The sequence below is a fragment of the Chryseobacterium oncorhynchi genome (assembly GCF_002899895.1).
GTDB classification, from domain to species: domain Bacteria; phylum Bacteroidota; class Bacteroidia; order Flavobacteriales; family Weeksellaceae; genus Chryseobacterium; species Chryseobacterium oncorhynchi.
In genome coordinates, this window is sequence record NZ_PPEI02000006.1 from 57672 (window position 1) to 173014 (window position 115343).

The 115343-nt window shown below is 36.0% G+C and carries 110 protein-coding genes and 2 riboswitches (2 of these 112 cut by a window edge); of the genes, 63 read left to right on the plus strand and 47 right to left on the minus strand.

The window, feature by feature from the left end:
• Both C1638_RS18125 and C1638_RS18130 read left to right on the plus strand, forming a co-directional pair.
• A protein-coding gene (locus C1638_RS18125) for a DNA repair protein RecN (protein WP_109623364.1) crosses the window boundary here: on the plus strand, positions 1-395 show its 3' portion. 1255 nt of this gene lie to the left of the window's left edge; 395 of the gene's 1650 nt are visible here — the last part of the coding sequence; its start codon lies off the left edge, out of view; the stop codon is at positions 393-395.
• A gap of 198 nt (positions 396-593) precedes the next feature.
• Positions 594-1532: a Dyp-type peroxidase gene (locus tag C1638_RS18130; protein ID WP_109623366.1), complete on the plus strand. Its 939-nt coding sequence runs from the start codon at positions 594-596 to the stop codon at positions 1530-1532.
• A 122-nt stretch (positions 1533-1654) separates the two neighbouring features.
• Here C1638_RS18130 and fumC read toward each other — a convergent pair whose 3' ends face one another.
• Entirely contained in the window at positions 1655-3049 is a 1395-nt protein-coding gene (gene fumC, locus C1638_RS18135) for a class II fumarate hydratase (protein ID WP_109623367.1), read from the minus strand.
• Positions 3050-3186: 137 nt separating this feature from the next.
• Between fumC and C1638_RS18140 the strand changes: the two genes are divergently transcribed.
• Together C1638_RS18140 and C1638_RS18145 are read left to right on the plus strand one after the other, a co-directional pair.
• Positions 3187-4794, plus strand: coding sequence for a fumarate hydratase (locus C1638_RS18140; RefSeq protein WP_109623369.1), 1608 nt, complete (start codon positions 3187-3189; stop codon positions 4792-4794).
• 94 nt (positions 4795-4888) lie between these two features.
• Positions 4889-5173, plus strand: a complete 285-nt coding sequence (locus tag C1638_RS18145; protein ID WP_185126716.1) for a hypothetical protein — start codon at positions 4889-4891, stop codon at positions 5171-5173.
• A 93-nt stretch (positions 5174-5266) separates the two neighbouring features.
• Here the strand turns inward: C1638_RS18145 and C1638_RS18150 are convergent, their stop codons facing one another.
• A complete protein-coding gene (locus C1638_RS18150) occupies positions 5267-6127 on the minus strand; it encodes a helix-turn-helix domain-containing protein (RefSeq protein WP_109623371.1) in 861 nt (286 codons plus the stop codon).
• Between the two features lie 145 nt (positions 6128-6272).
• Between C1638_RS18150 and C1638_RS18155 the strand changes: the two genes are divergently transcribed.
• The 8 genes from C1638_RS18155 to C1638_RS18190 all read left to right on the plus strand — a co-directional run bounded on the left by C1638_RS18155 (position 6273) and on the right by C1638_RS18190 (position 18940).
• Positions 6273-7325 (plus strand): T9SS type A sorting domain-containing protein, encoded by a 1053-nt coding sequence (locus tag C1638_RS18155; RefSeq protein WP_109623373.1) that lies wholly within the window; start codon positions 6273-6275, stop codon positions 7323-7325.
• A 172-nt stretch (positions 7326-7497) separates the two neighbouring features.
• Positions 7498-7603, plus strand: a riboswitch (SAM riboswitch).
• A 93-nt stretch (positions 7604-7696) separates the two neighbouring features.
• Complete coding sequence (locus C1638_RS18160; RefSeq protein WP_109623375.1) at positions 7697-10141, plus strand: TonB-dependent receptor plug domain-containing protein; 2445 nt, start codon at positions 7697-7699, stop codon at positions 10139-10141.
• Positions 10142-10148: 7 nt separating this feature from the next.
• Positions 10149-11477, plus strand: coding sequence for an APC family permease (locus tag C1638_RS18165; RefSeq protein WP_109623377.1), 1329 nt, complete (start codon positions 10149-10151; stop codon positions 11475-11477).
• A gap of 94 nt (positions 11478-11571) precedes the next feature.
• Positions 11572-12657, plus strand: coding sequence for a peptide chain release factor 1 (gene prfA / locus C1638_RS18170; RefSeq protein WP_076357067.1), 1086 nt, complete (start codon positions 11572-11574; stop codon positions 12655-12657).
• An 84-nt stretch (positions 12658-12741) separates the two neighbouring features.
• Positions 12742-13413, plus strand: coding sequence for a hypothetical protein (locus C1638_RS18175; RefSeq protein ID WP_109623379.1), 672 nt, complete (start codon positions 12742-12744; stop codon positions 13411-13413).
• A gap of 98 nt (positions 13414-13511) precedes the next feature.
• The gene (locus C1638_RS18180; protein ID WP_109623380.1) at positions 13512-15614 is read left to right on the plus strand and encodes a prolyl oligopeptidase family serine peptidase; all 2103 of its coding nucleotides are present in this window, start codon (positions 13512-13514) and stop codon (positions 15612-15614) included.
• 176 nt (positions 15615-15790) lie between these two features.
• Positions 15791-17911: a methylmalonyl-CoA mutase gene (gene scpA / locus C1638_RS18185; RefSeq protein ID WP_109623381.1), complete on the plus strand. Its 2121-nt coding sequence runs from the start codon at positions 15791-15793 to the stop codon at positions 17909-17911.
• 45 nt (positions 17912-17956) lie between these two features.
• On the plus strand, positions 17957-18940 hold the full coding sequence (locus C1638_RS18190; protein ID WP_109623382.1) for a M28 family peptidase: 984 nt from the start codon (positions 17957-17959) through the stop codon (positions 18938-18940).
• 40 nt (positions 18941-18980) lie between these two features.
• Here C1638_RS18190 and C1638_RS18195 read toward each other — a convergent pair whose 3' ends face one another.
• The gene (locus C1638_RS18195) at positions 18981-19823 is read right to left on the minus strand and encodes a hypothetical protein (protein ID WP_109623383.1); all 843 of its coding nucleotides are present in this window, start codon (positions 19821-19823) and stop codon (positions 18981-18983) included.
• Positions 19824-20257: 434 nt separating this feature from the next.
• Between C1638_RS18195 and C1638_RS18200 the strand changes: the two genes are divergently transcribed.
• From C1638_RS18200 to C1638_RS18220, 5 genes are all read left to right on the plus strand, one after another.
• The gene (locus C1638_RS18200) at positions 20258-20992 is read left to right on the plus strand and encodes a hypothetical protein (RefSeq protein WP_109623384.1); all 735 of its coding nucleotides are present in this window, start codon (positions 20258-20260) and stop codon (positions 20990-20992) included.
• A gap of 26 nt (positions 20993-21018) precedes the next feature.
• Positions 21019-22410 (plus strand): RtcB family protein, encoded by a 1392-nt coding sequence (locus tag C1638_RS18205; RefSeq protein WP_109623385.1) that lies wholly within the window; start codon positions 21019-21021, stop codon positions 22408-22410.
• 84 nt (positions 22411-22494) lie between these two features.
• Complete coding sequence (locus tag C1638_RS18210; protein WP_109623386.1) at positions 22495-23040, plus strand: hypothetical protein; 546 nt, start codon at positions 22495-22497, stop codon at positions 23038-23040.
• Between the two features lie 2 nt (positions 23041-23042).
• A complete protein-coding gene (gene prfH, locus C1638_RS18215) occupies positions 23043-23741 on the plus strand; it encodes a peptide chain release factor H (protein WP_109623387.1) in 699 nt (232 codons plus the stop codon).
• A complete protein-coding gene (locus C1638_RS18220) occupies positions 23728-24237 on the plus strand; it encodes a tetratricopeptide repeat protein (protein ID WP_109623388.1) in 510 nt (169 codons plus the stop codon). Before prfH ends, C1638_RS18220 begins: the two co-directional genes overlap by 14 nt.
• Before the next feature lie 41 nt (positions 24238-24278).
• Here the strand turns inward: C1638_RS18220 and C1638_RS18225 are convergent, their stop codons facing one another.
• Together C1638_RS18225 and C1638_RS18230 are read right to left on the minus strand one after the other, a co-directional pair.
• Positions 24279-24566, minus strand: a complete 288-nt coding sequence (locus tag C1638_RS18225; RefSeq protein WP_076357193.1) for a c-type cytochrome — start codon at positions 24564-24566, stop codon at positions 24279-24281.
• A gap of 21 nt (positions 24567-24587) precedes the next feature.
• Complete coding sequence (locus C1638_RS18230) at positions 24588-24881, minus strand: c-type cytochrome (RefSeq protein ID WP_109623389.1); 294 nt, start codon at positions 24879-24881, stop codon at positions 24588-24590.
• Positions 24882-25078: 197 nt separating this feature from the next.
• On the opposite strand from C1638_RS18230, the gene meaB reads away from it, so the two are divergent.
• Positions 25079-26071, plus strand: coding sequence for a methylmalonyl Co-A mutase-associated GTPase MeaB (gene meaB, locus C1638_RS18235; RefSeq protein ID WP_109623390.1), 993 nt, complete (start codon positions 25079-25081; stop codon positions 26069-26071).
• Here meaB and C1638_RS18240 read toward each other — a convergent pair.
• On the minus strand, positions 26068-26616 hold the full coding sequence (locus C1638_RS18240) for a DUF4251 domain-containing protein (RefSeq protein WP_109623391.1): 549 nt from the start codon (positions 26614-26616) through the stop codon (positions 26068-26070). The two genes, meaB and C1638_RS18240, sit on opposite strands and share 4 nt — an antisense overlap.
• Before the next feature lie 106 nt (positions 26617-26722).
• On the opposite strand from C1638_RS18240, the gene C1638_RS18245 reads away from it, so the two are divergent.
• Positions 26723-27529, plus strand: a complete 807-nt coding sequence (locus C1638_RS18245) for a M48 family metallopeptidase (protein ID WP_109623392.1) — start codon at positions 26723-26725, stop codon at positions 27527-27529.
• 87 nt (positions 27530-27616) lie between these two features.
• Positions 27617-27928, plus strand: a complete 312-nt coding sequence (locus tag C1638_RS18250; protein ID WP_076357043.1) for a hypothetical protein — start codon at positions 27617-27619, stop codon at positions 27926-27928.
• Positions 27929-27965: 37 nt separating this feature from the next.
• On the opposite strand, the gene C1638_RS18255 is transcribed toward C1638_RS18250, so the two are convergent.
• The 12 genes from C1638_RS18255 to C1638_RS18310 form a co-directional block, all read right to left on the minus strand.
• Entirely contained in the window at positions 27966-28577 is a 612-nt protein-coding gene (locus tag C1638_RS18255) for an outer membrane beta-barrel protein (protein ID WP_106918033.1), read from the minus strand.
• Entirely contained in the window at positions 28561-29370 is an 810-nt protein-coding gene (locus C1638_RS18260; protein ID WP_106918032.1) for an ABC transporter ATP-binding protein, read from the minus strand. Before C1638_RS18260 ends, C1638_RS18255 begins: the two co-directional genes overlap by 17 nt.
• Positions 29370-30122 (minus strand): MlaE family ABC transporter permease, encoded by a 753-nt coding sequence (locus C1638_RS18265; RefSeq protein WP_109623393.1) that lies wholly within the window; start codon positions 30120-30122, stop codon positions 29370-29372. The genes C1638_RS18260 and C1638_RS18265 overlap by 1 nt, the downstream gene beginning before the upstream one ends.
• Positions 30123-30218: 96 nt before the next feature.
• Positions 30219-31589: an exopolysaccharide biosynthesis polyprenyl glycosylphosphotransferase gene (locus C1638_RS18270; RefSeq protein ID WP_109623394.1), complete on the minus strand. Its 1371-nt coding sequence runs from the start codon at positions 31587-31589 to the stop codon at positions 30219-30221.
• A gap of 43 nt (positions 31590-31632) precedes the next feature.
• Positions 31633-32262, minus strand: coding sequence for a 7-carboxy-7-deazaguanine synthase QueE (locus C1638_RS18275; protein ID WP_109623395.1), 630 nt, complete (start codon positions 32260-32262; stop codon positions 31633-31635).
• 7 nt (positions 32263-32269) lie between these two features.
• The gene (locus C1638_RS18280; protein WP_076357031.1) at positions 32270-33154 is read right to left on the minus strand and encodes a bifunctional 5,10-methylenetetrahydrofolate dehydrogenase/5,10-methenyltetrahydrofolate cyclohydrolase; all 885 of its coding nucleotides are present in this window, start codon (positions 33152-33154) and stop codon (positions 32270-32272) included.
• A gap of 27 nt (positions 33155-33181) precedes the next feature.
• Positions 33182-34006, minus strand: coding sequence for a class I SAM-dependent methyltransferase (locus C1638_RS18285; RefSeq protein WP_109623396.1), 825 nt, complete (start codon positions 34004-34006; stop codon positions 33182-33184).
• Positions 34007-34009: 3 nt separating this feature from the next.
• On the minus strand, positions 34010-35650 hold the full coding sequence (pgi, locus tag C1638_RS18290; protein ID WP_109623397.1) for a glucose-6-phosphate isomerase: 1641 nt from the start codon (positions 35648-35650) through the stop codon (positions 34010-34012).
• Positions 35651-35853: 203 nt separating this feature from the next.
• Entirely contained in the window at positions 35854-36459 is a 606-nt protein-coding gene (locus C1638_RS18295; protein ID WP_109623398.1) for a hypothetical protein, read from the minus strand.
• On the minus strand, positions 36449-36958 hold the full coding sequence (locus C1638_RS18300) for an RNA polymerase sigma factor (RefSeq protein WP_109623399.1): 510 nt from the start codon (positions 36956-36958) through the stop codon (positions 36449-36451). Before C1638_RS18300 ends, C1638_RS18295 begins: the two co-directional genes overlap by 11 nt.
• A 24-nt stretch (positions 36959-36982) precedes the next feature.
• On the minus strand, positions 36983-37858 hold the full coding sequence (locus C1638_RS18305) for a TraB/GumN family protein (protein WP_109623400.1): 876 nt from the start codon (positions 37856-37858) through the stop codon (positions 36983-36985).
• A gap of 155 nt (positions 37859-38013) precedes the next feature.
• Positions 38014-38925 carry a DUF4349 domain-containing protein gene (locus tag C1638_RS18310; RefSeq protein ID WP_109623401.1) on the minus strand — a complete coding sequence of 304 codons (912 nt, stop codon included), beginning with the start codon at positions 38923-38925 and terminating at the stop codon, positions 38014-38016.
• Positions 38926-39134: 209 nt separating this feature from the next.
• Here C1638_RS18310 and C1638_RS18315 point away from each other — a divergent pair, with 209 nt between their 5' ends.
• A complete protein-coding gene (locus tag C1638_RS18315; protein WP_109623402.1) occupies positions 39135-40493 on the plus strand; it encodes an acyl-CoA dehydrogenase family protein in 1359 nt (452 codons plus the stop codon).
• A 28-nt stretch (positions 40494-40521) separates the two neighbouring features.
• Here C1638_RS18315 and C1638_RS18320 read toward each other — a convergent pair whose 3' ends face one another.
• Positions 40522-40899, minus strand: a complete 378-nt coding sequence (locus tag C1638_RS18320; RefSeq protein WP_109623403.1) for a MauE/DoxX family redox-associated membrane protein — start codon at positions 40897-40899, stop codon at positions 40522-40524.
• A 154-nt stretch (positions 40900-41053) separates the two neighbouring features.
• Between C1638_RS18320 and C1638_RS18325 the strand changes: the two genes are divergently transcribed.
• The gene (locus C1638_RS18325) at positions 41054-41299 is read left to right on the plus strand and encodes a bacteriocin-like protein (protein WP_109623404.1); all 246 of its coding nucleotides are present in this window, start codon (positions 41054-41056) and stop codon (positions 41297-41299) included.
• Positions 41300-41379: 80 nt separating this feature from the next.
• On the opposite strand, the gene C1638_RS18330 is transcribed toward C1638_RS18325, so the two are convergent.
• Positions 41380-42492 (minus strand): AI-2E family transporter, encoded by a 1113-nt coding sequence (locus tag C1638_RS18330; protein ID WP_109623405.1) that lies wholly within the window; start codon positions 42490-42492, stop codon positions 41380-41382.
• 216 nt (positions 42493-42708) lie between these two features.
• Positions 42709-45114, minus strand: coding sequence for an endopeptidase La (gene lon, locus C1638_RS18335; RefSeq protein ID WP_109623406.1), 2406 nt, complete (start codon positions 45112-45114; stop codon positions 42709-42711).
• A gap of 260 nt (positions 45115-45374) precedes the next feature.
• Between lon and C1638_RS18340 the strand changes: the two genes are divergently transcribed.
• The 11 genes from C1638_RS18340 (at position 45375) to serS (ending at position 57230) form a co-directional block, all read left to right on the plus strand.
• The gene (locus tag C1638_RS18340; RefSeq protein WP_109623407.1) at positions 45375-47528 is read left to right on the plus strand and encodes a peptidylprolyl isomerase; all 2154 of its coding nucleotides are present in this window, start codon (positions 45375-45377) and stop codon (positions 47526-47528) included.
• Between the two features lie 127 nt (positions 47529-47655).
• A complete protein-coding gene (locus tag C1638_RS18345; protein WP_109623408.1) occupies positions 47656-48606 on the plus strand; it encodes an MlaD family protein in 951 nt (316 codons plus the stop codon).
• Positions 48607-48614: 8 nt separating this feature from the next.
• On the plus strand, positions 48615-49943 hold the full coding sequence (locus C1638_RS18350) for a 4Fe-4S dicluster domain-containing protein (protein WP_109623409.1): 1329 nt from the start codon (positions 48615-48617) through the stop codon (positions 49941-49943).
• A 138-nt stretch (positions 49944-50081) separates the two neighbouring features.
• Positions 50082-50705: a hypothetical protein gene (locus C1638_RS18355; RefSeq protein ID WP_109623410.1), complete on the plus strand. Its 624-nt coding sequence runs from the start codon at positions 50082-50084 to the stop codon at positions 50703-50705.
• Positions 50695-51474 carry a (Fe-S)-binding protein gene (locus C1638_RS18360; protein ID WP_109623411.1) on the plus strand — a complete coding sequence of 260 codons (780 nt, stop codon included), beginning with the start codon at positions 50695-50697 and terminating at the stop codon, positions 51472-51474. The genes C1638_RS18355 and C1638_RS18360 overlap by 11 nt, the downstream gene beginning before the upstream one ends.
• Positions 51475-51569: 95 nt before the next feature.
• Positions 51570-52385 (plus strand): FkbM family methyltransferase, encoded by an 816-nt coding sequence (locus C1638_RS18365; protein WP_109623412.1) that lies wholly within the window; start codon positions 51570-51572, stop codon positions 52383-52385.
• An 82-nt stretch (positions 52386-52467) separates the two neighbouring features.
• On the plus strand, positions 52468-52956 hold the full coding sequence (locus C1638_RS18370) for a hypothetical protein (RefSeq protein ID WP_109623413.1): 489 nt from the start codon (positions 52468-52470) through the stop codon (positions 52954-52956).
• Positions 52957-52962: 6 nt separating this feature from the next.
• Positions 52963-54075, plus strand: coding sequence for a glycosyltransferase (locus C1638_RS18375; RefSeq protein WP_109623414.1), 1113 nt, complete (start codon positions 52963-52965; stop codon positions 54073-54075).
• A 37-nt stretch (positions 54076-54112) separates the two neighbouring features.
• Positions 54113-55360 (plus strand): oligosaccharide flippase family protein, encoded by a 1248-nt coding sequence (locus C1638_RS18380; RefSeq protein WP_109623415.1) that lies wholly within the window; start codon positions 54113-54115, stop codon positions 55358-55360.
• 14 nt (positions 55361-55374) lie between these two features.
• A complete protein-coding gene (locus tag C1638_RS18385) occupies positions 55375-55896 on the plus strand; it encodes a hypothetical protein (protein ID WP_109623416.1) in 522 nt (173 codons plus the stop codon).
• A gap of 65 nt (positions 55897-55961) precedes the next feature.
• Positions 55962-57230 carry a serine--tRNA ligase gene (serS, locus tag C1638_RS18390; RefSeq protein ID WP_109623417.1) on the plus strand — a complete coding sequence of 423 codons (1269 nt, stop codon included), beginning with the start codon at positions 55962-55964 and terminating at the stop codon, positions 57228-57230.
• Positions 57231-57281: 51 nt separating this feature from the next.
• On the opposite strand, the gene C1638_RS18395 is transcribed toward serS, so the two are convergent.
• From C1638_RS18395 to C1638_RS18435, 9 genes are all read right to left on the minus strand, one after another.
• Entirely contained in the window at positions 57282-58025 is a 744-nt protein-coding gene (locus C1638_RS18395; protein WP_109623418.1) for a hypothetical protein, read from the minus strand.
• A 22-nt stretch (positions 58026-58047) separates the two neighbouring features.
• Positions 58048-58773: a sulfite exporter TauE/SafE family protein gene (locus C1638_RS18400; RefSeq protein WP_109623419.1), complete on the minus strand. Its 726-nt coding sequence runs from the start codon at positions 58771-58773 to the stop codon at positions 58048-58050.
• Positions 58764-59216, minus strand: a complete 453-nt coding sequence (locus C1638_RS18405) for a FixH family protein (protein ID WP_109623420.1) — start codon at positions 59214-59216, stop codon at positions 58764-58766. The genes C1638_RS18400 and C1638_RS18405 overlap by 10 nt, the downstream gene beginning before the upstream one ends.
• A 9-nt stretch (positions 59217-59225) precedes the next feature.
• Complete coding sequence (gene ccoG / locus C1638_RS18410) at positions 59226-60680, minus strand: cytochrome c oxidase accessory protein CcoG (protein WP_109623421.1); 1455 nt, start codon at positions 60678-60680, stop codon at positions 59226-59228.
• 96 nt (positions 60681-60776) lie between these two features.
• Positions 60777-61658: a cbb3-type cytochrome c oxidase N-terminal domain-containing protein gene (locus C1638_RS18415; protein WP_106918004.1), complete on the minus strand. Its 882-nt coding sequence runs from the start codon at positions 61656-61658 to the stop codon at positions 60777-60779.
• A gap of 9 nt (positions 61659-61667) precedes the next feature.
• Positions 61668-61868 (minus strand): cbb3-type cytochrome oxidase subunit 3, encoded by a 201-nt coding sequence (locus tag C1638_RS18420; RefSeq protein ID WP_027373015.1) that lies wholly within the window; start codon positions 61866-61868, stop codon positions 61668-61670.
• 18 nt (positions 61869-61886) lie between these two features.
• Entirely contained in the window at positions 61887-64148 is a 2262-nt protein-coding gene (ccoN, locus tag C1638_RS18425) for a cytochrome-c oxidase, cbb3-type subunit I (protein ID WP_109623422.1), read from the minus strand.
• Positions 64149-64169: 21 nt separating this feature from the next.
• Positions 64170-64382 (minus strand): cbb3-type cytochrome oxidase assembly protein CcoS, encoded by a 213-nt coding sequence (gene ccoS / locus C1638_RS18430; RefSeq protein WP_109623423.1) that lies wholly within the window; start codon positions 64380-64382, stop codon positions 64170-64172.
• A 109-nt stretch (positions 64383-64491) separates the two neighbouring features.
• A complete protein-coding gene (locus tag C1638_RS18435; protein ID WP_109623424.1) occupies positions 64492-66870 on the minus strand; it encodes a heavy metal translocating P-type ATPase in 2379 nt (792 codons plus the stop codon).
• 88 nt (positions 66871-66958) lie between these two features.
• Here C1638_RS18435 and C1638_RS18440 point away from each other — a divergent pair, with 88 nt between their 5' ends.
• The 12 genes from C1638_RS18440 (at position 66959) to C1638_RS18495 (ending at position 76450) form a co-directional block, all read left to right on the plus strand.
• The gene (locus tag C1638_RS18440; protein ID WP_109623425.1) at positions 66959-67672 is read left to right on the plus strand and encodes a Crp/Fnr family transcriptional regulator; all 714 of its coding nucleotides are present in this window, start codon (positions 66959-66961) and stop codon (positions 67670-67672) included.
• A gap of 63 nt (positions 67673-67735) precedes the next feature.
• Complete coding sequence (panB, locus tag C1638_RS18445; protein WP_109623426.1) at positions 67736-68551, plus strand: 3-methyl-2-oxobutanoate hydroxymethyltransferase; 816 nt, start codon at positions 67736-67738, stop codon at positions 68549-68551.
• A 3-nt stretch (positions 68552-68554) separates the two neighbouring features.
• Complete coding sequence (locus C1638_RS18450; RefSeq protein WP_109623427.1) at positions 68555-68869, plus strand: hypothetical protein; 315 nt, start codon at positions 68555-68557, stop codon at positions 68867-68869.
• An 8-nt stretch (positions 68870-68877) separates the two neighbouring features.
• The gene (locus C1638_RS18455) at positions 68878-69558 is read left to right on the plus strand and encodes an RluA family pseudouridine synthase (protein ID WP_109623428.1); all 681 of its coding nucleotides are present in this window, start codon (positions 68878-68880) and stop codon (positions 69556-69558) included.
• 133 nt (positions 69559-69691) lie between these two features.
• Positions 69692-69788: riboswitch (TPP riboswitch) on the plus strand.
• A 57-nt stretch (positions 69789-69845) separates the two neighbouring features.
• A complete protein-coding gene (thiS, locus tag C1638_RS18460; protein ID WP_109623429.1) occupies positions 69846-70052 on the plus strand; it encodes a sulfur carrier protein ThiS in 207 nt (68 codons plus the stop codon).
• A 22-nt stretch (positions 70053-70074) separates the two neighbouring features.
• The gene (gene thiC, locus C1638_RS18465; protein WP_109623430.1) at positions 70075-71886 is read left to right on the plus strand and encodes a phosphomethylpyrimidine synthase ThiC; all 1812 of its coding nucleotides are present in this window, start codon (positions 70075-70077) and stop codon (positions 71884-71886) included.
• Entirely contained in the window at positions 71883-72473 is a 591-nt protein-coding gene (locus tag C1638_RS18470; RefSeq protein WP_109623431.1) for a thiamine phosphate synthase, read from the plus strand. Before thiC ends, C1638_RS18470 begins: the two co-directional genes overlap by 4 nt.
• On the plus strand, positions 72446-73186 hold the full coding sequence (locus C1638_RS18475) for a hydroxymethylpyrimidine/phosphomethylpyrimidine kinase (protein WP_109623432.1): 741 nt from the start codon (positions 72446-72448) through the stop codon (positions 73184-73186). The genes C1638_RS18470 and C1638_RS18475 overlap by 28 nt, the downstream gene beginning before the upstream one ends.
• A gap of 5 nt (positions 73187-73191) precedes the next feature.
• Positions 73192-73812, plus strand: coding sequence for a thiamine phosphate synthase (locus C1638_RS18480; protein ID WP_109623433.1), 621 nt, complete (start codon positions 73192-73194; stop codon positions 73810-73812).
• Complete coding sequence (locus C1638_RS18485; protein ID WP_109623434.1) at positions 73805-74581, plus strand: thiazole synthase; 777 nt, start codon at positions 73805-73807, stop codon at positions 74579-74581. Before C1638_RS18480 ends, C1638_RS18485 begins: the two co-directional genes overlap by 8 nt.
• Before the next feature lie 11 nt (positions 74582-74592).
• Positions 74593-75711 (plus strand): 2-iminoacetate synthase ThiH, encoded by a 1119-nt coding sequence (gene thiH, locus C1638_RS18490; RefSeq protein ID WP_109623524.1) that lies wholly within the window; start codon positions 74593-74595, stop codon positions 75709-75711.
• Between the two features lie 28 nt (positions 75712-75739).
• Positions 75740-76450 (plus strand): HesA/MoeB/ThiF family protein, encoded by a 711-nt coding sequence (locus C1638_RS18495; protein WP_109623435.1) that lies wholly within the window; start codon positions 75740-75742, stop codon positions 76448-76450.
• A 79-nt stretch (positions 76451-76529) separates the two neighbouring features.
• On the opposite strand, the gene C1638_RS18500 is transcribed toward C1638_RS18495, so the two are convergent.
• Entirely contained in the window at positions 76530-78746 is a 2217-nt protein-coding gene (locus tag C1638_RS18500) for a TonB-dependent receptor domain-containing protein (RefSeq protein WP_109623436.1), read from the minus strand.
• A gap of 99 nt (positions 78747-78845) precedes the next feature.
• Positions 78846-80966: an outer membrane beta-barrel family protein gene (locus tag C1638_RS18505; protein ID WP_109623525.1), complete on the minus strand. Its 2121-nt coding sequence runs from the start codon at positions 80964-80966 to the stop codon at positions 78846-78848.
• A 233-nt stretch (positions 80967-81199) separates the two neighbouring features.
• Here C1638_RS18505 and C1638_RS18510 point away from each other — a divergent pair, with 233 nt between their 5' ends.
• Entirely contained in the window at positions 81200-82135 is a 936-nt protein-coding gene (locus tag C1638_RS18510) for a sensor histidine kinase (RefSeq protein ID WP_228428213.1), read from the plus strand.
• The gene (locus tag C1638_RS18515; RefSeq protein WP_109623438.1) at positions 82132-82809 is read left to right on the plus strand and encodes a LytR/AlgR family response regulator transcription factor; all 678 of its coding nucleotides are present in this window, start codon (positions 82132-82134) and stop codon (positions 82807-82809) included. Before C1638_RS18510 ends, C1638_RS18515 begins: the two co-directional genes overlap by 4 nt.
• A gap of 188 nt (positions 82810-82997) precedes the next feature.
• Here the strand turns inward: C1638_RS18515 and C1638_RS18520 are convergent, their stop codons facing one another.
• Complete coding sequence (locus tag C1638_RS18520) at positions 82998-85265, minus strand: aconitate hydratase (RefSeq protein ID WP_109623439.1); 2268 nt, start codon at positions 85263-85265, stop codon at positions 82998-83000.
• A 309-nt stretch (positions 85266-85574) separates the two neighbouring features.
• Positions 85575-88355, minus strand: coding sequence for a bifunctional aconitate hydratase 2/2-methylisocitrate dehydratase (locus tag C1638_RS18525; RefSeq protein ID WP_109623440.1), 2781 nt, complete (start codon positions 88353-88355; stop codon positions 85575-85577).
• 311 nt (positions 88356-88666) lie between these two features.
• On the opposite strand from C1638_RS18525, the gene C1638_RS18530 reads away from it, so the two are divergent.
• The 8 genes from C1638_RS18530 (at position 88667) to C1638_RS18565 (ending at position 98169) form a co-directional block, all read left to right on the plus strand.
• On the plus strand, positions 88667-89437 hold the full coding sequence (locus tag C1638_RS18530) for a WG repeat-containing protein (RefSeq protein ID WP_228428215.1): 771 nt from the start codon (positions 88667-88669) through the stop codon (positions 89435-89437).
• Between the two features lie 282 nt (positions 89438-89719).
• The gene (locus C1638_RS18535) at positions 89720-91837 is read left to right on the plus strand and encodes a TonB-dependent receptor (protein ID WP_109623442.1); all 2118 of its coding nucleotides are present in this window, start codon (positions 89720-89722) and stop codon (positions 91835-91837) included.
• 244 nt (positions 91838-92081) lie between these two features.
• On the plus strand, positions 92082-92834 hold the full coding sequence (locus tag C1638_RS18540; RefSeq protein ID WP_109623443.1) for a hypothetical protein: 753 nt from the start codon (positions 92082-92084) through the stop codon (positions 92832-92834).
• On the plus strand, positions 92822-93364 hold the full coding sequence (locus C1638_RS18545; RefSeq protein WP_106917981.1) for an acyl-CoA thioesterase: 543 nt from the start codon (positions 92822-92824) through the stop codon (positions 93362-93364). The genes C1638_RS18540 and C1638_RS18545 overlap by 13 nt, the downstream gene beginning before the upstream one ends.
• Before the next feature lie 173 nt (positions 93365-93537).
• Positions 93538-94467: a 2-hydroxyacid dehydrogenase gene (locus C1638_RS18550; protein WP_109623444.1), complete on the plus strand. Its 930-nt coding sequence runs from the start codon at positions 93538-93540 to the stop codon at positions 94465-94467.
• A 184-nt stretch (positions 94468-94651) separates the two neighbouring features.
• Entirely contained in the window at positions 94652-95914 is a 1263-nt protein-coding gene (locus C1638_RS18555; RefSeq protein ID WP_109623445.1) for a serine hydrolase domain-containing protein, read from the plus strand.
• A gap of 25 nt (positions 95915-95939) precedes the next feature.
• A complete protein-coding gene (locus C1638_RS18560; protein ID WP_109623446.1) occupies positions 95940-97706 on the plus strand; it encodes an Ig-like domain-containing domain in 1767 nt (588 codons plus the stop codon).
• A 4-nt stretch (positions 97707-97710) separates the two neighbouring features.
• Positions 97711-98169, plus strand: coding sequence for a heme-binding domain-containing protein (locus tag C1638_RS18565; RefSeq protein WP_109623447.1), 459 nt, complete (start codon positions 97711-97713; stop codon positions 98167-98169).
• 126 nt (positions 98170-98295) lie between these two features.
• Here C1638_RS18565 and C1638_RS18570 read toward each other — a convergent pair whose 3' ends face one another.
• From C1638_RS18570 to C1638_RS18590, 5 genes are all read right to left on the minus strand, one after another.
• Complete coding sequence (locus C1638_RS18570) at positions 98296-98808, minus strand: NUDIX hydrolase (protein ID WP_109623448.1); 513 nt, start codon at positions 98806-98808, stop codon at positions 98296-98298.
• Positions 98805-99719, minus strand: a complete 915-nt coding sequence (gene xerD, locus C1638_RS18575) for a site-specific tyrosine recombinase XerD (protein ID WP_109623449.1) — start codon at positions 99717-99719, stop codon at positions 98805-98807. The genes C1638_RS18570 and xerD overlap by 4 nt, the downstream gene beginning before the upstream one ends.
• A 6-nt stretch (positions 99720-99725) precedes the next feature.
• On the minus strand, positions 99726-100148 hold the full coding sequence (locus C1638_RS18580) for a deoxycytidylate deaminase (protein WP_109623450.1): 423 nt from the start codon (positions 100146-100148) through the stop codon (positions 99726-99728).
• Positions 100149-100200: 52 nt separating this feature from the next.
• Positions 100201-100968 carry an enoyl-CoA hydratase/isomerase family protein gene (locus C1638_RS18585; protein WP_109623451.1) on the minus strand — a complete coding sequence of 256 codons (768 nt, stop codon included), beginning with the start codon at positions 100966-100968 and terminating at the stop codon, positions 100201-100203.
• A gap of 105 nt (positions 100969-101073) precedes the next feature.
• Positions 101074-102561 carry a catalase gene (locus C1638_RS18590; RefSeq protein WP_109623452.1) on the minus strand — a complete coding sequence of 496 codons (1488 nt, stop codon included), beginning with the start codon at positions 102559-102561 and terminating at the stop codon, positions 101074-101076.
• 133 nt (positions 102562-102694) lie between these two features.
• On the opposite strand from C1638_RS18590, the gene C1638_RS18595 reads away from it, so the two are divergent.
• The 6 genes from C1638_RS18595 (at position 102695) to C1638_RS18620 (ending at position 108139) form a co-directional block, all read left to right on the plus strand.
• Positions 102695-103645 (plus strand): LysR substrate-binding domain-containing protein, encoded by a 951-nt coding sequence (locus C1638_RS18595; RefSeq protein WP_109623453.1) that lies wholly within the window; start codon positions 102695-102697, stop codon positions 103643-103645.
• A gap of 235 nt (positions 103646-103880) precedes the next feature.
• Positions 103881-105161, plus strand: a complete 1281-nt coding sequence (gene metK, locus C1638_RS18600; RefSeq protein WP_076356913.1) for a methionine adenosyltransferase — start codon at positions 103881-103883, stop codon at positions 105159-105161.
• Positions 105162-105245: 84 nt separating this feature from the next.
• Positions 105246-105737: a hypothetical protein gene (locus tag C1638_RS18605; protein WP_109623454.1), complete on the plus strand. Its 492-nt coding sequence runs from the start codon at positions 105246-105248 to the stop codon at positions 105735-105737.
• Between the two features lie 196 nt (positions 105738-105933).
• Positions 105934-106524, plus strand: a complete 591-nt coding sequence (locus C1638_RS18610; RefSeq protein ID WP_109623455.1) for an RNA polymerase sigma factor — start codon at positions 105934-105936, stop codon at positions 106522-106524.
• A 203-nt stretch (positions 106525-106727) separates the two neighbouring features.
• Positions 106728-107423, plus strand: a complete 696-nt coding sequence (locus tag C1638_RS18615) for a YjjG family noncanonical pyrimidine nucleotidase (protein ID WP_109623456.1) — start codon at positions 106728-106730, stop codon at positions 107421-107423.
• A gap of 266 nt (positions 107424-107689) precedes the next feature.
• Positions 107690-108139, plus strand: coding sequence for a PepSY-like domain-containing protein (locus tag C1638_RS18620; RefSeq protein WP_165826562.1), 450 nt, complete (start codon positions 107690-107692; stop codon positions 108137-108139).
• 51 nt (positions 108140-108190) lie between these two features.
• Here C1638_RS18620 and C1638_RS22710 read toward each other — a convergent pair whose 3' ends face one another.
• Positions 108191-108322, minus strand: coding sequence for a hypothetical protein (locus tag C1638_RS22710; RefSeq protein WP_262509811.1), 132 nt, complete (start codon positions 108320-108322; stop codon positions 108191-108193).
• 195 nt (positions 108323-108517) lie between these two features.
• Here C1638_RS22710 and C1638_RS18625 point away from each other — a divergent pair, with 195 nt between their 5' ends.
• Together C1638_RS18625 and C1638_RS18630 are read left to right on the plus strand one after the other, a co-directional pair.
• Positions 108518-109189: a response regulator transcription factor gene (locus tag C1638_RS18625; RefSeq protein ID WP_109623458.1), complete on the plus strand. Its 672-nt coding sequence runs from the start codon at positions 108518-108520 to the stop codon at positions 109187-109189.
• Positions 109189-110475 carry a sensor histidine kinase gene (locus tag C1638_RS18630; RefSeq protein ID WP_109623459.1) on the plus strand — a complete coding sequence of 429 codons (1287 nt, stop codon included), beginning with the start codon at positions 109189-109191 and terminating at the stop codon, positions 110473-110475. Before C1638_RS18625 ends, C1638_RS18630 begins: the two co-directional genes overlap by 1 nt.
• An 84-nt stretch (positions 110476-110559) precedes the next feature.
• On the opposite strand, the gene trpS is transcribed toward C1638_RS18630, so the two are convergent.
• From trpS to ileS, 7 genes are all read right to left on the minus strand, one after another.
• Complete coding sequence (trpS, locus tag C1638_RS18635; RefSeq protein ID WP_109623460.1) at positions 110560-111528, minus strand: tryptophan--tRNA ligase; 969 nt, start codon at positions 111526-111528, stop codon at positions 110560-110562.
• Between the two features lie 228 nt (positions 111529-111756).
• Positions 111757-112401 carry a SanA/YdcF family protein gene (locus tag C1638_RS18640; RefSeq protein ID WP_109623461.1) on the minus strand — a complete coding sequence of 215 codons (645 nt, stop codon included), beginning with the start codon at positions 112399-112401 and terminating at the stop codon, positions 111757-111759.
• 14 nt (positions 112402-112415) lie between these two features.
• Positions 112416-113054 (minus strand): lipoprotein signal peptidase, encoded by a 639-nt coding sequence (locus tag C1638_RS18645; RefSeq protein ID WP_109623462.1) that lies wholly within the window; start codon positions 113052-113054, stop codon positions 112416-112418.
• Positions 113054-113248, minus strand: coding sequence for a DUF2683 family protein (locus C1638_RS18650; protein ID WP_076356893.1), 195 nt, complete (start codon positions 113246-113248; stop codon positions 113054-113056). Before C1638_RS18650 ends, C1638_RS18645 begins: the two co-directional genes overlap by 1 nt.
• A gap of 16 nt (positions 113249-113264) precedes the next feature.
• On the minus strand, positions 113265-113510 hold the full coding sequence (locus C1638_RS18655) for a DUF6576 domain-containing protein (protein WP_109623463.1): 246 nt from the start codon (positions 113508-113510) through the stop codon (positions 113265-113267).
• A gap of 78 nt (positions 113511-113588) precedes the next feature.
• Positions 113589-113969 carry a TraR/DksA family transcriptional regulator gene (locus tag C1638_RS18660; protein ID WP_045501318.1) on the minus strand — a complete coding sequence of 127 codons (381 nt, stop codon included), beginning with the start codon at positions 113967-113969 and terminating at the stop codon, positions 113589-113591.
• 58 nt (positions 113970-114027) lie between these two features.
• Positions 114028-115343: the final stretch of an isoleucine--tRNA ligase gene (gene ileS, locus C1638_RS18665; RefSeq protein WP_109623464.1), read on the minus strand. It continues 2080 nt past the right edge of the window; only the last 1316 of its 3396 coding nucleotides appear in the window; its start codon lies beyond the right edge, outside the window; it ends in the stop codon at positions 114028-114030.

Below are 115343 nucleotides of genomic sequence, written 5' to 3' on the forward strand. Positions count from 1 at the left end.
TTCCATTAAAGCCGATCCAGACAGCAATTTCCGGAGGTGAAAGATCAAGGGTAATGCTTGCTGTAAAGAAAATTATTGCAGAAAGTGATGAGCTACCTACACTTATTTTAGATGAGATTGATACCGGAGTTTCAGGAAAAGTAGCAGAGGAAATCGGGAATCTTATGCGTGAAATGTCTGAAGATATGCAGTTGATTGTTATCTCTCACCTTGCACAGGTTGCCGCTAAAGGAAATGATAACTACAAGGTTGTAAAGCAGGATATTGCCGGAAAAACCCAGTCTACTATTATTCCTTTGAGTGATGAAGATAAACTGAACGAAATTGCCCAATTGCTTTCCGGAAGCAAAATTACAGAGGCAGCTCTTGCACAGGCAAAAGAGTTGATTGGCTAATGTGTAATATCCTTTACTCAAAATCTTTTTAGGGTATTTTGAGATTTAAAAATCTGCCGGAGAAAGTCATATTCTTTACTCATGAAGAACATTTACGTTTTAGGTACCTCTATTTTTAAACATTAAAAATTAAAGATTTTTTATCGTACACCATTGAATTCTCTGATAAGTTTAAATAACTTTACTACAAAAAGATAGATGAGTACGATAGAATCACAAAATGTAACTGATTATCCTAACAGTAATACCATCTTTATGGTCTGGAAACTTCATGATAGTCCCCAGCTAAAAGATGCTTTTCAGAATCTATGTGCCTTGGTGCTAAACCTTAATAATTCTGGTTTCAACAGATTTCCGGACAGTAGAGTAAGTTGCGTCATGGGAATAGGTGCTGAAGCCTGGAAAAAGCTGGAACTTCCAACACTTGCACCCAAAGAACTAGTGAATTTTAAAGAAATAAAAGGAGAAAAGCATACGGCTGTTTCTACGCCTGGTGGTCTTCATTTTCATTTAAGGGCAGATAATAAAAGCCTGATCTTTGATATGGCCATTGAAATATCAAAGCTATTGAAACCTGTTGCGGAAAGTATCCTGGAAATTCACGGATTTAAATATTGGGATGCAAGATCTATCCTAGGCTTTGTAGATGGTACAGAAAATCCACATGGTGATGATCGTGACTATTTTGCAAAGATAGGAGACGAAGATCTTCAGTATAAAGGTGGAAGTTATCTATTCGTTCAGAAATATCTTCACAATATGGACGCTTGGAAAAGCCTCTCCAAAGAAGATCAGGAAAAAGTGATAGGAAGATCCAAAGAAAATGATATTGAAATGTCTGATGATGTGAAACCATCCAATTCTCATATTGCCTTGGCTAATATTGAAGGTGAAAATGGTGAAGAATTAAAGATTGTAAGAGATAATATGCCTTTTGGAAATCCCTCCACCAATGAGTTTGGAACTTATTTTATCTCCTATGCAAGTACATTTACTACCACAAACAAAATGCTGACCAATATGTTTATTGGAAACCCTCCGGGAAACTATGACAGAATATTGGATTTTAGTACAGCCGTTACGGGAACGCTTTTCTTTGTTCCTACCAGAAATATGCTGGATGACTTTTCAGGATAAATATAAATGGTAAAGCCAATATTCCATCAAATCCATTCTATCACGATTTAATAGAATCACTGACTAATATAAAAAGCCCCGAAATTTTCGGGGCTTTCTACTATTTAATCTATATTCTAAAATTATTTTAAACTTCCAACCATATCTTCTGGTTTTACCCATTCATCGAATTGTTCAGCTGTTAAAAGGCCTAGATTGATGGCTTCTTCTTTTAACGTTGTACCATTTTTATGGGCTGTTTTTGCAATTTTTGCAGCGTTTTCATATCCAATGTGAGGATTTAAAGCCGTTACAAGCATTAATGATTTGTCAACGAGTTCTTTAATTCTCTCATGGTTTGGTTCAATACCTACTGCACAATGGTCATTAAATGAAATACATGCATCAGCAATTAATTGCGCAGATTGCAGGAAGTTATAAGCCATTACCGGTTTGAAAACATTCAGTTCGTAATTTCCCTGAGTACCTGCAAATGAAATGGTAGTGTCATTTCCTAAAACCTGAGCACAAACCATTGTTAAAGCTTCATTTTGAGTAGGATTTACTTTACCAGGCATAATGGAAGATCCCGGCTCATTTTCAGGAATATGAATTTCCCCGATTCCGGAACGTGGTCCCGATGCCAATAATCTAATGTCCTGAGCAATTTTAAATAAGGAAACAGCAAGTTGTTTTAAAGCTCCGTGGCTTTCTACAATAGCATCATGAGCAGCCAATGCCTCAAATTTATTTTCTGCTGTGATAAACGGGTGACTGGTAAATTGGGCAATATATCCAGCAACCTTTACATCATAACCGTTTGGCGTATTCAATCCAGTCCCTACAGCCGTACCTCCAAGAGCAAGTTCGGCAAGATGTGGTAGGGTGTTTCTTAAAGCTCTTAAACCAAACTCTAATTGAGCTACATAACCCGAAAACTCCTGTCCCAATGTAAGCGGAGTTGCATCCATCAGGTGGGTTCTTCCGATTTTTACCACATCCTTGAACGCTTTTGATTTTTCTGAAAGAGTATTTTTTAGCTTTTCAACCGCAGGAATGGTTGCTTCTACTACTTTCTTGTAGGCTGCAATATGCATTGCTGTAGGATAAGTGTCATTGGATGACTGAGATTTGTTGACATCATCGTTGGGATGAATTTCAGACTTGTCACCTAACGTTCCTCCATTATTAACATGTGCTCTGTTGGAAACAACTTCATTAACATTCATGTTTGATTGTGTTCCTGAACCCGTCTGCCAGATCACCAAAGGAAACTGATCGTTAAGTTTTTCCTCAAGGATCTCGTCACAAACTTGGGCGATCATATCTCTTTTTTCAGGTGAAAGTACACCCAGATCAGCATTGGTATAAGCTGCTGCTTTTTTTAGATAGGCAAAAGCTTCAATGATTTCATGAGGCATTGATCCTTCAGGGCCAATTTTAAAATTGTTTCTTGAACGTTCTGTTTGTGCACCCCAAAGTTTGTCTGCAGGCACCTGCACCTCTCCCATGGTGTCTTTTTCTATTCTGTAATTCATTGTGATTGAAATTTTTATAAAGTTACTGATAACCGAAGAAATTCGCAATTTATAATCATTATAAATATCAATCTAAATGACTGATTTTGCTCATATTTTTTATGAGGAGCCGTATTTTTGTACAAACAAAAAATTGAATGGACTTTAGATATCAGGATCCGTATCCGATTCAGAAGGATGATACGGTGTATAAAAAACTTACATCAGATTATGTAAAGGTTGAAAAACTGGGTGACAGAGAAATTTTGACAATTGACCCAAAAGGATTGGAATTATTGGCTGAAGAAGCTATGGCAGACGTTTCCTTTATGTTACGTTCTTCACACTTGGAAAGCCTTAAAAGAATCATTGATGATCCTGAAGCTACAGATAATGACAGATTTGTTGCCTACAACCTACTACAGAATGCTGCCGTAGCTGCAGAGGGAGCTCTTCCTTCTTGTCAGGATACAGGTACAGCTATTGTAATGGGTAAGAAAGGTGAAAACGTATACACCGGAGTAGATGATGGTGAATTCTTAAGCCGTGGGATCTTTAATACCTACCAGAAAAGAAATCTAAGATATTCTCAGGTAGTGCCTTTAACTATGTTTGATGAGAAAAACTCGGGATCAAACCTTCCTGCACAGATCGATATTTATGCTAAAAAAGGAGATTATTATGAGTTCCTTTTCCTTACAAAAGGAGGAGGTTCTGCGAATAAAACATTCCTATACCAAAAGACAAAATCTTTACTGAACGAAAAATCTCTTGAAGAATTTGTGAAAGAGAAAATTTCAGATTTAGGTACGGCAGCTTGTCCGCCATATCACTTAGCATTGGTAATCGGGGGAACTTCAGCAGAAGCAAACCTTGCAACAGTGAAGAAAGCTTCAGCAAAATACTATGATAATCTTCCAACAGAGGGAAATGAAGCTGGTCAGGCTTTCAGAGACCTTGAATGGGAAGCTAAAGTTCAGAAAATTTGCCAGGAAAGTGCAATTGGAGCACAGTTTGGGGGGAAATATCTTACTCACGACGTAAGAGTAATCAGACTTCCGAGACATGCCGCATCTTGTCCAGTAGGAATGGGTGTTTCTTGTTCTGCAGACAGAAATATCAAGGGGAAAATTACAAAAGAAGGGATTTTCCTTGAACAATTGGAACAAGATCCGAAAAGATTCTTACCTGCTACACCACCACATTTGGAGGAGGCCGTTGAGGTTAATTTGAACAAACCAATGCCTGAAATTTTAGCAGAACTTTCAAAATATCCAATCAAGACAAGATTAAAATTAAACGGAACATTGATCGTGGCAAGAGATATTGCTCATGCTAAGATCAAGGAAATCATCGATAGCGGTAAACCAATGCCTGAATATTTCAAAAACCACCCAATCTACTATGCGGGACCTGCAAAAACACCAGAGGGAATGGCTTCAGGAAGTTTCGGGCCTACTACAGCAGGAAGAATGGACGTTTATGTTGATGAATTCCAGAGCCACGGAGGAAGTATGATTATGCTGGCAAAAGGAAACAGAAGTAAGGATGTTGCTGATGCTTGTAATAAATATGGAGGTTTCTATCTTGGATCAATCGGGGGACCGGCTGCTATTCTTGCAAAAGACAATATTGTGTCTGTAGATGTAGTAGACTTCCCGGAATTAGGGATGGAAGCCGTAAGAAAAATTGAGGTGAAAGACTTCCCGGCATTCATCATTACCGATGATAAAGGAAACGATTTCTTTGCAAATCTTGCCCACTAATTAGTTTAAAATTAAAATAAATTAGAAAATAGAGCCTGTATCTTTTGTGTGAAAAGGAAAAAAGTTCTATTTTTGCCTAAAATCTTTAAGAGATATGATAACGATTTTATCAGCATTTTGGCCGTTCTACCAGTTCCTATGGACTGTATTCTTCATTACTATGTTCTTAGTGGGGTTCTGGTGTATTTTTATGTTCTTCGGATTAGTAATCCCAATGTGGCTAACTGAAGGTTTGAAAGAGTACTTCGGAAAAGTTAAGCCTTTCGATCCTGAAGATATCAGAAGAAAACTTGTTTCTGAGCAGGAAGGTGTAGAAGTAATCTACAGCCAGCCTAAAGGAAACGGACCTTTCATTCACGATCACGGACATCATCATTAATTGATTGTCATTGCTTTTTCACCTTAATTCTGAAAAAGTAATATCAGAGCAAAACAACATATATAAACCGCTTAATTTTTTTAGGCGGTTTTTCTATTTATTATTCCTCAGGTGCTCAGGAGATACTCCGAACTTCTTTTTAAAGGCACGGGTAAAGTTCTGAATGTACTCATAGCCACACTCAATGGCTATTTCCTTAATCATAATCTCCTTATCGGTGATTAATTTTTTTGCCCTCAGCATTCTAAGTTCCGAAATATAGTGTGAAATAGTGGTATGATATTCTGCCTTAAATTCCTTTCTGATCATATTCTGATTAACACCCATAAGCTTTCCGATTTCTTCTGCCTTAATATTTCGGTGGTAATTTTCATCAATAAACTTTTTGACCATTTCAGGATTCTTGGATGTTGATTCCAGCAAATTTTTTTCATTGAACTGTTCAAAAATAAGGATCAGAAGTTTGATGATCTTGGCTTCAATAAATAATTTCTGCATCACTCCCTTTTTAGAAGAGCTTAAAATTTCCTGTAATATTATATGCATTTCTACAGTCATATTCGGGGGAGTTGCTTTCTGGAGGAAAACAAAATTATTATGAATCATACTTTTCAGGATCTCTGCTCCTTCATCATTGGATTCAGAGTAAATCAGGTTTGAAACATACCTATAGTTGAGCTGAATGTGTAAATATTTTAAACTTTCCGGATCTTCAGTCCATAGTTCAGCATTGCTGTCCTGTGATGAGTAATGAAGAATGTATTGATTTTTTTTGAACACTAATTGTGTACCGCAGTCATGAGCTTTCAGATTGACATTAGGACTCAATAAAAAAAGAAGATTAAAGCTAGATTGATCTTCATGAATAGATGATCTCGAAATCCTTTCAGAATCGGGGTCTTCCTGTATTACAATCTCGATGTTATCGGATTTAAACACTCTTTCATTTCTCATACAAGAAAATTTACGGTTATGGTACAACTTAAAGTAAATCCTCAATAGGATAACTAAAAGTTGGGAAATGATAACCCGGAATTAATTACGAGGAGTACTTTTGCGCAAAATTAAATTAAATTTAGAATAATTAAAAATAATATTTATGATTGGAGATTTATATTTTGCAGTAAGAAGACTGGGAGTAGGAATAATATTAATACTCATGGCTGGAAGCACACTATATGCACAACAGGGACCGGGAGCTCCACAGAGCTGTAATAATACAGATCCTGGAAGTAATACCGGAGATGTTGGTTGTGTTACATTTACCTATCAAGGTCAACCTGTATCTTATACTACAGTACGTGGCGGAGATGGAAAAGTTTGGCTTCGACAAAACCTTGGAAGCTCAAGGGTTGCCAATGCAATCAATGATGCAGAATCTTACGGAGATTTATTTCAATGGGGAAGATGGGATGACGGACATCAGTTGAGAAATTCATCTACAACATCATCTCCCGCTGTTAATAATCCAAAGGGGTTACAGGGTATAAATTCTTACATTACTGGTAGTCCTGTTTGGTGGGACACCAATGGAGCTGATGATAAATGGATAGGATCTAACTTAGCAGATGTATCAGAGACCGTTGGTATTGATCCTTGCAAGGCAATAGGCCCAGAATGGAGATTGCCCACACAGGCTGATTGGGCAAGTATTCTCCCAATTGAGGGGATTACAAATCCTACAAAAGCTTTTGAGGGAAGTCTAAAATTGCCGATGGGAGGATTTAGAGGCTCAGAGGGAGGTTTTACATTTGTAGGACAAAGAGGTTATTTTTGGAGTTCTAATGCTACAGGAACGGGTGCGAAATACCTATATATAGGGGCCACAGTTACCAATGCAGCAGCAGGCGCACCAAGATGGCAGGGAGCATCCGTAAGATGTATTAAAACAACTGCAGGATTAGGGACTTCAGAAACACATATCAATCGTTCAGCTACGGAAGTTTACCCCAATCCTACCAATGGAATTCTGATGGTAAAGACTGATTCCGGAATTGAAAGAGTAAAGGTTTTAAATGCTGTAGGGCAGAGGGTTGAAGTGCTTTTTTCAGATAATCAAATCAATATGAACGGACTTTCACAAGGATTATATATGATTGAGCTAAAGTTAAAGAATGGCCAATCTGTCTTTAAAAAAATCATGAAGAAATAATAATTCCTCAGGATCAAAATCAATAGATCTTTAGAGTTTTCGTTCATACAAAATAGTTCATTACAATTACTTTTATTGAAAGGCTCATGAAATTTTTCATGGGTCTTTTTTTCTTATCGGAGCAGGCGTGCCTTTTTTTGGATATTTAAAAAAATACTCTACCTTTGCAGTAGATTTATCAAGAAAGGTGGAGGGATTTGGCCCAAAGAAACCTTAGCAACCGACACGATTCCAGAAGTGTAAAGGTGCTAATTCCAACCCGATGGGGGAGATAAGTGAAGTCAATATTCTTATATGAATTCCATTTCTTGAAGTCTTGTGTATCTGCAGAATGCTCTGTGGAGAAATAGTATTAATTGGCAAGAATAAAGATGAAAAAACTAAGTATAGCTGTATTACTGCTTGGGACAATTTTAACCGCAGCCCAGGAGCAGGAAGAAAAAGGAAAACAAATTGAGGATATTATTATCGTAGGAAACCGTAGTGCGAAAAGAACAAAACTGGATACTCCTGTTCCCGTAGATGTCATCAATATTGATAAAATTCAAAAATCATCGCCACAAATGACTGCTCAGGATCTCCTGAATTATGTTATTCCATCCTTTAATTCTGTAAGACAATCTGCTTCTGATGGTACAGAGCATATTGATCCTGTAACCTTAAGGGGTATGGGGCCGGATCAGGTATTGGTATTGCTTAACGGGAAAAGAAGACATACAACCTCTTTGGTGAACTATCAGAATACAGTTGGGAACGGTTCTGTGGGAACGGATCTAAGTACTATTCCTATCATTGCTATTGAAAAAATTGAAGTTTTGAGGGATGGTGCTGCGGCACAATATGGTTCGGATGCCATTGCAGGAGTCATCAATATTATCCTTAAAAAGAATACAGGAGCTTCAGCAAGTTTAACCTATGGATTAAGTGGAAGAAATGATGGAGATACCTATCAGGCAGGCGTCAACTATGGCGCTTCTTTAGGAAAAAATGATGGGTTTGTGAATCTTTCATTACAGTTAAGCCACAGACGAAAAACAACGAGAACTCAAAATCATGACCTTGATATTTTCGGAAATAATTTCGCTTATGAATTTGCTGATAATCCGGATGTTGCAAGAAAAAATGATGATGATATCATCAGAGAAAGAGGGCTGACGCGAGATGATTTTAATTTTCAGGTTGGGGATGCACAAATCAGACAAGGACAGTTATTTTTCAATTCAGAATATCCTTTGAATGAACAATTTAAACTGTATTCATTTGGTGGTTTTAGTATCAAAGAAGGAAATGGATATGGTTTCAGAAGACTTCCGAGCGAAACCTCGAATGTGGTTTCATCAATCTATCCTAATGGTTTTCAGGCTGTCTTAGGATCTCAGATCTATGATATTTCCTATGCTGTAGGAGCAAAATATAATGTGAATAATTGGTTGGTTGATTTAAGTAATACATTTGGCAGCAACACATTCAACTATAATATTAGTAATACTAATAATGCTTCCCTAGGAGCAAAATCACCAACTCGTTTTTACGCCGGAGCCCACAGCTTTCTACAAAATACAGTTAATCTGGATGTTTCCAAAAATATAAAGAATTTCAATATAGCCTTTGGTGGAGAATTCAGGTTTGAACAATACCAGATTAAGGCTGGAGACGAAGCTTCTTATGCCCAATATGATGTCAACGGCAATATTGCTGTGGATGGATCTACGGTGAGTGGAGTGGGAGGTTCACAATCTTTTATTGGCTTTTCTCCACGTAATATATTGAAAAAGGACAGGCATTCAACGGCGGTGTATGCTGATTTTTCATATGATTTAGATAAAAAACTAAATATAGATATTGCTGGAAGATTTGAAAACTATTCAGACTTTGGAAATAGCCTGAACGGAAAACTGGCAATAAGGTATGAGTTTGTAAAAAATTACGCTGTAAGAGCTGCTGTGGGAACAGGTTTTAGAGCACCATCACTTCAACAGCAGTATTTTAACAATTCCTATGCAGATATTTCTACCACAGGTTCGAAGATTGTTACCAAGGGAATTTTTAATAATGACAGTAAGGCGGCTGAGATTCTTAATTTTGACCGTTTAAAACAAGAAACTTCTGTTAACGGAAGTGCCGGATTTACATTAAAACCAGCAAAAGGATTATTCATTACAGTAGATGGATATATCATTAAAGTGAAAGACAGAATCGTTATTACCGGAAATATTACAGATCCAAGGCTCTCAGATCCTAATGTGGTAGGGAAAGGAAACGAGGTAGAAAGCGGCCGGTTTTTCGCCAATGCCATAGACACAGAAACCAAGGGTGTAGATGTTGTGGTTTCCTATGATTGGAAATTAGGTGGAGGAAATTTGAATGTAAACCTTGCCGGAAATTATACAGAAACAAAGATTACAGACTTCCATTTTCCTGAAAATATAAATACCCCAAGAGATCAATATTTTGGCCCAGATCAGATTAATATTATTGAAACCCTTTCCCCAAAGACCAAAGCATCATTAGGTTTGAACTACGGAATAGGAAAATTTAATTTTCTCGTGAGAAATACCTACTTTGGTAAAGTAATAAGAGATGGTTTCCCTTTTGGAGAAGTTCAGGAATTTTCTCCAAAAGTAGTTACTGATATTAGTTTTGGTTATGATATTACAAAAAATATCAACTTTACCGTAGGGGCTAATAATGTATTGGATGTTTTTCCGGATCTTCAGGTCTATAAAAATTCATATTATGGAGTATTCAAATATGCGCCGGTACAAATGGGAACGTTGGGAAGCTATTTCTTCGGAAGACTTAATTTTAACTTTTAATCATTAAATGAACACTGCTTCACATCAGATCGGCTGGAAAACAGCTGCAGCCATCGTCGTTTCCAACATGATAGGAACGGGAATCTTTACCACCTTAGGATTTCAGCTCTCCGATATTACCAATACTTACAGTATTTTTCTGTTATGGATCATCGGAGGAATTCTCGCTTTGTTCGGAGCTTTCTGCTATGCAGAATTAGGGTCCCATTTCAAAGGAAACGGAGGAGATTTTATCTATCTTAAAGAAACGTATCATCCTTTATTCGGATATTTAATAAGCTGGATTTCCCTTATCATTGGGTTTTCAGCACCCGTTGCGTTGGCGGCATTGGCAATGTCGAAATACCTCTCCGTATTTGATTTTTCCTTTGGTAACGGTTTTGCCATTGCAGCAATTTTTTTGGTTGCCATTACTTTGTCATTCAGTTTAAAAACATCAAGCCGATTCCATAATTTTTTTACTTTTATCAAAATAGCCTTTATTATTGTTTTGGTTATTTTGGGAGTAGGGCTTTCAGAATCTCCTCAGATTGGAAACAGTCTGAATTTTAGTGATAGTTGGCAGAACGAAATCATGCTTCCTGCCTTTGCAACTTCGCTGGTTTTTGTTACCTATTCTTATACCGGCTGGAATTCTGCTTCTTATATTGCCGGAGAAATAAAAGATGTTCAAAAAAGTCTTCCCAAATCCCTGATCATAGGAACCGTATTTGTAACGGTAAGCTATATCCTTGTCAATTATATTATGCTGAAACATGCACCTATAAGCCAGTTAGCAGGAAAAGAAGATGTAATGGGAGAAGCGGCTGTTAATATGCTGGGGCTTTCCTTTGGGAAAATTGTCAATATTTTTATTGCGTTACAGCTTATCGCAACAATCAGCGGTTACTTATGGGTAGGATCAAGGCTTACACAAGCCTTTGCAAAAGATACCTACCTTTGGAAGCCTCTTTCAGCAGGAAACAAAAAAGGAATTCCGGTGAGAGCCATTTTTGCCCATGCTGTGATTGCTACCGTTATTATTTTAACAGGAAGTTTTAAAGAGATCTTCGTTTATACAGCTTTCATTCTTCAGCTATTCGCAAGTCTGGCAATCTCTACAGTATATTTCCTTAAAAAGAAAGACCGGAGAATTTTCAAATCCAATGCTTTTTATATTTTCCCAACCGTTTTTTTACTGTTCAGCGGATATATTCTCTATTTTACATTTATCCATAATCCAAAAGAAAGTTTAATAGGACTGGCCATTATAGCTGTAGGGATTATTTTATATTTAATAGATAGAAAGCTTTCCAGAGGAGGTAAAGAAGAAATTGATAACATCAAAAGTGAATAAGCTCCCTATTTTATACTTTTAGCCTATTGTTCAAAAATTTATACTTTAATTTTGAATTAATAATTCTTATCTTTGCCCCCACAAAAATTCCATAATGTCTAAATCATTAATTCCAAAATTAGAAGCTATAAAACAAAGATATAATGAGGTTGCAGACCTTATTATACAGCCTGATGTTATTTCAGACCAAAAAAGATATTCTTCTTTGAACAAAGAATATAGTGATTTGGGTAAAATTGTTAGAGTTTACGATCAGTACAAAGGTGCTTTAGACAGCATCGAAGAATCTGATGAAATCATTGCTGACGGATCAGACAGAGACTTGGTAGATTTGGCTAAAGAAGAAAAACTGGAAGCACAATCTAAGATTCCAGGACTGGAGGAAGAACTTAAAGTTCTTTTGATTCCTAAAGACCCTGCAGATGACAAAAACGTTATCGTAGAACTACGTGCTGGAACCGGAGGTGATGAAGCAGCAATTTTTGTGGAAGATGTTTACAGAATGTATACCATGTACTTCAAAACTAAAGGATGGAGACATGAAGTGACAGATTCCAATGAAGCAGCAAAAGGCTACAAGGAATTGATCATGAAAGTGGAAGGAGAAGGGGTTTATGGAGTCATGAAGTTCGAATCAGGAGTTCACCGTGTACAACGTGTACCGGAAACAGAATCTCAGGGAAGAGTTCACACTTCAGCGATTACAATTGCGGTTTTACCGGAAGCAGAAGAAGTAGACTTCGAACTAAATCCTGCAGATATTGAAATGCAGACTTCACGTTCAGGAGGAGCCGGTGGTCAGAACGTAAACAAGGTTGAAACTAAAGTTCAGCTTACTCACAAACCGTCAGGGCTTGTAGTAGTTTGTCAGCAGGCTCGTTCTCAGTTAGCAAACCGTGAATTGGCAATGGAAATGTTAAGAACAAAACTATACGATATCGAATTACAAAAAGTACAGGGAGATATTGCTGCACAACGTAAATCGATGGTTTCTACAGGTGACCGTTCTGCAAAGATCAAAACTTACAATTATCCACAAGGAAGAGTAACAGATCACAGAATCAATAAATCCATGTATAATCTGGATGCTTACATGAACGGGGATATTTCTGAAATGATTGACGCAGTAATCATGGCAGAGAATGCAGAAAAAATGAAAGGAGAAGAAGAAAACTACTAAAGTTTTTTTTAAAATAAAAATAAAGCCTCTGATTTTTTCAGGGGCTTTTCTTTTAAGCCATATCATATTAACAAAATATAAACTATGAAAAACTACAAAATTATTTTACTGTTGTTCCTTACCATGATGGGGCAGCACCTTACAGCACAAACAGAAGTCAAGAAGCCTAAAGAAGTTTTTGAACTGTTTTTTGGTTCTTTTTTGAATAATGATGAATCCATACATCTAAAACTTAATGATTACTTAAGACCAACAGTAGGGGGTAAAGATGCTTTTCAGGTAGATTTTAAAGGAACCTCTGAGAATGTGGTTAAAAGCAGTGCAGAAGCTTTCTTATCAATATTTCCCAAAGCTGCTGCTAATGCATGTAAAAAAGAAGCTGAAGACTATTTTACCGTTTTATTTTCAAATTTCAGAAATGCTAAACTTAATATTAAAGAGGTAAAAGTGGTTCCTAATGAATATGTTGAAGGTCAGAAAATTGCTGAGGTAACCTATTCTGTAAGCTTTAAGGTACCCGCGAATATAACACCAGAACCATCAACAGATCTGAAAAAAATAAAGACTGATGACCTTAAAAAATATCTGGGACAATTGACTCAGGATTTTAAAACTGCAGACAAAACAGTAACTGTTGATCAGGAATTTAGTTTATATGAATTGAAAGAGGGTGATAAAATATATTACTGGAATGGTAGCCCTGATCAGATTGTAACCAACCTTACCGACTTCTATTTCGATAATTTCAATCAATGAAACGTTGATTAATAAACAATTAAATAAAAAAAAGCTCTGATTTTTTAGGGCTTTTTTTATTTCACTTACTTTACGTATTTTTGAGAAAACCGTTCAGTATGAATTTTAAACCTATGTTATTAACTGCTGGAGTACTGTTTTCAGCATCTTTTTATTCTCAAACAATGAATTATCCAAAAGCATTAAAGGGAAGTCAATCCGATACCTATTTTGGAACTGCTGTTTCCGACCCGTTCAGGGATCTGGAACATGACTCTGATGCTACCAAAAAATGGGTAGATGAAGAAGTAGCTTATAGCCAGAATTATCTTTCAAAAATTCCTTTCAGGGATAAAATAAAAAATCAGCTGAAAGATATTTGGAATTACGAGAAAATATCAGCTCCATTCAAAGAAGGAGATTATACGTATTACTATAAAAATGATGGCTTACAGGCACAATCTGTTTTGTACAGAACAAACAGTAAGACCAAAGCTACAGAAGTGTTTTTAGATCCGAATAAATTTTCAGAAAAAGGAACTACATCACTTTCTAATCTTTCATTCAACAAAAAAGGAAACCTTGCAGCTTACTCTATCTCTGAGGGCGGAAGTGACTGGAATAAAATTATCATCATTGATGCCATTACCAAAAAGCAGATTGATGAAACTTTATTGGATGTAAAATTCAGCGGAATTTCTTGGCAGGGAGATGAAGGGTTCTACTACTCAAGCTATGACAAGCCGAAAGAGGGAACCGTACTTTCCGGAATGACAGATAAGCATAAAGTTTATTTTCATAAGCTGGGAACAAAGCAATCTGAAGATAAATTGATCTTTGGAGGAGAAAAAACACCAAGAAGATATCTGGGAGCCTATGTTTCAGAAGATCAGAGATATCTAATCGTTTCAGCGGCCAATGCAACCAATGGTAATGAACTGTATATAAAAGACTTGAAAAAAGGAGGTGACTTTGTACAGATTGTAAAAGGATTTGACATTAATGCAGGAATTGTAGATACAGAAGGAGATGAGCTTTTCATTTCTACCGATAAAGATGCTCCAAATATGCGTCTTGTAAAAACAACCATCAGCAATCCGGCTCCTGAAACTTGGAAAGACGTCATTCCACAAACGGAAAATGTATTGGGAATCTCTTCGGGAGGTGGATACTTCTTCGCAACGTATATGGTTGATGCTATAGACAAAGTGAAGCAGTTTGACAAAACAGGAAAATTAATCAGAGAAATTAGCCTTCCTGGGAAAGGAAATGTTTCTGGATTTGGAGGAAAGGAAAAAGAAAAAGATATTTATTATTCTTTCAGCAACTATATTACACCGGGAACTACCTATAAATTTAATGTAGATTCAGGGAAATCAGAAGTATATCAGAAGCCAAAAGTGAAATTTAATCCGGATGATTACGTTTCTGAGCAAGTATTCTATACTTCAAAAGACGGAACAAAGGTTCCAATGATGATCAACTACAAAAAAGGGACTAAGCTTGATGGTAAAAACCCTACAATTCTATACTCTTACGGAGGATTCAATATTAGCCTACAGCCTTCTTTCTCAGTAGTGAATGCAATCTGGATGGAAAACGGCGGTATCTATGCTGTTCCAAACATCCGTGGTGGTGGTGAATATGGTAAAAAATGGCATGATGCAGGAACAAAAATGCAGAAGAGAAACGTTTTTGAAGACTTCATCGCAGCTGGTGAATACCTGCAAAGTAAAGGATATACTTCAAAAGAATATATGGCACTTTCAGGAAGATCAAACGGGGGTCTATTGGTAGGAGCTACCATGACTTTACGTCCTGATCTGGCAAGAGTTGCTTTCCCAGGAGTTGGAGTATTGGACATGCTAAGATACAATAAGTTCACTGCAGGAGCAGGTTGGTCTTATGATTACGGAACAGCAGAAGACAGCAAAGAAATGTTTGAATATCTGAAATCTTACTCTCCGGTACACAATGTAAAGGCGGGAACATGCTATCCATCTACCATGATTATTACCAGTGATCATGATGACAGGGTAGTTCCGGCTCACTCATTCAAATTTGGAGCAGAACTTCAGGAAAAACAAGCTTGTAAAAATCCTATCTTATTAAGAATTGAGAAGAATGCAGGTCACGGTGCCGGAAGAGCAACAGATCAAGTAATCGGTGAAAACGCAGATCTTCTGTCGTTTGCATTGTATGAAATGGGGGTAAAACTTTAAGCATAAAAGGTAAAAATCTGACTTGTCTAAAAAGATAAGCAGACCCAATAAATTGAATAAAGGCCGGGCATTTGTCCGGTCTTTTTCTTTTGCTAAAATTCAGAGAAACTGAATGTTAACAGAAGTTTCATGTTTCGTTCAAAAAAATTAACTTTACGGAGACAAAAATTATTGGAATGCGAAAGACAATTTCTGTGAAAAAGCCTGATTTTAATGTATTACCTCTGGAAAGAGAAATTTACAATTTTGAAAAAGACGGGCTGGAACTTAAATCATCTTATGAAAAAAAGGATGTAAAAGACGAATCATTAACACAGACTTCTCCAGGAATTGAACCCTATCTGAGAGGACCGTATTCCACCATGTATGTTCAAAAACCGTGGACGATCCGCCAATATGCAGGTTTCTCCACAGCAGAAGAATCTAATGCCTTTTACAGAAGAAACCTTGCTGCAGGGCAAAAAGGACTTTCAGTAGCATTTGACCTTGCTACCCACAGAGGATATGATTCTGATCACGCAAGAGTAGTAGGTGACGTAGGAAAAGCGGGAGTTGCCATTGACTCCGTAGAAGACATGAAAATTCTGTTCAATGAAATACCATTAGATCAGATCTCGGTTTCTATGACAATGAATGGTGCTGTACTTCCTATTTTATCTTTCTATATCGTAGCTGCAGAAGAGCAGGGCGTGAAGCAGGAATTGCTTTCAGGAACCATTCAAAATGATATTCTGAAAGAGTTCATGGTAAGAAATACCTACATCTATCCACCTGCACCATCCATGAAGATCATTGCAGATATTTTTGAATATACTTCGCAAAACATTCCAAAATTTAATTCTATTTCCATTTCAGGATACCATATGCAGGAAGCTGGTGCTACTCCGGTGCTGGAAATGGCTTATACCTTAGCAGACGGTCTTGAATATGTAAGAACGGGAATTAAAGCAGGAATGAATGTAGATGACTTTGCCCCAAGATTATCATTTTTCTGGGCCATCGGAATGAATCACTTCATGGAAATTGCTAAGATGCGTGCTGCAAGATATATCTGGGCAACCCTTTTAAAGCAATTCAACCCACAGAATCAGAAATCACTAGCGTTAAGAACCCATTCACAGACTTCAGGATGGTCATTGACGGAGCAGGAGCCTTTTAATAATATCACAAGAACTGCCATTGAAGCTTTGTCTTCAGCACTAGGCGGAACACAGTCGCTACACACTAATGCATTGGATGAAGCCATTGCGCTTCCTACAGATTATTCAGCAAAAATTGCAAGGAATACACAGATCATTCTTCAGCAGGAAAGCGGAATATGTGATGTAGTAGATCCAATGGGAGGAAGTAACCTGGTAGAAAGCCTTACTCAGCAGATGATAGAAGAGGCGATGAGGTACATTGATGAGGTAGAGCTGGAAGGGGGAATGACCAAAGCTATTGAAGCGGGGATTCCAAAAATGAGAATTGAAGAAGCTGCCGCTAAAAAACAGGCTAAAATTGATAGTGGAGAAGAATTCATTATTGGAGTTAACTCATTCAAATCTTCATTAAAACAGGATGCAATAGAGATCCTTGATATTGATAATACAGAAGTTCGCAGAAAGCAGATTGAAAGACTAAATAGCATAAAAGCAGAAAGAAACGGAGAAGCGGTAGAGCAAATCCTAAATGAGATCCGCGAAAGTGCAAAAACAGGAAAAGGAAACCTGTTGGCATTATGCATAGAAGCTGCAAGAAGAAGAGTGACCCTTGGGGAAATGAGTGATGCTATGGAAGAAACTTTCGGTAGATATAAAGCAAACATTAAAACCATCTCTGGAGTATACGCTATGAATGCAGGCAAAAACGAATACTTTGAAAAAGCCCTTAATCTTACTCAGAAATTTGAAGAAGAAGAAGGACGTCGCCCAAGAATCATGGTCGCCAAAATGGGGCAGGATGGGCACGACAGAGGAGCGAAAGTAGTAGCCACAGCATTTGCAGACATGGGATTTGACGTGGATGTAGCTCCGTTATTCCAAACTCCGGAAGAAGTAGCAAAACAGGCCGTTGAAAATGATATTCACATCTTGGGAGTATCTTCCCTTGCTGCGGGACACAAAACATTGGTTCCTCAGGTCGTAGAAGAATTGAAAAAACTAGGTGCTGATGACATTACGATTGTAGTAGGCGGAGTTATTCCACAACAGGACTATGAATTCCTTTATGCAAACGGAGCTGACTTTATTTTCGGTCCCGGAACCAATCTTCCAAAATGTGCAGTAGAAATCTTAGAGAGATTTTTAGAAAACTAATCCTAAAAAGCTTTAATTTTCAGCAAAGAAACTAAAAGCATAAGTATGGATTTTAAAAATATAATAAAGCCTACGAAGAAGAAGCTGATTCTTTTCGTAGGCTTATTTTTTATAGGTGTTTTTCTCTTTAGCTCAGGAAAAAAAGATGGACCTGTACAAAAATCTCCCGTTCCAGCTAATATAGAATTGGTAAAAAAGCACCTAACAGCGCTTACCCAAACTCCACAGTTCAGAAATCATAACAATATAGATCAGCTGAATGCCGTTGCAGATTATATTCATCAAACCTTTACTACATACAGTGACAGTACAGCCTTTCAGAAGTATAAGGTAGATGGAAAAGTGTATAAAAATGTAATAACCTCTTTTGGTACAGAAAATAAGAAAAGAATTATCATAGGCGCCCATTATGACGTTTGTGGAGATCAGCAGGGAGCAGACGACAATGCCACCGGAGTCACAGCCCTTTTGGAGCTGGCAAGAATGTTTAAAGGTCAAAAACTGAACTACAGAATAGACCTTGTTGCCTACACATTGGAAGAACCACCCTATTTCAGGACCGAAAATATGGGCAGCTACATCCATGCAAAATATCTAAAGGATAACAATATTGATGTTTACGGTATGGCAAGTGTAGAAATGATCGGATATTTCAAAGACGAAAAAGGATCTCAGGATTTCCCTATGGGTATTCTTTCCTGGATTTATGGTGATAAAGGAGACTTTATTACAATGGTTAAAAAATTAAGCGGAGCAGGGCCGTTTGTGGGAGACTTTATAGATCATTTTAAAGACTCAAACCAGATAAAAACAGAAACATTTCCAGCACCGAAGTTTATAGGAGGTGTTGACTATTCCGATCATTTAAACTATTGGAAATTTGATTTCCCCGCTCTTATGATTACCGATACTTCATTCTTTAGAAACAAAAATTATCATAAATCGACAGATACGTTGGAAACCCTTGATATCAACAGAATGACCAAGGTTATTGATGCTATTTTTCTAAGTATTATTCACCTCAAGTGAAAAAACAAAGGCTGTTTCAACTTCTGAAACAGCCTTTGCTTTATTTTTTCTGAACGATTTTACCATCATCCATAATTTGATAATGCGTTTTAGTTATCTTTTGGCTATTTCCATCAATCTTATGATCTGTTGTCACAATGATTTCTCCTGCTTTATTGATTTCATAGCTGCTGAACTCCTCCTTCTTATCCTCCTTTCCGGAATCAAACCAAATACCTTCTACATAGGCTTCACCAACGATGCTGTTATTCAGTACAGTAAGCAGATAATATCGATAGTCAAAATCTCCGCAATCCATCGGAACAAGAATGAGTTCAACATCCTTATATCGAGCTAAAGGAAAATATCGGAATGTAGGTTCTCCACAGCTGTACTTTTCTGAACCTTCCACCGTAAAATCTGTTTCTATAAACTTTACATCTACCTGAGGAAGACTTTCAATAGGTAAGCTATAAAGCCCTGTTTTTAATAAAGATTCCATTGGGGTAGGAGTATCTTTATTTTTTCTCCACTCCTCAAGAGAAATATATTCTCCGGACGGAGGGTCTAAAATGGTTAAGGTATTACACTGATCACTTGATGCATTAAAAATATGATAGGTTTCAAAACGATCCGGACCATTATATCCAACAGAAATAGAATAATCCCAGCCATTATTTACTTTTGTACTGTCTACAAGAAAACCGATCTTACCTTTTCCTTTGGTCTCTGATTCGAGAAACTTAGCCTGGTTTTTCATTTCTTCCAAATCCAGAATTTTTTCCATGAAATGGGAAGAAAAACAACCTTTCTCTACGACTTTTACCTCTTCTTTTTTTACAGGTTCCTCTTTCTTACAACCTATTAAAAGTAATGGAAGTAAGGCCAATAAAAATTTATGCATAAAACTCTTTTTTCACAAAAATAAGATTTAAATAATAGATGATTAAAAAAATAATTCTATATTTGCACCTGAAAATCAAGTTTAACCAATAAAAAACAACGAAGCAATGTTCAGAACTAATCAGAATTCTACAGTTGGATTACCCCTTATGGTGGTAAGGCTTCGCGGTTTGGTACATTCTTAGAATAATAGTACAATACAATATCAAAACCCGAAGTCGTAGAGATTTCGGGTTTTTTATTGCGCAATATTTCAAACTCACGTTTCCCCGAAATTTTTTAAGTGTTTTTAAGAACAAAATAGTTGAGGTTTTATACCAGAAACTATAATTGTTCATCATTATTAATTTATTCAACTAATATTTTAGTTGATGTATAAAGCAGATAGATAGCAAATCCATTTTGGAGTCTTGTGCTTGATATCCTGTGTATTACATGGAAAATAACAACTTTCTGTCTTATCGGCTGAGAAGTACGAGAAACAGAAAAAGAACAATAAAAAAAGATGTAGAAAAACAGATAAGAAAAAAGTATAAACGTAGTAAGGAACTCTGGCATATCATAAAAAACATTCCATTGATTCCCTTGGAGAAGCCTTACCAATTAGGATTCGTAAGATTCTTTGTAGTAAGGGATGATGTCATGAGGACGAGTGATGGAGAGTTCTTTGAGGGACTTTTGAAGAAAATCAATACCTATATGTATTCCGGAAGTCGCCAGTTTTTGAAAAAGAAAAGAAAATTTGGCCGAAGAATATATGTAGAGAGAGAACAGAAGCTCAATCGTGTTTCTTCATACTCTTGGAATAGTCCAAAATTTGGGCTTACCCTAAGAGAAAGGCAATACTTTCTGAAAAAAGAAGAATACTGTCCCTTTCGGAAGTGTTATGAAACCTATTACGAATTTACTGAACCGTGGAGATTTAGTTTAAGGATAAGACCCCATATGATTACCCACTACAAACCTATAAATGCAGAGCTGAAAAAAGAAGAAGCGGAGTTGGGTGCGTATTTGGGACAGCATAAAATTGTAGGAATTATCCAGAAAAAAATCCACGGAAAATCTAATCCATGGAAAATGGAATATGAAAAAGATCTTATCAAAAGCAGGAAATATGTTACCTGTACAATGTCTGCAACAGAGATTGCAGAATGTTTTGAGGACTTGTAGGTCCACTATTATTTAAAACAAAAACAATGGGAAATTTAAAACTAAAAGGAAAAGATATATTAAAACTGGGCTATCCCAATAACCAAAGTGTAAACATAGCCTTGGAAGTCATGAAGAGAAATTTTGCAACTAAAAATATCCATTATGTGAAGTCTCTTTTAAAGGAAATTCTGATTCATCCGGAGAATTTTGAGAAAGATTTAACCTTCGGACAGATTGCAGAAACTTTACTTTCATCCAAGAAAACAGAAAAAAGAATGTTGAATTCACAACGTGCAGCTTTTCAGGTCTTCGGAAATAATATTTCAGATGAAGCTAAAAACCAGTTGTACACTGCGTTGAAATTACCAATTTCCACTCAAGGGGCTTTAATGCCTGATGCTCACAGTGGGTACGGACTTCCGATAGGTGGAGTTCTTGCGGTAGAAAATGCAGTGATTCCCTATGGAGTGGGAATGGATATTGGCTGTAGAATGAGCTTAAGTATTTTGGATACACCGGTTTCATATCTTAACGGAGCAAGGGATAAGTATGAAAAGGCCCTTGTCGAGCATACAAAATTTGGAATGTATGAGACACACAAATCTCATATAGATCATGAAATCTTCGATAGGGATACATTTGATTTAATCCCGATTCTTAGAAGATTAAAAGGAAAAGCCATCAAGCAGATGGGATCCTCAGGAGGTGGAAATCATTTTGTTGAATTCGGAGAAGTGGAAATCACAGAAGAAGATGAACAAATTGGTTTGCCAAAAGGAAAATACCTGGGAATCCTTTCACACAGCGGTTCCAGAGGAATGGGAGCAGAAATTGCCCAGTATTACTCAAGGGTAGCCGTAGAACAATGTCCGTTGCCAAAAGAAGCACAGCAATTTGCATGGCTTGATTTGAGTACCCATCTTGGTTTGGAATACTGGACGGCCATGAATCTTGCGGGAGACTATGCTTCAGCGTGTCATGATGATATTCACAGAAGATTGGTGAAAGCCGTTGGCGGAAGAGTGAAAGCCAGAATTGAAAACCATCACAATTTTGCATGGAAAGAAACTCACAACGGAAAAGAAGTAATCGTTCACAGAAAAGGAGCCACTCCAGCCAATGAAAATGAATTGGGAATGATTCCGGGATCCATGACGGCAAAAGGATTTATCGTTCGTGGAAAAGGAAATCCTGCATCTCTTAACTCTGCATCACATGGAGCAGGAAGAGCACACTCAAGAGGTGAATGCAGAAGTCTTTTCACCGAACACGATATCAAAAAAGAGCTGAAGCTGAAGAATGTCACCCTAATGGGCGGTAATACGGAAGAGGCACCAATGGCTTATAAAGATATTCATGAAGTGATGAATGCACAAAGTGAATTGGTAGACATTCTGGGAACATTTCAGCCAAGAATTGTGAGAATGGATAGATAAATTAAGTTGAAAGTTTATAGTTGCGAATTGAGAACATGTAATTTGCAGCTATAAATACCTAACACCCAATTAAAAATCAAAAAAATGGGAGCACCACATAACATCAAAAGATATGGAGAAGTCTGGCCGGAATTTAGAATCCGTTTTGGACTTGAAATATTAAATAAATTAAAAGATAAAGTAATCATATCTGGCGGAGGGGCATGGCATTTTATGTCAGAAACAGGACATACAGAATACAAACATGCTCATGATCACAAGGACATTGATGTATTTGTAATGAAAGAAAATGTTGCTGAGGTAGTGATGATTCTTCAGCAGGAGGGATTTCAGAAAGTATGGACACGTTATGATCATCTGCCAAGTGAAGAAAATTTCCGCAGATATGAAAAAACAGTAGAATGGGAAAATGATAAATTCAATAGGATTACCATTGATTTTTTTGAAAAAGATAATCTTGAAACGGTAATAGCCAATGGATTTACTGTTGTGGAACCTGGTGTTCTACTTTCATTCTACAGAAATATTCATTCCAGTGATAAATGCTGGGCAGTAATGGCTGTAAAAGATTTAATACAAAAGGGAATCGATCCGGTAGGACATTCCTTATTAAGTAAAATACCAAAATAACAATGGAAAAATTGATACAAATAACTTCAGGGAGAGGTCCTTTAGAGTGCCAATGGGTAGTTTCCAAGGTTCTAAAGACTCTTCTTGAAGAAGTAAAAGAAAATAATATAGAATATGAGATCATTCATCGTGAAAACGGTGATGAAAATCTGACATTGAAATCTGTAACCTTGCTTTTAAAAGGAAAAGATATAAAAGAATTCTTACAAACATGGTTAGGAAGTATTTGTTGGGTAGGCAAAAGTACATTCAGAAAACTGCATAAAAGAAGTAACTGGTTCATTGGGATCTTCGAATTGGAAAATTTGAAAACCATAGACTTTAAAGAAAGAGATATCAAATTTCAAACTGCCAGAAGCCAGGGGAGTGGCGGGCAGAATGTCAACAAGGTGAATACAGCCGTTCGGGCGACTCACTTTCCAAGTAAACAGTCTGTGTTTGTGCAGGATTCCAGATCACAATTGGAAAATAAGAAACTTTCCATTATCAGATTAAAGGAAAAGGTAATGGGAGTCTACATTCAACAATTGGAAAGTAAAATGAAAGAAACATGGAGCCTCAATCTTCAGGTGGAGCGTGGAAACCCTGTTCGTACATTTATGGGAACAGATTTTAAGAAAAATTATCAGGATAAATCCTATAAAAGACAAAGGAATGTCCTTAAAAATGAATTAAAAAATTACAGCAATGACCTTAACTAAAAATAAATACTATTTTGAAGCCCTGGACAATTTTCCATATAATATGGCTGAGTGTCTGGATGCCTTGAATTATGCACTTTCCTACGAACCTGAAGACGCAGATAGCCTATGTCTGATGGGTAGAGTATATTCAGAAGTTTTAAAAGACTATGAGACCGGAAAAAAATATTTCGAAGAAGCTATGCAAAGCAATATAGGAAACGTGAATACACCCAGATATTATATTGAATGTCTTTTAAGCAATGAAGATTATGAAGAAGCAGAAAAACTGATTGGATATGCTTTAAGAATGAAAGGTATAGATAAATCAGAGATTCTAAACTGTAAATCTCTTTTAATGGAAAGAAAAGGACAATATAAGCAAGCTCTGGAGGAACTTAAAGAGGCTAGAAAATTCAGTTATTGCAGAAGCTCCCTAGAAATACTGGAAGATCGTGAAAAACTGATTAAGGATAAAATGCCTGCACCAAGAACCCGAAAAAAGACAGTTGCTTAATCAATGTGTTTAATTAAAAAAATAAGCTTTCATTTGAAAGCTTATTTTTTATTAACAGAGATCAGATAATCATATACCATTTGATGTTGTTCATCATTAAGCTTAGCCTTAGGAGCCATTCTGCTTAAGGTATTAATCCAGCCCTGATTGTCATGCTTTGTCGGTTCAGGCAGTTTGTGACATTTTGCACAGGAATTTTCAAAAATAGTTTTTCCCTGAGCCAACTGTTCAGATGAGGTATACTTCGGCCCTGTTACAGCCGTACTTTTTGGGCCACAAGACACCAGAAATGCTGATGCTGCAATACCGCTTAAGATTAACTTTTTCATACCCATATTTTTGTTTGTTGATTACTTCTTTACAGAAACAATATAATCATAAACCCACTTGTGCTGATCATCTGTAAGTTTTGCTTTTGGAGCCATTGCATTCATAATTCCCACCCATTGTACAGAATTGTGTGACGTAGGATCAGGGAGTTTATGGCACTTTCCACAAGAGTTCTCAAAAATAGTTTTCCCTTGAGCAATCTCTTCAGCCGTAGATGTTGCACTTCCAGCAACAGCAGTAGATGGTGAAGCTTTCGGAGTACAGGAAACTAAAAAGATAGCAGTGAATGATACCGCAGCAATGAGTTTTTTCATGTTTCTTATTTTGATATATAACAAATGTAATAAATTCCGGAACCCTTTGATACAGTGGGTTGTAGTTTTAATTTAGAAGAAATAAAAATTAAAATACTGTGAATAATAAAATGTGAATTGATCCATAATCAACCTTTTGTGTTGACATTGATACTGAACTCTTGACCATTCACTTTTTAATTATTATTTTTGAATCAATGAAATTTTCTACAGAAGAACTAATTGAGGGAATACAATCAGGAAACAAACGCCTGATTGCAAAAGCGATTACCTTAGTTGAAAGTAAAAAGGCAGAGCACAGAATACAGGCAGAGGAACTTCTGAAAAGAATTATGCCCTTTACAGGAAAGTCAGTAAGAGTAGGAGTTACAGGAGTTCCGGGTGCCGGAAAATCTACCTTTATTGAAAGCTTCGGGAGGTTGGCTATTGCTCAGGGTAAAAAAGTAGCCGTTCTCGCTATTGACCCCAGTTCTTCAATCAATAAAGGAAGTATTTTGGGAGACAAAACCCGTATGGAAGAATTAGCCAAAGAAGAAAATGCTTTCATACGCCCTTCCCCAAGTTCCGGATTTTTAGGAGGGGTTGCCAATACCACCTTTGAAACCATGATGATTTGTGAAGCCGCAGGCTATGATTACATTTTGATTGAAACCGTTGGAGTAGGACAGTCAGAAGTTTTGGTTGCAGATATTACCGATGTTTTTCTATTTCTTAAAATTATTGGTGGCGGAGATGAACTTCAGGGAATAAAACGTGGTATTATGGAAATGGTAGACGTTATATTTATTAATAAAGTAGACCAGGATAATTTTCAAAAGGCAAAAAACACAAGAATGGAGTTAAAAAGAGCCTTAGATTTTATTCCACCTAAAGAAAAAGGATGGAAAATTCCTGTATTATTAGGATCAGCTTTACATAATGAAGGACTGCAGGAAATTTATGACAAGATCTCTGAATTTATTGACCTGAAAAAGAATGCCGGACGCTTTGAAGAAATTCGTACTCAGCAGGCAGAGAAACGCTTCGAGTATTGGGTGAAAGAATATATTTTATCGCTGATGAAAAAAAGCAATGCAGCAGAAGAAGCTTACTTTATGCACAAAAAAAATGCTTCAGAGATGATTTCTAATCCAAGCACTGAAGCAAAATTATTTGTTGAAAAATTTTTATTGGGAGAAAACAGAGATTAAAGTTTTTCCTTTTCCTGTTTTACTTCACTTTTAGAAACATACCCGTCATAGGTGATCGGTTGTCTGTCATTACTTCTCATAGAAACGAATGCCTTACCATTTTTAAAGATCTCAATATTGATCTCATCCACAGTTTTTACATCGTTAGGCTTGATCCTAAAAACCCAAGTACCCTTTTTATTCTGAGACTTATTAATAGTAAAGTCTTTTGAAGTAAATCTATAACTGTTATTGTCTGTATTTCCATAAGTTGGGTTGAATAATCTTCCAAAGTAAGGCAATACTACAACTACATTACTTTTTGTTACATCAATTGTGTAATCACCATCCAGATTCAACATTCTGGTAGAAGTAGTGTTCGGTAGTGAATTCATAACGTTGATCACATCATAATTCGTAGGATTGGCTCTTTGGGCATGGAAAGTAAATTCCTGAGAATCCACCAACGTATTCACTATTTTTGGATCTGATGAACCCTGTGATGCGCAGCTCTGAAAGAAGAACAAAAATCCAAAGATCATCAGAAGAGAAATATACTTTTTCATAATAAATATAATTATTACATTTAAACAGCAAAATGTATGCAAATATATTCCTCTTTCAACATTTTGGAATAAAAATTGTTAAGGTTGAATTATTAACACTCAAACTATGAAAGTTACACATCTATTTGGAATTGGAGCAATCGCTCTGTCGATCACAGCTTGTACGACAAACCCTATTACGGGGAGGTCATCTTTACAGCTGGCCAATAATTCAGAAATTTTAACAATGTCTTCGCAAGAGTACAAAACGACATTGTCTAAGGGTAAGGTAATTACCGGAACATCAGATGCTAAGAGAGTGGTAAATGTAGGAAACAGAATAAAAAATGCAGCAGAAAGATATTATCAAAATATAGGAAGATCAGCAGATCTTGCCAGCTATAGTTGGGAATTTAATCTTCTGCAAAGTAACGAACTGAATGCATGGTGTATGCCTGGAGGTAAGGTAGCTGTTTACACAGGGATCTTACCGATTACAAAGGATGATAATGGTCTTGCTGTGGTAATGGGACATGAAGTTTCACACGCATTGGCAGGGCATGGAAACGAAAGAATTTCTCAAGCTATGATGGCTCAGTACGGAGGAGCTATTCTTGGAGGAGCAATTTCAAATGCACAATGGGCCAACGTTTTTCAAAAAGTATATCCTATTGGTTCTCAGGTAGCATTATTGAAATATGGTAGAGGACAGGAGTCAGAAGCTGATGAAATGGGACTTTATCTAATGTCTATGGCAGGATATGATCCAAGAGCTGCTATTCCTTTCTGGAACAGAATGGAGGGAGCTTCTTCAGGAGCAAGACAACCTGAGTTTTTATCCACTCACCCGAATCCTGAGACAAGAATCTCAGATATCAATAAAGATTTACCAAAAGCTTTAGAATATTATAAGGCTGCAGGAGGAAAAATGTAATTAGAATTTTAATCTTGAGTAGAGCCTTATTAAATTTTTAGTAAATTTGGTAAGGCTTTTTTAATGTAACCACCTAAACACAATATTATGAAGAGTTTATCAATTACCGGACTTATCCTCTTAGCAGTTTCAGCTTTACTTTTTTATCTTACCACTGATTTTGCAGTAGAACAGATTAAAATATCTCATATCATGGGAATGATGGCTGGGGTAGGTATAGGATTAATCATTGGCGGAATGGTAGGATACCTAAGCAAAGGAAGCGCGATGAAGGCGGAACAAAAGAAAAAAGAATTCAAGCAGCTTCAAAAGGAAAAAGAAGAACTTGAAAAGCAGGCTGCAGAAATTGCAAAACGCCAGGCTGAGCTTGAAAATCAAAATAAAAATCCTCAAATATAAAATTTGAGGATTTTAAGTTGTTATTCTTGATCGTTGATTAAAATTTATATCCCAAACCTACCATAAATAAGTTAGGTCTGTTGTCATATCTGATCTCAGAACCCGAAACCTTGTTGATGAAGTTTCTTTCATCCTTACTGAATGCGCCTTCATATTTTGCATTTACAATAAGCTTTTTGATTTCAAGCTGTGCCCCGAATTGATATCCAACTGTAAAATTGTTTTTAGCATTTTCCTTAAAGTCATTATAGGTATTGTCTTTGCTTAGATTAAAGCTTCCGACAGGTCCTACAAAAACTCCTAGCATATTACCTAAAACATTATATCCTAAAAGAACCGGAACATCAATACGGTTGCTTTTAACATCAAAAGTTGTGTTCTCTGTAGTAAACTCATTTTTGAAGTGAGTATAGTAAATTTCCGGCATCAAAAAGAATGCAGTAGGCAGCCCTACCTTTAAGGAAAGTCCTGCATTGAATCCTACATTGTTTTTTCCTGTTCCTTCAATAGCATCATTCACGGTTCCTTTAATGTTTGACCATGATGGTGAGCCTGTAGGAAATATTAAGTTAGCTTTAGCTGCCAGTGATATCTGTGCAGAAGCCCACATTGAAAACCCTACTAACGCTATACTAAGTACCTTTTTCATTATCGTCTATTTTTGTATTTTCAATCGTTTTATTATTCTCAAGTAAGTATTCTCTCAGTTCTTTAAACAGTTCTGAAGAATAAACGAAATCAATCAGATTTTTATTGCCTGCAGTAATCAGGATATCCTTATTACCCTCCCATTCTTTGATTCCGAGTCTTAGGTATACAATTTTCTCGCCAATCGTCATTACAGAGTTCATATCGTGAGTATTGATGATGGTTGTGGTATTATATTCCTTGGTGATTTCATAAAGAAGATCATCAATTACCTTTGAAGTATATGGGTCTAGTCCGGAATTGGGTTCATCACAGAACAAATATTTAGGATTGTTTACAATTGCTCTTGCAATGGCAACCCTTTTTTGCATTCCTCCCGAAATTTCAGAAGGGTATTTTTTATCCGCTTTGTCAAGATGTACTCTTCCTATTACTTCGAAAACTCTTTTCTTTTTCTCTCTGTAAGTAAGATTCGTGAACATATCAAGCGGGAACATAATGTTTTCCTCTACTGTTAAGGAATCAAACAAGGCGCTTCCCTGAAATACGGTTCCGATTTCTGAACGAAGGTGTTGTTTTTCTTCCCTGTTCATCGTGTTTACATCTCTGCCGTCAAATAAGATTTCTCCGGATGATGGCATATAAACATTCAATAAACTTTTTAGAAAAACGGTTTTTCCTGAGCCACTTTGCCCAATGATTAAGTTTACTTTTCCTTTATCAAATGAAGTTGAAATTCCCTTAAGTACTTCAACATCATCAAAACTTTTCTTAAGATCCTTTACCTCAATCATTAGCTTAATATTAATTGGGTTAAAATTAATTCGGAAATGATAATGAATACCATTGTCCATACCACAGCCTGCGTACTGGCTCTACCTACTTCAAGAGATCCACCTTTTACATAATATCCGAAATAGGACGGAACTGTTGCAATGATGAATGCGAATACAGTGGTTTTAGCAAATGCATAATAGATAAATAAATTAGGCATATACATTTGAATACCAGTGATATAGTCGTTAGGCGTCCAGTTTCCTGTTAATAGCCCTGCAATATAACCTCCGCCAATACCAAATACAATACTGATAGCGATAAGCAAGGGATTGAAAAGCATACAGGCAATGATTTTTGGAAATATCAAAAAGTTGGGTGAATTTACTCCCATAATATCCAAGGCATCAATTTGCTCAGTAACTCTCATTGTTCCAATACTGGAAGCAATATAGGAACCTACTTTTCCGGCTAAAATTAAACTGATAATGGTAGGTGCAAATTCCAAAATAAGTACTGCTTTTGTTGCATATCCTACGAAAGCGGGAGGAATAGGAAAAGAAGAAGCATCAAAGTTATTGAACATTTGAATAGCAACTACAGCTCCCACAAATATAGATGTGAAGATCACAAGTCCGAAAGAATTTACTCCCAAATCATTAATTTCTCTCATGAACAGCTTCCAAAAAACCCTCATTTTCTGGGGTTTCTGCAGGGATTTTCCTAGAAAAATCATATATTCTCCTACTGCTGTGAAAAACTTTTTTAACATACTGCTAAATTAGACTTTTTTATTGAATTAGGCTAAGGTTGAAGCGAAGACTAAAGTCTAGGAAATGTTAAAATTATCCTCACCTTAAGCTTAGCTTTATTTTGCATTTTTATCACCGCCAATCACCAGTAAAATGGTTTTTAAAATAATGACCAGATCCAGTACAAAACTCCAGTTTCTTACATAAAATGCATCAGCCAGAATCCTTTTTTTCATCTCTACTTCTACATCACCAGAGTCTCCACGTAACCCATTTACCTGTGCCAGACCTGTAATTCCGGGGCTTACCATACTCCTTAAACTGTATCTTCCGATTTTTGGCTTATAGTAATTATCTACAGCCAACATATGAGGGCGTGGACCTACAACAGACATTTCTCCTTTTAAAACATTCACAAACTGTGGCAGCTCATCAAGGCTTGTTTTCCTCAAAAATTTACCTATTTTGGTAATTCTCAAATCATTTTCTTTGGTGGTTTGGGTTGTAGATTCATCATTTACAACCATAGTTCTGAATTTGATACAGTTAAATACCTCTTCATGGAAACCATACCTTTTTTGGAGGAAAAAAACAGGGCCTTTAGATGTTGTCTTTATTAATATCGCGATAATTGGAAATACCCAAGAACAGATAAAAATCAATACAACAATTGAAAAAGCAATATCAAACGTTCTTTTCATCAGGAAATTGGAATAATAATCCAGCGGATATCTTGCCTGATTAAGAACGGGCTGGGTCTGAATATAACCAAGATCATAAAGGAATAAATCACTTTGTGTGATGCTTGGAATCAAAGAAATGTGAACCTTATTATCCTCTGCCAGTTTAAATATTTTAGACTCTACATCTTCGTTGTAGGAATTTTCTGTAGAAAGAAATAAGGTGTGGATTCCATTACTTTTCCAGAATTCTACTAAGTCTGCCGGATTGATATCGATGTTGTTATAATCAAATATTTTGTATCCGTAATCCTTACGATCTTTAAATATGTTTTTCAGGATCTCCGTAGAATCATTATCTCCTAAAAACATGACGTTTCTATAGTTAGCCCCTAAAGAACGGAAATACTTAATGGAAAAATAGATAAATGATTTTGCCAAAAAGATAAAAGCGAACAGGTAGAACGACAACCAGTAAATATCCGAATTGAAGAACACATTTTTACTTACCTTTCCAATAAGCAGAACACCGAGTATAAAAGATATAAAATGAATTAAAAGGCGTTCTAGAAATAGGGTATAGGTAAGGTTCCTTGGGATATTGTATATTTTTGTTCTACCGCTTAAGAGCACCCAGAACAAAAATATTAAAATCAGGGAAAAAGCGTTCTGATACCAGGTTTCCTTATGATATTTTAATTCCTCGTTTCTGCTTATAAAAAAGAATATAAAGATAGATGCAATAACCATAAGGTCAAGCAAAATGATGATCGATTTCAGGTATCTAGAGTATCGAATTCTCTGCATCTATCGGGGTTATATCGAATACGGCTAGCTAATGTACGTATTTTTAAGGGATATTCAGATATTTATGTGTCTGAACTGATGCCTGCCATTCCGGATGTTCCAGAATGAAATCTGTAATCTTAGGGTACATATCATCTCGTTTGCTCCATTCACTCTGAAGATAAAGCTTACAATTTTCGGAAACTTTTGCTGCCTGTTCTTTTGCAAATTCAAAGTCATGATTGTTGAAAACGATCATTTTAAGCTCGTTTGCCTTTTGATAAATTTCTTCTTTTGGCAGTCCGGTTTTCTTTGGTGAAAGGGTGATCCAGTCCAAATGACCACTCATAGGATAAGCTCCTGAAGTTTCAATATGAATGGTGCATCCAAGTTCTTTTAGTTTGGATGTTAGTATTTCCAGATTCCAGGTTAGAGGTTCTCCACCTGTAAGAACTATTGTTTTACAATGTTTAGCTGCTGTTTCCGCAATTTCTGCTGCATCCATCAACGGATGAAGTTCCGGATCCCAGCTTTCCTTTACATCACACCAATGGCATCCTACGTCGCAACCTCCTAACCTGATAAAGTAGGCGGCTTTTCCTGTATGTGCTCCTTCTCCTTGTAAAGTGTAAAAATGCTCCATTACGGGGAGCATTTTACCTTCTTTTAATAAAATATCTTGTTCTTTATTCATTTTAAAATTAGTCGTTATAGACCGAAGTTTTATAGGCAATGATGGTGTTTTTCATCAACATTGCTCTTGTCATTGGGCCTACTCCTCCAGGAACCGGTGTGATCCAGCTTGCCTTTGCTGCGCAGCTATCAAAATCTACGTCACCAGCAAGGTAATATCCTTTTGGAGAATCGTTATCTACTCTTGTAATACCTACATCAACAATTACAGCTCCTTCTTTGATCATTTCACCTTTCAGAAAGTGTGGATCTCCCAAAGCAGTAATTACAATGTCAGCCTTTTTAGTATATTCTTCGATGTCTTTAGTGTAAGAGTGTGTAAGCGTTACCGTAGAGTTTCCAGGGAAATCTTTTCTTCCCATCAGGATACTCATTGGTCTTCCTACAATTTTACTTCTTCCAATAATTACACAGTCTTTTCCTTTAGTCTCAATATTATATCTTTCCAATAATGTTAAGATTCCGAAAGGGGTAGCAGGTAAGAATGTATCCATTTCCAATGCCATTTTTCCAAAGTTTTCAGGGTGGAAACCGTCCACATCTTTTCTTGGATCAATAGCATTAATGATTTTTTCCTGATCAACCTGATCCGGTAGAGGCAACTGAACAATAAACCCATCTACAGATTTAGATTTGTTTAATTCATCAATTTTTTCCAATAATTCGGATTCAGAAACTGTGCTTGGGAATTTAATTAAGCTGGATTGAAATCCTACTTCCTCACAATCTTTAACCTTAGCATTTACATAAGCCTTGCTAGCGCCATTATTTCCTACAAGAATAGCAACCAAATGTGGTGCTCTTCTTTTGCTTGCAAGGATTTTTTCCACTTCAACCTTGATCTCTGCTTTTATTTCCTTGGATACTTTAAGTCCGTCAAGAATTTCTGCCATTTTTACTTTTTTTACTTTTATTTAGATTTAGATTTTTTCGAATACAACAATATCCTGAAACTCGTCGGCGTTTTCTTTTTCTACATCATTTCTCCAGAATCCTCCTTTTATAGTGCCTACTTTCAAGCCTGCATCATGTGCCATTTGATTCAATAGTGGAATGCTTACGGCAATATTTGCAGCAGTTACCTTATCATCCATCAGCCTGTATCCATCATACTGATGTGGGAAACTCATGCTGCCTCTTTCGGTTTTAGATTCATCATACAGAAAGAATGTAGCCAGACACTGTCCGTTGCCCTTTAATACTCTGCTGATTTCTTGCAAATATTGCTTGATCTCAGGAATTTGCATATGCGTAAATACTGAGAATAGAAAGGCCTTGTCAAATTGAGCATTATCATAAGGAAATGTAAAGTTTTCAGCTTTTTGACTGAAAGTATTGTACAGATCATTATAAATAGGTGTAAACTTAAAATTGAAGTTCGGATATTTTTGATGAATGTGTTTGTCACACCATCTAATTCCTTTTTCCACAGCATCAAAACCGTCGTATGTTCCTTTATCTATGAATCCGGATAGGGCAACAGCTGTTCTTCCGATTCCACAGCCTACATCCAGAACATGATCTGTGCTTTTAAGAGTGATGTATTTTTTCAGAACGTTCATCTGACGAATCCCATGAGGGATAAAGTCACTGCCTCCCACATAAATATCACCCTTTTTAGGTTCATTTTTAGCTCTTTTCCCGGTAAGTCCTTCATACAGGTCTATAGGAAAATAATAAATTTTTCTTCCTAAAAGACGAAGCCCAGGCGGCAGTTTATAATAATATGATCTTAATGCAGACATCTGCTATTTGTTTCCTTTATAATAATTAATCAATCCATTGGTAGAGCTGTCGTGTGAGCTTACCACTTCATTGCTTTCAAGTTCAGGTAAGATTTTGTTGGCTAAAACCTTTCCTAGTTCTACACCAAACTGGTCAAAACTGAAAATATTCCAGATAACACCCTGAACGAAGATTTTATGCTCATACATAGCAATCAATTGTCCTAATGAAAAAGGAGTTAATTCTTTGAATATCATTGAGTTTGATGGTGTGTTTCCGTGGAAGACCTTGTAGTTTAATAATCTGTCGATTTCCTCATCAGATTTTCCTGCATTTGTAAGTTCTTCCTCCACTTCTTCTTCAGATTTTCCAAAGGCAAGTGCTTCAGTCTGAGCAAAAAAGTTGGCTAATAATTTATCCTGATGGTCAGAAACTTCATTACAGCTTTTTGCATAAGCAATAAAGTCTGCAGGAATTAATTCTGTACCTTGATGAATCAGTTGGTAAAATGCATGTTGTCCATTCGTTCCCGGTTCTCCCCATATAATTGGTCCTGTTTCGTATTCTACAAATTCACCATTTCTGTCCACACATTTTCCGTTGCTTTCCATATCTCCCTGTTGAAGATAAGCCGCAAATCGGTCTAAATATTGAGAATATGGAAGAATTGCATAGCTTGTTGCAGCATAGAAGTTACGATACCAAATTCCTAAAAGTCCCATTAACACAGGAACGTTTTCAGAGAAATCTTCAGTCTGGAAGTGCTGATCTGTGTCAAAGGCACCTCTTAATAGTTGTTCAAAGTTTTCATATCCTACAGCTAATACGATACTTAGTCCGATAGCACTCCAAAGAGAGTATCTTCCACCGACCCAATCCCAGAATTCAAAAATGTTTTCCTGTGCAATCCCGAAGCTTTTAACGGCTTCAATATTAGTGGATAAGGCTACAAAGTGTTTAGCTACATCTTCTTGTTTTCCGGCTTTAAGAAACCAGTCTTTTGCTGAATTTGCGTTCGTCATTGTTTCCTGAGTTGTAAACGTCTTGGAAGCAATAATGAATAGGGTAGTTTCAGGATTTAGGTTTTTAATGACCTCTGCGATATGATTTCCGTCCACGTTAGAAACAAAGTGTACGTTTAATCTTGTTTTGAAATGCTTTAAAGCCGAACAAACCATTACAGGTCCCAAATCTGAACCTCCGATTCCGATGTTTACAACATCTGTAATCTCTTTTCCAGTGAATCCTTTGTGAGTTCCGGAAATGATTTCCTCAGAAAATGATTTCATATGATCAAGAACACTGTTGATTTGTGGCTTGATGTTTTCCCCATCCACAAGGATCTCACGATCAGAAAAATCTCTCAAAGCAGTATGAAGCACTGCTCTTCCCTCTGTTTCATTAATTTTATCACCAGAAAACATTTTGGAAATGGCTTCTTTTAGCTGACATTCTTCTGCTAATTGTAATAAAAGCGTCTTTGTTTTTGAATCGATTAAGTTTTTAGAATAATCAAAAAGAAAATTGTCTTTCTGTAAAGAGAATTCTTCAAAACGGTTAGGGTTATACTGGAAGAGACTTCTTAAGTCAAGATCTGTTGATGCGAAATGTTCGTCAAGGGCTTTCCAGCTATTGGTTTGTATAGGATTTATTTTTGATAGCATGCTTAGAGAATTAAATGATTCGGAAAATAATGGCTAGGATCAAAATTTTAGAAATCCATAACACTTTATTTCTGATCTGCAAATTTAAGGAAAAATAAAACCTCAAATAAATTTGAAGATGATAAATAACAATTTTTTAAAAAACAAAACCTCAGAAATGCTCTGAGGTTCATTTTTTATGTTTGTAAAAGATACTTTAAATGTTATTCATCTATTTCGTTTAGAATGTTTTCCAGTTGTTTAGCCGGGCGTCCATAGATGTATTTTGTCCATAGAACAATATTAACTATAATAGCGATTGTTCCGATAAGAACACTTATAATAAGAGTTTGCTGATAAGAATTGGTTACACTTTCAAAGGTCATTCCTTTTTTTGCCAATACTTTATAAAATTCAAGACCCAGGGTGATCATAAAGTGAGGCAGAAGCAGGAAGCCAAAAGACTGGTATCTTTCCATATTAAGTTTTAATTCGTGGTAGATTTTCCAGAGACTGTGCTTAGTATTTCCGGTATAAAGTTCTGTCTGCTTATAAAATTTGTAAAATCCAAATAAGTAATAGGAGGATATTACCACAAGCATGGCATAAGAGGTATAATAAATAACGTATTGAGAAACTGGAAATTTTAGTATTTGAGGAAAGAATCCTATAAGAATGATGGCAAGAACCTGCATTGGAAACTCTTTCTTCATACTCTTTTGAATTTTTTCTATAGGATGTTTGCTTTCCTTTAATTGCGCTATGTTGTCAGGAATATTGACGTTACCGTCTTCATTATTCCATTGTTCTTTTAATTGATCAAAGTTCATAACCTGATTTTTTTATGATTTGTTGTATTTTTTCTTTTGTTCTGTTCAGTTTTACACGGGCATTGCCTTCACTAAGCCCGAGGTTGCTTCCTATTTCCTTATGTGACATCCCTTCCATGAAATAAAATATGACGGCTTTCTCCAGAGAGTTTAATTCTTGGACAGCATTATAAAATATTTCTAATTGCTTATCTTTTGTTGGGTTATAATCTTCCTGCTGTACTTCAAAATGATGAGGAGTATCTGTATGATTGCCGGACCTCTGCTTTTCCTTTTTCAAATAAGTGATGGCAGTATTGATAGCGACACGATACATCCAGGTAGAAAATTCACTGTTTCCCTTGAAGCTCTGATAGGATTTCCAGAGCTGAATGAGGATTTCCTGCTGGAGATCTTCCCGATCCTCTATAGAGTCAGCGTAGATCCGGGAAGCTTTATATAAAATACCTTTATGCTGATTGACAAGCTTTAAAAAGGCTGTTTCAGTTGGATTACTCACAATCGTTTCATGGTTTAGTTATCACTATAAGCTTGATACAGGCTTTACTGTATATCCTTTTGCTTTCAGAAGATTGATTAGCCCATTCTTACCCCAAAGATGACCGCCTCCAACTGCAAAGAAAGAACTTTGTTTTTTCATTATCTCGGGCATTTTTTCTGCCCATTTTATATTTCGGTCAGTCAGCATTAATTTTTCCTGTTTTTTATTCATGAATTTTGGGTCCTTAATAAGTTGATCCAGGGTTTTTAGATTTTCATTTTTAAAGGCTTCGGTCATTTTTTGTGAAGTGATGGCATATTCATTACCTAATTTCAGTTGGGATATTACTTCTTTCAGATCGTATGCTTCTCCAATTGCATAGGCTTGATCATCAACCTTTTCTAGCCCATTCACACTTTTCTTGTTTTTTAAAGCCATTTTAAGCAGCTCGATTTCATACATTTTTACTTCATTCTGAGGACATGGGATGGCTTTTGTTGCCACAAGAGCATAAAGAGCCTGTGGGCTATGGTTGTCTACTTTATTCAGGTTGGTCCCATAATCGGAAAGTACTTTATCCAGTTCTTTTGTTTCCTCGGAAGTCAGTTGTTCAGATATTTTTTTATCTGCAGACATCATTTTTTGCATAGCATTCACTTCGTTCGGATCTGTGTAGTTGATCTCCATAACAAAATTCTCTGATTGATTAAGTGCATTCCAAACCTTAGGCTTTATATCAAAATCTTTGTTGCATAAGATATGAAATGTTCCGGCAATGTAAGATGGCTTAGAAAGTCCCTTTCCGGATACTTCCCACAGCAGGCTGTTGTCATTGTCCGTATTTTTATTCTGTGCCGTTGCAGTCATAAAATTCATTGATAATAATGCTGTGAACCCAAGTTTTACTAAATTTTTCATATTATTTATTTTTTGATTTTCTGTTCTTTTAAATAGTAGGTAAGGACAGGATAATAATCGTTACAGTTTTTTTTTCAAAAAAATAAAAACCTCCCGTAAACAGAAGGTTGTAAAATTTAAAATTATGATGATAACCAATTGGTTAGGTGTGTTTTTTATTCCTGAGTTTTTGGAGGTTCAGGTCTTGTGGCTTTTCTTTTTCTGAAAAAATAGATCAGTCCGCCGGCAATTAATAACAAAGGCCAGATATTGATAAGAGCAACAAAGATTCTTTGAATCAGGTAAAACCCATACACAAAACCATCCTTTGCATCGTAGATAAAATTATATCTGTATTTATTGTCAATACTATTTGTATTGGTAACTGCAATTTCTGCAATACGTAATTTAGGCTCCTTAATGTAGATGTCAACAGTGCTGTATTTCAGATTGTCTTCCATATTCATCGTAGTTAGCTTTTGAAGATTTCCCTCAGACATATTCTCATTATCCAATGCTACCTTGTCTTTATTAGCTTTGACCTTATCAATGTTTTCAGAAGTTTTTTGATTTCTTTTTGCTTCCAGTTCGGAGTATTTTATATTAGCTGTTACATCCTCTGCATTAATGGTTCTTGAGTTGAGAAATAATTTGTTCGTATTGATTGATGTCAAAAATTCTCCCAGTTTTTCAGTGGGCACCCGTACCTGGATTGTATTTTCACTCTTGTATTTTTTAATGAGCATAGCTTCCGTATCAGAAGTGTTGTAAGTTTCTTCAGAAACAACATTGCTTTGAAGATTACTTTTGGTAACAAAACCACCAAGTTCCTGAACCGATTTTTCAATGGCAATGGTAGCATTATACACATCTTTTACATCCATATTGACATCTGCCGTTTTGATAAACTGTTTGTCCTTTACTTCCATGCTGGCAACTGATGAAACGTTGTCTGATGCTGTAACTGCTGCAGAATCTGCAACTGCATAACTGCTAAGTTCATTGGCGCTGGCTTCTCCTTTTTTACATGAGTAAATTCCCAATAGAAGAACTGCAGATAATGATAATTTAATGTAAGTCGTTTTCATAGTATACTATTTTTGAGGTTTTGCTTGAGTCAAAGTTCAGGCAGGATCCTTTGTAATGCTTGAAAATCAAAAGTAAAAAGTTTGTAAAGAAAATGTTCTGGTGTAATTTATTGAATATTAGTATTTTGTAAAATAATGTAGTGGGTGGTGACTTGATTTCGGAGTAATTTTTGCTTATCTTTTTACAAACCAAATCACAATATATCATTATGTCAAATACCTTTTCCAAAATCAGAAACGCAATAGGATTGTTTACATCCATAGATTTTGACCAGTTAAGTGCCATCTCTAAAAAAGTAGACTTACCCAAACTGATGCATAATTTTTCAAAATTGGACGATAAACAGCTTTCAGGACTTATGAAAATGCTTGATTCTGAAAAGAAAAAGAAAGAACTTCCTCCCATTGATGGAGATTTTTATGACATCTACCATACTCTGTCTCCTGAACAGAGGGAAATTCAGTTGAAAGTAAGAGCCTTTATGGAAAAAGAAGTAAAACCTTTGGTGAATCATTATTGGCTAAGAGATGAATTTCCCTTTGAATTAATCCCAAAATTTCAAAAGCTGGATATCTGTGGTGTTACTTACGAAGGGTACGGGTGTCCGGGAATGCCATTCCTGATGGAAGGAGTTATTGCTATGGAAATGGCGAGAATTGATGCTTCCATTGCAACCTTTTTTGGGGTGCAGTCTGGATTAGCAATGGGATCTATATATATATGTGGCTCAGAAGAACAGAAACAAAAATGGCTTCCGCAGATGCAGAAGTTTGAGAAAATAGGAGCATTCGGACTAACAGAGCCTGAAGTTGGCTCCGGAGCTGCGGGAGGTTTAACGGTAACCTGCAAAAAAACAGAAGAGGGCTGGCTGTTGAATGGACAAAAAAAATGGATTGGAAATGCAACCTTTGCGGATCTCGTTATTATCTGGGCAAGAGATTTAGACAGTGGAGATGTAAAAGGGTTTATTGTAGAAAAAGATAATCCTGGTTATTCTGTTGAAAAAATTAAAGGAAAAATGGCTCTCCGAATAGTTCAGAACGGATTAATTACCCTGAAAGACTGTCTGGTTACGGAAGAAAACCGTTTGCAGAATGCCAATTCATTTAAAGATACAGGAAAAGTGCTGCGAATGACCAGAGCAGGAGTAGCCTGGATGGCAACAGGCTGTGCAAGGGGAGCTTATGAAAGTGCACTGGCATATACCAGAACAAGAGAACAGTTCGGAAAGCCCATTGCTTCATTTCAAATGATTCAAGGGCATTTGGTAGAAATGTTATCCAATCTTACGGCCATGCAGACTATGGTCTTTAGATTGTCTGAAATGCAGGATGAAGGAATTTTAAAAGATGAGCATGCTTCGCTGGCCAAGGTTTTTTGTACCCTAAGAACAAGAGATATCGTTTCCAGAGCAAGAGAAGTGTTGGGTGGCAATGGTATTCTGCTAGAATATGACGTGGCCCGTTTTGTGGCAGATGCTGAAGCAATTTATTCCTACGAAGGAACAAAAGAAATCAATTCGCTCATCGTAGGACGATCGATTACAGGGTTCAGTGCATTTGTGTAAAGGAGTAATAGATAGTAATTATTACCGGTTAGCCCACTAGGTTTTTATACTTGTCTTTATTGTCAATAATGATCCAGATATTAATAATGAACAGTACAGCAGAAATTGTAATGCCTACATTTGATGGATCCCTGAATAAGTTATGGATTAAAATTCCTACCAATACCGGCAGTATAACGATAGCGCCTAATGCTCTTGTTTTTGGGAAAATGAATAATAATCCTCCAATTACTTCAACAGCTCCCACTAAAGGTAGTAACCATCCTATTTCTCCAAAAGCTGCATAAATTTTCATTTGAGCTTCAGTGAGTGGTGGGATTGGGTTGTAATGAAAAAACTTATCTAATCCTGCATTGATAAACATAATTCCGAATAAGAGACATAGAATGAATTTTATATATTTCATGATTGAATATTTTACATCTAATGTAAAATAAAAATATTATTTTATCATTTATTTTTAATAAAAAATGAATAGGGTTGTATTAATGGTAGGTTAATGTTGGATTTTGTACAATTTTATTATTTATATTTGAAATACAAATTAAACTGATAATATTATGTTGAAAAATCTTAAAAAATTAGACCGTACGGCTTTAAGAGAAATTCAAGGTGGAGTAGGTGTTGGAAAATGCGATATCGGTCCTGTAGGATGTCCATGTAAAATTCCCCCTGGTGATCCTTGTTTAGGAGGTGGTCCTGGAGGCGGAGGGCCAGATTACGGATACTGTCCGGATATACAATCTAATATTCTTTGTACAGAAACCTGTCCAAACGGAATGAGCCCATATTGCGCTCTTCCTTAATAAAAATAAAAAGACTGTCTTATTTCAAGGCAGTCTTTTTTTATTTAAAGTTTAAAATATTGATTACTCATTATTCATCATCAATCCATTTCTTTCAGGGTAATATTCTTTGAAATTTTATAACTTTTTTTCTTTTTATTGGGTCTTTCTTCTTCGCCAAGCAATTTCCCCCATGGCCTCAGATCCTCCACTCTTTCACAGATAATCTTAATGATGGCAATGGCCGGGATGCAAAGGAACATTCCTGCAATACCCCAAAGATGTTCACCCAATAAAATTCCCACAAATGAAAATAAAGCATTGATTTTCACCTTTGAACCTACAACAAATGGCAGAACAATATTTCCGTCTACGGCATGTACGGCAATATAACCCATGGCTACATAAATACAAGTTGACGGGCTGGAAGTGGCAAATGCAATGAAACATGAAATGACTAAAGAAATAAAAATTCCCAAATAAGGAATTACATTCAGCAAACCTGTTAAAACAGCCAGAAGAATAGCATATTTTACCCCTAGTACAGTAAGAACAATCGAAGTCAGAATAGATACAATAATAACCTGAAGAAAAAGCCCGAAGATATATTTCTTCGTCATAATACGGATTTCATTCACTGCTTCTTCTACACTTGATTTGTGTCTTTCATTAAAAACCGCAATAATAAAGTTGTTTAAAAGTCTTCTGTAATTTAAAATAAAAATAAAAAATATGGTGAAAAATATAATAAAACCAAACCCTGTTGAAAATATTCCGAATGTAAAACCTAGAATTGCTCCAGATGAAGAAAGGAGTTTATTTAACCCCTGGTTGATGTAATCTACCTGTTCATCCACCTTTACATTAAATGTCTTCGAAATCCAGTGTTGGAAGCCATTAAAGACCGTAGTAAACTGCTCCCTAAGATGGGGAAGGTCCTTGCTGAAGTCTGATAATTGTGTGCTAAAGAAATATATTAACCCGCTTAAAATCATCAACATGATAAAAACAGAGGTCATTGTTGACATAGATCTCGGAAATCTTAGTTTTTTCTCCATGAATGTTGCTGCCGGTAAAAACAGCATTGCCATTAGAAAAGCAAGAAAAAATGGAGCTAAAATGCTCTGTCCTAATGCCAAAAGATAGCCAAGCCCGATGATGGAAATAATAACGAGCGTAAGCTTGACAAGGAAAGGAAGTCTAAGGAAATTCATAATCTATAATCTACAGTATGGAATAAAAATAAGAAAAACCCATTGAATTAAAGAAATTTTTATTCAATCAATGTGGATTTTTTCTTTCTGGATATCAAATTTCATTCCACCTGATGAAATAATAGAAAGCTTTGATATCCAAAAACAGAAACACGTTCCGGTAATCAGAACGTGTTTCCTTATTGAGAAGTTAATATGTTATGTTGATAAGTTGTCTTATTTTTCAATGGCGATATCAATGACTTCCTCCATTCTGTTTACATAATGTACTTTAAGATTCTTCAGATAGTCTTTTTTAATCTCCTCCACATCCTTTCTGTTAGCTTCACAAAGAATTACATCCTTTACACCGGCTCTTGTTGCGGCTAAAAGCTTTTCCTTGATTCCACCTACCGGAAGAACTTTCCCTCTTAAGGTAATTTCCCCTGTCATAGCAAGGTGTGGTTTTATTTTTTTGTTTTTAAAAGAAGAAACCATAGAAGTAAGCATTGCTATACCTGCGGATGGTCCGTCTTTAGGAGTTGCCCCTTCAGGAACGTGAACGTGAATGTTTTTCTTATCCAGATCTTCCTGAGCAATTCCCAATTCGTTATGCTTAGCTTTAATATACTCTAAGGCAATGGTCGCAGACTCTTTCATAACGGTTCCCAGATTTCCGGTCATCGTTAATGTGCCCTTTCCATTACTTAAAATACTTTCAATATATAAGATGTCTCCGCCTACGCTTGTCCATGCTAAACCTGTTACTACACCAGGAACTCCTGTAATTTCAGATAAACTCTTCGGTCTTGGAACTCCAAGAATTTCGTCTACCTTTTCAAGAGATATTTTTGGATCATAGTCTTTTACTAAAGCCGTTTGTAGTGCTACCCATCTTGCAATGGAAGCAATCCTTTTCTCCAGAGATCTCACACCGCTTTCCGAAGTATGCGCTTCAATAATATGTTTAAGCTCAGGATTTCCAAGCTTGAATGATTTAGCATCCAAGCCATTTTCCTCTTGCTGCTTCTTGATTAAGTGTCTTTTAGCAATTTCAATCTTTTCCTCAAGGGTATATCCTGCAATTTGAATAACTTCTGTTCTATCCAAAAGAGGAGTTTGAATGGTTGAAAGAGAATTGGCTGTCGCAATAAACATTACTCTTGATAAATCATATCCCATTTCAAGGAAGTTATCATAGAATGATTTATTTTGTTCAGGGTCAAGGACTTCCAGTAGTGCAGAACTTGGATCCCCATGAAGACCTTGTCCGATTTTATCAATCTCATCCAAAACAATTACCGGATTGGAGGTTCCTGATTTTTTAATAGACTGCAGGATTCTTCCGGCCATTGCACCGATATATGTTTTTCTGTGTCCACGGATTTCACTTTCGTCATGAAGTCCACCCAGAGATAATCTTACATACTTTCTGCCTAAAGAGTCCGCAATAGATTTTCCTAAAGATGTTTTACCTACTCCCGGAGGTCCTACCAATAATAAGATAGGAGACTTCATGTTGTTTTTTAATTTTAAAACAGCCATATGTTCCAGGATTCTTTTCTTGATATCCTCCAGTCCGAAATGTGCTTTATCTAATACTTTTTCAGCTTTTGCAATATCAAAAATGTCTTTGGTATAAGTATCCCACGGAAGGTCTGTAAAGAAATCCAAATAGTTTCTCTGTACGTTGTAGTCCGGAGAATTAGGATTTTGACGTTGTAATCGGCCAATTTCCTTTTGGAAATGTTCCTCAACTTCCTTACTCCATTTCTTCGTTTTTGCTTTAGCAATAAGATCTTCCACATCACTTTCAGGTCCACCACCCAATTCTTCCTGGATAGTTCTGATTTGTTGATTCAGAAAATATTCTCTTTGTTGCTTATCAAGATCCTTTGAGGTTTTTTGATGAATCTGGTTTCTTAGTTCCAGCTTTCTGAAGTCCTCATGCATCATTTCATAGCATTTATTAGCTCTCTCCATCATGCTTTTTTCCTCTAGTAATCTCTGCTTTTCAAGAGATGGGAAGCTCGCATTGGTACAGATGAAGTTCAGCAGATCATCATTATTGTTGATGTTCTTGATGGCAAAATTTGCGGCATTAGGAATATTAGGATCGAGTTCAATGATTTTTAAAGCCAGGTCCTTAATGTTTTCTAACAAAGCATCATATTCCTCCTCATTTTTAGGTTTCGTATCTTTTAGTTTTGAAATTTCAGCTTTGAAATAGGGCTGATTATCAGTTATCTTCTTGATTTTGAACCTGTGAAAACCTTTTGTGATTGCTGTGATATTACCCTCAGGAAGTTTAATGATCTTAATGATCTTCGCTAGAGTACCGGTGGTGTAAATATCTTTCTCAGTAGGCTGTTCAAGATCAGAGTTTTTCTGGCTTATAATTCCAATAAAATCTCCGTTCTTTTGTGCATCTTCAATAAGTTGTATTGATGTTTTTCTTCCAGCAGTAATAGGAATCACCACATTCGGGAACATAACCATATTTCTTACGGGAAGTATCGGGAATATTTTCTGTTCGGAATTCTTATCAGTCTCTGCAAAGTCGGAAAGATTGATTTCCTCAGCTACAATATCAAAACCGTCGCTGATCATTTCTTCTAAACTCATATCTTCAAATTCTGTCATAATGAATCAAATGACAAATTGTCATTTTCGTTTTTAATCGTTAAATAGATTTTTTATAATATAGCCTGAAAACGTGTAGTATATTATAATGTTCTAAAATGCACAATACTTATGCCATTTGTTTTTTGCTAAAAAATATGGTCAAAATTTCCTTTTTTATGTAATCTTTGCGATTTAAAATTAAAATAAGGAACTTCTATTTCTGTAATTTCTTAAAAATGTGTATTTTCGCAAACTGATAAAAAACTATAATTTATAAAATGGCAATTTTAGGACAGATTAGGAGTAAGCCTTGGCTTTTGATGGGAGTAATAGCCCTAGCGCTTTTGGCGTTCTTGGTAAACCCCGATAGTATCGACAAGGTTTTTGGTAAGAATCCTGACGTTTTAGGAAAAGTAAACGGTGAGAAAGTCACCCGCGAAGAGTTTAATGATCAGCTTTTCGTGTTGCAACAACAAGCAGAGCAACAAGGTCGTCCGAAAAACGGTCTTGAAGAGCAGGCTTGGCAGTTACTTGTACAATCTAAGCTTATTAAGCAACAGTTTGAAAAATTGGGCTTTGAAATGACTGATGATTATTTCTGGAACCAGATCCAGTATGATCAGATGTTTGCCCAAAATCAACAGTTCTTTGATGAGAAAGGTAATTTTAAAACTCAAGAACTTAAAAAAGAAATTGAAACATTACAAAGCACCAATCCTCAAGGATATGCTCAATGGTTAAAAACTAAAAAAACAATTGAGTACAGACTGATGGCTAGACAGGTGTTTTCCAATATTTCAGCAGGTATCACTACAGGTAAGAAAGAAGCTGAGGAATTGATGAAGCAAAGAGATCAGCTTGCTGATATCGACTTTGTAAAGGTAGACTATGCAGCATATCTTCAGAAAACGAAGATCAATGTTTCTACAGAAGATCTTACAAACTACATCAAGCAGCATCCGGTAATGTTCAAGGCAGAGCCTAGCAGAAATATCGGAATTGTATTTTTCCCTTCCAAGCCAAGCGCAGCAGATGATGCAGCAGCTTTAAAGGAAATTACGAAGCTATATTCAGGAGGTACAGATGCTAGTGGAGGTGCAGAAAACTTCCAGAATACAAAGAACGATTCTATGTTTGTTATGGCAAACTCAGATTCTCCTTTTAACCCTCAGTATGTAAAGCCTACGCAATTGCCTGCAACTATACAAGGTCAGATCGCAACAGCTGCGGTAGGACAAACATTTGGTCCTTATAAGGAACAAAACTTCTATGTAGTTTCTAAGCTTGTAGGTAAAAAGACTTCTGATTCTACATTGTCAAGACATATCCTGATTGCTTTCAAAGGAAGCCCTGCAGGAGAAGGAGTGACAAGATCTAAAGAGCAGGCTAAAAAAATGGCTGACTCTATTGGAGCTATCGTAAAAGCAACTCCAGCTAAATTTACAGAGTTTCTTAAGCTTTCAAGTGATCCAAATTCTGCAGCACAAGGTGGTAGCTTAGGTTGGACAACTCCAGAGACGCCTTTCGTTCCTGAGTTCCTTGCTTATTTAGCAAACAATCCTAAAGGGGCAACAGGAGTTGTGGAAACACAGTTCGGTTACCATATCATCAATATTGAAGATAAAAAATCAGGATCAATGGGGTATCAGGTTGCTAATCTTGTAAAAGAGATCAAGCCTTCAGATGCTACAGAAGCTGAAACAGACAAAAAAGCTAGAAAATTCATTCAGCAGGTTCAAGGGAAATCATTCAATGATTTTGTGAATATTGCTAAAAAAGATAACTACCAGTTCTCTAACCCTAAGGCTGCAAAGAGATTTGAAGGCCAACTTCAGGGCTTAGGTACAGAAAAAGACGGAGAGATCTTAACTTGGGCTTTCGATAAGAAAAGATCCAAAGGAGATACAGAATTCTTTACTGTAGACGGAACAGGAGATAAAATTGTAGTATACCTAAACGGAAAACAGGAAGCAGGTCTTGCTGATCCGGAATCTGTAAGAGACCAAATTGAAGTTCTTGTTAAAAATAAATTGGCAGCAAAACAAATTTCTGATAAAATTGCTGGAGCGAAAGCTTCAAACTTAGATCAGATTGCTAAATTATTTGCTACTTCAAAACAAGCGGCTCAAGTAAATCTACTGAATCCTTCAATTGCTGGTTCAATGGAGCCTAAAGTTGCCGGTGCTGCATTTGGTGTAGCAAAAGGTAAACTTTCTAATCCGGTTGAAGGGGGAACAGGTGTTTATGTGTTGATCAAAAAATCAGAAACAGTAAACAAACAACCTGGTGATCTTAAGCAGTTCACAGAGTCTATTACTCAAAGAAATGCAGGTATGTTCGGACAGGCTTGGTTAAAGAGTCTTCAGGATAATTCTGATATTGAGGATTACAGAATTGAGATCTGGAACAAGGTAGGAAACCAACAACAATAAGAGATTCATCTTATCAATATAAAAGCGACAAAAAAATTTGTCGCTTTTTTTGTATTTAACGCAGAACAATAAAGGAAAAGATTTATTTAAAATGTACTATATTTGCTTATTAGAAAAAAATTAGCAAGTGAAGTTCAGTAAAGAATTAAAAGCTGGTGTGATCACACTTCTAGCTATCGTAGGCTTTGTGTTGTTGTTTCAATTTATGAAAGGGAAGAGCCTTTTTACTACCGACAATATATTTTACGCAAAATATGACAATGTAGAAGGCCTTGCGCAATCTTCAGCTGTCTCTATTAACGGTCTGAAAGTAGGGCAGGTTGATAAGATTATTCCTCAAACTGCAAAAGATGGCAAAATTAGTTTTGTCGTTAAAATTACAGTGGACAACAAATTCGAATTTTCAAAAAACTCAAGCCTTGAAATTTTCGAACCTGGATTAATGTCCGGAAAGGAAATGAGAGTCAATCTTATGTATGGAGGTGTTCAGGCAAAAGATGGTGATACCCTGAAGGGGGCATTTAAACTAGGTATGATGGGAAGTCTTTCTTCTCAGGTAGGCCCGGTTAAGGATCAGCTACAGGTTGTATTGCACAGGGTAGACTCCTTAATGACGAATGCTAATCAACTCTTTGATAGACAAAACAGAGCTGAAATCAAGGCATTATTATCTAACCTTAATAAAACAGTAGGAGCATTAGAAACCACAGCAGGGAGTGTAAACAATCTCGTAGGGCACAATGATCCAAAACTTCAAAAGGTCTTAGATGATGCAAGTCTTACTATGCAAAGCGGTAAAGTAACTTTGGATAAATATGGAAACCTTGCACAGAACATTGATACCAAACAATTGAATGCAACCATTGCAAACTTAGATGCTACCGTAGGAAAACTGAATCAGGTGATTGGCGGAATAGATAAGGGACAGGGTAGTTTAGGTAAACTGATGAAAGATGAGCAACTTTACAATAATCTGAATTCAGCATCTTCAAATTTGAATTCATTGATTGAAGATATGAAAGCAAACCCTAAGAGATATATTAATTTCTCTGTTTTCGGTAAAAACAATAAAGACTAATACGCCTTATGCAGTACATCGATAACATTATTTTCCTGATTTTATTAGTGGTGGGATTTGGACTGTTTGCCAAAAGCCTGCTAAAGATCTATAGAAATATCAGACTAGGTCACGAGATCAATAGAAGCGATAGAAAATCTGAACGCTGGAGTACCATGGCAAGAGTAGCTATGGGACAAAGCAAGATGGTAAAACGTCCTGTTGCCGGTGTTTTGCACCTTTTCGTGTACGTAGGTTTTGTGATTATTAATATTGAACTTATTGAAATTATTGTTGATGGAATATTCGGTACTCACCGTTTCCTTTCTATCTTAGGACATGATTTTTATAATTTCTTTACTGCAACATTGGAAGTCCTTGCACTTCTTGTTGTTATTGGTGTAGTTGTATTTTTCATCAGAAGAAACTTTTATGGAGTTAAAAGACTAACCATGAAAGAACTTTTCGGATGGCCAAAACATGATGCAAACTGGATTCTTATCATAGAATTTGCCCTAATGATGGCTTTCTTTAAAATGAACGCTGCAGACTTTGTATTGCAGCAAAGAGGGTTACTGCCGGAACATGGTAGTTTTCCTATCAGTTCAACTTTTTTAGGACCTATTTTCGTTAATTTTAGTGATAGTTTCTTATTCTTTACAGAGAAAGGGGCTTGGTGGTTCCACTTTGTAGGAATTCTTTTCTTCATGAACTATCTTTATTATTCAAAACACTTACATATAATTCTTGCTTTTCCAAGTACATGGTACGCCAACCTTGAGAAAAAAGGGAAATTCAATAATCTTGATTCTGTAACAAAAGAAATCAAATTAATGATGGATCCTAATGCAGATCCTTATGCCGCTCCGGCAGAGGGAAGTGAAGCAGATACTCCGTCTAAATTTGGGGCAGAAGATATTTTTGATCTTAATCAGGTACAATTACTTAATGCCTATTCATGTACAGAATGTGGACGTTGTACCTCCGTTTGTCCGGCTAATATTACCGGCAAGCAGCTTTCTCCTAGACTAATCTTGATGAAAACAAGAGATAGGTTGGAAGAAGTAGGAAGAAATATCGATAAAAACGGAAAATTTGTTGATGACGGCAAAAAGCTGTTAAACGATTATATCACAAAAGAAGAGCTTTGGGCTTGTACTACATGTAACGCATGTACAGATGCTTGTCCAGTATTATTGGATCCACTATCTATTATCTTTGAAATGAGAAGATTCCTGGTAATGGAACAGTCTGCCGCACCGCAAGAGCTGAACCTAATGATGACGAACGTGGAAAATAATGCTGCTCCTTGGCAGTATAACCAAGCTGACCGTTTGAATTGGGCCTCAGAAAACTAAGAAAGAGAATAATTAATACCTCTCTCACATACCTGAATTATATTGCTCCCATTATATCGATTTTTATAACATATATATTGGTTAGCAAAAGAATGAAGAAAACCTTGTAGAAAAAACCATTGAACCCGCTGATTTGAAATGAAAAATATTTTTTTTGCTTTTTTATTGATTTGTTCCGGTTTTTTGATGGCACAATCTGCAGACCAGAAAAAAATACTTGAGGACTCAAAAGCCTTTATGTCTTTGTTTGAAAAGAAAGACTATGAAGGAATGTTAGACCTTACCCATCCTGCAATTTTTGAAAAAGTTGACAGAAAGATGATGGCTGATAGTTTCAACAGCTTATTTGAGGGTAATGATGAGTTCAAAATGGAACTGGTAGAAACGGATAAGAACATATTCAGTGTTTCAGATGTTTTTACCACTCAGGATAATACCAAATATGCATTCAGTACCTATCTGATGAAGATGAAAATGATCTTTCTGAAAGAAAGCTTTGATGAAGATAAAAAGAAGATGATGTTGGGATTGATGGAGGCACAAGGTATGAATGCTAAATTTTTAAACGATACAACCTTGGAAATGAGTAAGCAGAGTATGATTCTTGCCCTCAATGACAAATCGACAGGAAATACCTGGAAGTATCTCAATTATGACGAAGCTAATCCTTTATATGTTTCCATAGTACCTGTGGAGGTCATGAAAAAGGCAAAGGAATATTACGCTAATTTATTAATTAAACAAAAAGAAAATGCAAATTAAAACAATGGCAGAATATGCTGCCGAAGGAAGATCCCCGGAAGTTTTATTTTGGGTTGGATGTGCTGGAAGTTTCGATGACCGCGCCAAAAAAATTACAAAAGCATTTTGCAAGATATTAAATAAAATAGGTGTTGAATTTGCAGTTCTGGGACAGGAAGAAAGCTGTACCGGAGATCCTGCAAAAAGAGCTGGAAACGAATTTGTTTTCCAGATGATGGCCCTTACTAATATTGAAGTTCTGAATGCCTATGAAGTAAAGAAGATTGTGACGGCTTGTCCACACTGCTTCAATACCCTTAAAAATGAATATCCAAGTTTGGGTGGCCACTTTGATGTAGTTCACCATACCCAATTCCTTAAAACCTTAATGGAAGAGGGAAGATTAAAAATTGAAGGTGGGGCTTTCAAAGGAAAGAAAATTACATTCCATGATCCATGCTACCTTGGAAGAGCCAATGATGAGTACGAGGCACCAAGATTACTGCTTGAAAAGCTGGATGCAGAGCTTGTAGAAATGAAGCGTTGCAGAACAAACGGTCTTTGTTGTGGAGCAGGAGGTGCACAGATGTTTAAAGAACCTGAAAAGGGGAATAAAGACATTAATATTGAAAGAACAGAGGAAGCTCTGTCTTTTGAACCTAAAGTGATTGCTACCGGATGTCCTTTCTGTAACACGATGATGACGGACGGAGTAAAACATTTCAATAAAAACACTGAGGTTGCTGTAAAAGATATCGTAGAACTTCTTGCTGAAGCAGACGATTTATAAGAAGTAATCTATATAAAATTATAAAACTCAGGAAGCTTCCTGAGTTTTGTTATTTTTGCTTAAAATTACAGCATCTTACAATCTATAAAACTAATATGAGAAGTCTTTTAGCCTCATTTTTTAAATTTATTTTAAGCTTTCATTTTTTCGGGCAGAAGTATTTTGCCTTTCATAAATATATTTTCAAGCCTTATCGTCTTTTTCGAGGTGTACATAAAAATATTATTTATAGAGGCTCAATTCAGCTTGATCTGGACCTGGATGATTGGATTCAACAGCAATTGTATTTCTTAGGTGATTACGAAAAAGCTGAAATAGATTACTTGTATTCCAACTTAAAGAAAGAAGATACCTTTATTGATGTAGGTGGAAATATTGGATTGTTTTCCTTAAATGCTTCCGGGATTGTTGGAAACAGTGGAAAAGTGTACGCTTTTGAAGCTTTTAAACCTAATTACGAGAAGTTCTCCAGACATATTAGCCTTAATAGTTTCAAGAATGTCACTTTGGAGCATCTTGCTATTTCCGAGAAAAGTGGATATCTTGAGATTCTATATAATGATCATTATGATAATGTAGGAATGGCATCATCCTATCTAAATGATTTTACGGCTAAAGAAATAGTAGAAAGCATAAGCTTGGATGACTACATTAAGGCTCAGAAAATATCAAAAATTGATATGATTAAAATAGATATTGAAGGTGGTGAGTTTTCAGCATTAAAAGGGATGTCAGATATCTTAACACATTATCAGCCTAAAATAATTATAGAAATCAACAATATAGCGCTAAAGAGTTCTCATCATAGTGAAGATGAACTGATACAGATATTGAACGAAAAAGGATATACTAAAACAAAAATACTGAGTCAGAGTGAAGGTTCTTATAATGCTGTATTTGAGCGTATTTAATCCTTAGTAATTTTGTTGAAAGATATTCTTCATCCACTTTATGAAGAAAAAATCGTAATTTTATACTTTAAATAGAAAGGATATGAAAATTGAAGAATCCAGTATTGTAGAAACCAACGACTATAGAGTTATTATATATCCGGCGTCAAGGCCATTTGAAACCAAAGAAGCAAAGACCATTACTGAAAAATTATTCGATTTTTTAGCAACGTGGGCTGCTCATGGAAAACCTCTTTCCTCATCTTTTAAAATTGAGAAAAATCAATTTATTGTTATATGTGTAGATGAAGAAAAAGAAATGGCTTCAGGATGTAGTATTGATGCTCTTGGGAAAATAATGAGAGAGATTGATGAAGAATACCAATTGGGCCTATTCGATAGAATGAAAGCTAGTTTTGTTGAAAATGGAGAAGTGAAAACATTGAAACTTATTGATTTTAAAACAAAAATAAGAAACGGAGAACTATCAAAAGATATTCAGGTCTTTGATTTTTCTAAAAATACCTACCTTGATTTCTTAAGTCATTTTGTTTTACCATTTGAAAAAAGCTGGGCTTCTTCCATAAAATAATTTCTATTGAAAATCCTGTTTATTTCCTCATGGTTTCCGAACAAGCTGGAGCCTACAAACGGTAACTTTGTACAGCGTCACGCAGAAGCCGTGGCGTCATTACATGAGGTAGAAATATTGCATGCTATAGGAGATCCTTCCCAGGATCAGGAATTTGTTTTTGATGATCAGAAGATCAAAGGAATAAGAACCCTTATTGTCTACTACAAAAGCTCCAAAAATCCGATACTGAACTTTAGAAATAGAATGCAGGCCTATCAAAAAGGTTTTCTGGAATTGCAAATGCCAGATCTGGTACATGCCAATATCTTGCACAATTCTATGTTTTTTGCTGTGTTTTTAAAGGAAAAATATAAGATTCCGTTTGTGATCTCAGAACATTGGTCAGGTTTTCTTCCGATAAACAGATCCAAACTTTCCTTTATAGGCATTCTTACGGCACGATATATTGCTCGAAGAGCCTCTTTGGTGCTTCCGGTAAGTACTATTTTGATGGATAACCTTAAAGAGCTGAAAATTGGTAAAAACTTTAAGGTGATTGGAAATGTAGTCAATACAGAACTATTTTTCCCGAAAGAAAAACAACATAAAACTTTTACATTTCTTCATATATCAAATCTTATTCCCCTTAAAAATCCGGATGCTATCATTGAAGCAGCAGTTCGGCTTAGAAAAGATTATAAGGATTTTGAACTTCAGATTGGAGGTGACGGAGATGTAGAACGATTGGATAAACTCATCGAAAAGTATGATGGACAGAGCTACATCAAAACATTTGGTGAAATTTCACATTCAGACGTTGCTGAAAAAATGAAAAAAAGTAATTGCTTTGTTCTTTTCAGTGACTATGAAAGCTTTTCATGCGTCTTATTAGAATCTCTTTCTTCCGGTGTTCCGGTGATTGCAACCCGTGTAGGAGCAATTCCTGAGATCATTGGAGAAAATCATGGAATCGTTATTGAAAAATCTGAAGAAGAACTCTATACAGCGATGAAAAATATACTGAATGGATATTACAAGGTCGATTCTCCAGAAAAGCTTCATCAATATGTTGTTGAAAAGTTTTCAGTATCAGCAATAGCCAATGAGTTTAGTCAGGCATATAAAAATATAATATAAGGCTTAAGGGTCTTAGTGCTCCGTTGATCAGGTCGAAATGAACAGTTTAAAAGATTTTATCAGGGCTTTTTTTGCCAATAAAGGGCAGCATGTATTTTTATCTTTGCTGATTACGAAGATATGCGCCTTTTCAGGATCTCTCTTTATGATCAGAATCTTGCCGGAAAAAGACTTTGGATTGTTGAGTATTGTAGCTTCCGTTTTTGCAATTTTTGCGCCTTTTAGTGGATTAGGAAGCTCTCAAAGCCTTATTAGATTTGGATCACTAAGTAGTTCTGAAGATGAAAAAAAAGAACTATCAGCTTATCTTTTTAGAAAAGGATTTTTATATCATCTTATTCTAAGTGCTGTGTTTTTTTTACTGGCTTTTTTTTATGTAACTCATTATTCATACATCTTTTATATCTTTTTTTTCTTTACCATTCGTCTGATAGGCGTTTATTTTCTTAGCCATATTCAGGCTGAGCGTCGTGTTTATTTGAAAAATAAAGAATTTGCAATGGTGAATAACGTTGTCAATATTTCAGGATTATTGATGATGATTGTGTTCTCACTATTTTGGGGACTGTACGGATATTTGATTGCCAATGCAATATCTCCGTTCCTTTCTCTTTTTTGGTTTAAAGGACCACTGCCAAAGATTACAAGTCTGCCATTAAAGTTTACTACAAAAGAAATCTGGAGCTTTGCATTACATGCTTCTATAACTGCACTCTTGTCGGATGCTTTCTTTTCTGCAGATATACTTTTACTGAATTTTTTTAAAGATGAGAGCGTCGTAGCCAATTATAAGGTAGCGTTGCTTATTCCCGCAAACATTACCTTTGTAGCTCTTTCCTTTATGCAGAGTGACTATCCGGTTCTTGCTAAAAATCACCACAATAAATCATTTCTAAGAAATTATATCATTAATTACTATAAAATTTTTATCCCTATATCTCTGGTGATATTGATTGTGGGATGCTTCTTCAGCAGTTTTATCATTCGTATTTTCTTTGGAGAACAATACACTGACAATTCATTTGTTTTCTCGCTGCTGTTAGGTGTATTTTGTGGAAGCATGTTATTGAGAAACCTATATGGAAATCTGTTGTCTGCAGTTGGATTGATGAAAATGAATACTTTTTTTTCCATTCTATCTCTGCTGCTTCTAGCTGTTTTTTCTTACTTTTTAGTTCCAAAGTCAGGAGTAGTCGGGATGGCAATTTCTTTGGGTGCTACATTAACTTTTGTTGGGTTTTTAATGATGTTTTCATTTTTCTCTTATCTTAGAAAGTTGAAATAAAGTATCTTTGCGTTATGAGAAACATTGTTTTTGGAATATTGGTTATTGTTTCTGCACTGATAAGTTGTGGTCAGGATGAAGAATCTTTGCAAAGAATCGATCAGATCATGAATGTCTACATAAAGTCAGATACCAATCCGGATTTATTGAACAGTAAAAAAGCTGGTTCATACACTTCTTATAGTGTGAATGATATGTTTGGAACTAGAGACGATTCTCCGGTGACTATTCCTCTAAGAATGAGAACCGATTCTGTATTTTATATGGAATATATTGCAGGGGCTAAAAGAAGAAGAATGGATTCTGTAAGCCCAAGTAATCCGGGAACTGGAAATTCTTACAATTCAAGAATGATGATTACGCTAAGAAAAACAGTCAATAATACAACAGAAACAACGGTTGATACAATGGAAATTCAATACCGTCAATCACCTACATTATTTCAGGTTTCTAAGGTTATTTATAATGGAAAAGAAAAATTTTCCAAGGAAGCAGATGCTCCTAATTCAATAAATAACGTAACTATCGTAAAATAATTTTAAATTTGTAAAATTGTTAGCTTATATTAAGCCAAACATCTAATATTTAACATCTAAATAAAATGTTACAAGTCAATTTTTTACGCGACAATAAAGAACGCGTTTTAGAAGGTCTTAAAAAAAGACAATTCAAGAATCTTGAGTTGGTAGACGAAGCTATTGCTACTGACGAAGAAAGAAAAAGAATCCAATTTGAATTAGATTCCCAGCTTTCCGAGATCAACAAAATCTCCAAGGAAATTGGGCTTTTGATGAAAGAAGGAAAGAAAGAAGAAGCGGAATCAGCAAAATCTAAAACAGCACAGTACAAAGAGTCGAGTTCAGAATTGAAATCTCAGCTGGAGGTTAAGGAAACTGAATTATTAAATATTCTGTATCAACTTCCCAACATTCCTAATGAATTGGTGAAAAGTGGAGCTTCTGCTGATGATAACGAAACTATTTTCCAGTCTCATACCGTGGAGGGACTTGGTGAGGGAGCTATTCCACACTGGGAACTTGCAAAAAAATATAACCTTATTGATTTTGAACTAGGAGTGAAGATTGCTGGTGCCGGTTTCCCTGTTTATTTAGGAAAAGGAGCTAGGTTACAGAGAGCTTTAGTTCAGTATTTCCTGGATAAAAATGTGGAAAAAGGATATACAGAAGTAAATCCTCCTCACGTTGTAAATGAAGCATCCGGTTTTGGAACAGGACAGTTGCCTGATAAAGAAGGACAAATGTATTATATCAATGAAGATAAATTATATCTGATCCCTACAGCAGAAGTTCCTGTAACCAATCTTTACCGTGATGTATTATTGGAGGAAAAAGATCTTCCAATTAAAAATACAGCATTCTCTCAGTGCTACAGAAGAGAAGCGGGAAGCTATGGTGCTCACGTAAGAGGGTTAAACCGTCTTCACCAATTTGAAAAAGTAGAAATCGTAAGAATTGAAAAACCGGAAAACTCTTATGCTGTTTTGGAAGAAATGGTAGAGCACATTAAGGAAATCCTTACTGATCTTGAACTTCCTTTCAGAGTTCTAAGACTTTGTGGTGGTGATACTGGTTTTGCGGCGGCTATGACGTATGACTTTGAGGTTTGGAGTGCGGCACAGGAAATGTGGTTAGAAGTAAGTTCTGTATCTAACTTTGAAACATTCCAGGCTAACAGGCTTAAATGCCGTTACAAAGCAGATGGTAAGTCTCAGTTGGTTCATACCTTAAACGGATCTGCAATGGCATTACCAAGGATTATGGCTGCATTGCTAGAAAATAACCAGACTGCGGAGGGAATTAAGCTTCCAAAGAAGGTTGCAGAATATGCAAGATTTGACGTTATAAACTAATTGATTTAGTCTCAAATAAAAACCCACCGAAATTCGGTGGGTTTTGTTATTTTATTCTGTTACGATAACTATTTTTTTATCTGCATTTTTAAGCTTAGGAATCTTTTCGTACATGGTTTTCAGATCATATTGTATCCGTACGGAGTAATCATCAACCTGTTTCAGCCAGTCATGTTTACCGGTGATAGATTTTATTTTATTTTCAAACTTTAAAGTAGTTCCGATATTTTTGAAAAACATCATCATCATCCCCTCCATATTGGCTGTTTCTTCTTTTGATCCTTTCGATTGGATTGCTTCTTCAATATTTTTAATATTGAAAACATCTGTATTAATGACGAGTGTTTTTCCATCCCAGGTATTGAGGAAATTTTGATCAAGAGGTAATTTCTCGTCTTTATTAAAGTTTTTAATTAACTCATAATCATTTGGAGTGAAATGATCCATTTTAAAAGAAAAGCCTACAGGAACAGGTTTATTATCTTCTTTTGTAGATTTCAAAAAAAACTTTTTAAGGATTCTAATAGTGTCCTGATTCTCAGTCTTTAATTTTCCCTCTTTCTTTAGAAGATCATACATGCTTGTCCAGTTGGTTGGAAACCTATCCATGTCCTTAAACTTTTCCTGCTTTAATGAATCAGGTGTCATAGCTTCCATTTCTGCCATAAACGCTCTGGTATCAACATCGGTAATTAAAGATGAAGCCGAGTCTTTATGATAAGTCATTTCAGTATTTATGGTACAGGATTGTAGGGTAAACAGGCTTATTAAAAATAAGACGATTGTTTTCTTCATGGTATATTGTTATAATTTCTAATTAATGGCAATTAACAGCTCCGTTTGGGTCTTTGGAAATAGTCATGGCTTCTGCCTTTGGAGAAACATACGGTATCCCAAGTTCTAGACCTCTCAGAATGAACAGACCTCCCAGAATGATCATAATCACAGGGACGGCCTTTAAAACCTTTATCCTAAAAGCTTGATTCATGAGATTTCCGGCCAAAACAATAGCAAACATGAATGGAAGTGTTCCTAATCCGAATAAAGCCATATATAAAGCTCCCTGCCATATTCCGCCTCCTGCAAGACTTGCTGTAAGAGCCATATAAACCATTCCACATGGTAAGAAACCATTAAGAATTCCGGTTGTTAATCTGGAACGGTAATCTGCTTTTTGAAGTAATCTCCCTAAATTTAACTTTACAGAATATAAAAATTTGGACAAAAATGGAATCTTTGAAGCAAAATCTTTTCCTCCAAACGAAAATACAGCCATGATAATAAGCAGAACACCTGCAGTAATCGTCAGATATTTCTGAAATCCTGCCATCTCAAACCCCTGTCCAATAATCCCCAAGAGTGCACCCAATAATGAATAAGTGAATATTCTTCCAAATTGATAGGTGAGATTCTGGAGATAAAAATTGGCAGCTTGTTTTTTGGTTAATCCCATCGATAATGCAATAGGGCCACACATTCCGATGCAATGAAAACCGGAAGCAAAGCCTAAAGCAATAGCCGATACAATAAGTCCTATTTCCATATCACATCATAATCCATTCTATAGTCTGTTTTGTCTTTTGTCCAACTCAATCTTAGGGTATAATTCCCCATTTTCAATACCTGTGCAGGTATCATAAAAGTTTGGTTGGCATCAAGCTCTACAGATTTTTTTATGTCTAAATTCTGGTCGTCGGTTCTATTTAAAACAAATTTTACCGTAGTATTAGAATTATTATATTCTTTTGGAAAAGTGATTTTAATTCCATTAGCTTCCTGGCTGTATGCAGGTTTTTCCTGTAACTCGTCAGCTCTTTTCTTAGCATCAATTACATCTTGGTATTGTAGCTCTTCTTCATAGTAATTATCTGTTACCATTTCTGAGTTTTTCTGCCCATTTGGGAAAAGAAACATCATGGATAATATAAAAACTATGAATGCAAATAATGCAATTACAACACCGTGTCCCCAACTAAAGTTCTTCATTTTTTCTATTTAAAATTGCAGTTTGAATGGTCCTTCAAAATAAGTCTGATAAGAATCCACGAGCTTACCTTTCATATCATAAACCCCGATGGTAATATTCTGTTTAGATAACCTCATTTCATTCTCAGGGAAGCTGATATTAATGGTTCCCTTGGAAATTTTGTCTCTGTCTACCTGTATCTTACTTGAAGCACTATATGTGATCTCTCCATGAGCAGGATCTATTACCTTAATGGTAACGATCTTTTTGTCATTTGTTTTGTTTAAGAATGTATAATTATAGGTATTGATAATTTTTCCCTCTTTTACAAAGAATGTACTCCCTGCCGGTTTAATGAATTTAGCTTCCATTTCACCACGACTGTAAAGAAGGTATCCTAAGAATCCTACCAATAAGAATAAGAATACTGAAAAGCCTTTCATTCTTCCTGTAAACTTGAACTGAGTTTCTTTCTCAATTTCATTTTCAGAAGCATATCTTACCAATCCTTTTGGAAGGCCCACTTTTTCCATTACTTCATCACAGGCATCAATACATGCTGTACAGTTGATACATTCCAGCTGTTGTCCGTCTCTGATATCAATTCCTGTAGGGCATACCACTACACACTGATGACAATCTATACAATCTCCTTTACCAGCCGCTTTTCTGTCTTCTCCTTTTCTCCATTTTGATCTGTTTTCTCCTCTCTTGAAATCATAGAAAACATTGATCGTATCTTTATCAATCAGTACACCCTGAAGTCTACCATAAGGACAAACCAATGTACATACTTGTTCTCTAAACCATGCAAATACAAAGTAAAATGCTGCAGTAAGAAGAATCATTACGATAAAATTGGTAGGATGTGCAAAGGGTCCTTCAGAAACAATTTTAATTACTTCTTCATAGCCCACGATATACATGAACATAAAGTGAGTAATAATCAGTGATATGGCAACATAAACAGACCATTTTAAGCTTCTTTTCCAGATCTTCTCACCATTCCATTCCTGTCTGTCCAGCTTCATTTGCTTGTTTCGGTCACCTTCAATCAGATATTCGATTTTACGGAAGATAGATTCCATAAAAATTGTCTGAGGGCATATCCACCCGCAGAAAATTCTTCCGAACGCAATCGTAAAAACAATAATAAAGATTAAGGATGCGATGGCACCTAAAGTAAGGATAAAAAAGTCCTGTGGATAGAAAGGTTGTCCAAAAATAAAGAACTCCCTGTCTATTACATTAAACAATAATAGTGGATTGCCATTAATTTTAATGAACGGCAATGAAAAGTAAATAATTAATAAAAGATAGCTTACAAGATTTCTATAGTTGGTGTATTTTCCCTTAGGTTTTCTTGGGAATACCCATCTTCTTTTACCGGATTGCTCCATTGTCCCGATAGAATCTCTGTAAGTCTCAGGGTCCAGAACCTGTCCCTGTCCGCCTCGTACTTCTATTTCTTCTATGTCTGACATATTAGTAATGTGTTTAAAAAAGAAAAAACATAATTCGTTACTATTTTTAAGGTAATAACAAATTATGTTTTTTTCATATGTTTCTAATTTTCTAAATTATTCTTTTTCCCAATGTGCTTCAGTTCCTTGAGGAGCTGCTCCTCCCTGAGCCTGAGTCACTGGTGCTACTTCCTGGTTGATGTGGTATACATAAGCTGCAATTTTTTCAATTTCAGCTCCAGAAACCTCTCCGTTTTTACCAAATGCTCTCATCGCAGGGTTAGTAGGAGAACCATTCCAGTCCATATGGAATACATTTTTGAATAAAGTCTTCTCTGGCATATTGATCCAGTAGTTGTCAGTAAGGTTTGGACCAATACCTCCACTACCGTCTTCTTTGTGACAAGATGCACAGTTTGTTTTGAATAATTCTTTACCTTCTGCAATGTTGTCAGCTGAATACTTAGCTGTTTCAATTGTTACAGGAGGTTGCTCGCTTTCATACTTCGCAATGCTTGCCATTTGCTCCTTGTATTCTTTTTCATATTCGCTTAATGGATGAGCGAAATCTGTGAAAGAATAAGCTGCAATGTATACAATACAAAAAGCAGTCCCAAAATAGAATAAACCTACCCACCATTTTGGTAACTGATTATCCAATTCCATGATACCATCGAAACCGTGGTCGATAAGGATATCTTTCTCTTCAGAAGCAGATTGCTTCTTGAATGCAGCGTCGTACATTCTTTTTAAGAAAGGAATTTTCTTCTCAGCTAAATAAGCTGCTTTTTCTTCCGGAGATAAAGTTTTGAATTTGTTGTTTTCAATCAAATCTCCAATAGCACTGTGGATGTATGCTAGAATACCAGCAATTACAACAGTTCCCCAGAAGTAAGGCGAAGCTAGGAACGCGTAGCTCTGTACAAACAAATAATAAAAAACGATTAAAAGTCCGATTATTATTAAGATGTTTACGATAACAGGTGTTCTTTGTTTCATAAAAATAGTTTAATTTTTTAAATTAAAATCGTCATCTTCATCATCCCCAAGTGGTGCTTCTTCTTCTTCTTTGTAATATTTTTTAGGCTTGCTAAAAACATAGATTATCAAAGCTACGAAGAACAGCATAAAGAAAATTAGTGCCAGAGTCTGGTAAAACCCAGCATTTTCCGTATTGGATAATATATCTTTAAAGTTCTGAGGAATCATATGAACCTTTTAATGTTTTTAGTTATTACTTGCTGTTTTGATTTCAGTTGTCTTGATATCAGTTCCTAATCTCTGAAGATAAGAAATAAGAGCTACAATTTCTTTTTTCTCTAATTCTCCTTGAGGTCTCTTAGCGTATGCCTCTTTCAAGTCATTTGCTTCAGAGAAGATATCTTTTACAATTTTTGCCGATTGGTTATTAGCCCATTTGTCTGCAGAATCTATTTGAGCCTTTGTATAAGGTACATCAAATGTATTCTTCATCAGCTTCATTTTATCTACCATTTTAGATCTGTCTAAGTCAGTAGCGATCAACCAAGGGTAACGAGGCATGATGGAACCTGCAGAAGTAGATCTTGGGTTATACATGTGTTTGTAGTGCCAAGAACTTGGGTTTTTCCCACCTTCTCTATGTAAATCTGGTCCTGTTCTTTTAGAACCCCATAGGAATGGTCTGTCATATATAAATTCTCCTGCTTTAGAGTATTGTCCGTTTTTACCGTTGAATCTTGTAATCTCATCTCTGAACGGTCTGATCATCTGAGAGTGACAAGCGTTACAACCTTCACGAATATAGATATCTCTACCCTCTAATTCAAGTGGAGAATAAGGTTTTACTGCTGATATTGTAGGTACACTTTTCTTAAGAGATAGGGTAGGGATAATTTCTACCATACTTCCAATTGAAATTGTACACAATGATAATACTGTTAACAATAATGGCATTCTTTCCAACCAAAGGTGGAATCCTTCTCCTTCTTTACGTTTGTTTCCGATGTTAGCTAAAGCTGGTGCTTCTGCAGGAACTTCTTTTTGGAATGATCCTTGTCTTACTGTAGCAATTACGTTTACAATCATTAGGATAGCTCCTGAAATATAGAAGATACCTCCTAAGAATCTCATCTTAAAGTAAGGGATAATAGCCGTTACAGTATCCAACCAGTTTTTCCATAATAATGTTCCGTCTGGGTTGAACTGTTTCCACATTAATCCTTGTGTGAATCCAGAAATATACATTGGTACTGCATAGAAAATAATTCCTAATGTCCCTAACCAGAAATGCCAGTTAGCTAATTTTACAGACCACATTTTTGTTCTCCACATAATTGGTACCAAGTAATAGATAACCCCGAATGCCATGAAACCATTCCATCCAAGAGCTCCTAAGTGTACGTGACCGATAACCCAGTCTGTAAAGTGACCAATTTTGTTGATGTTTTTAGTTGCTAAAAGCGGTCCTTCAAACGTTGCCATACCATAACAAGTAACAGCTACTACGAAGAACTTAAGAATAGGATTTTCTCTTACCTTATCCCAAGCTCCTCTTAAAGTAAGAAGACCATTTAACATTCCTCCCCAAGATGGTGCAATAAGCATAATAGAGAAACCTGTTCCTACTGCCTGTGCCCATGCCGGAAGAGCCGTATACTGAAGGTGGTGAGGACCAGCCCAGATATATACAAAAATTAGTGACCAAAAGTGAATAATAGACAGTTTATATGAGAATACAGGTCTGTCTGCCGCTTTTGGTAAGAAATAATACATTAAACCTAAAACTGGAGTTGTCAAAACGAATGCTACCGCATTGTGACCATACCACCATTGTACAATGGCATCTTTTGCTCCTGCATATGCAGAATAAGATTTCCAGCCAGTGAAAGATAATGGAACTTCAAGATTGTTGAAGATATGAAGCATTGCTACTGCAACCCAAGTACCAAGATAGAACCAAATGGCTACATAAAGGTGTCTTACTCTTCTTTTTGAAATGGTTAGAATCATATTAACCCCGAAAATGATCCAAGATATAGCAATTAATATATCAATTGGCCATTCATGCTCAGCATATTCCTTAGAAGTATTGATACCCATAAAGAATGTAATGAACGTAGCTACGATCATAAACTGCCAAGTCCAAAAATGGATCCAAGATAATGTATCACTATACATTCTTGTTTTTAATAATCTTTGCGTAGAGTAATACACTCCTACATAAACAATATTACACACGAACGCAAAGATCACGGTGTTGGTGTGCAACATTCTGATTCTACCAAAACCAAATGCTCCATGAGTGTTTATTAACCCTTGAATGTTACCTGATGATAAACTATTAATTGTTGTATCATCTGTACCGAATAAGAATTCCGGTAATTCAGGGTAGAAAAGCATTAATGCCGCCGTAAGCCCGAACATAAATCCTATGAAACCAAAGATGATGGTCGCATAGAGGAACGCACGGACAATACTATTGTCATAACTAAACTTTTGTGTTTCCATATCAACTATTCACTATTTTTCTCAATTTTTATTATTTTCTCCTATCTCTTTTTCGTCTTTATTATTGTCGCCATTTTCATCTTTTTCTTTGACTCTTTCATCATCAAAAAGGATTCTGACAGCAGGAGATTCATCATCTTCAAACTGTCCTTTTCTGGCATACACTATAAATACGACCAAGAAAATGGCAGCTAAAGAAACACTGCAGACGATCATTAAATATAGAATATCCATTGGACAACAAAATTAACCTATTTTCGGGGTTCAAATTTAGTGAAAAATAATGACATTCATCACGAAATGCCGATTTCAGCTAATTTAAAATCAGTCTAAATAAGGGCGTTTAAGCCTGTTTTTTGAAGTGTTTGCGACCTAGTATCCAAGTCGAAACTGTGGTGAAGGTAACTACCGTGATAGAACTAACTGGCATGATGATTGCCGCAAAAAGCGGATGCATGTGCCCTGTAACAGCGTAACTTAACCCAACAATATTATAAAGAAAACTGATTATAAATGTCATTTTCACAATCGTGATAGAGCCTTTGCAGACGTTCAGGTAATTGTCCAGAGTGACTACTTTTTCTCCATTCATGATGACGTCAGAAGAGGGGGTAAAGCTGTTGGTATCATCTGCTATAGCAATACCTACATTACTTTGCTTTAAGGCTCCTGCATCATTCAGTCCATCACCTAGCATTGCTACTTTCATGTCCTGATCCTGAAGGTTTTTGATGTAGTTCAGCTTGTCTTCCGGACTTTGGTTAAAGGCCATTCCCTTATAGTTAGGGATGAGTTCCTTAAGTTGAAATTCCTCTGAGGAGTTATCACCACTCAGTATAAATATTTTGTAGTTGGTAAGTTTTTTAAATAGATCCTTAAGTTTAGGTCGGTATTCATTTTTGAAGATGAATTTACCTAAAAACTGATCGTTTTTACTGATATAAACAGCTGTTTCAAGGTTCTTTGGCTCTTGGTTATTATAACGAGCAGAGCCAATTTTGTAAACATTTCCTCTAATGCTGGCTTCATAGCCTTTTCCTGAGATTTCCTGGAAATTCTCTACTGTAAAGTAATCATCATTTACTTCTATGAAGTCATAAAGTGATTTTGAAAGCGGATGGTTTGAGTTTTTCAGTAATGTTTTGATATTGAGTAAATCAAACTCTTGAATTTCGGTACCATCGTATTTAATGCTTGATTTTTTTCTGTGAGTAATAGTTCCTGTTTTATCAAAAACAATGGTGTCTAATTTTGCGATTTTTTCAATTGTTAAGGTGTCTTTTACGTAGAATTTATTTCGACCTAAAATCCTCATAATGTGTCCGAAAGTGAATGGTGCAGACAACGCAAGAGCACATGGACAAGCAATGATCAAAATGGCTGAAATTACCTGGAACATTTTCTCTAAATCGATGAAAGCCCAATAAATTCCAGAAATAAGTGCAATGCCTAAAATAATGAATGTGAAATATTTACTGATGTTATTGGTCAGTGTGTCAAGTCCCGTCTCATGTTTTTTAAAGGCTTCCTTATTCCATAGCTGAGTAAGGTAACTCTGATCTACATCTTTGATGACTTCAAGCTCTAAGGATGATCCTACTTGTTTACCTCCTGCAAAAATTTTATCTCCGGGTTGCTTGCTGATGCTTTCACTTTCTCCGGTAATAAAGCTATTGTCAATATTACCTTCTCCGTTGATAAGAATGGCATCAACTGGTATGATTTCCTGATTTCTAACCAGAATTCTGTCTCCAACTTTTATTTCAGAAAGAAGAATGTTTTCCTGCTTTCCGTCAAAGTCTACTTTTGTTACCGCAATAGGGTAAAAAGATTTGTAATCCCTGTCGTAAGAAAGTGCGCTGTATGTTCTTTTCTGGAAAAGTTTACCCATCAGCATGAAAAATAACAGACCACAAAGGGTGTCAAAGTATCCTGGGCCATAATCTGTAGCCACTTCATAGATGCTTCGTCCGAAAAGAACAAATATTCCTAATACGATAGGTACATCAATATTAACGATCTTATTTTTTAATCCGTACCATGCAGATTTGTAATAGTCTGAGGCAGAATAAAAGACAACAGGACAAGCCAGCAAGAACATCAGTACTCTGAAAAGTCCCTTGTAGTGCTCCATCCAATAGTCTTCACCTCCTACATATTCGGGAAATGCTAAAAACATCCCGTTTCCGAATGCGAAACCTGCAATGGCAAATTTCACAAGAAGGGATTTATCTAAATGGTCAACATTTTTCTCAGCTGTTTCAAGACTGATAACAGGTCTGTATCCTAGATTGGTTAAAAAATTAGCTAGTTCGCTTAATTTGAAGTCTTTATGATTGAATGAGATCTGTAAGGTCTTTCTGGTAAAGTTAACTTGTGAATACTTAATATAAGGATTCAGAGTGTGGAGGCTTTCTAATAGCCAAATACAAGAAGAACAGTGAATTACAGGGATTTTGAATGTGACAAGACTTGTATTTCCCTCAGAAAAATCAGTAACCTTTTCGAAAATTTCCGGAGTATCCAGATAATCGAACTGGGTAGAGTTTTCATCACCCGGACGAATTCCTGCCCCTTTATTAAGTTCATAGAAATTACTTAAATTGTTCGTATTCAGGATTTCATAAACAGACTTGCAGCCATTGCAGCAGAAAGTCCTTTCATCAAACAGAATTCTCTCTTTTTCTATCTCTTGACCACAATGAAAACAGTTCTCGCTCACCCCATAAAATATTGAACTACAAAATTATAACAATTTTTTTTGTTTATCGCGTTAAAAAGTTCTATTTTTGTGATAAATATCATATAAAATGCCGCAGGAACAACAGATAGCAATTGAAGAGAGGTTCGCCAGAGTTTTTAATGATAAATCATTTAAGGAAAGACTTTCTAGCGTAGATTTTGAAAAGTACATTAATGGCAAAAAAAGACTGAGTTTTCAGAAACATGATACCATCTTTGAGGATGGAGAAACTCCAAGAGGAGTTTTTGTTCTGGAAAAAGGGGCTGCCAAACTTTCAAAATCAGGAGCTTTTGGGAAAGATCAGATTTTAAGATTTATCAAAGAGGGGGATATCATCGGCTATCGTTCTTTGCTTTGTGGGGAAAATTTCCAAGCCAAAGCAGAAGCAATGACAGATATAGAATGTGTTTTCTTACCAGCAGATATTTTCATGTATCTTTTGGAGGTAGATCCACAATTGTCTTTCGTAATGCTTCAAAAAATTTCATACGAATTAGGAGAATCCTCCAACACCATTACTTTCCTTGCCCAGAAAACGGTAAGAGAGAGACTGGCGGAAATATTAATTCTTTTGGAACAGAAGCTGGGAGTAGATCCGGAAGGCTTTATCAAGATCTCCTTAACAAGGGAGGAAATTGCAAACATTATTGGTACTGCTACTGAAAGTGCCATTCGATTAATCTCCGAGTTCAAACAGGATAGCCTGATTGAAGTGGATGGGAGAAACATCAAGATTCTAAATCACGATAAACTCATGAAACTCGGTCACGTAGTTTTATAAAAATCATACAAAACTTAAGTCGGCCAAAGGCCGACTTTTTAACTTTTAAAAAATAGATAAATTATGTCTGTTCACTCTGAAATTAAAAAAGTTACGACTGAAACCTTGCGTAAAATGAAATTCGACAAGGAAAAAATAACAATGCTTACAGCTTATGATTTTACCACGGCAAAGATGGTAGACGCAGGTGGAGTAGATGCTATTTTGATTGGAGATTCTGCTGCGAATGTAATGGCTGGTTTTGAAACTACATTGCCTATTACATTGGATCAGATGATCTATCATGCTCAAAGTGTGGTAAGAGGAACTGACAGAGCTTTGGTTGTAGCAGACTTACCTTTCGGAACTTATCAGAGTAATCCTGAAAAAGCATTGGAATCTGCAGTAAGAATGATGAAAGAAGGAGGTGCTCATGCGGTAAAGATTGAAGGAGGTAAAGAAATTTCAAAATCAATCAAAAAAATCATCAACGCCGGAATTCCGGTAATGGGGCATTTGGGATTAACACCACAATCAATTTATAAATTTGGAACCTATAAAGTAAGAGCTAAAGAGGAGGCAGAAGCTGAAAAGCTGATCGCTGATGCACAACTTCTAGAAGAATTGGGCTGTTTCTCTGTGGTTCTGGAGAAAATTCCTGCAGAACTTGCAAAAAGAGTAACAGAAAGCATTTCTATTCCTACTATCGGAATTGGAGCAGGTGCAGACTGTGACGGACAGGTTTTGGTATATCATGATATGGTAGGAATGAACAAAGGATTCAGTCCGAAGTTCCTAAGAAGATATCTTGATCTTTATACCGAAATTACAGGAGCGGTTGCTCAGTATGTAAAAGATGTAAAAGATGTAGAATTTCCAAACGAAAACGAAAGTTATTAATTTATGCAGAATCAACAATCCATCCAAGGGATGCTATCCATTGGAGCACTAATTTGTCTTGCTATAGGTTGGTTTAATTTATTTTCTCCGGAAATTAATCATTTGCTTTCCAGAAAGGTTTTTTACGTCCTAATCGGAGCAAGTTTCTTTGTTCAGGCACCATTGCTTACAAACAAAAACTTTATGTATGCAATGTATGCTGCAGCAGGGATTTGTGTAGTGGGAGCATTTTTGCCAGAAGACTCAAAACTTTCTGTAATGAAAACTATAGGTCTTTTGGGAGGTATTATCCTTTCGCTTTCTAATAGAAGAAGATAGACTGAAGAATTATGAAGGAGCAGATTGTATATGAAGATAATCATCTTCTGGTGGTTAATAAAAAAGTTGGCCAGCTTGTACAAGGAGATAAGACAGGTGATGAATCCCTATTAGAATCAATAAAGAATTTTATAAAAATAAGAGATGCTAAGCCGGGAAATGTTTTTCTCGGTTTAGTTCATCGTATAGACCGTCCCACTTCCGGACTGGTAATCTATGCTAAAACATCTAAGGCTCTATCGCGTCTTACCCAAATGGTAAAAAATCGTGAGGTTAAAAAGACCTATTGGGCTGTTGTGGGAAAAGAAATGATTCCCCAGACTCAGAGACTGGTTCATTATTTAAAGAAAAACGAAAAGAATAATAAAGCTATCGTTTTTCCTAAGGTTACGGAGGGAGCAAAGGAAGCTATTCTTACCTATAATGTTATAAAGGCACTGGATAATTATTTGCTTCTTGAAATTGATCTTGAAACAGGAAGGCATCATCAGATTCGAGCTCAGCTCTCCAAAACGGGAATTCCGATTAAGGGAGATCTTAAATACGGAGCTCCACGTTCCAATCCGGATGGAGGAATTAATCTTCATGCCAGAAAATTGGAATTCATTCATCCTGTTACAAAAGAAAATATTGAAATTATAGCGCCCGTTCCGCAGAATGATGCGATCTGGAGAGCTTGTGAAGAATAAAAACTTTATGCATACGGATACAAATCCTTGTATAAGTATGTCCTTTACTTATAAACAAACCACCTCAATTCTGGGGTGGTTTATTATTTGAAAAAATCAATTTTGCCTATTCTGAAAAAATAACTAACTTCGCCCCATACTTTAGGGGTGTCTGTTATTTACAGACTGAGACTTTACCCTTTGAACCTGATCTGGATCATACCAGCGTAGGGAAAAGTAGGTGACTTTTGCTGTACATTCTATTGTACAATAATGGCCATTCCTAAAGTATATTTAAAATATTAGGAATGGAACTTATAATCAACCACACCCGAAAAATATTTAATGTACTTCCTGACAATCTGGAAGCACTATTGGCTATGGAATTACCCGGAAAAAAGAAGGGAATTGCTGTAGCCCTCAACAATCGTATCATTCCGCTGTCCGCCTGGGCAGAAACATTTCTTAAGGATCAAGATTCAGTTTTAATCATTACTGCCACTCAAGGCGGTTAATTCATATTTAATACCAATATTTATGGCTCATTCAATTACGTGTTCGCCATTTCCGAACTCAAAGAAAATTTATGTTGAAGGAAAAATTCATCCTATCAATGTAGCAATGCGCGAAATACAGCTTAGCCCTACAAAGCTTAGCAAGGGCGGTTTTGAAGAAAATCCTCCGGTAACGGTTTATGATACTTCAGGTCCTTATACTGATGAAAATGCAGAAATTGATATTCAAAAAGGACTTCCAAGAATAAGGGAACAATGGATTTTGGATAGGAAAGATGTTAATATTCTGGACGGAATTACATCAGAATACGGAAAAGCCCGTCTGGCGGATACAAAGCTTGACGAATTACGTTTCGCTTATGATCACAAACCTAAAGTGGCGCAGGATGGTAAAGAGCTGACTCAGCTTTACTATGCAAAACAGGGAATCATTACTCCTGAAATGGAATATGTAGCCATCAGAGAAAACCAGCGTATTGAACAACTGGAAACCGTTTCAAAAGAGATGTCTTTTCAGCATGTCGGAAATAGTTTTGGTGCCAACACGCCCAAGGGTAAGATTACACCGGAATTTGTAAGAGATGAAATTGCGGCAGGAAGAGCTATTATCCCGAATAACATCAATCACCCTGAAAGTGAGCCTATGATTATCGGACGAAACTTTTTGGTGAAAATCAATGCCAATATCGGAAACAGCGCTGTTTCGTCAAGTATTGATGAAGAAGTAGAGAAAGCCGTTTGGGCGTGCCGATGGGGAGCTGATACCATTATGGATCTTTCAACAGGAAAGAATATTCATGAGACGAGAGAGTGGATTATCAGAAACAGCCCGGTTCCCATTGGTACAGTTCCTATTTATCAGGCATTGGAAAAGGTAAAAGGAGTACCGGAAGATCTTACATGGGAGGTTTTTAGAGATACATTGATAGAACAGGCAGAGCAGGGAGTATCTTACTTTACCATCCATGCCGGAGTTCTGTTACGTTATATTCACCTGACAGCAAACAGAGTAACAGGAATTGTATCCAGAGGAGGTTCCATTATGGCAAAATGGTGTCTATTCCATCATAAAGAGAGCTTTTTATATACTCATTTTGAAGAGATTTGTGAGATCATGAAGAAGTATGACGTAGCTTTTTCTCTAGGAGATGGTCTTCGTCCTGGTTCTATTGCTGATGCCAATGATGCCGCTCAGTTTGCAGAACTGGAAACTTTAGGGGAGCTGACAAAAATTGCATGGAAACACAATATACAGGTCATGATTGAAGGTCCCGGACACGTTCCGATGCATATGATTAAAGAAAATATGGAAAAGCAATTAGAAGAATGTCAGGAAGCTCCATTTTATACTTTAGGTCCTTTGACTACAGATATTGCACCGGGTTATGATCATATTACATCAGGAATTGGTGCGGCAATGATCGGATGGTTCGGATGTGCCATGCTTTGCTACGTAACTCCTAAAGAACACCTAGGCCTTCCCAATAAAGATGATGTAAAAGTTGGGGTAATTACTTATAAGCTAGCCGCCCACGCAGCAGATTTAGCAAAAGGACATCCCGGAGCACAATATAGAGATAATGCATTAAGTAAAGCCAGATTTGAATTCAGATGGGAAGATCAGTTCAACCTTTCGTTAGATCCCGATACGGCAAGATCGTATCATGATGAAACCCTGCCCGCTGACGGAGCAAAAATTGCCCATTTCTGTTCTATGTGCGGACCAAAATTCTGCTCCATGAAGATTACACAGGAAATTAGAGAATCGGCAGAGCAAGGAATGCTGGATAAATCACAAGAGTTTATTGAAAAAGGAAAGGAAATTTATATATGATCCTCGTTATCACTCCAGAAACAGTAGTTCCCAATGAACAAGAGATTATTAATCAAATGTTTCATGAGGGGCTGGATTTGCTTCATATCAGAAAACCGTGGATCAATAAAGAAGAAATGACCGATTTTATAAACGAAATTGATCACTCTTTTTATGCTCAATTGGTTTTACATACTCATTATGAACTTGGGAAAGAGTACAGTATTTCCAGATTTCATTTTAGGGAACAGGATCGAAAAGAGGGAAAGTATAAGCCATTGATGATTGAAAATATCATTTCAACCTCTGTACATAACATTACAACCTATAACATTTTGGAAAAAGAATGGGAATATGCCTTTATAAGCCCATTTTTTCCGAGTATTTCCAAAAAAGGATACGGTGTTGATTCAACGGTAATGGATAGTGTAAGACAAAGAAATAATCCGGAGGTAAAGCTGATTGGTTTGGGAGGAATTGATGCTGATCATATTCACGAGGCTTTTGATGCTGGAGTAGACGGAGTAGCTTTATTAGGAGCAATTTGGGAAAGTAATGAACCCTTAAACGTTTTTAAAGAATGCAGAAAGAACGCCCTTTCGTCATAAGCATTGCAGGCTTTGATCCAAGCGGAGGAGCCGGTTTGTTATCAGATATTAAAACGTTGGAACAAATAAAAGTAATGGGATTAGGAGTATGTACAGCGCTAACATTGCAGACTGCTTCTCAATGTCTTAATTTGGAATGGAGACCTATAGATGAGATTGTCAAGGAAATTAATGTATTGATGAGTCATTATCCGGTTTCCGTCGTGAAAATTGGAATTGTAAAAGATGCTGAATTTCTGATTGAAATTATCAATGCAGTTAGGACTTGCAATGCTGACGCTAAAATTGTTTGGGATCCCGTACTGAAGAGTACATCAGAATTTACTTTTTTCAATCTTGAAACACTTCCGTTATTGAAAAATAGAATAGACAAGATCAGTTTAATTACACCTAACTATAATGAATACAGTGTTTTAAAGAATGTTGGTCTCTTGTCATTAGAAAACTGCTGCCCAGTGCTTATCAAAGGAGGGCACAGAGAAGACCTTTTAGGAACGGATGTTTTAGTTGAGCATGGAGTTGAAACCCTGTTAAAACCAAGCAACGGAGATTTTATGTATTACCCAAAACATGGATCAGGATGCGTTCTGTCTTCAGCAATTGCCGGAGAGCTGGCTAAAGGTGAATGTCTGGAAACCGCTTGCAGAAACGGAAAATTATATATCGAAAAATTTTTAAAAAGCAATCCCTCTTTACTGGGAACACATTCATAGTAATTATGGAAAAACTACAATACATATCACAAGGAAGTACGCATCAGGAGCAGGAACTTAATATCCGTAAAGCTTTGGACAACGGAATAAAATGGGTACAGATCCGTTGGAAAAACGCCCCGGAAAATGAATTAATCAGCCTTTGTGAAATTTCAAAACAGCTTTGTTCAGAATATCAATCCGTTTGTATCATCAATGATAATGCTCTGCTGGCAAAAAATATAGATGCAGACGGTGTTCATTTAGGATTGAATGATGGTTCTGTTGAAGAAGCAAGGCTTATTTTAGGCAAAAATAAAATCATTGGCGGAACAGCTAATACTCTTTCTGATGTACTTCAAAGAATAAACGAATCATGCGACTACATAGGCTTAGGCCCATTGAGGTTTACTTCTACAAAGGAAAAGCTTAGTCCTATTCTGGGATTTGAGGGCTATCAGGAAATTATCAATCATTTGAAAGAAAAATCAACAGAAATTCCCAAAATATTTGCCATTGGCGGTGTTACGCTTGAAGATCTTATCCTTCTACAGCAGATCGGAATTTATGGAGTATCAGTTTCTGGCCAGATTACAAGCCAGCCGTCCATCATTAATGAATTTAAAAAAGCAATGATCTATGCATAATCAAAAATTAATAATAGCAGACAGAACCTTTGAATCAAGACTGTTTTTAGGAACAGGAAAGTTTGGAAGCCTTATGGATATGGCCGCATCTGTCGTTGCTTCAGAAACTAATATGGTAACGATGGCCTTGAAAAGAATCGATGCCCAATCAGCCGAAGACGACCTCCTTGATTCATTAAGAGAAACAAATGTTCATCTTTTACCCAATACCTCAGGGGCAAGAACAGCGAAAGAAGCCGTATTGGCGGCACAATTAGCAAGAGAAGCCCTGGAAACCAACTGGGTAAAGCTTGAGATTCATCCAGATCCAAAATATTTATTACCGGACCCTATTGAAACCCTCTATGCAACAGAAGAATTGGCGAAACTGGGGTTTGTCGTAATGCCTTACATTCACGCAGATCCGGTTTTGTGTAAACGTTTGGAAGATGCAGGAACTGCTGTGGTAATGCCTTTAGGAGCGCCCATCGGAACCAATAAAGGATTAAGAACTTTAGACTTTTTAGAAATCATTATCAGCCAAAGTAATGTTCCGGTTGTAGTAGATGCCGGAATAGGAGCGCCGTCCGATGCTGCCAAGGCAATGGAAATGGGAGCAGATGCCGTTCTTGTCAATACAGCAATAGCCGTTGCCAGAAATCCAGTGAATATGGCCGTTGCCTTTAAAGAAGGAGTCATTGCAGGAAGAAGAGCATTTGAGTCAGGATTAGGAGCAATAGCTAACCATGCAGAAGCATCAAGTCCGTTAACCTCGTTTTTATTCGAATAACAATTAAGATGATGAATAGCTTTAAAGATGTTTTTGAACAATATCGATGGGATGAGGTAAAAGCTAAACTTGAAAAGGTAAGTATATCTGATGTTCAGAACAGTCTTCAGAAAAAGAATAAAACACTGGAAGACTTTCTGAACCTGCTTTCACCAGCTGCCTCACAAGAATTGGAACTGATGGCAAAGATGACGCAATCTCTTACCCAAAAACGTTTTGGAAAAACCATTCAGCTATACGCTCCATTGTACCTCAGCAACGAATGTCAGAACATTTGTACCTATTGCGGTTTCAGTTTGGATAATAATTTAAGGAGAAAAACCCTTACCGATTCGGAATTAATGATTGAAGCCTCCGTTCTGAAGTCAATGAGTATTAATCATGTTCTGTTGGTAAGCGGAGAAGCCAATAAAATAGTGGGAGTTCCTTACTTTAAGAACGCTGTTCGTTTATTAAGACCTCTTTTTTCCAATATTTCCATTGAAGTGCAGCCTTTGGAAGAAGAAGAGTACAGACTTCTTCATGAAGAAGGGGTTCATTCCGTATTGGTGTATCAGGAAACTTATCATCAGGAAGTGTACAAAGAATATCATCCAAAGGGTAAAAAATCAAATTTTCATTTTCGTCTGGATACTCCTGACAGAATTGGGAGGGCCGGAATTCATAAAATGGGATTAGGTGTTTTGCTTGGGCTGGAAGACTGGCGTGTGGATAGCTTTTTCAATGCTCTTCACATCGATTATCTACAGAAACAGTACTGGAAAAGTAAATTTTCGGTATCCTTTCCAAGGCTTCGGCCCGCAGAAGGAATTATTGAACCTAATTTTATTATGGAAGATAAAGACTTACTGCAATTGATCTGTGCCTACAGAATTTGGAATGAAGATCTTGAAATATCAATCTCCACAAGGGAAAATGAAGTGTTCAGAAATCATATCGTATCACTCGGTGCCACCGCAATGAGCGCCGGATCAAAAACCAATCCGGGTGGCTACTCTGTGGATAAAGAATCTCTGGAACAATTTGAGACCAGTGATGAACGAAGCATGGAAGAAATTAGGATTATGATTAAAAAATCAGGCTATGATCCTGTAATGAAAGATTGGGATTCCGTTTACAGTGGTTGTTAAACTTAATGGATCAATTATAATATTTAAAATGCAAAGCGAAGATATTTTTAAAAGATACAGCAGGCAGATTTTTATAGATGAAATAGGACTGGAAGGGCAGAGGAAAATTATGGCAGCCAAAGTTCTTATTATAGGAGCGGGTGGCTTGGGAAGTCCTGTGATCCAATATTTAGCAGCTGCAGGAGTTGGAACTTTAGGACTTGCTGATTTTGACTATGTAGAGCTTCATAACCTGAACCGCCAGATCATACACAATGAGAGTGGAGTAGGAATGCTGAAGATAAAAAGTGCACAAACCTTTGTGAAAAACCTTAATCATCAAATAAAAGTGACAGGGATTGAAGAGAAAATTAGTGCTGCTAATGCTTCGGAAATACTCTCCCAATATGATATTATTGTAGACGGGTCAGACAATTTTTCAACAAGATATTTAGTCAATGACACTTGTGTAACATTGAAAAAAACATTGGTTTATGGAAGTATTCTAGGATTTTCCGGACAAATGGCCGTCTTCAATCATCAGGGAAGCAAAAATTTAAGAGACCTTTTTCCTGAACCACCCGTTGATGAAGATGTTCCAGATTGCGATAGTTTGGGTGTTCTTGGGGCTTTACCGGGAATTATAGGAAGTATGATGGCTCTTCAGACCTTGAAAATAATTACGGATATTCCTGTAACCTTAGACCAGCTAACACTTATTGATACGCTGAACTGGAGGTTTCAAACGATAGATTTTTAAACATAAATCATTAGTCGGGATAAAAAATGAGGCAGTAATAATTTTACTGCCTCATCTTGGTTTATTTTATCATTTAAATCTATTGTCCTTGTTGCATTACACCACCATTATCCTCTTTCTTAGGTTGGTTTAAGATACTTGCATCTTCCTTGGCCAATTTATTCTTGGTAGGAATTTTATAGTTGATCGAAATACCAAAGTTTCTTGAATCATACTTGGTTCTTATCAATACAGATTCGCTGGCTGGCAGATTAGAGTAAGCCTGCATCACCTGACTGTTGAAAATATCATTAGCAAATACAGAAACACTCAGACGTTTATCCATAAACTTTTTAGTTAATGTAATGTTTAGGGAGTTATTAAACGGTTTATCAGCTGTAAAATAGAAGTAACCTCCTTTTGCTGTTATATAACTGTAATTTACATTCATGTTGATTCCCTTTGGAAGAATCAATTGAGTCATAAGGTTGAAGATCCAGAAACCTTTATTGTTGAGGTTGTCAATTTCGTGCTTTTGATATCCTGCATACAGATACATGAAATTGATTTTATCAGGATTGAAATTAAACTTCATCACCTCACTCAATGGCTTACTGAAAAGCATGAACGGAATAGGAAGTCCCACATTGAAGTTATGAATCTTCATGTTGGATATATTAACCTGTTGATTGAATAAGTTATTTCCACTTTTTCTAACAATCTGCGCAACCTGATTCGTTGCTGAACTTACGCTATATCCAATAAATGCATAATCAAAAGCAGAAACCTTTACTTCATAATTGTCAAAAATAGTAGGCTGTAAGTTCGGGTTACCTGTTATTTGAGTATTGGGGCCACCAAATGTTGTATTATTCGGGTTTAGGGCAGAAATACTTGGTAAACTGATCTTTCTGTTATAGTTAGCTGCAACGTATACCTGATTCATCATGTTATACTGAATGCTGGCGTTCGGAAAGAATTTAAACTTATTAAAAGGAAGCAAGTCAGCCTGAACCAATTTTTCATCCTTATCAAAGTACCTTGTCACTCCGGAAATATCATAGTTTTCAAAACGTGAACCCAACGTAAAGTCAAATTTCTTCAGCTTAGCCTGAAACTCCAAATAAGTTGATGCAGTTTGTCTCTGATATTCAAGGTTTGTAAGTCCAAAACTTTCCGTATCATAATCCTGTCTTTCATACAATCCTCCCAGACTTACCTTTCCTCCATCAAGAAGCTTTATAGGTTGAGAATAATCTACCTTAAAGTTGGCTATCCTCATATCCGATTTATTGTTAATAACATTCCCTCTGAAATAATCAAAAGCTTGATTGTCAGTTGTAAATCTCCCTCTTTGGTAGAAGTTGTCCTGACCAAACTTACTATTGGATTTTGTATACCCAAACTGGAAATCTAATTTTTGAGATTTATCAGAGAAACGTTTTTGGTACGTTACAACAGCTTCCTGTCTTACATTGTTTGTATTGGCTGCATCATAAGCATCAAAAAGTCCCTCTTTGTATACATTAGGCTTGGCGCTTACAAGAATATTGGCAATACCATTACTTAAAGTATAGTTATCATTATTGTTATGGTAAATATCGTAGTTCAATAATAACCTGTCCTGTCCAAGATCAAACGTAGCACCTGCTTTTGCAAAGTAACCACGGGCTAATCTATCTGAGTTGGCATCCAGTATATTTTCTTGTTGAGAGCTCAACATACTTTCGCGGTAGTTTTGACCTACGTTAAGCTGCCATCCGAAAAGCTTATTTCTGGCGTTTAGATTAACAGAGTTGGTTGTTCTGCTTCTGAACTTATCATAATTAGTGAATGTATAATTCCCAGAATAAGTAGCTGTTAAATATTTATTGGCGTTTTTGTTGGTGATGATATTCATGATGGCGCCCCCTGAAGTAGCAGGAAACTCTGCTCCCGGCTGGGTAATTACTTCAATTCTATCTACTGAGTTAGCGGGCATTCCCTCAAGAAAAGCATTCAGATCGTTGGATGTAATATTCAAAGGTCTTCCGTTTAAGAAAACATCCAGAATCTTTCCCTGATACATCATTCCTGCAAGATCAGTGGCTACAAGCCCCGGAAGTTTTTTAAGTCCCTCCAGAACATTTCCATTATTTAGCTGAGGCTGCTCAGAAAAATCAAAAATGGTACGATCTGCTTTTTGTTCAACGGCTTTTTTAGTTTTAGTAATAACAACCCCTTCAATTTGTTTCTCATTGGTTGTATTATTGCTTTTTTCCTGTGAGAAAACGCACACAGAAGTTATAAGCGATAAAGCGAATATAGTTTTTTTCATAATGTTTTTTACAACTATTCAGTTAGACGCACAAAATGAAAAATTGTTACTGAATAATTTTCAAAAACTGTTTTTTTAGTAATTTTTTATTTCTGAAAATTATTGTGCTCTATCTTTCTCCTCAAACTTAATGTTCTTTTTGTTGATACTCTTTTTACCTGCCCCAAAAGTATAAGTGGCACTTAATCGGAAGCTTCTACCATCCCAATAATTGTCAAAATGCTGACTATTATCTTTAAAATACATATCACCACGGAATCTCTGAGCAAAAATGTTTGTAACAGTTGCATTGATCTGTAGCTTTTTTTCCATGAGTGAGATTTTTAATCCAGAGGTAAGCTCCGGAAAGTTGTGAAAATAAGAAGTCACATTTCTGTAAGGAAGACTGTGATCAAAATTCACAAATAAAGAAAGAGTTTTTTCTTTGTTCAGGCTAAAAGTATTGTTAATAGAGTAACTGAATGAACTCCCTTTTTTAGGTTCTGCTTCAATGCCAAATACACTTGAATTTTGAAGAGATGCATTCATGGAAATGCTGGCTTCCCAGATTTTGAAAAAAGTGTCAGTATATGAAGCATTTACACCCCAAAAATCATTATTATAATAATTCAGATAAGTACCGATTTCTGAGAGCCCGTCTATATTGGAAATCTGACCAAATGCATTTTTCATTTTCAGATAATAAGCACTTACTGATAGCTTATTGTTAAAGGTATATCCCAGTTCCCAATTATTGATGTAAGCAGGCGTAAGCAAAGGATTTCCTGAAGAATAAGAATATGGATTTGAATACCAGCGGAACGGATTAAGATTGCTCATACTAGGACGGTTGATCCTTCTGGAATATGAAAAGCTGAATACATTCTTCTCTTCCTTGTAAGAAATGTAAGCAGAGGGAAACCACTGACCATATTTGTATTGATTCCCCATATTAGAAGAGGGAGTAAAACTTTCTACACTTGTATTTTCATAACGGATACCAGCTTTTGTTTCCCAGTGTTCTCCAAAAGATTTTGAATAGCTTACATAGCCTGCATAGTTTTCTTCTTTGTATTGAAAAACATTAGCTTTTGAAAGATCAGGTACATATTGTCCGGATATAAGAGTAAGATATTGTAAATCTGAAGTATTTTTAAATTGATTAAATTTTACACCTGTTTCAATAATTCCAAATGAAAACGGAAGTTCCAGGTCTGCCTGAGCAGAAAAAATCTGTGGTGCAATGATAGAAATAGTTCTAATATCTTCAATAGACTGATTGGAGTACTTCAACGTAGAGAAATTAACCTCCGTATCAGAATTATTTTTATAAAAATTTCCGGCAATGCTTAATTTTTTTCCTAGTGAATCTAGCTTTACATCATAGTAAGCACTCAAAGTATGGGTAGGAAGCTTTTCCCGATGAAAAGTATTGGTAAGAAGGTTTTCTTCATTCAAGTCAGAATCAATGTTTCTCGTTTTGTTGACGATATCCATCCCTGATTTTTGATGTGCATAAATATATTCAAATCCGATTTGTGAATTTTTACTGATTTGATAGGAAATATTAAGATTAGGCGTCAGTTCTTTCCACATATCTTTTCTTACCGAATTGCTGTAATTCTGGCTGCTCCCCAGAATCGAATAATTTTCATTAGAACGTTTGGCAGAATCATAATACGTTAATTTCAGGCTGCTGCTGAATTTTTCCGTTTGGTAATTTAGTGAACCATTAGAATTGAACCCGGAATAACTTCTTTGGATGAGGTTAGAATTAATATTTCCGCTAAACCCCAAATTCGGATTTTTTTTAAGTATAATATTGATAATACCACTATTTCCCTGCGCTTCATACTTTGATGGAGGCGTTGTAATAACCTCTATTTTTGCTATATTTTCGGATCTGATGGATTTTAAATAATTAAATAAAGCAGTTCCTGAAAGGTTAAGCATTCTTCCGTTGACCATTACACTTACTGTACTTTTTCCGGTAATAGAAATTAGACTTTGGTTTTCATTTACTTTCAGCAGGGGAACATTGGCAAGAGTTTCCGAAGCATCCATTCCCTGTGATGCAATAGAAGCTTCCACATTGAATATCAAACGGTCTGCCTTTCTCTCGATCAATTTTTTCTTCGCAAGAATATTGACCTGCCCAAGGCTTTGAATGCTGTCTTTTTGGATCTGTGCAGAGACGGCTGAAGAAAAAAGGCTGATGATAAAGACGTATTTTAGTGTCATGGTTTGTAATCTTGGGACAAAGATATTTTCAAACTTTCTGAGCTGAAATGGCATTTAGATTTGAGCGGAAATTAATCCGTTCAAAAAAGATTCATCGGAAAAAAAATAGGTTTTGTCGAAAATGTCTAGGAATTTGGAGGCACAGATTCTTACATTTGAATATGAAGCAAAAGCAAATTTTTTTCCTGCACTTTTTCTATTGGTTGCTGGTTCTTAGTAAAAATATATTAACAATGATCATCTATCAAGATGCCCATATTGATATTTTGAATCTTACTATTTTTATCGCCAGTTTTCTGGGTTTCTACGTTAATTATTTGTTTGTTGTTCCTCGGTTTTTTAATCCTAAAAAGCTCTATCTTACTATTGTAGGATTTTTTGTTGGGGTATTTTTCTTTGCGCTATTCCGCTATTCTTTAGAAGAAGTATTGCTTCCGCAAATTGTCGGATTTAGAAATTACGCAGAGGATACGTCTTTTGCATATTATTTTTATGATAATGTGTATTATTCTAGTTTAACGATTTTTGTGAGTACCAGCTTGTGGCTTTTTACTTACTATTCCAAACTGGAAAGAGAGCGAACGCAACTTATTGAGGAGAGAAAGCATGCTGAGCTTCAAGCTTTGAAAACACAAATTAATCCACATTTTATTTTCAATTCTTTAAACAACATCTACTCACTTGTCTATCAGAATTCAGAGAAAGCTCTGCCTGCCATAGAAAAGCTTGGAGAACTCCTTCGATATACCACAAAGGATCTTGAAAAGGAATTTATCCGTCTTGATCAGGAAGTGGGGTATATTGAAAGTTTGATTGAGTTGGAAAAACTAAGAATTGGAAACCCTGAGTTATTAATTGTGGAAAAGAAGGTTAGTCAATCCGGAGTCCTTATTTCACCTATGATTCTTGTTCCATTTGTTGAAAATGCTTTCAAACATGGAGACTTCAGAGGGAAAGGGTTTGTAGTTTCTATCTCTGAAGACATGGGGAAATTGAATTTTTATCTTCAGAATTTTAAGAGCATTCGTGAAAAAGATAAATTGTCTGGTATAGGAATAGAAAACGTAAGAAAAAGGCTTGAAATTTTATATCCTAAAAAATATGAACTTCATATAAAAGAGACTGAGTCGGAATTTATTGTAGATTTAAGAATAGATTTGTCCGTATGAGAAAACTAAAATGCATTATTGTGGATGACGAGCCGTTGGCGATATCACTGCTTGAAAATTATGTGCAGAAAATTCCTTTTTTCGAGTTGGTTTTTTCTACAGAGAATCCTATTCTGGCATTGGAGTTTTTACAGAATAACGAATCTGATCTGATCTTTTTGGATATCCAGATGCCTGAGCTTACTGGAATTAATTTTATGAAGATTAATGGAGACAAACAGAAGTATGTTTTGACAACAGCTTATTCTGAATATGCAATGGATGGTTATGAGCATAATGTCATTGATTATCTGTTGAAACCGATCTCTTTTGAAAGGTTTATGAAAAGTGCATTAAAGATCAAAGAACGTTTTTCTTTTAATGATGAAGCAGATTCCCATTTCTTTGTAAAATCTTCGGGACAACAGTATAGGATAAGCTTTAACGATATTCTTTATGTTGAAAGCATTAAGGATTACGTGAACATCCGAACATCTGATGAAGAATATATTGTTTTGGATACCCTTAAATCAATGGAAAATCAGCTTTCTGATAGATTTGTAAGAATTCATAAGTCTTTTATCATAAATATGGATAAAATCAAAAGTATAGGATCCAAAAAGCTCATGTTATCAGAGCAGGAAATTCCGATTGGAGATAGCTATAGAACAAATCTTTTGGAAAAATTAAAATAATGAATTAGGTAATTAAACCCCTATAGCTTTCGGTATTTTCAATTTAAAGATCTGTATTGTTCGCGAGATAAGAATTTTACTAGCTTTATCTCTTTCTCACAGATTTAGGAGATTAAGCAGATAGATAATAGAAAAAAATAAGGCTTCAATTGAAGCCTTATTTTTATTAATCGATCTAACAATTAATTTTATTTTTCTTGTTGCTTAATCAGATTCAAGGCAGAACCAGCTTTAAACCACTCAATTTGCTGGTCGTTATAAGTATGGTTTGCAATGATGATATCTTTAGTTCCGTCTTTGTGAACGAATTCTAAAGTTAATTGTTTTCCTGGAGCAAACTGATCAAGATCTAAGAAGTTAACCGTATCATCTTCCAGTATTTTGTCATAATCAGCCTCATTTGCAAAAGTGATTCCCAACATACCTTGTTTCTTAAGGTTAGTTTCATGGATTCTTGCAAATGATTTTACCAATACCGCTTTTACACCTAGGTGTCTAGGTTCCATAGCAGCATGCTCTCTCGAAGAACCTTCACCATAGTTTTGATCTCCTACCACAATGGTTGGAACTCCTGCAGCTTTGTAAGCTCTTTGTACTGCCGGAACTTCACCATATTCACCCGTTAATTCATTTTTAACGTGGTTAGTTTCCATGTTGTAAGCATTTACGGCTCCAATGAGCATGTTGTTTGAAATATTATCAAGGTGACCTCTGTATTTCAACCATGGACCAGCCATAGAAATGTGGTCAGTTGTACATTTTCCGAAAGCTTTGATCAATACCTTAGCATTTTCAATGTTCTTACCGTCCCAAGCTGGAAACTCTTCTAGCAACTGAAGTCTGTCCGAAGTAGGGCTTACGTTAACAACTACGCTGGATCCGTCTGGAGATGGAGCCTGATATCCGTTATCATCTACTGCGAAACCTTTTGCAGGAAGTTCAAAACCTTTAGGTTCGTCAAGTTTTATTTGCTCGCCAGCTTCGTTGGTTAAAGTATCAGTAATCGGGTTAAAATCTAGTCTTCCTGAGATGGCAACAGCAGCTACCATTTCAGGAGAAGCTACAAATGCGTGTGTATTCGGGTTACCATCAGCTCTTTTTGCAAAGTTTCTGTTGAAAGAGTGGATGATAGAGTTTTTCTCTCCTTTTTCAGCTCCTTCTCTGTCCCATTGTCCGATACAAGGTCCACAAGCGTTAGTAAAGATTCTTGCGTTTTCAAATTTTCTGAAAGAATCCAAGAAACCATCTCTTTCCGCTGTGAACTTCACTTGCTCAGAACCAGGGTTAATTCCTAAAATAGCTTTAGGTTTTACTCCTTTTGCTACCGCATCTTCAACAATAGAAGCCGCTCTTGATAAATCTTCATAAGAAGAGTTGGTACAAGAACCAATAAGTGCCCATTCCACTTCTAGAGGCCATCCGTTAGCTTCAGCTTTTGCTCTGAATTCAGCAACCGGGGTAGCCAAGTCTGGGGTAAAAGGTCCGTTTAAGTGAGGTGTTAGCTCAGAAAGGTTGATTTCGATTAATTGATCGAAATATTGTTCTGGATTTGCATATACTTCAGCATCCCCTGTTAAGTGTTCAGCAATTTTATCAGCAGCGTCTACTACATCCTGTCTTCCTGTAGCAGCCAAATATCTTCTCATTGAATCATCGTATCCAAAAGTAGAAGTCGTAGCTCCGATTTCAGCACCCATATTACAGATGGTACCTTTACCCGTTGCAGAAAGAGATTCTGCCCCTTCACCGAAGTATTCTACGATACATCCTGTACCTCCTTTTACAGTAAGAATTCCTGCTACTTTTAAGATTACATCTTTTGCAGAAGTCCATCCGTTCATTTTACCGGTTAATTTTACTCCGATAAGTTTAGGCATTTTAAGCTCCCAAGCCATTCCGGCCATTACATCTACAGCATCTGCACCACCTACACCAATAGCAACCATTCCTAGTCCGCCAGCATTTACGGTGTGAGAGTCAGTACCAATCATCATACCTCCCGGGAAAGCATAGTTTTCTAATACAACCTGGTGAATAATACCAGCTCCGGGTTTCCAGAAGCCAATTCCGTATTTATCACATACAGAACTTAAGAAGTTGAAAACTTCCGAGTTTTTGTTGATCCCCTCCTGTAAATCTTTATCAGCACCTACTTTCGCTTGGATCAAGTGATCGGCATGAGCAGTTGACGGGACAGCTACTTTAACTTTCCCTGCCTGCATGAATTGTAAAAGTGCCATTTGTGCAGTTGCATCCTGCATTGCTACTCTGTCTGGTGCGAAGTCTACATAAGAGTTTCCTCTTTCATGTGCTTGCGTAGCGTTTCCTTCCCAAAGGTGGGTATAAAGGATTTTTTCTGAAAGGGTAAGAGGTTTGCCCACAATTTGTCTTGCTGCTGCAATTCTTTCAGGGTAACGTTCGTACACCTTTTTGATCATATCAATATCAAAAGTCATATCTTATTTTAGTTTTGTTCTTTTTTCCGTTAATGCTCCTTTTTCTAATGTTTGAAAAAGAAAAATCATTTTTTATACATCAAAAAATGTTCCTATAATCTATCAATAGGGGTAATTTTGACTCCAAAATCAATAGATTTTATAACTTTCAAGTTAAGAAAAAATAGACTTTATTTTTGGGGTTTTATCGAAAAAAAAACGTAACTATTATAAAATAGAAACGTTCTAAACAAAAAATTGAAAGATTTTAAATCCTTAAGGATCAAAATCTTTCAATTTTATAATTTTAAAAGCTATTGTTAAGTGCTGTTAATGACCCACCTGAACCAACTCCTTAATTGGAGGAGCAAATTTAGTAAGATCAATACCTTTCACTGCTGCTTTATATTCTTCAATATTAGGAATACGTCCAATAATTGCCGAAAGAACAACAACCGGTGTAGAAGCTAACAAAGATTCTCCTTTTTTACGTTCAGAATCTTCAACCACTCTTCCTTGGAAAAGACGGGTTGATGTAGCCAATACTGTATCTCCTTTAGCTGCTTTTTCCTGGTTACCCATACAAAGGTTACATCCAGGACGCTCAAGGTACATTACATTTTCGTATTCTGTACGAGCTTCACCTTTTGGAGCATTGTCATTAAATTCGAATCCTGAGTATTTTTCTAGTAATTCCCAGTCTCCTTCTGCTTTTAATTCATCAATGATGTTATAAGTAGGCGCAGCTACTACAAGAGGAGCATTAAATTCTACTTTACCTTGTTGTTTTTCAAGGTTTCTAAGCATTTGAGAAACAATTTTTAAATCTCCTTTGTGAACCATACAAGATCCAACAAAACCAAGATCTACTTTTTTCTCACCTCCATAATAAGAAAGATCTCTAATGGTATCGTGAGTATATCTTTTAGAAACGTCATCATTGTTTACATCCGGGTCAGCAATCATTGGTTCAACAATTACATCAAGGTCAACAACAACTTCTGCGTAATATTTAGCATTAGAATCAGGTGTTAAAGCTGGTTTTTCACCAGATCTGATCTCTGCAATTCTCTTATCCGCTTTATCGATTAATCCTTGAAGAACTTTATTATGGTTATCCATACCCTTATCAATCATAATCTGGATTCTGCCTTTTGCAATTTCCAATGATTCAATTAAGGTATTGTCCTCTGAAATATTGATAGAAGCTTTTGCTTTCATCTCTGCAGTCCAGTCTGTAAATGTAAATGCCTGGTCAGCAGGAAGTGTTCCGATGTGAACTTCAATGATTCTACCTTGGAATACGTTTTCGCCTCCAAATTGCTTAAGCATTTGAGCTTGTGTTGCATGAACTACATCACGGAAATCCATGTGTTCTTTCATATTTCCTTTGAAAGTTACTTTCACAGATTCCGGAATAGGCATAGATGCTTCACCGGTAGCTAATGCAAGAGCAACAGTTCCTGAGTCAGCTCCAAAAGCTACACCCTTAGACATTCTGGTGTGAGAGTCACCTCCAATGATAATTGCCCACTCGTCTACAGTAATATCATTAAGAACCTTGTGAATAACGTCTGTCATAGAGTGATACTCACCTTTCGGGTCACGGGCAGTGATCAAACCGAAATCATTCATGAATCTCATCAATTTTGGAATGTTTGCCTGAGCTTTTTTATCCCATACTGAAGCGGTGTGACATCCTGATTGGTATGCACCATCCACAATTGGAGAAATTACAGTAGCCGCCATTGACTCAAGTTCCTGAGAAGTCATAAGACCTGTCGTATCCTGTGAACCAACAATGTTTACCTGTACACGAACGTCTGAACCTGCGTGAAGTACTTTCCCTGGGGTTGATCCAACCGCATTTCGGTTAAAGATCTTTTCTACTGCTGTAAGGCCTTGCCCCTCATGAGAAATTTCTTTTGATGGAGCAAAAACAATTGGAGCTTCAACTCCTAAAAGCTGAGCTGCAAATGTCTGTAACTTTTTACCAAATACAATAGCGTAAGATCCACCAGCTTTAATGAATTCCATTTTCTGAGGTGTGAATGCCTTAGAAATATCAATCAGCTCCTGGTCTCCGTTATATAATTTTTTTGTTTTTGTATTGATGGTAAGAACTGTTCCTGTAGCTACTGAGTAAGCTTGCTCAAGAATAGGTTCACCATTTTCATTACGAACAGGGTTTCCGTCTGTATCCAATTTCTTAACCCAGTTTTTAAGGTCGATACCGATACCTCCGGTAACGTCTACTGTAGTAAGGAAGATTGGAGAAATACCATTGGTTCCTCCAACAATTGGAGCAAAGTTTACGAATGGTACATATGGACTAGCTTGCTTACCTGTCCAAAGAGCTACGTTGTTTACTCCAGACATTCTGGATGAACCTACACCCATTGTTCCTTTTTCAGCAATAAGCATAACGCTTGCATCAGGATGTTGAGCCTGTAAAGCTTTAATTTCTTCCTGTGCCTGAGGAGTAATCATACATTTACCATGAAGTTCACGGTCAGATCTAGAGTGAGCCTGGTTACCCGGAGAAAGTAAATCTGTTGAGATATCTCCTTCACCTGCGATAAATGTAACTACTTTAATTTCTTCAGCTACTTCTGGAAGTTTAGTGAAGAATTCTGCCTGTGCATAACTTTCCAGGATTTCTTTTGCGATTTCGTTACCGCTATTGAATGCCTCTTTCAGACGGTTTGTGTCCGCTTCATAAAGGTATACCTGTGTCTTAAGAACTTTAGCCGCTTCTTTTGCAATAGCTGCATCATTACCTAAAGCAAGATCTAACAACACTTCAATTGATGGACCTCCTTTCATGTGAGATAATAATTCAAAGGCGTAAGCTGGCGATATTTCTTCTACTACGGATTCACCTAGAATGATCTCTTTTAAAAATTTGGCTTTTACCCCCGCTGCACTTGTTGTTCCCGGTAAGGTGTTGTAAATAAAAAATTTAAGAGAGTCCGATCGATCTGCATTACCTGAATCTTTAATTTGCGCAATAATTTCGCTTAGTAATTCAGCACCATCAATTGGCTTTGGATGAAGCCCTTGGTCTTTTCTTTCTTCAATCTCTTTGATGTAATCCTTATAAATATTCATAATAGAAGTCTTTCTCTTTTAAAGTGAGATTAATAAAAATGACTGTTCAGTCATCACCTTTCTTTTACCGGTTTGTATACAATACATAATAACATTTTGAGCCTCCGCATTTTGATGCGAAATCGGAACCGGATAAAGTCAGTATAATCTACGTCTTTTTTTTAAGATTTTAAAATTATTAAACAATTCAAAATGTTCCCCAAAATTACGAATTTTTAATATTTTAAGGGAATGAAATTATTTAGATTCTTTATAAATATGAATTTTATAATATCTATTTTTGGTTGTATTTTTACAGCCAAATGATGAATATGAAAAATATACTGACTGTTTTATTCGTTTTAATTTCGATTTTCGCTTTTTCACAGACCAAATCTGTGAAGAAAATTGGAGCTAAGAATATCGCAAAGACCCCTGTGAAAAAAGGAAATTTGGCATCTAAGCCCAATCCTGATCTGGTGGTTGTCAATAAAGATCTTCCGGTTCTTATTCCTAAAAAGAAAGGGGATAAGTTTGGATACGTCAATCAAAACGGAAAATTCATCATTCAGCCGGAATATCATATTGCCGTATTTTTTTATGAAGATTGTAATCTTCTGAATTCTCCAAACGAAAAAGTGAGAAAATATGGAACAAAAGATTACGCAACTGTAGAAAAGGATATGATTTCCTATCGTGTTGATCAATCCGGGAAAAGAGTTTATCAGTTTAAGGATTCAGATCTTGGGAAATGTAAGTTTGAGGAATACAAGCACCAGTTGTTTCAGGCGTATATCCTAAATGGGTTTTATGGAATTATTGAAAAGGCAAAATTTGTGAATGCAGCAGATTATCGACAATATCAGATTTATCCTCAGTACCAATATCTTTACATCATGGAGGGTGATGATGTAGCTGATCCAATGATTGTTGCTTCCAATAATGATAAATTTGGAGTAATTGATGTTAACAATAAAATCATTGTTCCGTTCGAATATTCCAACATAAAAAGAAACTTCAGTTGGAAGCTTGGGAAGATGTTTGAAGTAACAAAAGATGGTAAAAACTACTATTACATTGATGCGAATAATAAAACCTACTAAAAAGTGAATCGCGAATAGTGAATAATTGTTAGAGATATCTTCACATAACGGCACGTTCAGATATCCTGCATCTGCAAAGCTATATCCCTCGATTTAATCTTATCTCATATATTTTTTGTAATTTTGCAGCTGAAATAAAGGGGTGCTTTAACAGGCTGAGATTATACCCAATGAACCTGGAACAGGTAATGCTGTTTAGGGACGTAGACTTTACTAAAAGGTCTAATCTGTATAATATCTTATCGATCCCCTTTTATTCATTAAATGTTAAAGATTTATAGAATGAAAGGATTATTTTTTTTAGGGCTTACTGTAGGCTCTGTAGCCTTTATCCAGGCTCAACAAAAGGATTCCCTGAAAATCAGGGAAATTGAAGCGGTCAGTTTTACCAAGAGACTTCCTGTTGCTAAGGAAATTATCAATGTTCAGAAAGATTTAGACGGGAAAAATTTGGGACAGGATCTTCCTATTCTTTTAAAAAATCAAACTTCCATCATTTCCACATCAGATGCAGGGAATGGAGTAGGGTATACTGGTTTTAGAATTCGTGGAGTATCAGGATCCGCAATAAATGTAATGATGAACGGTGTTCCTTACAATGATTCTGAAAGTCAGGGGACGTTTTTCGTTAATGTTCCGGACTTAACAAGCTCTGCATCACAGATTGTTATTCAAAGAGGAGTGGGGACTTCCAATAACGGGGTTTCTGCATTTGGGGCAAGTATTAATGTAATTTCAAGGGAGCCTGAAGAAAAGTTTTATTTTAAAACTGATGATAGTTATGGTTCTTTTAATACTTATAAATATTCAGCAGAGGCAGGTTCCGGAAAATTCTGGAAGAATCGTCTTTCTGTAATGGGAAGATATACCCGTATTCATTCTGATGGATATATAGACAGAGCATCTTCAGATTTGCATTCTTATAATTTTACAGCTTTGTTTGAGGAAGGGAAAACGAAATTGCGTCTAATGGCTTTTGGAGGAAAAGAAAAAACCTATCAGGCCTGGAACGGAATAACGAGAGAAGTATGGGAAACAAATCCAAAATTCAACAATTCCGGTGCAATCAAGGATGTCAATGGAAATGTTACAGGTTTCTATGATAACGAAACAGATAACTACAGACAGAATCATTATCAGTTGCTTTGGGAGCAAAAATTTGATGACCGTTGGAATTTAGAAACTACTTTTCACTACACCAAAGGAAAAGGATATTACGAAAATTACAAACAGAGAAGTTCTTTCTCAAAATATAATCTGCCTGATATTATTGAGAATGGACAAACTATTAAAAAATCAGATTTTATCAGAAAAAAATGGCTGAATAATGACTTTTATGGTGTTGTTTCAACGCTTTACGGTAAGTTTGAAAACCTTGATTTAAACTTTGGAGCAGTTGTTAATCAGTACTATGGAAGGCATTACGGAAACGTTACCGGGGTGTTTTATCCGCAGATTAACGAAAGTGAATATTACAAAAACCGTTCTGTGAAGAATGAAGTTTCTGGTTTTGCTAAAGCTTTGTTCAGAATGGAAAATTTTGAATTCTTCGGTGATTTACAGCTTAGAAGTATCAATTATAATACTAAGATTTTAATGGCAGGAGATGGAGAAGGAGCCGACTTGGATAAAAACTGGTTGTTCTTTAATCCAAAAGCTGGGGTAAATTATAAAATAAATGGCGGAAAGATATTCTTATCCTATGCTCATGCCCATAGAGAACCAAACAGAGATGATATCATGGCCAACAATGACGTTAAGCCTGAAAAGCTTCATGATTTTGAAGCCGGTCTGGAGAAACAGTTTGGATTTTTATCCTTAACTGCGAATGTCTATTATATGTACTATGTTAATCAATTGGTTTTGAACGGTCAGCTTAATAATGTTGGGGCATTTATCAGAACCAATTCAGGAAAGAGTTATAGAAGAGGAGTTGAGGTAGGAGCATTGGCAAAACTATCAAAACAATGGGAAGTTTCAGGAAATCTAACGTTAAGCCAGAACAGAAATCAGGATTTTAATATAGAAGTTGGGGCTGCTCCGGTAAGCTTGGGGAATACTCAGATTTCATTTTCTCCAAATATGATTGCTAATTTGGGAGTGAAATTTAATCCAACTCAAAATTTCCAGTTTGCTTTAATGAACCAATATGTTGGAAAACAGTATATAGATAATACGGAAGATAAAAACTTAGAGCTCAAAGATTATTTCCTTACAGACTTTAATGCGCAGTACCAATTTAAAATTGGAAATAATGATATTGCGTTAAAATTGTTGGTGAATAACCTGTTCAATAAAAAATATGTGAACAATGGTTCTATTAATGATGAGGGGAATCCCTTATACTTTGCACAGGCAGGAACTAACTTTATGTTCGGAATAAGCTGGAAAATTCAATAGATTGAGAAAGGAAAGATCGTAAAAAAATAAAGAAAAGAACATCAATAAGTGCATTCGCAAATTTGTCCTTTTATAATTTTACCTTTTTACCCTTTTCATAATAATGGCTAAGCTTAAAAAAAGAACTTTAAATAATTGTATTCATGTTTTAGTACAGAATACTCAAAAGACTGTCTTGGCAGTCTTTTTTTATATCAGTTAAATATCTTCAAAAGTCATGAAAAAGTTATAAATTTGCCACCAAATGAATATTTCAGCATACATTTTAGAATACTTAAAACAATTTGGAACAGCCACGGTTCCAGGCTTTGGCGTGTTTTCTCTGAAAAATTCTAAGGCAATTATCAATTCTGAGAACGGAAGTATTTTACCTCCGGCCAGTCAGATTGAATTTTCAATTGACTATGAAGTACAGGCTGAAGATCTTACCGCTTTTATAGCCCGAGAAAAACAAATGTCTCTAGACGCTTCCAGAAGTGATCTTAAAATCCAGACTGATTTTTGGAAGAAAAAGCTTCAGGCAGAACAGATTCTTGAAATTCAAAATCTGGGAACAATCTTTATTGAAGAAGGACATACCCATTTCAAAGGAAAAAGAGTAGAAGCCGGGCATCCGGATTTTTATGGATTGGAAGAAATCAGATTCTCCGATATCAATAACGGAGAAAAAGTAACCGCTTCTGAAAACCGTGAAAAGGATTATAAATTTAAAAAGACGATCCTTTGGATTTTCCTTTTGATTATTCCGATCTTGGGTATTTTATACTTTGCATTTACCCAGCAGGAACTTCTCTTTGGAAAGAAATCTTTCAATAAGGTTTCTGTACAGACCTCTACACACAGAATTGTAAAAGATACGGTAAAGATGGTGGCACATACACCAGAAACTGCGGTTTCAGATTCACTGAAAAAAGATTCATTGGCAAAATCTGTCGGAAAAGGAACAAAGACTGTTCCGGCAGCTCCAAACAACACTAAGAATAAATGGCAAAAATAAAAAAAGCGTCAGAATCCCTGACCATCATGACTAATATCGTTCTTCCGAACGAAACCAACTCTTTAAGAAACCTTTTTGGAGGTGAGCTTTTAGCAAAAATGGACCGTTGTGCATCTATTTCTGCTGCAAGACATTGCGAAAGAAGAGTAGTAACGGCATCAGTAAACCACGTATCTTTCAATCACCCAATTCCCGAAGGAGGAGTGGTGGTATTGGAATCTAAGGTTTCTAGAGCATTCTCTACTTCTATGGAAGTGTATGTGGATGTGTGGTCAGACGATCCCATTAATCAGAAAAAAATTCATACTAATTCTGGGATTTATACCTTCGTTGCAGTAGATGAATTCAACCGTCCGATTCCAATTCCAGATATGGTTCCGGAAACAGAAGAGGAAAAAGAAAGATATGCGGCTGCATTCCGTAGAAAAGAACTTTCATTAATCCTTTCCGGAAGAATGAAACCTTTGGAATCTGTGGAGCTTAAGAAATTATTCCAGGAGCCACAAGAGCCTAAGAAAGACAAAAAATAAAATAAATATTTTATAAGAAATAATGCTTTTAAACTTTGCTGAGTGCTAACGCCTTTGCGAGCTTAGAAGCATTTGTATTTTCCATACTCTAGCGAAATGAGGGTTTAAATAAAATATCCTATCATTCAGAAATAACACTTACGTATTTCTTAATTTCTAAATTTTATATTAAGATGAAAATTCTCCTTTTAGATAAAAACCATCCTCTTATTACCGAACAGCTTTTAGCTCAGAACTTTATATTGGAAGAAGACTTTACGTCATCTTATGATGAGGTTTGTCAGAAAATCGAAAATTATGACGGAATTATCATCAGAAGTAGAATTCCTTTGGATAAAAATTTCCTGGAACAAGGAAAAAATTTGAAGTTTATTGCCAGAGTAGGAGCAGGAATGGAAAATATTGATATTCCGGCTGCAGAAGCACTGGGGATTCAACTTATTAATTCTCCGGAAGGCAATAGAGACTCTGTAGCAGAACATGTTGTTGGGATGCTTTTGGTGATCATGAACCGCCTTTTTATTGCTTCTCAAGAGGTGAAAAACGGAATCTGGAAGCGTGAAGAGAATAGAGGAGACGAATTATTAGGGAAAACAGTTGGCCTTATAGGGTACGGAAATATGGGAAAAGCCACTGCCAAAAGACTTTCAGGGTTTGGGTGTAAGGTAATTTTCCATGATATTCTTCCCGGACTTTCTGACGAATTCGCTACTCAGGTTACATTAGATGAACTGAAGCAATCTGCAGAAGTTCTGAGTTTACATATTCCATTAACTTCAGAAACGCATTATCTTGTTGATAAAACATTTATTTCTGAAATGAAAAACGAGTTCTATTTTGTGAATACAGCAAGAGGAAAAAATGTAGAAACTAAAAGTTTAGTAGAAGCGCTGAAGATGGGTAAGGTAAAAGGAGTTTGTTTAGACGTTTTGGAATATGAAAAGTCTTCTTTCGAAAATCTTGAAATAGAAAATGAAGATTTAAAATATCTACTGGAATCTGAGAAAGCAATCGTAACACCGCATATTGCAGGTTGGACGCATCAAAGTAAGGAAAAGCTAGCTCAGTTTATTGTAGATAAAATTGTAGCTTCACATTGCTAGATAAATAAAACTGATGAGGCTGAGGTCGCAATATAATTGATAGAATTCTTATTTTTTCTCAGCCCTATTTCTCAGTTTACTCTTTCGCTATTTTTGCTATTTATGTTAAATAATTCATAATGTCGTCTTCATATTTACTATTTAATTTCGAGTTTTATTAAATTGCCGCTCATTTTTGAATCTCATGAAGACGCGTAACTTAGTACTTATTGTAACTGTTTTTTTATCCTTTTTTTCTTGTAAAAATAAATCTGAATCCAAAGAGGCTTCTGCTGAAAACACGACCAATCTTCCCAATTATGGAAATGTAGATCTGGGTAATGTTTTTACAAAAGCAGATGGCCAGCTTTCTGATAAAGAATCATTAACCGGATATATAGATCAATACTATAAAAAAATCTGGGATGGTGGAGACTTGAGCGGAGGTATATTGGTGGCAAAAGGAGACGAGATTCTGTATGAAAATTACAGAGGTTTCGGAAGAGAAGGCAATCAAATGCCGATTGATAAGAATACACCATTACACGTAGCTTCTGTTTCGAAGACCTTAACAGCTATGGCCATGATGAAGTTGGTAGAAGCCGGAAAAATTAAACTTTCCGACCATCTTACCCAATTCTTTCCGGGATTCCCTTATCCTAACGTTACTGTTCAGACTTTACTGGATCAGAGAAGCGGACTTCCAAAATATGAATATTTCATCACTAAAATACAGCCTGCTCCGGCAGAACTTTCCAAGCCTTTCATAACCAATCAGGATGTATTGAATATGATCATCAAATATAAACCTGATTTGGCAAGAGATACCGATACAGGATTTATGTACTGTAATACTAATTTTGCTTTATTGGCTCTGTTGGTTGAAAAAGTAACAAAGACTCCTTTTCCACAGGCGATGAAAGAAATGATTTTTACTCCTTTAAAAATGAATAACACTTACATTTTTCAGGAAAAAGATATTCCAACAGCTTCACAGTCTTTCTATTATGGAGCAAATAAACTGTATCCATTAGACAGATTGGATCTTATTTACGGAGATAAAAACGTTTACACTACACCAAGAGATTTGTATAACTTCTCAAAAGCTATGTTTTCAAAGGACTTCCTAAAGCCTGAGTTGATGCAGATGGTCTTTACACCATACAGTAATGAGAAAGCAGGAATGAATAATTATGGTCTTGGTTTTAGAATGAAAATATTTGATAACGGTGAAAAGCTTACCTATCATAATGGATGGTGGCATGGGACCAATTCCGTATTTGCTCATCTATTAAAATCCAAGGTAACTATTGTGGCTATTGGAAATAAATATTCAAATAAAGTATATACAGCACTTGCACTATCCGGATTATTTGAGAATTTCCCTGTACAGCAGGAGAAACTTCAAACTATAATGACCGGCAGTAAAGATACTTTGAATAGCGGACACGAAGTTTTTGGAGAATAATGTTTACTTTTGCTTAAACATTTTCATGAAAAGGTTTCTTTTATTATTTGTTATCTGTTTTCTTGTACACTCTTGTGCAAGAGTTGGGTCTCCTGTTGGAGGTCCGAAAGATACGCTGGCTCCAAGATTTTTAAGTTCAAATATTGATACCACAAGAATCAATGTAAAAAGAGATATTCACGAACTCCGCCTGGATTTTGATGAATATATTACATTAAAGGATATCAATAAAAACCTGATTATCTCTCCGCCAATCAAAAATATCAAGCGGATTCTTCCTTCCAATATTGCGAATAAATTCGTTCTTATCCAATGGACGGATACTCTTCAGGCAAATACCACTTACAATTTCAACTTTGGGAATTCAATTGTAGATAATAACGAGACTAATATTCTGCGTTATTTCAATTTTGCTTTCTCTACAGGAGATAAATTGGATGATTTGTATATCAGTGGTGAGGTAAAAGATGCACTGGAAATCAAAAAGAAAACAGGGAATAATGAAAACAAACTGGTTGTAGGGCTGTATCAGGTAAAAGATACCATGAACTACAAGCAAAAGCCATATTATATCACGAAAGTAGATGATGATGGATATTACGAACTGAATTACCTTTCTCCAGGGAAATATAAGATCATTGCTTTCGATGATGAAAACGGAAACTCCGTATATGATCCAGGAAAAGAAAAAATAGGATTTAATAAAGAAGTTATAGATTTTGAAAAATCCATTTCAGGATTAAACTTAAAAGTATATCCATCCAAGAAGCCTTTGAAATATTCAGAGATGAAAGAAGTTGGTGGTGGAATTCTCATGACATTTGAGGGACATCCAGAGGAAGTGAAAGTTCAGTCTGTTAATAATGATAAGCTTAAAGATATAAAGGTAACCCATCGTCCCAAATCAGATTCTGTGAGAATTTGGTTTGATGCTGTTAAAGATAACATAGGACAGGAAACTACTGAGAAGCTTCAGTTTAGCTACGATATCGGGAGTAAGCAGGATACTGTTTCCGTATTCTATAAATATAATAAGAAGAACGCAATGGATATTGTCAGCGATAATGGAGGGGGTTCATTAGCTCCAAAATCTGACTTTAAAATTGCTTCGGCCTATGTTGTTGATAAAATTGATCCGTCAAAATGGGTGTTGAAAAGCGATAGTTTGACAACGCAGGAATTTACAGCTGCAATATCGAACACCAATCCATATCAGATTATTGTGAAGTCGGATTTTGTAAGCGGGAAAAAATATAAGCTTACCATTCCAAAAGAAACTGTTTCTTCTTTCTATACTAAAAATACACAATCAAAAAGATTCGATTTTGAATATGATAAAGTAGAGCAGTTTGGAAGTCTGGAATTTACACTTCAGAATGCCCCAACTTCCAGCTATTGGATTCAGTTATTAGATTCTTCTGAAAAGATATTATACGAAAAATACACCAAAGGAAATATTATCAAGTTTGATATTCTGAAACCCGAAGAATATATCGTAAGAATATTGGTTGACAATAATGAAAACAAGTACTGGGATGAAGCCGACTTTAGTAATGAAACATTTGCAGAAGATGCTTACGTCTTCTATAAAAAAGCGGTAGTGAGACCTTTATGGGAAACCAGAGAAAATTGGGATCTGAAAGATACCAGAACACTCGATAATCCCAAAGGAAACTCTTCTTCAGTGGCCCCAACGACACTTTCTCCAAACCAGGAAGAACCGGTGAAGATAGAAGCAGAAACTAAAAAAGAAATAAAGTCAGATAACGCAATTATAACTCCGGTAAAGTAGGCTTATGAAGATGGTAAAAAAAATCATATTTTGGGTTCTTGTGGCTTTTGCCCTGATCCAATTTATTCCTATCGATAGAGTTAATAAAGCTGTTGATTCCAAGGTGAATTTTGTTCAGATTAAGAACACCCCTGAAAAAATAAGTACATTGCTTAAGAACGCATGTTATGACTGTCATTCCAATGAAACGGTCTATCCTAAATATGCTTTTATTGCCCCTATTTCATGGTCTGTAAAGAGTCATGTAAATGAGGGACGCCAACATCTTAATTTTTCTATTTGGGGAACTTATAACAAAGAGCTTAAGGAGAATATGCTCGATAGGTCTATTGAGGCTCTTAAGCATAAGACAATGCCGTTTCCCGGATATATTGTTTACCATAAGGAAGCCAATCTTTCAGAAGCTGAAAGGTCATTGCTTATTCAGTATTTTGAAGAAATGTTGAAATCTAAGACCTATTAACTCCAGAAATTTCTAAAGTTATTTTTAATCATAAAAAATCTCTCGCAGATTTTGCAGATTCGGCAGATGATTATGATTTAATGATCCGCTTAATTTGCAAAATCTGCGAGAGAATATTTAGAAAAATTATTTCTTTAGATAATCCTCAAAGAATTTCTTCTGAGAATCAAAGGCGATGTCTTCAAGATGAAGTTCCTTCAAAGGAATCCATACCGCTTCTGAAATCTCTGAAATTTCTAGATTTACCTCAAATTTTTCCGAAACATTGTACTCATAAAAGAGATCAATTGTATTATAATCAATTTCCTTATACTGATAAATATTTGGAAGACTCGTAAGGTATTTCAGGTTTGAAATATTAATATCAAGCTGAAGTTCTTCAAAAAGTTCTCTTTTACAGGTTTCTTCTGCACTTTCCTTTGGATCAACGAAGCCTCCTGCCAAATCTAGTTTTCCTTTTTTAGGATCTCTGTTTCTTCGGGTAAGATAAATTTCGTTTTCACACCTGATGACAACAGCTACTGCACCTGCCACATTATGATAAAGTGAAAAACCACAATCAGGACAGCTCCATTTCTTTTCGCCATCCCAATGTAAGGACTCTTTGCCACAGCTTGGGCAATATTTCAATAACTTCATTGAGTAATATTCATATTTCTAGGGTGATAACTCAGGATAACATCCCTTAGTTCTTCTGTTTTCAGGTGAGTGTAGATCTCCGTTGTTGTAATACTGGAATGTCCCAGCATTTCCTGAATATAACGAAGGTCAGCTCCATTCTGTAGCAAATGAGTTGCAAAAGAATGTCTGAAAGTATGTGGAGAAATCTTTTTGTTAACCCCTGCTTTATCTGTAAGTTCTTTAATGATAAGAAAGACAATTACCCTAGACATGGATGTACCACGACTATTCAGGAATAAGGTGTCTTCATATTTCTTATTGATTTTACCCTTAGAGCGTACCTCTTTAATATAACTTTCCAACAACTCTGCTGTATAGTCAGCCAAAGGAACAAAACGGGTTTTGTTTCCCTTTCCATTGACTTTTATATACTGCTCTTTGAAGTTGATATTGGAGATCTTCAGGTCAATCAGTTCAGAAACACGGAGTCCGCAACCATACAGTACCTCAATGATACACTGGTTCCTTTTTCCAAGATCTGTATTGACCTCAATAGCTGCAATAATTCTGTTAATGTCAGGTAAACTTAAAGTATCAGGTAGATACAGTCCCAGTTTAGGGCCTTCAAGTAACGCCGCAGGATTGTCTTCACGATATTCATCCTCTAGTAGAAATTTGAAGAAAGACTTTATGGAAGATATCCATCTTGCCTGAGATCTCTCGCTGAATTTCTGCTTAGAAAGATTGAAAATGTATTCCTGCAGGTTTTCGTAGCCGATAGAATCTGGACCGACGTTTGCCAGATCTTCTTCTGCGTAATCTTTTAGTTTTTTAATGTCCCGAACGTAAGCGTCGAGCGTGTTTTCTGAAAAATTTCTTTCGAAGCGAAGAAATATTTCAAAATCTTTGATCTTTTCATCCCAAGTCATTTGTGCTTATTTTTTTAGTTCACAGTCCGATATTTGTTCTATTTCAATATTATGGTTTCTAAGGAACGATATCCCGTGATCATCCGAATACTCATTAATATACACCAGTCTTGCAATACCAGCCTGTAAGATTAGCTTACTGCATTCCTTACAGGGCGACAGCGTTAAATATAACGTTGCTCCTTTTGCTGATTGTGTAGAAGCCGCTAGTTTTAATATAGCGTTGGCTTCTGCATGTAATACATACCAGTGCGTTTTTCCCTCCCCATCTTCACAGCAGTTTTCGAATCCCGAAGGAGTTCCGTTGTAACCATCTGAAATAATCATCCTATCTTTTACGATAAGAGCCCCTACTTGTTTTCTCTTACAGTAGGAGAGTTTTGCCCATTCCTGAGCCATTTTTAGATAAGCTTTATCAAACTTATTCATACCGCAGCATTAGTTTTTTCGAAATAATTTGGATTAAAATCTTTTAAAAAGATTAGAAGTTTGGCTTTCTTTTCTCTAGGAAAGCAGTCACTCCTTCTTTTTTATCTTCCATTTCAAAAAGTTCCCCGAAATACTTGATTTCAGTTTCAAAACCTTTATCCGTGTCAGATAAATTTACGGCGTTTATAGCCTTGGATATTGCCATTGGTGAATTGTAGGCAATAGCGTTCGCTAATTCTTTCGTTTTGGTTAATAATTCTTCAATAGGGTATACTTCATTTACCAGGCCGATCTCTTTTGCTTTTTGAGCAGGGATCATTTTGGCAGAGAAGATCATTTCGTTGGCAATACCTTTTCCTACAAGCTTTGGAAGCCTTTGAGTTCCTCCGTATCCTGGAATTAATCCCAGAGTTACTTCAGGAAGACCCAGTCTGGCGTTTTCCGATGCATATCTGATGTGGCATGCCATGGCAAGCTCTAAACCTCCTCCTAATGCAAAACCGTTTACGGCTGCAATAACAGGTTTAGACATATTTTCAATTTTGTTGAACAGAGAATTTTGTCCATTTCTGGCAAGCTCTTCCGCTTTTTCCTGTCCAAAATCACTAAACTCTTTAATGTCAGCTCCAGCTACGAAAGACTTTTCTCCACTTCCTGTAAGGATAATTACTCTGCAGGAATTGTCTGCGTTAAGTTCATCCAGTGCTGTACTGATTTCCTGAATAGTTTTTGCATTTAAAGCATTTAAACTTTCAGGTCTGTTTATGGTAATGATAGATAATTTATCTTCCTTTTTTAATAATATATTTTCGTAACTCATTTTTCCACTTTAAAATATCATCCTCTGCAAATTATGAATTTTTTACAAAAAAAAGGAAAAAATATTATTTTTTTTTCCTTTTTTTTTATTTATTGTTCAATATGATTATTTGGAATGATTCATCATATTTGCATCAATATTTACGTTTAATTGTGAAGCTACTTTCATGCCAAGCTCAATGTTAGCACGGAAAAAGTGACACAATTGACGGTTAATAATCTCATCTTTTTTCGGTCCGCTGATTCCTTTCATACTTCCTACAATATTTTGAATCAGATGGTTTCTGTCATCAGCATTCATCGCCTTTGAGTAAAGAAGTCCCGGTTGAGTATAATGATCACTGTCATTATCATTTCTATTGTAGCTCGCAACATGGGCACTATCTAATTCATACTCATAGTTTTTGTAAGATGAATCCGCTTTAATGTCGTCGAAACTGTTCGGATGATAGTTGGGCTTGTCCTGGTAGTGACTTGAATCTGCCATATAACCATCTCTTTGATAATTATTAACAGCAAAAGGACATCTGTTTACTTCCAGCTGGTGAGCATTTACTCCCACTCTGTATCGATGTGCATCCGGATAGGAGAATAATCTTCCCTGAAGCATTTTATCTGGTGAGAAACTGATTCCGTTAATAAGGCTGCTTGGTGAAAATGTAGATTGTTCTACGTGTGCAAAATAGTTAACAGGAACTTCATTCAGCTCCATTTCTCCTACCTCAATCAATGGGAAATCATCATGAAACCATACCTTGGTTACGTCAAAAGGATTCCATCTGAAATCTTTTGCTTGTTCCTCGGTCATCACCTGGATGTACATTGTCCATTTCGGGAAATCTCCATTTTCAATCGCATTGCAAAGGTCTTCCTGTGCAAAGTCCGGATTTTCTCCTGCCATTTTTACAGCCTCTTCATCCGTGAAGTTTTTTATACCTTGTTTTGTCTTAAAGTGGAACTTCACCCATACTCTTTCATTTTTATCGTTGATCATGGAGAAAGCATGAGATCCGAAGCCATGCATATGTCTATAGCCATAAGGAGTTCCTCTGTCTGACATTAATATAAGAACCTGATGAAGTGATTCAGGATTTAAGCTCCAGAAATCCCACATCATTGTGGCACTTTTTAAATTAGTCTTAGGTAACCTTTTTTGGGTATGTATAAAATCCGGGAATTTTTTCGCATCCTTAATAAAGAATACAGGAGTATTGTTTCCTACAAGATCCCAATTTCCATCTTCAGTATAAAATTTTAAGGCAAAACCTCTAGGATCTCTAGCGGTATCTGCACTTCCTTTTTCGCCACCAACGGTAGAAAAACGGGCAAACATTCTGCATGAGTTTCCTACTTTTGAAAACAAATTTGCTTTTGTGTACTGGCTAATGTCATGCGTTACGGTAAAGGTTCCGTATGCTCCGCTTCCTTTGGCGTGTACAATTCTTTCAGGAATTCTTTCCCTAACGAAATGTGCAAGATTTTCCTGAAGAATAAAGTCCTGCAGCAATACCGGGCCTCTTGGTCCTACCGTCTGGGAATCCTGATGCTCAAAATAAGGTGCGCCGTTGCTTAACGTTAATTTTTTAGAATCCATATAATTGATGATTTTGAATAATTGTTTCCTTTTTCTAAATCGAAGTGTAAAGGTAGTGAATATCAAATTTACTTGAATTTTTAATTGCTAATAACAAAAACGTTATATCTTTGTAATAGATAATATTAATCAAATGAACATTCAGCAACTTGAATATCTTATCGCTGTTGATAAGTATAAACATTTTGGTAAAGCAGCTCAGGCTTGCTTCATTACCCAACCTACGTTAAGTGCCATGATACAGAAATTTGAGGACGAACTGGATGTAAAGGTTTTTGACAGAACAACTCACCCAATCCGTACTACGGATGTAGGTCTTCAGATCATTGATCAGGCCAAGGTGATTATAGAATCTGTCAATGAGCTGAAAAATAAAGCTAACCTTTTGAATAATATTTTAGGAGGAACAATTAATCTGGGAATCATTCCTACGGTTTCTTCATTTATCCTGCCTACGGAAATCTTTAAATTCCTTGAAGACAATCCGAAGATCCAGATGAATGTAAAGGAAATGACAACTGATAATATTATTAAAGCTCTAAAAGCCGGAGAATTGGACGCGGGAATTATTTCCACTCCTTATGATACTGCTGATGAGTTTTATCAGGATTTCTTATTCAACGAAGAATTAATGATCTACAGTTCCAATACTGAAGCGAACAAAAAGAATTCTTACATCATCCCTGAGGATCTTAATGTAGAAAAGGTATGGTTGCTTGAAGAAGGAAACTGTCTTAGAAATCAGTTTGAAAATATCTGTCATCTGAAAGAAAATACTCTGAAGCCTAAAAATTTAGATTTCCTGGCTTCCAATATTCAAACCTTGGTACATATGGTGGATAAGGTAGGAGGGATTAGTATTCTTCCGGAATTGGCATTGAGCCAGCTTTCTGAAGAACAGAAAAAGAATGTCTTCAGATTCAAGAAACCTTTCCCTTACAGAGAGATCAGTATTATTTATTATAAGCCCACCTTTAAGCAGAAGATTATTGATGAATTATCACATTCTATCAAAAGTTCTTTAGAACTTAAACTGAATTATCACGCAAGTCCGAAAGAATTTGTAAGCATAAAGCCTCAGTAATTGAAAGGCTTTAAAGTGATATAAATCATTAATTTAAAGAAAATTATAATTAGTAAACAAAAATTTTGAGTATTACAAAAATAGTGCTTAAATTTGCTGACGTTTACCACGAGGAAAAATTTGACCTGATTGCAACCTCTATAAAAAAATGCTAAAACAGTATTCTTTTTTCGGGCAATTTTATTCTTATTTTTCTTCGTCAATATTTTTTTAATCTAAAAAAACAAAGAATAATATGTCTTATTTATTTACATCTGAATCAGTTTCAGAAGGACATCCGGATAAAATTGCAGATCAAATTTCTGATGCATTAATCGACAATTTCTTAGCGTACGATAAAAGTTCAAAAGTAGCATGTGAAACTTTAGTAACTACAGGACAGGTAGTATTGGCTGGAGAAGTAAAATCTGATGCTTATCTTGACGTTCAAACAATTGCTAGAGAAGTAATCAATGGTATTGGTTATACAAAAGGTGAATATATGTTCAACGGAGATTCTTGTGGAGTTATCTCTGCAATCCATGAACAGTCACCTGATATTAACCAAGGAGTAGATAGAGCTGTAAATGATGAATCTTTTGAGGCTAAAGCAAATGCACAAGGTGCTGGTGACCAAGGAATGATGTTTGGATATGCTACCAATGAAACGGCAAACTATATGCCTCTTGCTTTGGATTTAGCACATACAATTCTTAAGGAACTTTCTGCAATCAGAAGAGAGAATAAGGAGATCACTTATCTTCGTCCTGATGCGAAAAGCCAGGTGACTATTGAGTATTCTGACGATCATAAGCCAATCAGAATTGATTCTATCGTAGTTTCTACTCAACACGATGACTTCGGAGCAGAAGAAGAAATGTTGAACAAGATCCGTGAAGATATCAAGAGCATTCTTGTTCCTAGAGTGGTTGCACAGCAGACAGAGGAGATCAAGGCTTTATTCAACGATCAAATTAAATATCACATCAACCCTACAGGAAAATTTGTAATCGGTGGTCCTCACGGAGATACTGGTCTTACAGGTAGAAAAATCATTGTTGATACATACGGTGGTAAAGGAGCTCACGGTGGTGGTGCTTTTTCTGGAAAAGATCCATCAAAAGTAGACAGAAGTGCTGCGTATGCTACAAGACACATTGCTAAGAACTTGGTAGCAGCAGGTATTGCTGACGAAGTTTTGGTACAGGTTTCTTATGCTATCGGAGTAGCTGAGCCTTGTGGTTTATACATCAATACTTACGGAACTGCAAAAGTTGATCTTCACGATGGTGATATCGCTAAGAAAGTTTCTACTATCTTTGATTTAAGACCTTATGCTATCGAGCAGAACTTAAAATTAAGAAACCCTATCTATCAGGAAACAGCTTCTTACGGGCACATGGGTAAAGAGCATTATATAGCTGATAAAACATTCAACAAAGGTCATAAGAATGAACTTACGTTGAAAGATCTTGAGTTCTTTACTTGGGAGAAACTAGACAAAGTAGAGGAAATTAAAGCCGCTTTCGGAATTTAATTTTTTCCTTGGAATAAATATATGAACTGCTTTATCCTCTGATAAGGCAGTTTTTTTTAATTTTACATTATAATAAATAGAGAGATGATGAATTTTCGAACTGCAATTACAATCCTATCCCTGTTTTTGCTAAGCACATTGGCAAAAGCTCAGTATACCATGCACAAAATGATTACGGTAGGGTATACCTATCAAAATCAAAGTTTTGGAGAAGTAGGAGGTAAATTGCTTTTTCTTAAAAATGATGATGTAATTTACAGATTGGGAGGTTCTGCCTTAATGGGAGTTGCCGATTCCAAATTTGCCATTATGCCGAAGCTTCAGGCAGATGTATTGCTTAATTTTGAAAAGAATGTAGATTTCTATCATTCCTATTACTTTTTAGTAGGAGCGGAGGGGACCAACAAGTATATAGCCCCGAAAATAGGTGTTACTTTATTTGGAATGCTGGATCTTACAGGAGGCTATGCTTTCCCTATCGGAGATACCCGATTAAACGGAAAAGAAATGAAAGGTCTAAATATTAATTTTACATTAAATATCCCTACTGTCTTTATTCATGACATGTTTAAATGATTTTTTTTAAATTTTTATTGTGAAAATTTAATAATAGCTTAACAGTTATTAAAAAATTATTATATTTACACCATAATATAAGTGTACCGCCTATTGAAGAGACTCTACTCTAGAAAACTGTTTTGTATATACAGCAAAGGCCAGATGAAATATCTGGAGGATTACCTGTCTGCAAATATTTATATTGAGAAGAGTTATGAAATCAAAATCGGATAGTTTACTAATTTCGCTTTACCAGAAAGGTGACGAGGGAGCATTGTCAACCCTCATTCATCGCCACCAGAGAGAGCTGTTTACATTCATTTTTTACAAAATTAATGATGAAGATTTAGCCAACGATGTTTTTCAGGATACATTCATGAAAATTATTGTTATGCTAAAGGAAGGACGTTATAACGAAGAGGGTAAATTTATCCTTTGGGCCAAAAGAATCTCCCACAACCTAATCATCGACCATTTCAGATCAAAAGCCAAAAATATCAAGGTTTCAGAAACTACGTTTGAAACTGATGAATATTCTATTTTTGACCTGATTAGAGAGCCTTCAGAAAATATCGAAGATCAATTGGTAACCAACCAGATTCAGGAAGACTTATTGAGAATGCTATTGTTTCTTCCACAAAATCAGCAAGAAGTAATCAAATTAAGATTCTTTGACGGGCTGAGCTTTAAGGAAATTGCAGATCATACAGATATGAGCATTAATACTACACTGGGAAGAGTAAGGTATGCGCTTATAAACCTGAGAAAAATCATGGAGGAAAATAACATAATATTAACCAGATAGATAATATTTTGTAAAATTTCACGTTTTTAAGGAAAACATACTTCGCCTATGAAAAAAAATGATTCCTTAAAAGTGAAAACTTTGAAACCTAAGAAACAAACCATTGATTTTTTGCTCAATTTTTCTAAAAATCTTGAAATTGTGAAAAGCAAGAGCAAGAATTATCCTATCTCAAAAAATTAAAATTATTAACTTTGTGCTGTATGAAAATGCAGCACGTTTTTTTTGACCTGGACAATACGCTCTGGGATCATCGCAGAAATGCCTACCTAACCATCAAAGAACTTTTCGAAAAAAAGGAAATAACTTCGAAGTACAATATCGGCTTTGAAGAATTTCATGATGTTTACCATGAGATCAATGAAAGCCTTTGGGAAAAGATAAGAGATGGGATTATTGGCAAAGAGTATTTGAGAGAACACCGTTTTTATGATTCCTTCATGCATTTTGGAGTGGATAATAAAGAACTGTCACTTTATTTTGAAGAACATTTTCTGGATAACATCGTAAGCCATAATGAATTGGTGGAAGGTGCGGAAGATATTCTTGATTATTTAAAGGCTAAGAATTATACGTTACACATTATTTCTAATGGGTTTCAGGATGTAACGGAAAGAAAATGTACCCTATCAGGTATCGCACCTTATTTTAAAACTATTACCAGTGCTGACGCTGTGGGAGTAAGAAAACCTAATCCGAGGATTTTTGAATACTCTCTGGGGCTTTCTGATGCTAAAAAAGAAGAGAGTATCCTTATCGGTGATGACTGGATTGCGGATGCCATGGGAGCAAGAGACTTTGGAATGGATTCTATTTTCTTTGATGTCTATAAGGAAGACAAAAAGGAAACAGGGTTAAAGGCTATTACTCACCTTCATCAGATCAAGGAATATCTATAATTATTCCGGATAAAGCTTAAACGCAAATTTATAATTAAACCATTAAGACTATTGAAGCTCTTAAGAGAAAGGCTTACTGTATTGTGAACCTAATGAAGCTATAACGCTTTAATTCTCTTAAAAACTTACTTACCTTAATGGTTTAATTATATCTCCTATTCTTATCTTTTTTTATCACTTTATTTTTATCCATTAAGTTTTTCCCAATTCTTTCCTAAATTGATTTGGACCTTTGCTCTATAATAATGACAGAAAAACTTAATGTTATGAAAAATGTAAAGAAAATCACAGCAGTATTTATTTTAATTTTTATGTTAATGGGAAGCTTAATGTTTGCACAAGACAGAGCTATTAACCCTAATCAACTGCCTAAGACGGCGAAAACTTTCCTTGCGGCTCACTTTAAGGGTATTGCTGTAAGTTCAGTGATAGAAGACAGAGAAATCTATGGCGTGGATGATTACAAAGTATACCTAAATAACGGAATGAAAATGGAATTTGACAGCAACGGAAACTGGAAAGAAGTGGATGGAAAACATCAGAAAGTTCCTTATGGTTTTATTCCTGCATCTATTAAAAACTATAGTACAAAAAATTTCCCCAATACTTATATCATTAAGATAGAAAAGAAAAGATGGTCTTATAAGGCTGAACTTTCCAACGGGCTGGAGCTGGAGTTTGACAAAAGCGGAAATTTTAAAAGAATTGACGACTAATTCTGAGTTAAATGCTAACAATAAAATTTTAATAGTATGGTTAATTGGAGTTTAATAAGCAGCAATGGAAGAAAATCTTCTTCCGGTAAGATTAGAAAAAGTATTGTGTCTTTTATGACCAAGCACCATCCATGCAGCGTGGTTAGTTCCATCGAAAAAAAATATAGTGCCTATAAAATTCATTTAATGAGCGGGTTGTGTCTCATTTTTGATGCTGATGGACGCTTTGTGAAATCAAATTAATTTTTAAAAGAAAGGAATCAGAGGACTAAAGAATGTTGAAATGACAAGCTTTAGTCTTCTGGCTTCCAACTTTATAATTTCATATATTTGATATAAGTTTAATCATGCAGTAAAGCATTACAAACCACTGGTAGTATGAAGATTTTAATAGTAGAAGATGAACCGGACCTAAGAGATACTGTACAGAGATTTCTGGAAGCAGAACATTTCATTGTAGAATGTGCAGAGAACTACAGTTCCGGATTGGAAAAGATTATTTCCTATGAATATGATTGCATTCTTCTGGATATTATGCTGCCTGACGGAAGTGGAATAGACTTGTTGAGAGAAATAAAGAAGCTGCACAAAAAAGATCCGGTAATCATTCTGTCTGCCAAAGATTCGGTGGATGATAAAGTAACCGGACTGGAAATTGGAGCAGATGATTATCTTGCAAAACCCTTTCATCTTGCAGAGCTGATGGCGAGGATAAGATCTGTAATAAGAAGAAAAAATCAGGATGGGGAGAATATTATCAAATATAAAAATATAAGCATTGATCCGGAAAACAGAAATGTAAAGGTTGGTGATGAGGAATTAGCCCTTAACCGTAAGGAATATGATCTTTTGTATTACTTTGTCATTCATCCGGAAAAAACATTGCAAAAAACTACTTTGGCGGAGGCCATCTGGGGAGATTACATAGATCAGGCAGACAGCCTTGACTTTATTTACTCGCAAATCAAAAATCTTCGTAAAAAGCTGAAAACACTGAATGCGGAAGCTGACTTTCAGGCAGTATACGGAATAGGATATAAATTTGTCTAATGAAGGTTTCTTTAAAATATTATACGATCAAGTACCTTATCATGATCCTCCTGCTGATTATAGCGGTTTGGGCAGGATTATTTTATGCCTATATTCTGGATGAAGTACATGATAATGTGGATGATGGACTAAAAGATCGTAAAATACAGATTATTAAGGCCGTGTATCTTAATCCTCAGTTGTTAAAGAATAATGATTTTGGCTTCAATGAATTCAAAATCATGCCTATTAATGCCGGAGATTATAAAAATAAAAGCAGGCTCTATAATAAGATGTATTATATGGAGTATGACGATAAAGATCAACCTTACAGGGTACTTGAGGCAGACTTTATTGATCAGTTCAAGAATCATCGGAGACTGGTGATCAGAACTTCTACTGTGGAGGAAGATGAATTAATCTATGACCTTACCACTGCATTAATTGTGCTTTATATTGTTTTGGTGATAAGCATTGTTGTCGTTAATGGATATCTCCTTAATAAAGCCATGCGCCCTTTCTATTTAATTTTGGATAAGCTTAAAAAATATCAGTTTGGAATTCCGTTTTCACAGGAAGAACAAAGCTATAGGATAAAAGAGTTTGAAGAATTGAATGTTGAAATCAATGAAATGATTGAGCGTAATGAATTGGTCTTCTATCAACAAAAGCAATTTATTGAAAATGCCTCCCATGAGCTTCAGACACCGCTTGCTATTGTTATCAATAAAATAGACCTCCTGATTCAGAATGAAGATCTTGATAAAAAGAACCTGAACTTTCTTACAGAGGTTAAAACTGACCTCAGAAGAATGGTAGGATTGAATAAATCACTGTTAATGCTCTCTAAAATAGAGAACAGTCAGTTTAATACCATGTCTGGGGTAGATTTTAATACCATGATTCATAAACTGGTTCAGAATTATGAAGACTTTATAGCATTTAAAAAAGTTGATGTCAATATCATTGAAAAAGGAAATTTTCAGGCAGATTTTAATAAGGACCTTGCAGATATTCTGTTGTCTAATCTTCTTAAAAATGCCATTAAATACAATAATGAAGAAAGAACGTTAAATATTATTATTGAGACAGACAGGATTACTTTTCAAAATAGTGGTACATCTGTTCCACTGGATAAATCACAGATTTTTAACCGCTTCTATAAACAAGGTTCTGATCACGGTTCAACAGGGTTAGGGCTATCCATCATTAAAACGATTATTAAACAATATCCCAGCTGGGATATTCTCTATGAATTTGATGATAAAATGCACTATTTTATTCTTGTAAAAAATAAGATTAGATAGTCTAAATATTTCAAAACAAACGATATTGATACATAGAAAAAGCCCCTCAATTTGAAGGGCTTTCTTATGTTTTGAAGCTTGTGATTAAAAACCTAAGCTTGTTCTTACTCTTTTAAGGGTTTCCAAAGCAACTGGTCTGGTCTTTTCTGCCCCTTGTTGTAATTTTGCTTCCAGTTCGTCCAGATTGTTCATATAATAAGTGAACGTTTCTCTTTCTTTAGCAAAACGTACCAAAATAAGGTCTAAAAGCTCTTTTTTAGCATGTCCGTACCCAAAGTTTCCGGCAAGATATTTTGCTCTTAATTCTTCAGTCTGTTCCGGTGTAGCGATCAATTGATAAATAGCAAACACTTTATCAGTTTCAGGGTCTTTAGGTTCTTCTAAGCCTTTAGAATCAGTCTCAATACTCATCACCTGTTTTTTCAATTCCTTTTCAGGTAAGAAAATATTGATAATATTTCCCATGGATTTAGACATCTTACGTCCGTCTGTCCCTGGAACATATTTTGTGTCTTCCTGAAGCTCAGATTGCGGAAGAACAAGAATTTCACCCATCTGATTATTAAATCTTGAAGCTACATCTCTTGCAAACTCTAAATGCTGAAGCTGATCTTTTCCTACAGGAACAACCTCCGCATCATATAATAAAATATCTGCAGCCATCAAAATAGGATAGGTAAACAGACCTGCATTTACGTCCTGAAGACGATCTGCCTTATCTTTAAATGAATGCGCTAATGTTAATCTTTGATAAGGAAAAAAACATGATAAATGCCAAGATAGTTCACAGGTTTCAGCGATATCACTTTGTCTGTAGAAGAATGTTTTTTCGGTATCTAATCCACAAGCAAGCCAAGCCGCAGCAATCTCGTAGGTATTTTGTCTTAAAGTCTGCGCATCCTTAATCTGGGTAAGCGTATGAAGATTCGCAATAAATAAAAATGATTCATTTCCCTCCTGCTTAGAAAGTTCGATAGCAGGAATAATTGCCCCAAGTAAATTTCCAAGATGGGGAGTTCCGGTGGCTTGAATGCCGGTAAGAATTCTTGACATTTGTTTAAAATTTATATTTAAAAATTAATGAATTGCAAATTTACGAGGTTTACAGGGAATAACGAATGAAAAAGAGCAAAAGATTAAACACACCGTTATTAAAATTCAATAGAGATGGGCTTTACCCCGCCTGAAAATAGACTAATTCATCGAATGGTTTTAGCCAAAACCTAATATATTTTTACTCAATCATTTATAAAAATCCATGTAATCCGTGTTTAAATAAAATTAAGGAATTATGATCTTCTCTCCACCAAATTTAGGTTCTACTCCAAGTAGTAAGTCCCAATACGCTTTAGCTTTGGCAAGATATTCCCTTATATTAGTCTTTAACCCTGCATATTTATTCACATCTTCAGCATTATACCCAAAGGCTTTCATTCCATTTTTTTGAGCAAGGAAAACCGCTCTTTCATTGTGGAACTTTTGGGAAATAATTACAATTTTGGTTTGCCCAAAGATATCTTTTGCTCTTACTACAGAATCCAACGTTCGGAATCCGGCATGATCCAGTATGATTCTATCCTGTGGGACTCCCTGCTGAACCAGTGCAAACTGCATATCTTCCGGTTCATTATAATCTTTGCTGCTGTTGTCACCACTTACGATGATATATTGAATCTTTCCACTTTTATACAGATCGGTAGCTGCCTTGATTCTGTTGTAGAAATAGGCATTCGGCATACCGTTGCTTAAGGTTTTTCCTGTTCCTAACAATAATGCAGTTTTTGCCTCGGGAACATCTTTAATATTATAAGATACAAGTGGTGCACTTTCATTTTTGATGCTATAATTGGCCCAGGCAATAAAAATAATTCCTGCAACGAAAAGAAGCAGGAAAAATTTAAAAATATTTGTGATAATTTTTTTCATTTAAGATAAATCTTTTAAAACTCAAGTCCGTTCGGAAAGGCTTTTTTTCTAAAGATTAATAAGAATGTAGCTCCCACCGTAATAGCTGAATCAGCAACATTGAAAATATATTTGAAGAACTCAATATGCTTTCCGCCAATTAATGGCCAGCTATCAGGTACATACCAATCTACCAATGGGAAGTGGAACATATCTACAACACATCCTTTCATAAAGCTGGAATATCCCTGCCCAAAAGGAACAATCTTGGATATTCCACCATAATCCAGCCATCGGTCAATACTTGGGTCATAAACTGATCCGCTATCGAAGATCATTCCATAAAACATTCCGTCAATAAGGTTTCCTATTGCTCCGGCAAAGATGATAGACATTGGAATTAAGAGATAGTTTGAAGCACCTTCTTTCAACCATTTTTTAAACATGTAAACCATCCCTCCGATTAAGAAAACTCTTAAAATCACGAGTAAATATTTTCCGATAATTCCTCCGAAATGAAACCCGTAGGCCATGCCTGGGTTTTCTACAAACGTTAGTTTAAAACCGGGAAAAATAGAAACACTGTCTCCTAAATTAAAATTAGTTTTAATATAAATTTTAGAAGCCTGGTCTATTAACAATACCAAAAATGTGATAGCTAATATCTTTTTCATTACTCTCCTTTTGGTTTTGAAGGTTTATTAGCTGGTTTTATATTTTTGTTATCGCTTGCTTTCTTGATCACTTTTTGCCCATTAAATGAACTTTTAACATGAGCTTTCTCAAATTTAATGTTCATTTCTTTTAAAACACCTTTCAGAGCACTAAGCTCCATTGCATTTTTCGGATGTACTATAATAGATTCCATTTCTTATATTTAATTTTTACATTTTGGACAACTCGTCGAGCCGCTTTCTTTCTCTTTCTGATAAGTCATTGACTCCGTTTTTGCCCATCTTACTCAACAGTTTGTCAATTTCTTTCTCCCGCTCTCGCTTATCAGAATTAAACTGGTCATCAATGGTGTAGTTGGTGTGCTTCTCCGGGAAAAATCTATTCTTGATCCATTCCCTGTTGAAGAACAGTAAAACTGCTGCCACGATGATTGCTAAAATTAAGACTTCGCTCATGGGTATACATTAAAAATTAGGTTTATAAAGTATCCGTGAATACCATATAAACCCAATATTATTTTACAAACCTTACGGCTATTTCTGCATATTTTTCGCTTCAATGCTCAGCGTAGCGTGAGGAACGGCTAAAAGTCTTTCCTTAGGAATTAATTTTCCTGTTACTCTGCAAACACCGTATGTTTTGTTTTCGATTCTGATTAAAGCATTCTTAAGATCACGAACGAATTTTTCCTGTCTTCCTGCGAGAATAGAGTTCTGCTCTTTGCTCAAAGTTTCTGCACCTTCTTCAAATGCCTTGAATGTAGGTGAAGTATCATCTGTGCCATTATTCTGGTCATTGATGAAACTTTCTCTGATCAGCTGAAGATCTTTCTCCGCCTTTTCTATTTTTTCTTTAATGATCGCTCTAAATTCCTGTAAATCAGCATCGCTGTATCTAACTCTTTCGTCTGACATATTCTTTCTCTTTTTTAATAAAATTATGAAATGGAATTTGAAATACAATAACTACATGTTAATTTTTTTCGACATTTATCTTAAAATTAACCTCATCTATTTCGATTTCGTTAAAATTTGAAAGTGAAGATACAATTTCTATTTTATTTGACAAGACTTCAGAAGAAATATATTCCTCATTTTTCTTTACATCTTCAAGGAATGGTGAATTCTCTTCAATGAAGATATTGATCCTGTCTGTCAGTTCAAAGTCTTTCTCTTTTCGCAGGTTTTGAACTCTGTTAATGAATTCTCTTGCGATACCTTCTGATTTTAACTCATCGGTTAATGTCAAATCTAATGCCACAGTTGTTTTTCCGTCGGAAGTTACCGTCCATCCCGGGATATCTTTAGTAGAGATCTCTACATCATCAAGGGTGATCTCATATCCCTGAACATCAAGTTTTCCTTCTTTTTCAAGACCGGCAATTTGTTCTGTGCTGAAATTACTGATTTCGGCACCTACCACTTTCATGTCTTTTCCTAATTTAGGACCAAGAGCTTTGAAGTTTGGCTTTATTTGTTTTACAATTAAATGGGATGCTTCTTCAGCATTAATTAACTGTAGTTCTTTTACGTTTACTTCCTGCTTGATAAGGTCTGCAACAGCTAAGATTTGCTCTTCTGTTTTAGCATCCAATACAGGAACCAATACTTTTTGTAATGGCTGACGAACCTTTACGTTCTCTTTCTTTCTCAAAGAGAAAACCATACTGGTAATGTTCTGAGCTAAGTGTGTTTTTTCAACCAAATCCTGATCGATTAAACTTTCATCAGCTACTGGGAAGTCTGTTAAATGTACAGATTCACAGTTTTCTTTACCAGTTACTTTATTTAGGTCCTGATACAATTGATCCATAAAGAACGGAGCAATAGGAGCAGATAATTTTGCCACTACTTCAAGACAAGTATATAAAGTCTGGTAAGCAGAGATTTTATCATCTGAATATTCTCCTTTCCAGAAACGTCTTCTACATAATCTTACATACCAGTTACTCAAGTTATCATTCACAAACGTACTGATTGCTCTTGCTACTCTTGTAGGTTCGTAATCTTCGTAGAATGCCTTTACTTCTTTGATAAGAAGGTTAAGTTCGGAAAGAACCCATCTGTCAATTTCCGGACGATTTTCTACTTCTTTTTCTGAATAGTTGAATCCATCAACGTTTGCATATAGAGAGAAGAATGAATAGGTGTTGTAAAGCGTTCCGAAGAACTTTCTTCTAACCTCATCAATTCCCTCAATATCAAACTTCAGGTTTTCCCAAGGATTGGCGTTGGAAATCATGTACCAACGGGTAGCATCCGGTCCGTATACGGATAATGTTTCGAACG

What these genes read in the sequence shown, in the direction of transcription:
- C1638_RS18130 (WP_109623366.1), top strand. Translation starts at nt 594, where the DNA reads ATGAGTACGATAGAATCACAAAATGTAACTGATTATCCTAACAGTAAT.
- fumC (WP_109623367.1), bottom strand. Translation starts at nt 3,049, where the DNA reads ATGAATTACAGAATAGAAAAAGACACCATGGGAGAGGTGCAGGTGCCT.
- C1638_RS18140 (WP_109623369.1), top strand. Translation starts at nt 3,187, where the DNA reads ATGGACTTTAGATATCAGGATCCGTATCCGATTCAGAAGGATGATACG.
- C1638_RS18145 (WP_185126716.1), top strand. Translation starts at nt 4,889, where the DNA reads ATGATAACGATTTTATCAGCATTTTGGCCGTTCTACCAGTTCCTATGG.
- C1638_RS18150 (WP_109623371.1), bottom strand. Translation starts at nt 6,127, where the DNA reads ATGAGAAATGAAAGAGTGTTTAAATCCGATAACATCGAGATTGTAATA.
- C1638_RS18155 (WP_109623373.1), top strand. Translation starts at nt 6,273, where the DNA reads ATGATTGGAGATTTATATTTTGCAGTAAGAAGACTGGGAGTAGGAATA.
- C1638_RS18160 (WP_109623375.1), top strand. Translation starts at nt 7,697, where the DNA reads ATGAAAAAACTAAGTATAGCTGTATTACTGCTTGGGACAATTTTAACC.
- C1638_RS18165 (WP_109623377.1), top strand. Translation starts at nt 10,149, where the DNA reads ATGAACACTGCTTCACATCAGATCGGCTGGAAAACAGCTGCAGCCATC.
- prfA (WP_076357067.1), top strand. Translation starts at nt 11,572, where the DNA reads ATGTCTAAATCATTAATTCCAAAATTAGAAGCTATAAAACAAAGATAT.
- C1638_RS18175 (WP_109623379.1), top strand. Translation starts at nt 12,742, where the DNA reads ATGAAAAACTACAAAATTATTTTACTGTTGTTCCTTACCATGATGGGG.
- C1638_RS18180 (WP_109623380.1), top strand. Translation starts at nt 13,512, where the DNA reads ATGAATTTTAAACCTATGTTATTAACTGCTGGAGTACTGTTTTCAGCA.
- scpA (WP_109623381.1), top strand. Translation starts at nt 15,791, where the DNA reads ATGCGAAAGACAATTTCTGTGAAAAAGCCTGATTTTAATGTATTACCT.
- C1638_RS18190 (WP_109623382.1), top strand. Translation starts at nt 17,957, where the DNA reads ATGGATTTTAAAAATATAATAAAGCCTACGAAGAAGAAGCTGATTCTT.
- C1638_RS18195 (WP_109623383.1), bottom strand. Translation starts at nt 19,823, where the DNA reads ATGCATAAATTTTTATTGGCCTTACTTCCATTACTTTTAATAGGTTGT.
- C1638_RS18200 (WP_109623384.1), top strand. Translation starts at nt 20,258, where the DNA reads ATGGAAAATAACAACTTTCTGTCTTATCGGCTGAGAAGTACGAGAAAC.
- C1638_RS18205 (WP_109623385.1), top strand. Translation starts at nt 21,019, where the DNA reads ATGGGAAATTTAAAACTAAAAGGAAAAGATATATTAAAACTGGGCTAT.
- C1638_RS18210 (WP_109623386.1), top strand. Translation starts at nt 22,495, where the DNA reads ATGGGAGCACCACATAACATCAAAAGATATGGAGAAGTCTGGCCGGAA.
- prfH (WP_109623387.1), top strand. Translation starts at nt 23,043, where the DNA reads ATGGAAAAATTGATACAAATAACTTCAGGGAGAGGTCCTTTAGAGTGC.
- C1638_RS18220 (WP_109623388.1), top strand. Translation starts at nt 23,728, where the DNA reads ATGACCTTAACTAAAAATAAATACTATTTTGAAGCCCTGGACAATTTT.
- C1638_RS18225 (WP_076357193.1), bottom strand. Translation starts at nt 24,566, where the DNA reads ATGAAAAAGTTAATCTTAAGCGGTATTGCAGCATCAGCATTTCTGGTG.
- C1638_RS18230 (WP_109623389.1), bottom strand. Translation starts at nt 24,881, where the DNA reads ATGAAAAAACTCATTGCTGCGGTATCATTCACTGCTATCTTTTTAGTT.
- meaB (WP_109623390.1), top strand. Translation starts at nt 25,079, where the DNA reads ATGAAATTTTCTACAGAAGAACTAATTGAGGGAATACAATCAGGAAAC.
- C1638_RS18240 (WP_109623391.1), bottom strand. Translation starts at nt 26,616, where the DNA reads ATGAAAAAGTATATTTCTCTTCTGATGATCTTTGGATTTTTGTTCTTC.
- C1638_RS18245 (WP_109623392.1), top strand. Translation starts at nt 26,723, where the DNA reads ATGAAAGTTACACATCTATTTGGAATTGGAGCAATCGCTCTGTCGATC.
- C1638_RS18250 (WP_076357043.1), top strand. Translation starts at nt 27,617, where the DNA reads ATGAAGAGTTTATCAATTACCGGACTTATCCTCTTAGCAGTTTCAGCT.
- C1638_RS18255 (WP_106918033.1), bottom strand. Translation starts at nt 28,577, where the DNA reads ATGAAAAAGGTACTTAGTATAGCGTTAGTAGGGTTTTCAATGTGGGCT.
- C1638_RS18260 (WP_106918032.1), bottom strand. Translation starts at nt 29,370, where the DNA reads ATGATTGAGGTAAAGGATCTTAAGAAAAGTTTTGATGATGTTGAAGTA.
- C1638_RS18265 (WP_109623393.1), bottom strand. Translation starts at nt 30,122, where the DNA reads ATGTTAAAAAAGTTTTTCACAGCAGTAGGAGAATATATGATTTTTCTA.
- C1638_RS18270 (WP_109623394.1), bottom strand. Translation starts at nt 31,589, where the DNA reads ATGCAGAGAATTCGATACTCTAGATACCTGAAATCGATCATCATTTTG.
- C1638_RS18275 (WP_109623395.1), bottom strand. Translation starts at nt 32,262, where the DNA reads ATGAATAAAGAACAAGATATTTTATTAAAAGAAGGTAAAATGCTCCCC.
- C1638_RS18280 (WP_076357031.1), bottom strand. Translation starts at nt 33,154, where the DNA reads ATGGCAGAAATTCTTGACGGACTTAAAGTATCCAAGGAAATAAAAGCA.
- C1638_RS18285 (WP_109623396.1), bottom strand. Translation starts at nt 34,006, where the DNA reads ATGTCTGCATTAAGATCATATTATTATAAACTGCCGCCTGGGCTTCGT.
- pgi (WP_109623397.1), bottom strand. Translation starts at nt 35,650, where the DNA reads ATGCTATCAAAAATAAATCCTATACAAACCAATAGCTGGAAAGCCCTT.
- C1638_RS18295 (WP_109623398.1), bottom strand. Translation starts at nt 36,459, where the DNA reads ATGAACTTTGATCAATTAAAAGAACAATGGAATAATGAAGACGGTAAC.
- C1638_RS18305 (WP_109623400.1), bottom strand. Translation starts at nt 37,858, where the DNA reads ATGAAAAATTTAGTAAAACTTGGGTTCACAGCATTATTATCAATGAAT.
- C1638_RS18310 (WP_109623401.1), bottom strand. Translation starts at nt 38,925, where the DNA reads ATGAAAACGACTTACATTAAATTATCATTATCTGCAGTTCTTCTATTG.
- C1638_RS18315 (WP_109623402.1), top strand. Translation starts at nt 39,135, where the DNA reads ATGTCAAATACCTTTTCCAAAATCAGAAACGCAATAGGATTGTTTACA.
- C1638_RS18320 (WP_109623403.1), bottom strand. Translation starts at nt 40,899, where the DNA reads ATGAAATATATAAAATTCATTCTATGTCTCTTATTCGGAATTATGTTT.
- C1638_RS18325 (WP_109623404.1), top strand. Translation starts at nt 41,054, where the DNA reads ATGTTGAAAAATCTTAAAAAATTAGACCGTACGGCTTTAAGAGAAATT.
- C1638_RS18330 (WP_109623405.1), bottom strand. Translation starts at nt 42,492, where the DNA reads ATGAATTTCCTTAGACTTCCTTTCCTTGTCAAGCTTACGCTCGTTATT.
- lon (WP_109623406.1), bottom strand. Translation starts at nt 45,114, where the DNA reads ATGACAGAATTTGAAGATATGAGTTTAGAAGAAATGATCAGCGACGGT.
- C1638_RS18340 (WP_109623407.1), top strand. Translation starts at nt 45,375, where the DNA reads ATGGCAATTTTAGGACAGATTAGGAGTAAGCCTTGGCTTTTGATGGGA.
- C1638_RS18350 (WP_109623409.1), top strand. Translation starts at nt 48,615, where the DNA reads ATGCAGTACATCGATAACATTATTTTCCTGATTTTATTAGTGGTGGGA.
- C1638_RS18355 (WP_109623410.1), top strand. Translation starts at nt 50,082, where the DNA reads ATGAAAAATATTTTTTTTGCTTTTTTATTGATTTGTTCCGGTTTTTTG.
- C1638_RS18360 (WP_109623411.1), top strand. Translation starts at nt 50,695, where the DNA reads ATGCAAATTAAAACAATGGCAGAATATGCTGCCGAAGGAAGATCCCCG.
- C1638_RS18365 (WP_109623412.1), top strand. Translation starts at nt 51,570, where the DNA reads ATGAGAAGTCTTTTAGCCTCATTTTTTAAATTTATTTTAAGCTTTCAT.
- C1638_RS18370 (WP_109623413.1), top strand. Translation starts at nt 52,468, where the DNA reads ATGAAAATTGAAGAATCCAGTATTGTAGAAACCAACGACTATAGAGTT.
- C1638_RS18380 (WP_109623415.1), top strand. Translation starts at nt 54,113, where the DNA reads ATGAACAGTTTAAAAGATTTTATCAGGGCTTTTTTTGCCAATAAAGGG.
- C1638_RS18385 (WP_109623416.1), top strand. Translation starts at nt 55,375, where the DNA reads ATGAGAAACATTGTTTTTGGAATATTGGTTATTGTTTCTGCACTGATA.
- serS (WP_109623417.1), top strand. Translation starts at nt 55,962, where the DNA reads ATGTTACAAGTCAATTTTTTACGCGACAATAAAGAACGCGTTTTAGAA.
- C1638_RS18395 (WP_109623418.1), bottom strand. Translation starts at nt 58,025, where the DNA reads ATGAAGAAAACAATCGTCTTATTTTTAATAAGCCTGTTTACCCTACAA.
- C1638_RS18400 (WP_109623419.1), bottom strand. Translation starts at nt 58,773, where the DNA reads ATGGAAATAGGACTTATTGTATCGGCTATTGCTTTAGGCTTTGCTTCC.
- C1638_RS18405 (WP_109623420.1), bottom strand. Translation starts at nt 59,216, where the DNA reads ATGAAGAACTTTAGTTGGGGACACGGTGTTGTAATTGCATTATTTGCA.
- ccoG (WP_109623421.1), bottom strand. Translation starts at nt 60,680, where the DNA reads ATGTCAGACATAGAAGAAATAGAAGTACGAGGCGGACAGGGACAGGTT.
- C1638_RS18415 (WP_106918004.1), bottom strand. Translation starts at nt 61,658, where the DNA reads ATGAAACAAAGAACACCTGTTATCGTAAACATCTTAATAATAATCGGA.
- C1638_RS18420 (WP_027373015.1), bottom strand. Translation starts at nt 61,868, where the DNA reads ATGATTCCTCAGAACTTTAAAGATATATTATCCAATACGGAAAATGCT.
- ccoN (WP_109623422.1), bottom strand. Translation starts at nt 64,148, where the DNA reads ATGGAAACACAAAAGTTTAGTTATGACAATAGTATTGTCCGTGCGTTC.
- ccoS (WP_109623423.1), bottom strand. Translation starts at nt 64,382, where the DNA reads ATGGATATTCTATATTTAATGATCGTCTGCAGTGTTTCTTTAGCTGCC.
- C1638_RS18440 (WP_109623425.1), top strand. Translation starts at nt 66,959, where the DNA reads ATGCCGCAGGAACAACAGATAGCAATTGAAGAGAGGTTCGCCAGAGTT.
- panB (WP_109623426.1), top strand. Translation starts at nt 67,736, where the DNA reads ATGTCTGTTCACTCTGAAATTAAAAAAGTTACGACTGAAACCTTGCGT.
- C1638_RS18450 (WP_109623427.1), top strand. Translation starts at nt 68,555, where the DNA reads ATGCAGAATCAACAATCCATCCAAGGGATGCTATCCATTGGAGCACTA.
- thiS (WP_109623429.1), top strand. Translation starts at nt 69,846, where the DNA reads ATGGAACTTATAATCAACCACACCCGAAAAATATTTAATGTACTTCCT.
- thiC (WP_109623430.1), top strand. Translation starts at nt 70,075, where the DNA reads ATGGCTCATTCAATTACGTGTTCGCCATTTCCGAACTCAAAGAAAATT.
- C1638_RS18470 (WP_109623431.1), top strand. Translation starts at nt 71,883, where the DNA reads ATGATCCTCGTTATCACTCCAGAAACAGTAGTTCCCAATGAACAAGAG.
- C1638_RS18475 (WP_109623432.1), top strand. Translation starts at nt 72,446, where the DNA reads ATGCAGAAAGAACGCCCTTTCGTCATAAGCATTGCAGGCTTTGATCCA.
- C1638_RS18480 (WP_109623433.1), top strand. Translation starts at nt 73,192, where the DNA reads ATGGAAAAACTACAATACATATCACAAGGAAGTACGCATCAGGAGCAG.
- C1638_RS18485 (WP_109623434.1), top strand. Translation starts at nt 73,805, where the DNA reads ATGCATAATCAAAAATTAATAATAGCAGACAGAACCTTTGAATCAAGA.
- thiH (WP_109623524.1), top strand. Translation starts at nt 74,593, where the DNA reads ATGAATAGCTTTAAAGATGTTTTTGAACAATATCGATGGGATGAGGTA.
- C1638_RS18495 (WP_109623435.1), top strand. Translation starts at nt 75,740, where the DNA reads ATGCAAAGCGAAGATATTTTTAAAAGATACAGCAGGCAGATTTTTATA.
- C1638_RS18500 (WP_109623436.1), bottom strand. Translation starts at nt 78,746, where the DNA reads ATGAAAAAAACTATATTCGCTTTATCGCTTATAACTTCTGTGTGCGTT.
- C1638_RS18505 (WP_109623525.1), bottom strand. Translation starts at nt 80,966, where the DNA reads ATGACACTAAAATACGTCTTTATCATCAGCCTTTTTTCTTCAGCCGTC.
- C1638_RS18510 (WP_228428213.1), top strand. Translation starts at nt 81,200, where the DNA reads ATGATCATCTATCAAGATGCCCATATTGATATTTTGAATCTTACTATT.
- C1638_RS18515 (WP_109623438.1), top strand. Translation starts at nt 82,132, where the DNA reads ATGAGAAAACTAAAATGCATTATTGTGGATGACGAGCCGTTGGCGATA.
- C1638_RS18520 (WP_109623439.1), bottom strand. Translation starts at nt 85,265, where the DNA reads ATGACTTTTGATATTGATATGATCAAAAAGGTGTACGAACGTTACCCT.
- C1638_RS18525 (WP_109623440.1), bottom strand. Translation starts at nt 88,355, where the DNA reads ATGAATATTTATAAGGATTACATCAAAGAGATTGAAGAAAGAAAAGAC.
- C1638_RS18530 (WP_228428215.1), top strand. Translation starts at nt 88,667, where the DNA reads ATGAAAAATATACTGACTGTTTTATTCGTTTTAATTTCGATTTTCGCT.
- C1638_RS18535 (WP_109623442.1), top strand. Translation starts at nt 89,720, where the DNA reads ATGAAAGGATTATTTTTTTTAGGGCTTACTGTAGGCTCTGTAGCCTTT.
- C1638_RS18540 (WP_109623443.1), top strand. Translation starts at nt 92,082, where the DNA reads ATGAATATTTCAGCATACATTTTAGAATACTTAAAACAATTTGGAACA.
- C1638_RS18545 (WP_106917981.1), top strand. Translation starts at nt 92,822, where the DNA reads ATGGCAAAAATAAAAAAAGCGTCAGAATCCCTGACCATCATGACTAAT.
- C1638_RS18550 (WP_109623444.1), top strand. Translation starts at nt 93,538, where the DNA reads ATGAAAATTCTCCTTTTAGATAAAAACCATCCTCTTATTACCGAACAG.
- C1638_RS18555 (WP_109623445.1), top strand. Translation starts at nt 94,652, where the DNA reads ATGAAGACGCGTAACTTAGTACTTATTGTAACTGTTTTTTTATCCTTT.
- C1638_RS18560 (WP_109623446.1), top strand. Translation starts at nt 95,940, where the DNA reads ATGAAAAGGTTTCTTTTATTATTTGTTATCTGTTTTCTTGTACACTCT.
- C1638_RS18565 (WP_109623447.1), top strand. Translation starts at nt 97,711, where the DNA reads ATGAAGATGGTAAAAAAAATCATATTTTGGGTTCTTGTGGCTTTTGCC.
- C1638_RS18570 (WP_109623448.1), bottom strand. Translation starts at nt 98,808, where the DNA reads ATGAAGTTATTGAAATATTGCCCAAGCTGTGGCAAAGAGTCCTTACAT.
- xerD (WP_109623449.1), bottom strand. Translation starts at nt 99,719, where the DNA reads ATGACTTGGGATGAAAAGATCAAAGATTTTGAAATATTTCTTCGCTTC.
- C1638_RS18580 (WP_109623450.1), bottom strand. Translation starts at nt 100,148, where the DNA reads ATGAATAAGTTTGATAAAGCTTATCTAAAAATGGCTCAGGAATGGGCA.
- C1638_RS18585 (WP_109623451.1), bottom strand. Translation starts at nt 100,968, where the DNA reads ATGAGTTACGAAAATATATTATTAAAAAAGGAAGATAAATTATCTATC.
- C1638_RS18590 (WP_109623452.1), bottom strand. Translation starts at nt 102,561, where the DNA reads ATGGATTCTAAAAAATTAACGTTAAGCAACGGCGCACCTTATTTTGAG.
- C1638_RS18595 (WP_109623453.1), top strand. Translation starts at nt 102,695, where the DNA reads ATGAACATTCAGCAACTTGAATATCTTATCGCTGTTGATAAGTATAAA.
- metK (WP_076356913.1), top strand. Translation starts at nt 103,881, where the DNA reads ATGTCTTATTTATTTACATCTGAATCAGTTTCAGAAGGACATCCGGAT.
- C1638_RS18605 (WP_109623454.1), top strand. Translation starts at nt 105,246, where the DNA reads ATGATGAATTTTCGAACTGCAATTACAATCCTATCCCTGTTTTTGCTA.
- C1638_RS18610 (WP_109623455.1), top strand. Translation starts at nt 105,934, where the DNA reads ATGAAATCAAAATCGGATAGTTTACTAATTTCGCTTTACCAGAAAGGT.
- C1638_RS18615 (WP_109623456.1), top strand. Translation starts at nt 106,728, where the DNA reads ATGAAAATGCAGCACGTTTTTTTTGACCTGGACAATACGCTCTGGGAT.
- C1638_RS18620 (WP_165826562.1), top strand. Translation starts at nt 107,690, where the DNA reads ATGAAAAATGTAAAGAAAATCACAGCAGTATTTATTTTAATTTTTATG.
- C1638_RS22710 (WP_262509811.1), bottom strand. Translation starts at nt 108,322, where the DNA reads ATGAATTTTATAGGCACTATATTTTTTTTCGATGGAACTAACCACGCT.
- C1638_RS18625 (WP_109623458.1), top strand. Translation starts at nt 108,518, where the DNA reads ATGAAGATTTTAATAGTAGAAGATGAACCGGACCTAAGAGATACTGTA.
- C1638_RS18630 (WP_109623459.1), top strand. Translation starts at nt 109,189, where the DNA reads ATGAAGGTTTCTTTAAAATATTATACGATCAAGTACCTTATCATGATC.
- trpS (WP_109623460.1), bottom strand. Translation starts at nt 111,528, where the DNA reads ATGTCAAGAATTCTTACCGGCATTCAAGCCACCGGAACTCCCCATCTT.
- C1638_RS18640 (WP_109623461.1), bottom strand. Translation starts at nt 112,401, where the DNA reads ATGAAAAAAATTATCACAAATATTTTTAAATTTTTCCTGCTTCTTTTC.
- C1638_RS18645 (WP_109623462.1), bottom strand. Translation starts at nt 113,054, where the DNA reads ATGAAAAAGATATTAGCTATCACATTTTTGGTATTGTTAATAGACCAG.
- C1638_RS18650 (WP_076356893.1), bottom strand. Translation starts at nt 113,248, where the DNA reads ATGGAATCTATTATAGTACATCCGAAAAATGCAATGGAGCTTAGTGCT.
- C1638_RS18655 (WP_109623463.1), bottom strand. Translation starts at nt 113,510, where the DNA reads ATGAGCGAAGTCTTAATTTTAGCAATCATCGTGGCAGCAGTTTTACTG.
- C1638_RS18660 (WP_045501318.1), bottom strand. Translation starts at nt 113,969, where the DNA reads ATGTCAGACGAAAGAGTTAGATACAGCGATGCTGATTTACAGGAATTT.